102 protein-coding genes, 5 tRNA genes, 3 rRNA genes and 5 pseudogenes (2 of these 115 cut by a window edge) are annotated in these 114,573 nt (G+C 63.7%); 43 read left to right on the plus strand and 72 right to left on the minus strand.

The annotated features are described in order from the left end of the window. From tcdA to CU110_RS14165, 4 genes are all read left to right on the plus strand, one after another. Positions 1-570, plus strand: partial view of a tRNA cyclic N6-threonylcarbamoyladenosine(37) synthase TcdA gene (gene tcdA, locus CU110_RS14150; protein WP_127736416.1) — the 3' portion only. The gene continues 267 nt to the left of window position 1, outside the view; only the last 570 of its 837 coding nucleotides appear in the window; its start codon lies beyond the left edge, outside the window; it ends in the stop codon at positions 568-570. Between the two features lie 48 nt (positions 571-618). Continuing rightward, positions 619-876, plus strand: a complete 258-nt coding sequence (locus CU110_RS14155; protein ID WP_240499615.1) for a DUF1653 domain-containing protein — start codon at positions 619-621, stop codon at positions 874-876. 158 nt (positions 877-1,034) lie between these two features. Beyond that, positions 1,035-1,553, plus strand: a complete 519-nt coding sequence (gene purE, locus CU110_RS14160; RefSeq protein ID WP_077378762.1) for a 5-(carboxyamino)imidazole ribonucleotide mutase — start codon at positions 1,035-1,037, stop codon at positions 1,551-1,553. A 3-nt stretch (positions 1,554-1,556) separates the two neighbouring features. Next, on the plus strand, positions 1,557-2,678 hold the full coding sequence (locus CU110_RS14165; protein WP_240499616.1) for a 5-(carboxyamino)imidazole ribonucleotide synthase: 1,122 nt from the start codon (positions 1,557-1,559) through the stop codon (positions 2,676-2,678). Positions 2,679-2,773: 95 nt separating this feature from the next. On the opposite strand, the gene bfr is transcribed toward CU110_RS14165, so the two are convergent. Continuing rightward, positions 2,774-3,253, minus strand: a complete 480-nt coding sequence (bfr, locus tag CU110_RS14170; protein WP_077378759.1) for a bacterioferritin — start codon at positions 3,251-3,253, stop codon at positions 2,774-2,776. Positions 3,254-3,403: 150 nt separating this feature from the next. Next, complete coding sequence (locus CU110_RS14175) at positions 3,404-3,607, minus strand: bacterioferritin-associated ferredoxin (RefSeq protein WP_077378756.1); 204 nt, start codon at positions 3,605-3,607, stop codon at positions 3,404-3,406. Between the two features lie 238 nt (positions 3,608-3,845). On the opposite strand from CU110_RS14175, the gene CU110_RS14180 reads away from it, so the two are divergent. Continuing rightward, complete coding sequence (locus CU110_RS14180; RefSeq protein WP_077378753.1) at positions 3,846-4,670, plus strand: hypothetical protein; 825 nt, start codon at positions 3,846-3,848, stop codon at positions 4,668-4,670. 79 nt (positions 4,671-4,749) lie between these two features. Here CU110_RS14180 and CU110_RS14185 read toward each other — a convergent pair whose 3' ends face one another. The 3 genes from CU110_RS14185 to lptF are packed head-to-tail and all read right to left on the minus strand — an operon-like array spanning position 4,750 to position 7,386. Beyond that, positions 4,750-5,166, minus strand: coding sequence for an RDD family protein (locus CU110_RS14185; protein WP_240665405.1), 417 nt, complete (start codon positions 5,164-5,166; stop codon positions 4,750-4,752). A 43-nt stretch (positions 5,167-5,209) separates the two neighbouring features. After that, positions 5,210-6,292 (minus strand): LPS export ABC transporter permease LptG, encoded by a 1,083-nt coding sequence (lptG, locus tag CU110_RS14190; RefSeq protein WP_077378750.1) that lies wholly within the window; start codon positions 6,290-6,292, stop codon positions 5,210-5,212. Beyond that, on the minus strand, positions 6,292-7,386 hold the full coding sequence (lptF, locus tag CU110_RS14195) for an LPS export ABC transporter permease LptF (protein ID WP_169477242.1): 1,095 nt from the start codon (positions 7,384-7,386) through the stop codon (positions 6,292-6,294). Before lptF ends, lptG begins: the two co-directional genes overlap by 1 nt. Before the next feature lie 156 nt (positions 7,387-7,542). Between lptF and CU110_RS14200 the strand changes: the two genes are divergently transcribed. The 3 genes from CU110_RS14200 (at position 7,543) to CU110_RS14210 (ending at position 10,843) form a co-directional block, all read left to right on the plus strand. After that, positions 7,543-9,063, plus strand: a complete 1,521-nt coding sequence (locus CU110_RS14200; protein WP_084209422.1) for a leucyl aminopeptidase — start codon at positions 7,543-7,545, stop codon at positions 9,061-9,063. Positions 9,064-9,208: 145 nt separating this feature from the next. Continuing rightward, positions 9,209-10,303 (plus strand): branched-chain amino acid aminotransferase, encoded by a 1,095-nt coding sequence (locus tag CU110_RS14205; RefSeq protein WP_084209423.1) that lies wholly within the window; start codon positions 9,209-9,211, stop codon positions 10,301-10,303. Positions 10,304-10,372: 69 nt separating this feature from the next. After that, a complete protein-coding gene (locus CU110_RS14210) occupies positions 10,373-10,843 on the plus strand; it encodes a DNA polymerase III subunit chi (protein ID WP_077378736.1) in 471 nt (156 codons plus the stop codon). Here the strand turns inward: CU110_RS14210 and CU110_RS14215 are convergent. Further along, entirely contained in the window at positions 10,822-13,659 is a 2,838-nt protein-coding gene (locus tag CU110_RS14215; protein WP_127736419.1) for an ATP-binding protein, read from the minus strand. The genes CU110_RS14210 and CU110_RS14215 overlap by 22 nt on opposite strands. 265 nt (positions 13,660-13,924) lie before the next feature. Here CU110_RS14215 and CU110_RS14220 point away from each other — a divergent pair, with 265 nt between their 5' ends. Further along, positions 13,925-16,768: a valine--tRNA ligase gene (locus CU110_RS14220; RefSeq protein ID WP_084209425.1), complete on the plus strand. Its 2,844-nt coding sequence runs from the start codon at positions 13,925-13,927 to the stop codon at positions 16,766-16,768. An 86-nt stretch (positions 16,769-16,854) separates the two neighbouring features. Here the strand turns inward: CU110_RS14220 and CU110_RS14225 are convergent, their stop codons facing one another. Next, complete coding sequence (locus tag CU110_RS14225; RefSeq protein WP_164850382.1) at positions 16,855-17,169, minus strand: META domain-containing protein; 315 nt, start codon at positions 17,167-17,169, stop codon at positions 16,855-16,857. Between the two features lie 7 nt (positions 17,170-17,176). Here CU110_RS14225 and CU110_RS14230 point away from each other — a divergent pair, with 7 nt between their 5' ends. Continuing rightward, the gene (locus tag CU110_RS14230; RefSeq protein ID WP_240665406.1) at positions 17,177-17,944 is read left to right on the plus strand and encodes a phosphatase PAP2 family protein; all 768 of its coding nucleotides are present in this window, start codon (positions 17,177-17,179) and stop codon (positions 17,942-17,944) included. Positions 17,945-18,277: 333 nt separating this feature from the next. On the opposite strand, the gene CU110_RS14235 is transcribed toward CU110_RS14230, so the two are convergent. Together CU110_RS14235 and CU110_RS14240 are read right to left on the minus strand one after the other, a co-directional pair. Beyond that, positions 18,278-18,718, minus strand: coding sequence for a VOC family protein (locus CU110_RS14235; protein ID WP_084209428.1), 441 nt, complete (start codon positions 18,716-18,718; stop codon positions 18,278-18,280). Between the two features lie 175 nt (positions 18,719-18,893). Next, entirely contained in the window at positions 18,894-22,088 is a 3,195-nt protein-coding gene (locus tag CU110_RS14240) for an FdhF/YdeP family oxidoreductase (protein ID WP_127736425.1), read from the minus strand. Positions 22,089-22,164: 76 nt separating this feature from the next. Between CU110_RS14240 and CU110_RS14245 the strand changes: the two genes are divergently transcribed. Continuing rightward, the gene (locus CU110_RS14245; RefSeq protein WP_084209430.1) at positions 22,165-23,238 is read left to right on the plus strand and encodes a rhodanese-related sulfurtransferase; all 1,074 of its coding nucleotides are present in this window, start codon (positions 22,165-22,167) and stop codon (positions 23,236-23,238) included. 40 nt (positions 23,239-23,278) lie between these two features. Here CU110_RS14245 and CU110_RS14250 read toward each other — a convergent pair whose 3' ends face one another. The 7 genes from CU110_RS14250 to CU110_RS14280 form a co-directional block, all read right to left on the minus strand. Beyond that, complete coding sequence (locus CU110_RS14250) at positions 23,279-24,166, minus strand: LysR family transcriptional regulator (protein ID WP_084209431.1); 888 nt, start codon at positions 24,164-24,166, stop codon at positions 23,279-23,281. Between the two features lie 29 nt (positions 24,167-24,195). Beyond that, positions 24,196-24,327, minus strand: coding sequence for an entericidin A/B family lipoprotein (locus CU110_RS14255; protein ID WP_077378697.1), 132 nt, complete (start codon positions 24,325-24,327; stop codon positions 24,196-24,198). A 37-nt stretch (positions 24,328-24,364) separates the two neighbouring features. Then, the gene (locus tag CU110_RS14260) at positions 24,365-24,496 is read right to left on the minus strand and encodes an entericidin A/B family lipoprotein (RefSeq protein WP_084209432.1); all 132 of its coding nucleotides are present in this window, start codon (positions 24,494-24,496) and stop codon (positions 24,365-24,367) included. Positions 24,497-24,525: 29 nt separating this feature from the next. Further along, on the minus strand, positions 24,526-25,521 hold the full coding sequence (locus tag CU110_RS14265) for a zinc-dependent alcohol dehydrogenase family protein (RefSeq protein WP_084209433.1): 996 nt from the start codon (positions 25,519-25,521) through the stop codon (positions 24,526-24,528). Positions 25,522-25,585: 64 nt separating this feature from the next. Further along, positions 25,586-26,365, minus strand: a complete 780-nt coding sequence (locus CU110_RS14270; protein ID WP_077378685.1) for a TSUP family transporter — start codon at positions 26,363-26,365, stop codon at positions 25,586-25,588. A gap of 24 nt (positions 26,366-26,389) precedes the next feature. Next, entirely contained in the window at positions 26,390-28,462 is a 2,073-nt protein-coding gene (locus CU110_RS14275; protein ID WP_205632796.1) for a TRAP transporter permease, read from the minus strand. 176 nt (positions 28,463-28,638) lie between these two features. After that, complete coding sequence (locus tag CU110_RS14280) at positions 28,639-29,646, minus strand: TAXI family TRAP transporter solute-binding subunit (RefSeq protein ID WP_077378679.1); 1,008 nt, start codon at positions 29,644-29,646, stop codon at positions 28,639-28,641. Positions 29,647-29,737: 91 nt separating this feature from the next. Between CU110_RS14280 and CU110_RS14285 the strand changes: the two genes are divergently transcribed. Next, complete coding sequence (locus tag CU110_RS14285; protein WP_077378676.1) at positions 29,738-30,166, plus strand: HIT family protein; 429 nt, start codon at positions 29,738-29,740, stop codon at positions 30,164-30,166. Here CU110_RS14285 and CU110_RS14290 read toward each other — a convergent pair. From CU110_RS14290 to CU110_RS14330, 9 genes are read right to left on the minus strand one after another with little or no spacing between them, the layout of a single operon-like run. Beyond that, on the minus strand, positions 30,125-30,694 hold the full coding sequence (locus CU110_RS14290; RefSeq protein WP_164850383.1) for a hypothetical protein: 570 nt from the start codon (positions 30,692-30,694) through the stop codon (positions 30,125-30,127). The two genes, CU110_RS14285 and CU110_RS14290, sit on opposite strands and share 42 nt — an antisense overlap. Further along, positions 30,618-31,178 carry a hypothetical protein gene (locus CU110_RS14295; RefSeq protein ID WP_127736431.1) on the minus strand — a complete coding sequence of 187 codons (561 nt, stop codon included), beginning with the start codon at positions 31,176-31,178 and terminating at the stop codon, positions 30,618-30,620. Before CU110_RS14295 ends, CU110_RS14290 begins: the two co-directional genes overlap by 77 nt. After that, complete coding sequence (locus tag CU110_RS14300; protein WP_127736434.1) at positions 31,175-31,810, minus strand: DUF1007 family protein; 636 nt, start codon at positions 31,808-31,810, stop codon at positions 31,175-31,177. The genes CU110_RS14295 and CU110_RS14300 overlap by 4 nt, the downstream gene beginning before the upstream one ends. Continuing rightward, complete coding sequence (locus CU110_RS14305) at positions 31,810-32,193, minus strand: hypothetical protein (protein WP_127736437.1); 384 nt, start codon at positions 32,191-32,193, stop codon at positions 31,810-31,812. Before CU110_RS14305 ends, CU110_RS14300 begins: the two co-directional genes overlap by 1 nt. Beyond that, positions 32,177-32,773: a response regulator gene (locus CU110_RS14310; protein WP_164850384.1), complete on the minus strand. Its 597-nt coding sequence runs from the start codon at positions 32,771-32,773 to the stop codon at positions 32,177-32,179. Before CU110_RS14310 ends, CU110_RS14305 begins: the two co-directional genes overlap by 17 nt. Before the next feature lie 41 nt (positions 32,774-32,814). Beyond that, positions 32,815-33,510, minus strand: a complete 696-nt coding sequence (locus tag CU110_RS14315) for a histidine kinase dimerization/phospho-acceptor domain-containing protein (RefSeq protein WP_127736443.1) — start codon at positions 33,508-33,510, stop codon at positions 32,815-32,817. Next, a complete protein-coding gene (locus CU110_RS14320) occupies positions 33,510-34,112 on the minus strand; it encodes a cache domain-containing protein (protein WP_127736446.1) in 603 nt (200 codons plus the stop codon). Before CU110_RS14320 ends, CU110_RS14315 begins: the two co-directional genes overlap by 1 nt. Beyond that, positions 34,109-34,486, minus strand: a complete 378-nt coding sequence (locus tag CU110_RS14325; RefSeq protein ID WP_127736449.1) for a hypothetical protein — start codon at positions 34,484-34,486, stop codon at positions 34,109-34,111. The genes CU110_RS14320 and CU110_RS14325 overlap by 4 nt, the downstream gene beginning before the upstream one ends. Next, the gene (locus CU110_RS14330) at positions 34,486-35,043 is read right to left on the minus strand and encodes a hypothetical protein (protein ID WP_077378658.1); all 558 of its coding nucleotides are present in this window, start codon (positions 35,041-35,043) and stop codon (positions 34,486-34,488) included. The genes CU110_RS14325 and CU110_RS14330 overlap by 1 nt, the downstream gene beginning before the upstream one ends. A 103-nt stretch (positions 35,044-35,146) precedes the next feature. On the opposite strand from CU110_RS14330, the gene betT reads away from it, so the two are divergent. The 3 genes from betT to CU110_RS14345 all read left to right on the plus strand — a co-directional run bounded on the left by betT (position 35,147) and on the right by CU110_RS14345 (position 38,849). Next, positions 35,147-37,144: a choline BCCT transporter BetT gene (gene betT / locus CU110_RS14335; protein WP_077378655.1), complete on the plus strand. Its 1,998-nt coding sequence runs from the start codon at positions 35,147-35,149 to the stop codon at positions 37,142-37,144. A gap of 98 nt (positions 37,145-37,242) precedes the next feature. Continuing rightward, entirely contained in the window at positions 37,243-37,722 is a 480-nt protein-coding gene (locus tag CU110_RS14340) for a Dps family protein (RefSeq protein WP_065392451.1), read from the plus strand. Positions 37,723-37,736: 14 nt separating this feature from the next. Continuing rightward, on the plus strand, positions 37,737-38,849 hold the full coding sequence (locus tag CU110_RS14345; RefSeq protein ID WP_077378652.1) for a phosphatase domain-containing protein: 1,113 nt from the start codon (positions 37,737-37,739) through the stop codon (positions 38,847-38,849). Between the two features lie 80 nt (positions 38,850-38,929). On the opposite strand, the gene CU110_RS14350 is transcribed toward CU110_RS14345, so the two are convergent. The 4 genes from CU110_RS14350 to rmuC all read right to left on the minus strand — a co-directional run bounded on the left by CU110_RS14350 (position 38,930) and on the right by rmuC (position 43,265). Beyond that, complete coding sequence (locus tag CU110_RS14350; RefSeq protein ID WP_077378649.1) at positions 38,930-39,403, minus strand: DoxX family protein; 474 nt, start codon at positions 39,401-39,403, stop codon at positions 38,930-38,932. A gap of 48 nt (positions 39,404-39,451) precedes the next feature. Next, positions 39,452-41,113, minus strand: a complete 1,662-nt coding sequence (locus CU110_RS14355) for a DUF692 family multinuclear iron-containing protein (RefSeq protein WP_127736452.1) — start codon at positions 41,111-41,113, stop codon at positions 39,452-39,454. A gap of 90 nt (positions 41,114-41,203) precedes the next feature. After that, entirely contained in the window at positions 41,204-41,500 is a 297-nt protein-coding gene (locus tag CU110_RS14360; protein ID WP_084209440.1) for a DUF2282 domain-containing protein, read from the minus strand. Positions 41,501-41,552: 52 nt separating this feature from the next. Further along, the gene (gene rmuC / locus CU110_RS14365; protein ID WP_240665407.1) at positions 41,553-43,265 is read right to left on the minus strand and encodes a DNA recombination protein RmuC; all 1,713 of its coding nucleotides are present in this window, start codon (positions 43,263-43,265) and stop codon (positions 41,553-41,555) included. Between the two features lie 214 nt (positions 43,266-43,479). Here rmuC and CU110_RS14370 point away from each other — a divergent pair, with 214 nt between their 5' ends. After that, a complete protein-coding gene (locus tag CU110_RS14370; protein WP_084209441.1) occupies positions 43,480-44,067 on the plus strand; it encodes a type 1 glutamine amidotransferase domain-containing protein in 588 nt (195 codons plus the stop codon). A gap of 324 nt (positions 44,068-44,391) precedes the next feature. On the opposite strand, the pseudogene CU110_RS14375 reads toward CU110_RS14370, so the two are convergent. Next, positions 44,392-45,846, minus strand: a pseudogene (locus CU110_RS14375) (aminoacyl-histidine dipeptidase); the annotation flags it as partial. Next, positions 45,839-47,938 carry a GNAT family N-acetyltransferase gene (locus tag CU110_RS14380; protein ID WP_127736458.1) on the minus strand — a complete coding sequence of 700 codons (2,100 nt, stop codon included), beginning with the start codon at positions 47,936-47,938 and terminating at the stop codon, positions 45,839-45,841. The gene CU110_RS14380 and the pseudogene CU110_RS14375, both read right to left, overlap by 8 nt. Positions 47,939-48,145: 207 nt before the next feature. Here CU110_RS14380 and CU110_RS14385 point away from each other — a divergent pair, with 207 nt between their 5' ends. From CU110_RS14385 to CU110_RS17780, 4 genes and pseudogenes are all read left to right on the plus strand, one after another. Beyond that, positions 48,146-48,751, plus strand: a complete 606-nt coding sequence (locus tag CU110_RS14385) for an iron transporter (RefSeq protein ID WP_240665408.1) — start codon at positions 48,146-48,148, stop codon at positions 48,749-48,751. Then, positions 48,726-49,091 (plus strand): cupredoxin domain-containing protein, encoded by a 366-nt coding sequence (locus CU110_RS14390; protein WP_240665409.1) that lies wholly within the window; start codon positions 48,726-48,728, stop codon positions 49,089-49,091. The genes CU110_RS14385 and CU110_RS14390 overlap by 26 nt, the downstream gene beginning before the upstream one ends. Beyond that, positions 49,084-49,944, plus strand: coding sequence for an FTR1 family protein (locus CU110_RS14395; protein WP_084209445.1), 861 nt, complete (start codon positions 49,084-49,086; stop codon positions 49,942-49,944). The genes CU110_RS14390 and CU110_RS14395 overlap by 8 nt, the downstream gene beginning before the upstream one ends. A gap of 42 nt (positions 49,945-49,986) precedes the next feature. Beyond that, positions 49,987-50,490 (plus strand): annotated as a pseudogene (locus tag CU110_RS17780) (4Fe-4S binding protein); the annotation flags it as partial. Positions 50,491-51,042: 552 nt separating this feature from the next. On the opposite strand, the gene CU110_RS14405 reads toward CU110_RS17780, so the two are convergent. The 14 genes from CU110_RS14405 to polA all read right to left on the minus strand — a co-directional run bounded on the left by CU110_RS14405 (position 51,043) and on the right by polA (position 69,678). Beyond that, entirely contained in the window at positions 51,043-52,740 is a 1,698-nt protein-coding gene (locus tag CU110_RS14405) for a DHA2 family efflux MFS transporter permease subunit (protein ID WP_240665583.1), read from the minus strand. Then, positions 52,629-53,870 carry an HlyD family secretion protein gene (locus CU110_RS14410; RefSeq protein WP_240665410.1) on the minus strand — a complete coding sequence of 414 codons (1,242 nt, stop codon included), beginning with the start codon at positions 53,868-53,870 and terminating at the stop codon, positions 52,629-52,631. The genes CU110_RS14405 and CU110_RS14410 overlap by 112 nt, the downstream gene beginning before the upstream one ends. 492 nt (positions 53,871-54,362) lie before the next feature. Beyond that, a complete protein-coding gene (locus CU110_RS14420) occupies positions 54,363-55,310 on the minus strand; it encodes an ABC transporter permease subunit (RefSeq protein ID WP_240665411.1) in 948 nt (315 codons plus the stop codon). Position 55,311: 1 nt separating this feature from the next. Next, positions 55,312-56,031 carry an ABC transporter permease subunit gene (locus CU110_RS14425; RefSeq protein WP_084209450.1) on the minus strand — a complete coding sequence of 240 codons (720 nt, stop codon included), beginning with the start codon at positions 56,029-56,031 and terminating at the stop codon, positions 55,312-55,314. Positions 56,032-56,127: 96 nt separating this feature from the next. After that, positions 56,128-56,913, minus strand: coding sequence for a transporter substrate-binding domain-containing protein (locus CU110_RS14430; protein ID WP_240665412.1), 786 nt, complete (start codon positions 56,911-56,913; stop codon positions 56,128-56,130). Between the two features lie 138 nt (positions 56,914-57,051). Continuing rightward, positions 57,052-57,897 (minus strand): amino acid ABC transporter ATP-binding protein, encoded by an 846-nt coding sequence (locus CU110_RS14435; protein ID WP_084209451.1) that lies wholly within the window; start codon positions 57,895-57,897, stop codon positions 57,052-57,054. Between the two features lie 184 nt (positions 57,898-58,081). Next, complete coding sequence (locus CU110_RS18115; protein ID WP_346427146.1) at positions 58,082-60,802, minus strand: glycine betaine ABC transporter substrate-binding protein; 2,721 nt, start codon at positions 60,800-60,802, stop codon at positions 58,082-58,084. A 26-nt stretch (positions 60,803-60,828) separates the two neighbouring features. Continuing rightward, positions 60,829-61,452 (minus strand): hypothetical protein, encoded by a 624-nt coding sequence (locus CU110_RS14455; protein ID WP_127736467.1) that lies wholly within the window; start codon positions 61,450-61,452, stop codon positions 60,829-60,831. Positions 61,453-61,542: 90 nt separating this feature from the next. After that, positions 61,543-62,841, minus strand: coding sequence for a TRAP transporter large permease subunit (locus CU110_RS14460; RefSeq protein ID WP_338079123.1), 1,299 nt, complete (start codon positions 62,839-62,841; stop codon positions 61,543-61,545). After that, positions 62,825-63,571 carry a TRAP transporter small permease subunit gene (locus CU110_RS14465; RefSeq protein ID WP_077378593.1) on the minus strand — a complete coding sequence of 249 codons (747 nt, stop codon included), beginning with the start codon at positions 63,569-63,571 and terminating at the stop codon, positions 62,825-62,827. Before CU110_RS14465 ends, CU110_RS14460 begins: the two co-directional genes overlap by 17 nt. After that, positions 63,568-64,704: a TRAP transporter substrate-binding protein gene (locus tag CU110_RS14470; RefSeq protein WP_077378590.1), complete on the minus strand. Its 1,137-nt coding sequence runs from the start codon at positions 64,702-64,704 to the stop codon at positions 63,568-63,570. Before CU110_RS14470 ends, CU110_RS14465 begins: the two co-directional genes overlap by 4 nt. 451 nt (positions 64,705-65,155) lie before the next feature. Further along, the gene (locus CU110_RS17350) at positions 65,156-65,275 is read right to left on the minus strand and encodes a helix-turn-helix domain-containing protein (RefSeq protein ID WP_240665413.1); all 120 of its coding nucleotides are present in this window, start codon (positions 65,273-65,275) and stop codon (positions 65,156-65,158) included. Beyond that, complete coding sequence (locus tag CU110_RS14475; RefSeq protein ID WP_240665414.1) at positions 65,253-66,644, minus strand: sigma 54-interacting transcriptional regulator; 1,392 nt, start codon at positions 66,642-66,644, stop codon at positions 65,253-65,255. Before CU110_RS14475 ends, CU110_RS17350 begins: the two co-directional genes overlap by 23 nt. Positions 66,645-66,789: 145 nt before the next feature. Continuing rightward, entirely contained in the window at positions 66,790-69,678 is a 2,889-nt protein-coding gene (gene polA, locus CU110_RS14480; RefSeq protein ID WP_084209456.1) for a DNA polymerase I, read from the minus strand. Between the two features lie 131 nt (positions 69,679-69,809). Here polA and CU110_RS14485 point away from each other — a divergent pair, with 131 nt between their 5' ends. The 3 genes from CU110_RS14485 (at position 69,810) to speA (ending at position 73,298) form a co-directional block, all read left to right on the plus strand. Further along, complete coding sequence (locus CU110_RS14485) at positions 69,810-70,139, plus strand: DUF2782 domain-containing protein (RefSeq protein ID WP_084209457.1); 330 nt, start codon at positions 69,810-69,812, stop codon at positions 70,137-70,139. A gap of 133 nt (positions 70,140-70,272) precedes the next feature. Continuing rightward, a complete protein-coding gene (locus tag CU110_RS14490) occupies positions 70,273-71,235 on the plus strand; it encodes a homoserine kinase (protein ID WP_084209458.1) in 963 nt (320 codons plus the stop codon). Positions 71,236-71,399: 164 nt separating this feature from the next. After that, positions 71,400-73,298 carry a biosynthetic arginine decarboxylase gene (gene speA / locus CU110_RS14495; protein WP_077378572.1) on the plus strand — a complete coding sequence of 633 codons (1,899 nt, stop codon included), beginning with the start codon at positions 71,400-71,402 and terminating at the stop codon, positions 73,296-73,298. Between the two features lie 17 nt (positions 73,299-73,315). Here the strand turns inward: speA and CU110_RS14500 are convergent, their stop codons facing one another. Together CU110_RS14500 and thpD are read right to left on the minus strand one after the other, a co-directional pair. Continuing rightward, the gene (locus CU110_RS14500; protein ID WP_077378569.1) at positions 73,316-74,050 is read right to left on the minus strand and encodes a fumarylacetoacetate hydrolase family protein; all 735 of its coding nucleotides are present in this window, start codon (positions 74,048-74,050) and stop codon (positions 73,316-73,318) included. 157 nt (positions 74,051-74,207) lie between these two features. Continuing rightward, a complete protein-coding gene (gene thpD, locus CU110_RS14505) occupies positions 74,208-75,314 on the minus strand; it encodes an ectoine hydroxylase (RefSeq protein ID WP_308457347.1) in 1,107 nt (368 codons plus the stop codon). A 191-nt stretch (positions 75,315-75,505) separates the two neighbouring features. Here thpD and CU110_RS14510 point away from each other — a divergent pair, with 191 nt between their 5' ends. The 4 genes from CU110_RS14510 to CU110_RS14525 all read left to right on the plus strand — a co-directional run bounded on the left by CU110_RS14510 (position 75,506) and on the right by CU110_RS14525 (position 78,707). Further along, a complete protein-coding gene (locus CU110_RS14510; protein ID WP_240665415.1) occupies positions 75,506-76,372 on the plus strand; it encodes a CsgG/HfaB family protein in 867 nt (288 codons plus the stop codon). Between the two features lie 25 nt (positions 76,373-76,397). After that, positions 76,398-77,255, plus strand: coding sequence for a hypothetical protein (locus CU110_RS16360; protein WP_084209459.1), 858 nt, complete (start codon positions 76,398-76,400; stop codon positions 77,253-77,255). A 117-nt stretch (positions 77,256-77,372) separates the two neighbouring features. After that, entirely contained in the window at positions 77,373-77,825 is a 453-nt protein-coding gene (locus CU110_RS14520) for a hypothetical protein (protein ID WP_127736473.1), read from the plus strand. A gap of 27 nt (positions 77,826-77,852) precedes the next feature. After that, complete coding sequence (locus tag CU110_RS14525) at positions 77,853-78,707, plus strand: sigma-54 dependent transcriptional regulator (protein WP_276317871.1); 855 nt, start codon at positions 77,853-77,855, stop codon at positions 78,705-78,707. A gap of 7 nt (positions 78,708-78,714) precedes the next feature. Here CU110_RS14525 and CU110_RS14530 read toward each other — a convergent pair. From CU110_RS14530 to CU110_RS14565, 8 genes are all read right to left on the minus strand, one after another. Further along, positions 78,715-78,789 (minus strand) — tRNA-Gln (locus tag CU110_RS14530). A 5-nt stretch (positions 78,790-78,794) separates the two neighbouring features. Then, a tRNA-Phe gene (locus CU110_RS14535) sits at positions 78,795-78,870 on the minus strand. A gap of 77 nt (positions 78,871-78,947) precedes the next feature. Then, a tRNA-Thr gene (locus CU110_RS14540) sits at positions 78,948-79,023 on the minus strand. A 49-nt stretch (positions 79,024-79,072) separates the two neighbouring features. Beyond that, positions 79,073-79,147: transfer RNA gene (locus CU110_RS14545), tRNA-Gln, on the minus strand. A gap of 5 nt (positions 79,148-79,152) precedes the next feature. Beyond that, positions 79,153-79,228: transfer RNA gene (locus CU110_RS14550), tRNA-Phe, on the minus strand. A 104-nt stretch (positions 79,229-79,332) separates the two neighbouring features. Then, positions 79,333-79,644, minus strand: coding sequence for an oxidative damage protection protein (locus tag CU110_RS14555; RefSeq protein ID WP_077378554.1), 312 nt, complete (start codon positions 79,642-79,644; stop codon positions 79,333-79,335). A 139-nt stretch (positions 79,645-79,783) separates the two neighbouring features. Further along, positions 79,784-80,872 (minus strand): A/G-specific adenine glycosylase, encoded by a 1,089-nt coding sequence (mutY, locus tag CU110_RS14560; RefSeq protein ID WP_084209841.1) that lies wholly within the window; start codon positions 80,870-80,872, stop codon positions 79,784-79,786. 128 nt (positions 80,873-81,000) lie between these two features. Then, positions 81,001-83,853, minus strand: a complete 2,853-nt coding sequence (locus CU110_RS14565) for an acetyl-CoA sensor PanZ family protein (protein ID WP_164850385.1) — start codon at positions 83,851-83,853, stop codon at positions 81,001-81,003. 208 nt (positions 83,854-84,061) lie between these two features. On the opposite strand from CU110_RS14565, the gene hisB reads away from it, so the two are divergent. The 4 genes from hisB to hisF all read left to right on the plus strand — a co-directional run bounded on the left by hisB (position 84,062) and on the right by hisF (position 86,989). Next, positions 84,062-84,655 (plus strand): imidazoleglycerol-phosphate dehydratase HisB, encoded by a 594-nt coding sequence (gene hisB / locus CU110_RS14570; RefSeq protein WP_077378545.1) that lies wholly within the window; start codon positions 84,062-84,064, stop codon positions 84,653-84,655. 45 nt (positions 84,656-84,700) lie between these two features. Further along, on the plus strand, positions 84,701-85,342 hold the full coding sequence (hisH, locus tag CU110_RS14575) for an imidazole glycerol phosphate synthase subunit HisH (RefSeq protein ID WP_077378543.1): 642 nt from the start codon (positions 84,701-84,703) through the stop codon (positions 85,340-85,342). A 115-nt stretch (positions 85,343-85,457) separates the two neighbouring features. Next, positions 85,458-86,204 carry a 1-(5-phosphoribosyl)-5-[(5-phosphoribosylamino)methylideneamino]imidazole-4-carboxamide isomerase gene (gene hisA, locus CU110_RS14580; protein ID WP_077378540.1) on the plus strand — a complete coding sequence of 249 codons (747 nt, stop codon included), beginning with the start codon at positions 85,458-85,460 and terminating at the stop codon, positions 86,202-86,204. Between the two features lie 11 nt (positions 86,205-86,215). Continuing rightward, on the plus strand, positions 86,216-86,989 hold the full coding sequence (gene hisF, locus CU110_RS14585) for an imidazole glycerol phosphate synthase subunit HisF (protein ID WP_077378537.1): 774 nt from the start codon (positions 86,216-86,218) through the stop codon (positions 86,987-86,989). 24 nt (positions 86,990-87,013) lie between these two features. Here the strand turns inward: hisF and CU110_RS14590 are convergent, their stop codons facing one another. The 3 genes from CU110_RS14590 to CU110_RS14600 are packed head-to-tail and all read right to left on the minus strand — an operon-like array spanning position 87,014 to position 88,789. Continuing rightward, positions 87,014-87,817, minus strand: a complete 804-nt coding sequence (locus CU110_RS14590) for a CHAD domain-containing protein (RefSeq protein WP_164850386.1) — start codon at positions 87,815-87,817, stop codon at positions 87,014-87,016. Positions 87,818-87,825: 8 nt separating this feature from the next. Continuing rightward, positions 87,826-88,437 carry a DUF416 family protein gene (locus CU110_RS14595; RefSeq protein WP_077378530.1) on the minus strand — a complete coding sequence of 204 codons (612 nt, stop codon included), beginning with the start codon at positions 88,435-88,437 and terminating at the stop codon, positions 87,826-87,828. Positions 88,438-88,492: 55 nt separating this feature from the next. Beyond that, on the minus strand, positions 88,493-88,789 hold the full coding sequence (locus CU110_RS14600; RefSeq protein WP_084209463.1) for an MGMT family protein: 297 nt from the start codon (positions 88,787-88,789) through the stop codon (positions 88,493-88,495). 183 nt (positions 88,790-88,972) lie between these two features. Between CU110_RS14600 and CU110_RS14605 the strand changes: the two genes are divergently transcribed. Beyond that, positions 88,973-89,587: a type 1 glutamine amidotransferase gene (locus CU110_RS14605; protein WP_164850387.1), complete on the plus strand. Its 615-nt coding sequence runs from the start codon at positions 88,973-88,975 to the stop codon at positions 89,585-89,587. A gap of 1 nt (position 89,588) precedes the next feature. Here CU110_RS14605 and mnmH read toward each other — a convergent pair whose 3' ends face one another. Then, positions 89,589-90,695 (minus strand): tRNA 2-selenouridine(34) synthase MnmH, encoded by a 1,107-nt coding sequence (mnmH, locus tag CU110_RS14610; protein ID WP_077378521.1) that lies wholly within the window; start codon positions 90,693-90,695, stop codon positions 89,589-89,591. A gap of 28 nt (positions 90,696-90,723) precedes the next feature. Next, positions 90,724-92,577 carry a SulP family inorganic anion transporter gene (locus CU110_RS14615; RefSeq protein WP_127736488.1) on the minus strand — a complete coding sequence of 618 codons (1,854 nt, stop codon included), beginning with the start codon at positions 92,575-92,577 and terminating at the stop codon, positions 90,724-90,726. Between CU110_RS14615 and CU110_RS14620 the strand changes: the two genes are divergently transcribed. Further along, positions 92,576-93,220, plus strand: a complete 645-nt coding sequence (locus CU110_RS14620) for a DUF1415 domain-containing protein (RefSeq protein ID WP_084209466.1) — start codon at positions 92,576-92,578, stop codon at positions 93,218-93,220. The two genes, CU110_RS14615 and CU110_RS14620, sit on opposite strands and share 2 nt — an antisense overlap. Before the next feature lie 10 nt (positions 93,221-93,230). On the opposite strand, the gene radA is transcribed toward CU110_RS14620, so the two are convergent. The 3 genes from radA to CU110_RS14635 all read right to left on the minus strand — a co-directional run bounded on the left by radA (position 93,231) and on the right by CU110_RS14635 (position 96,475). After that, on the minus strand, positions 93,231-94,646 hold the full coding sequence (gene radA / locus CU110_RS14625) for a DNA repair protein RadA (RefSeq protein WP_077378515.1): 1,416 nt from the start codon (positions 94,644-94,646) through the stop codon (positions 93,231-93,233). 42 nt (positions 94,647-94,688) lie between these two features. Beyond that, complete coding sequence (locus CU110_RS14630; protein ID WP_077378513.1) at positions 94,689-95,156, minus strand: copper resistance protein NlpE N-terminal domain-containing protein; 468 nt, start codon at positions 95,154-95,156, stop codon at positions 94,689-94,691. 179 nt (positions 95,157-95,335) lie between these two features. After that, positions 95,336-96,475, minus strand: a complete 1,140-nt coding sequence (locus CU110_RS14635; protein WP_084209467.1) for an alkene reductase — start codon at positions 96,473-96,475, stop codon at positions 95,336-95,338. Between the two features lie 134 nt (positions 96,476-96,609). Between CU110_RS14635 and CU110_RS17785 the strand changes: the two are divergent. The 3 genes and pseudogenes from CU110_RS17785 to CU110_RS14650 form a co-directional block, all read left to right on the plus strand. Continuing rightward, positions 96,610-96,864, plus strand: a pseudogene (locus tag CU110_RS17785) (histidinol-phosphate transaminase); the annotation flags it as partial. A 118-nt stretch (positions 96,865-96,982) separates the two neighbouring features. Beyond that, a pseudogene (locus tag CU110_RS17790) lies at positions 96,983-97,588 on the plus strand (histidinol-phosphate transaminase); the annotation flags it as partial. A 140-nt stretch (positions 97,589-97,728) separates the two neighbouring features. Continuing rightward, positions 97,729-98,151 carry a VOC family protein gene (locus CU110_RS14650; protein ID WP_084209843.1) on the plus strand — a complete coding sequence of 141 codons (423 nt, stop codon included), beginning with the start codon at positions 97,729-97,731 and terminating at the stop codon, positions 98,149-98,151. 181 nt (positions 98,152-98,332) lie between these two features. On the opposite strand, the gene rrf is transcribed toward CU110_RS14650, so the two are convergent. The 4 genes from rrf to tyrS all read right to left on the minus strand — a co-directional run bounded on the left by rrf (position 98,333) and on the right by tyrS (position 104,817). Beyond that, positions 98,333-98,448 (minus strand): 5S ribosomal RNA (rrf, locus tag CU110_RS14655). A 40-nt stretch (positions 98,449-98,488) separates the two neighbouring features. Then, positions 98,489-101,364, minus strand: a 23S ribosomal RNA gene (locus tag CU110_RS14660). Between the two features lie 193 nt (positions 101,365-101,557). Beyond that, positions 101,558-103,098: ribosomal RNA gene (locus CU110_RS14665) — 16S ribosomal RNA — on the minus strand. Together the 16S, 23S and 5S rRNA genes form the textbook arrangement of a ribosomal RNA operon. A 510-nt stretch (positions 103,099-103,608) precedes the next feature. Beyond that, positions 103,609-104,817, minus strand: a complete 1,209-nt coding sequence (tyrS, locus tag CU110_RS14670) for a tyrosine--tRNA ligase (protein ID WP_084209468.1) — start codon at positions 104,815-104,817, stop codon at positions 103,609-103,611. Between the two features lie 62 nt (positions 104,818-104,879). Here tyrS and CU110_RS14675 point away from each other — a divergent pair, with 62 nt between their 5' ends. Continuing rightward, the gene (locus CU110_RS14675; RefSeq protein WP_240665416.1) at positions 104,880-106,064 is read left to right on the plus strand and encodes an anhydro-N-acetylmuramic acid kinase; all 1,185 of its coding nucleotides are present in this window, start codon (positions 104,880-104,882) and stop codon (positions 106,062-106,064) included. Positions 106,065-106,080: 16 nt separating this feature from the next. Here the strand turns inward: CU110_RS14675 and CU110_RS14680 are convergent, their stop codons facing one another. Next, positions 106,081-107,235 (minus strand): PilT/PilU family type 4a pilus ATPase, encoded by a 1,155-nt coding sequence (locus tag CU110_RS14680; protein ID WP_084209470.1) that lies wholly within the window; start codon positions 107,233-107,235, stop codon positions 106,081-106,083. Then, the gene (locus tag CU110_RS14685) at positions 107,222-108,289 is read right to left on the minus strand and encodes a type IV pilus twitching motility protein PilT (RefSeq protein WP_127736497.1); all 1,068 of its coding nucleotides are present in this window, start codon (positions 108,287-108,289) and stop codon (positions 107,222-107,224) included. Before CU110_RS14685 ends, CU110_RS14680 begins: the two co-directional genes overlap by 14 nt. A 195-nt stretch (positions 108,290-108,484) precedes the next feature. Between CU110_RS14685 and CU110_RS14690 the strand changes: the two genes are divergently transcribed. The 6 genes from CU110_RS14690 (at position 108,485) to CU110_RS14715 (ending at position 113,388) form a co-directional block, all read left to right on the plus strand. Then, positions 108,485-109,237: a YggS family pyridoxal phosphate-dependent enzyme gene (locus CU110_RS14690; RefSeq protein WP_077379440.1), complete on the plus strand. Its 753-nt coding sequence runs from the start codon at positions 108,485-108,487 to the stop codon at positions 109,235-109,237. 21 nt (positions 109,238-109,258) lie between these two features. Continuing rightward, positions 109,259-110,101 (plus strand): pyrroline-5-carboxylate reductase, encoded by an 843-nt coding sequence (gene proC / locus CU110_RS14695; protein ID WP_084209472.1) that lies wholly within the window; start codon positions 109,259-109,261, stop codon positions 110,099-110,101. Between the two features lie 35 nt (positions 110,102-110,136). Beyond that, positions 110,137-110,718: a YggT family protein gene (locus tag CU110_RS14700; RefSeq protein WP_127736500.1), complete on the plus strand. Its 582-nt coding sequence runs from the start codon at positions 110,137-110,139 to the stop codon at positions 110,716-110,718. Positions 110,719-110,864: 146 nt separating this feature from the next. After that, positions 110,865-112,058, plus strand: coding sequence for a homoserine O-acetyltransferase (locus CU110_RS14705; protein ID WP_084209844.1), 1,194 nt, complete (start codon positions 110,865-110,867; stop codon positions 112,056-112,058). Beyond that, positions 112,051-112,665: a methionine biosynthesis protein MetW gene (gene metW, locus CU110_RS14710; RefSeq protein ID WP_077379447.1), complete on the plus strand. Its 615-nt coding sequence runs from the start codon at positions 112,051-112,053 to the stop codon at positions 112,663-112,665. The genes CU110_RS14705 and metW overlap by 8 nt, the downstream gene beginning before the upstream one ends. Positions 112,666-112,890: 225 nt before the next feature. Continuing rightward, positions 112,891-113,388, plus strand: a complete 498-nt coding sequence (locus tag CU110_RS14715) for a hotdog domain-containing protein (RefSeq protein WP_127736964.1) — start codon at positions 112,891-112,893, stop codon at positions 113,386-113,388. A gap of 71 nt (positions 113,389-113,459) precedes the next feature. Here the strand turns inward: CU110_RS14715 and CU110_RS18120 are convergent. From CU110_RS18120 to CU110_RS14725, 3 genes and pseudogenes are all read right to left on the minus strand, one after another. Beyond that, a pseudogene (locus CU110_RS18120) lies at positions 113,460-113,747 on the minus strand (DNA/RNA nuclease SfsA); the annotation flags it as partial. 41 nt (positions 113,748-113,788) lie between these two features. Beyond that, positions 113,789-114,133, minus strand: coding sequence for a hypothetical protein (locus CU110_RS18125; protein WP_346427147.1), 345 nt, complete (start codon positions 114,131-114,133; stop codon positions 113,789-113,791). Next, on the minus strand, positions 114,133-114,573 hold the 3' end of the coding sequence (locus CU110_RS14725; RefSeq protein ID WP_084209477.1) for an aminotransferase class I/II-fold pyridoxal phosphate-dependent enzyme. It continues 744 nt past the right edge of the window; 441 of the gene's 1,185 nt are visible here — the last part of the coding sequence; its start codon lies off the right edge, out of view — the gene reads right to left on this strand; the stop codon is at positions 114,133-114,135. Before CU110_RS14725 ends, CU110_RS18125 begins: the two co-directional genes overlap by 1 nt.

The following is a 114,573-nucleotide window of genomic DNA, read 5'->3' on the forward strand; positions in this document are numbered from 1 at the left end:
GCCGAGCGCTGCCAGCTGATCGCACCGCAGATGAAGATTCACGCCATCTCGGCCTTCGTCACCCCGGACAACCTGGCCGAGCTGATCCACGATGAGCTGGATCACGTCATCGATGCCATCGACAGCGTGCCCGCCAAGACGGCGCTGATCGCCTGGTGCAAGCGTCGCAAGCTGGGGCTGACCGTGACGGGCGGTGCCGGTGGCCAGCTCGACCCGACACGCATCCAGATCGCGGATCTTGCCCGTACCGAGCAGGACCCGCTGCTGGCGCGCGTTCGCTCCCTGCTGCGCCGCGACTACCATTTCAGTCGCAATCTCAAGCGCCGTTTCGATGTCGAGTGCGTCTACTCCGACGAGCAGCTGACCTACCCCGGTGCCGATGGCGAGGTCTGCGCCACCAAACCCGGCGACAGCGCCACGCGTTTGGATTGCGCCGGCGGCTTCGGCGCCGCCACCTTCGTCACCGGCAGCTTCGGCTTCACCGCCAGTGCGCGCGCCCTGGCGCGCATCGCACGCCGCGGTGCCAAGGCCACGCCGGCCAACGCTCTCAAGCCCGCGCCCGACGCCTGATCGCGCCGGGCGACCGCGCCAACTGTCTTGCCCATCAAGGAAATCATCATGTCAGAGCTGCCTCCCATGCCGCCGCTGCCCGAGAATCGTCCCGTGCCGGGGCTCTACCGCCACTACAAGGGCGCGCAATACGAGGTGATCGGCACCAGTCGTCATAGCGAGACGGAAGAGCTGCTGGTGGTCTACCGCGCCCTCTACGGCGAATGTGGTCTGTGGGTGCGCCCACTGAGCATGTTCATGGAGAATGTCGAGATCCAGGGCGAGCCAGTGCCGCGTTTCGCGCTGGTCACGCAATGGTCCTGCTGAGCCTCGCCGGCCGGTGGCACCCATAAGCTGACCGACCGGACAGGTGCATGCCGCCTCTCAGGCTCGGTGCTATACTGCGCCGCTTGTTTTTCCAGACATACGCATTGAGCTGGCGGTGGCTGTGAGCTGGTTCATACCACGTCAAGAGCGGAGGAAGCATGAGCGCACTGGTTGGTGTCATCATGGGATCAAAATCGGATTGGGCGACCATGTGCCATACGGTCGAGACCCTGGAAGCCCTGGGGATCGAACACGAGGTCAAGGTCGTCTCTGCCCATCGCACGCCTGACCTGCTGTTCGATTATGCCGACACCGCTGCGGAGCGTGGTCTCGAGGTCATCATCGCCGGAGCCGGTGGCGCCGCCCACCTGCCGGGCATGTGTGCCGCCAAGACCTGGCTGCCGGTGCTGGGCGTGCCGGTGCAGTCCAGCATGCTGTCTGGCGTCGACTCTCTGCTCTCCATCGTGCAGATGCCCGCCGGCATCCCCACCGGCACCCTGGCCATCGGTCGTGCCGGTGCCGTGAATGCGGCGCTGCTGGCTGCCAGCCAGCTGGCCAACAAGTATCCGGCCATCCGCACGGCGCTCATCAACTTCCGCGCCGAGCAGACCGACCGCGTGCTGGACAATCCGGACCCGCGTCCCGATGCTCCCAGCCTGTCGCATGGAGGCCAGTGAATCATGAGCGAGCCGATCCGCTTCGGTATCGTCGGTGGTGGTCAGCTGGGTCGCATGCTGGCTCAGGCTGGTGCCGCCCTCAATGCCCGCTTCACCTTTCTTGATCCCGCCGACTCGCCCTGTGGCCGCGTGCATGGCCATCATCTGCGCGCCGACTGGCAGGATGACGCCGCTCTGACACAGCTGGTGGCGGCCTCCGATGCCATCACCTTCGAGTTCGAGAACGTGCCCGCCGACGCCGTCGAGCGCCTGGCGGCAGAGCGTCCGACCTATCCCCCGGCCGGCGCGCTGGATACCGCACGGGATCGCTGGAACGAGAAGTCGCTGTTCATGCGTCTGGGCATCGAGGTGCCGCCGCTGGCGCTGGTCGACAGCCAGGCCGATCTGGAAAGCGCGGTGGCCACCATCGGCCTGCCTGCCGTCCTCAAGACACGTACGCTGGGCTATGACGGCAAGGGTCAGAAGGTGCTGCGCGAGATGACGGACGTGGCCGACACCTTCGCCGAACTCGGCAGCGTGCCGCTGATTCTCGAAGGCTTCATCGCCTTCGATCACGAGGTCTCGGTGATCGCGGTACGCGGTCGTGACGGTGAGACACGCGCCTGGCCGCTCTCCCGCAATGAGCACCGCAGCGGCATCCTGCACTGCGCCACACCGCTGGCCGCGCATGACCTGCAGGCCGAGGCCGAAGCGGCTGCCTTCAAGGTGATGCACGAACTCGACTACGTGGGCGTGATGGCCTTCGAGTTCTTCGTGGTCAAGGAAGCGGACGGCAGCGAGCGCCTGCTGGCCAACGAGATCGCCCCGCGCGTGCACAACTCCGGTCACTGGAGCATCGAGGGCGCGGTCACCAGCCAGTTCGAGAACCATCTGCGCGCCGTCGCCGGCCTGCCGCTGGGCGAGACAGCCCTGCTGGCCCCCTGCGCGATGCTCAACATCATCGGGCGCATGCCAGAGCGCGATGCCGTGCTGGCCATTCCCGGTGCTCGCCTGCATGACTACGGCAAGGCACCGCGAGCCGGCCGCAAGATCGGTCACATCACGGTGCTGGCCGCCGACCAGGCCAGTCTCGACGCGCGCATCGCAGCCGTCGAGGCGCTGCTGGTCAATGACCTGGGCAAGTAAGCCGGTTCTGCGCCACTGAAGACAAAACGCCCCCGCTGCCGATGGCAGCGGGGGCGTTTTCGTTCCTGTCACGACCTGGAAAGCCGCGCCTGGAATCAGTCGATCTCGTGATGGATCTGCTTCTGCAGGTAGAGCTCGATACCGACCTTCTCGATCAGACCCAGCTCGGTCTCCAGGTGATCGATATGCTCTTCCTCGTCGTCGAGGATCTTGCGGAACAGATCACGTGAGGTGTAATCGCGGACCTGCTCGGCATAGGCGATCGCTTCTTTCAGATCACCATGTGCCTGGTGCTCCAGCGCCAGATCGCACTCGAGCATTTCCTTGGTGTTCTCGCCGATACGCAGCTTGCCGAGGTCCTGCAGGTTGGGCAGGCCTTCCATGAACAGGATGCGCTCGATCAGGGTGTCCGCATGACGCATCTCTTCGATGGACTCGTCATATTCCCACTTGGCCAGGCGCTTGAGCCCCCAGTCCTTGTACATGCGCGCATGCAGGAAGTACTGATTGATGGCTACCAGCTCGTTGCCCAGTATGGTGTTGAGATGCTCGATGATCTTGGGATCGCCTTTCATGTCGCCATTCCTCTCTTGTCCGGTCAGGTCCGGCAAGTATGGCGCAAAACCATGAATTTTTCGAGACATGACAACAAGTTATCGACTTTTAGGCGCAAATGGGAAAGATTGGTATCCGCGTTGTCATATGCAGACGGACACCGAGGTGCATCAGACCGCGTAGGCGAGATCGTCAGCCGGCATCATTTCGCGTGCCACGGCTTCACGGGTGATCGTCTTGGCCATGCAGGCACATTTTCCACATTGGGTCGCACACCCGGTCTGCTCGCGGACCTCACGGAAGCTGCGCGCCCCCTGCTCCACGACTTCACGGATCTTGTGGTCTGATACACCCTTGCACAGACAGACGTACATGGCTCACCTCGCTCACTCCAAGTGAGACAAATGTAAATGATTCGCAGAAAGATGCGCAACACCTGACTGCAAAAAATTCTCATTTGCATGACATATCAACCACTTGAAAAGCACATGAACAGGACACTGCAAGAGATTCCGTCGACGCCCTCCATCCTGACTCGGCCCATCGGCATGCCGATGATGGGCGACATGATGATGCCGTGACCGGCCCGAATCCGTCTGCTGTCCTGACCCAATGTCCGCATCCATCGCTACCGCCGAACATCACGCCGCCTCCCACCTGCCGCTCAATCTCGACGCCGTTCGCGATGCCGGCAGCTGCTTCGGGGACCATCACCGCCTGCCGCTCAATCCGCTGCTGCGCAATCTCTATCGCGAGGCGCGTCGCGAAGGCCTGGTGGACGAGAGCTGCAACGCACGTGAGTTGATGAGTCACATCGCACTGCCGCACGATCACGTCGTCACCCAGGAAATCTCCGATCGCGTCTGGCGCTACAACGTCGGTTACGCCAACAGTGAAAGCAGTGCCGAACAGGGCGACCTGAATGCTGCACTGGACTCGCTCAACGAGCGTACCCTCGATGAGCCACTGCCGGGCGCGCTGCATCGCCTTACCGAGGCCTGGCTGTACCTGCCCGGCGAGCTGGAAAGTCCGCGTCAGGCCAGCGCCGACGTCCTGTGGCTGGACAAGCAGGGCCGTGCCCGCTATCGCCTGGATCAGGCCCGTCACTGGTTCGCCACCCTGCGTGACGAAGCCGTCGAAGTGGACGACTGGCTGGCATGGCGCCTGACCCACCTGCCGCTGACCAGCGCACCGGTGCTGGACACGGTCAGTGCCTTCACACGCCTGGCCCGCCTCGACCACGACGGTCAGCGCCCCATCGGCCAGCTGCCCTTCGTGCGCTATCGTGATGGCGTGCGCTTCGAGGGCATGGGCAACGCGGTACTCGACCTGCCACGTGAGCTGCCGGAAACCGCGGCACAGGAAGACAGCCTGGTCGTGTCACGCGCCACGGTCGACCGCATCATCACGCGCCTCGATGGCCTGCTGGGCGTCTGATTCACGTCCTGCCCCCCTGACAAACACAACGCCCCGCCAGTCGATGACTGGCGGGGCGTTGTGTTTTCCGGCCGGGCCGTCACTCTCGGCTGGGCCTCGGCACCACCACCACGCGCGTGCCTGAGGCGATGTCGTGCCAGCTGCGGTGTTCAGGGTCCCATAGCTGCCAGAGATACCCCAGTCCACCGCATCCCAGCGAGAGACCGGCAACCAGAAAACGCAGCAGACACTGAGGCAGTGTCGGTGCGCAGCCTTCCGGCGTCTGCAGCCTCAGCCGCCAGGCCTGCATGCCCAACGTCATGCCACTTCGACTCCAGAAGTAGGCAAAGAAGGCGAACACCGCCACCAGCAGAAGCGAGCGGAACAATGGCGACTGATTGGCCTCTCCGCCATTCGCGGCCACCCCCACGAACCCCAGCACGATCAACAGCGCCACTACCAGAAAGGTGTCATACACCAATCCGCCCAGACGCCGCATCAGCCCGGCTGGGCGCACGCCCTGCTGCGCGAAGCAGCGCCGGGCCACCGGGCACCGTGCCCTAGCCACTGCGACGAATCAGCAGCAGGCCGATCACGTAACAGGCGATCGTGGGGGCCAGTACTGCCCAGATGGGCGCGAACCCGAAGACCACCGAGGCCGGCGCCAGCAGGTCCTGCAGGTATTTGAACAGCAGACCGACGATGATCCCGTAGAACACGCGCGTCCCGGCTGCCACGGTGCGCAACGGCCCGAACACGAAGGACGCTGCCACCAGCACCAGCGCTGCCAGCGTCAGCGGTTGCAGGATCTTCTGCCAGAAGTACAGCAATGGCTGGTTGGCGGACAGACCCTGCCCCTTCAGATAGCTGGCGTAGCGCCACAGATCAGAGGCGGATTGCTGCTTGGGTTCGGTGATCACCAGCTTGAGCAGGTCCGGCGTCAATCGGGTATCCCACTGGCGTGAGTCCTGCTGCTCGACACGCGTGGAGGCCACCTCGCCGCCTTCACGCTCGAAGACCGTGGTTTCCACCGCCTCCAGCGTCCAATGGTCGTCCTCCCAGACAGCACGCCGGGCGTACATGGCCTGCTTGAGCTCCTGATCATCATCGAATTGATAGCGGGTCACGTTGAGCACCACATCATCACTGCGGATCGAACCGAAGCGATAGAAGTTGTTGCCCTCACGCTGCCAGCCACCGCCTTCGGCATAGACGGCACCCGCCCCCTGCTGCTTCTCGGCGCGCCAGGCATCGGCCTGCATCTCGGTGACAGGCGCCACGTACTCTCCCACGGCCATGGTGATGGCGATCACCAGCCCGAGCGGCTTCATCACGCCCCACAGGATGCGCGTCAAGGAGCGGCCCGCCGCACGCATGATGGTCAGCTCATTGCTGGATGCCATGCTGCCCAGGCCGATCAAGGCCCCCAGCAGCACCCCTACCGGCACGAATTCGTAGAAACGTGACGGTAGCCTCATCAACAGGTAGAGCAAGACCTCAAGGGCACCGTAATCCCCCTCGACATCGCCCAGGTCATTGATATAGGTGATCATCAGGTCAAGCCCGAGGATCAGTACCTGTACCACCAGCATGGCCAGCAGCACGTTGCGCGCGATGTAACGGTCGAGACGATCAAGCAGCATCAGCGGCCACCTCCGCGGTTGTCGCGCCAGCTCAGCCAGAGGCCAAGCGCCAGATAGACGCCGTGAATGGGCCACAGGCCGATCGCGGCCGGATATTTGCCGGACGCGACGGCATTCTGAGCCGCGATCAGCAAGCTGAGGTAGGTGATATGCACGAAGATGGCCGGCAACAGACGCGCGAAGCGGCCCTGGCGCGGATTGACGCGTGCCAGTGGCAGACCGATCAGCATCAGGATCGGCACCATCAACGGCAGAGAGATACGCCATTGCAGCTGGGCCTGGGCTTCGGGCGTCTGCGTGGCCAACAGCTCTCGGGTGGAGACGAGTTCGATGTCATCCTTGAGGCTTGCCTCGCTCTGCCCCTCGCTGACCCGCACCGCATAACGCTCGAAGCCCAGTCGCTGTGAAGCCGACTTGCCCGGCTCCACCGCGTAGCGTGAGCCATCCGCCAGCACCAGATAGCGACTGCCGGTCTCCTCGCTGACGTCCTGGAAGGCGCGCTCGGCGCGCACCACCGACTGACTCGGTTCGCTGTCATCGCGGCGGGTGGCCCCGTCATTGCCACGCTCGGCGATGAAGACGTGCTTCAGTTCGCTGTTGTCGTCACTCATGCTCTCGGCATAGACGGTGCGATCGCCGATTTGCTGAAAACGTCCCGCGCCCAGCACCGAGAAGTCGGTCTTCTGCTTCTGAAGCTCCAGCAACATCTCGTTCTTCAGCGCGCCAGCCGGCGTCAGGTAGAGGCTGCAGGCCGCCACCAGAGCCGTGATCAGCAGTGCCGGCAGCAAGGTGACGCGCAGCAGACGCTCCGGGCCGACACCGCAGGCCACCAGCACGGTGATCTCACTGTTCATGTACAGCTGACCGAAGGCCAGCAGCACGGCCAGGAAGAAGGACAGCGGCAACAGCAGCTCGAAGAACCCCGGCAGGTGATAGAGCATCAGGCTGCCGAGAATCGAGGCCGGGAAGTCCCCCTCTGCCGCGTCACTGAAATAGCGGATGAATCGGCTGCCCATGATGACAAGCATCAACACCCCGGCCACCGCGGCCATGGTGGTGAGAATCTCGCGTGTCAGGTAGCGGAAGATGATCAAATGAAACTCCTGTTTCCCACTCGCAATCGAGCGTGTTGACCAGAACGATGATAGCCGGTGAAGACACGATACGGGACACATGAAGATGCACCATCCCTCATGCATGCCGAACCGCCTTTGCGTACACTGGCCCCTACTCGCCCGCGTGGAGTTGTCATGGAATTTCCTGTTGTCACTGTCAATCCGGCCCAGCTAGAGACCGCCTGCCTGGTGGTTCCCGTCATTGAAGGCGAACTCGAAGGCGCCGCGGCACGTCTGGACGACGCCAGCGAGAAGCTGATTTCCCAGCTGATCGAACGCGGCGACTTCAAGGCCGAGCTGGGCAACACCCTGCTGCTGCCTTTCGCCCCGGGGCTCGGCGCACAGCGCCTGCTGCTGGCCGGGTTCGGCAAGGCCGAGAAACTCGACGAGAGCCGCTACAAGCGCGGACTGGACGCCGCCATGGCGGCACTGCTCAAGCTGCCGGTGGAAGACGCCGCCTTCGCGGGAGTCGGCCTCGATATCGAGCTGCGCGACGCCGCATGGAAGGCACGCATGATCGCCGAGAGCGCGCTGCGCAACGCCTACCGTTTCACCGAGATGAAGAGTCAGCCGGGCGAGCCTGCCTCTCTGACCCGTCTGAGCGTGGTAAGTGCCGACAAGAGTCAGCAGGCAGAACTGGAAGCGGGTCTGCGTATTGGCGCGGCCATCGGCGAAGGGGTCAACGAAGCCCGCACCTTGGGCAATCTGCCGGGCAACATCTGCACCCCGACCTATCTGGGCGAGCGTGCCGAGCAACTGGGCAGCACCTCCGAAGGCGCACTGAAGGTGACCGTGCTGGGTGAGGAAGAACTCGAGAAGCTTGGCGCCCTGTCACTGCTCTCGGTCGGCCGTGGCAGTGAAGAGCCGAGCCGTCTGATCGTGATGGAATACCGCGGCGCGGAAGACGAGAACGAGGCACCGCACGTGCTGGTCGGCAAGGGCATCACCTTCGATACCGGTGGCATCTCGCTGAAGCCGGGCGCCGGCATGGACGAGATGAAGTACGACATGGGCGGCGCGGCGAGCGTCTTCGGCACCATGCGCACCGTGCTGGCACTCAAGCCCAAGCTCAACGTGGTCGCCATCGTGGCCAGCGCCGAGAACATGCCGGACGGCCGTGCCACCAAGCCGGGCGACATCATCAAGACCCTGAAGGGCCTGACCGTCGAAGTCCTCAACACCGACGCCGAAGGCCGCCTGGTGCTGTGCGACGCCCTGACGTACGCCGAGCGCTTCGAGCCGGCCAGCGTCGTCGACATCGCCACCCTGACCGGCGCCTGCGTCATCGCGCTGGGCAATCACGCCACCGGCCTGATCTCCAACGATGATGACCTGGCGCTGGATCTGCTGGATGCCGGGGAAGAAGCCTGGGACCGCGCATGGCACATGCCGTTGTGGGACGAGTATCAGGCACAGCTGGATTCCAACTTCGCCGACATCGCCAACATCGGTGGCCGTGAAGCCGGCATGATCACCGCAGGTTGCTTCCTGTCCCGCTTCGCGGACACCTTCCCGTGGGCGCACCTGGACATCGCCGGCACCGCCTGGCAGTCCGGCAAGCAGAAAGGTGCCAGCGGCCGCCCGGTGGGCCTGCTGACCCAGTATCTGCTGGATCGCGAAGCGGAACTCAATGCCGCCCAGGAAGAGACGCTCTGAGGCTTCGCATGCTCTCGATGGCGTGCTAGCGTTGAGACACGCGGGTCGGCACGCCACTCGGCACCGCTGACCCCAGAGGTCCTATAAAAATGATTCGACCCCCGGCGTTTCGCGCCGGGGGTCTCGCTGCTACGGAGACACCCACGTGACCAAAGGCTTCGACGTCCGCGCGTCCACGCAACCGGCGGATGCTGCCATTCGCGACACCATCCTGGCCAATCCCGGCTTCGGCCGTCACTTCAGCGACCACATGGCACACGTCCGCTGGACCGCCGATGGCGGCTGGCACGGCCATGAAGTCCGCCCCTATGGCCCGCTGAGCCTCGACCCCGCCGCCTCGGTACTGCACTACGCCCAGGAAATCTTCGAAGGCATCAAGGCCTATCGTCATGAAGACGGCTCGGTGTGGACCTTCCGCCCCGAGAAGAACGCGGCACGCTTCCGCAACTCCGCCCGCCGCCTGGCACTGCCGGAGCTGTCCGACGAGGACTTCGTCGGCTCGCTCAAGGCCCTGCTCGCCCAGGACAGCGCCTGGGTACCGACCCCCGCCAGCGCCAGCGATGAGTGCAGCCTCTACCTGCGCCCGTTCATGATCGCCAGCGAAGCCTTCCTCGGTGTGCGTCCGTCGCGTGAAGTCGATTACTACGTGATCGCCTCGCCGGTGGCCGCCTACTTCAAGGGCGGCATCAAGCCGGTGTCCATCTGGCTGTCCTCGCATTACAACCGTGCGGCGGCCGGTGGCACCGGTTTTGCCAAGTGTGGCGGCAACTATGCCGGCTCCCTGGCGGCCCAGAGCGAAGCTACCGCCAATGGCTGCGATCAGGTCGTCTTCCTGGATGCCGCCGAGAACAAGTGGGTCGAGGAACTGGGTGGCATGAACCTGTTCTTCGTCTTCAAGGATGGTCGTCTGGTCACGCCGCGTCTGACCGGCACCATTCTGGAAGGTGTCACCCGTGACTCCATCCTGACCATGGCGGGTGATCTCGGCCTGACGCCGGAAGAGCGCCCGGTCAGCATCGACGAGTGGCGCGAAGGTATCGCCTCCGGCGAGATCACCGAGGTGTTCGCCTGCGGTACCGCCGCCGTCATCACCCCGGTGGGCGAGCTGGTCAGCGAAGACGCGCGTCTGGATCTGACCGCCAATGCCGGCGACGTGGCCATGCGTCTGCGTCGCCAGCTGCTGGACCTGCAATACGGTCGCGCCGAAGACACGCGTGGCTGGATGACCCGCCTGGCGTAAGCTGCATCGAAGCCACGTGGCGAGTGCGGTATCCTGAGCGCTCGCGAACTCTTGCCACGAGCGGTGCCCATGACCCAGATCGACTTCTACATCCTGCCCGATACCACGCTGGAAGCCCGGCTGGAATTCGCCTGCCGTCTGGCCGAGACCATCCATGCCAAGGGGTTCCGCCTGCACGTGCATGTCGAGGATGAGGCGATGGCGCGTCAGTTCGATGAGCACCTGTGGCAGTTCCGCCCCGAGAGCTTCGTACCCCATGCGCTGGATATCGATCTGGATCTCGCGGCGCGCGAAGCCGAACACGCCGATGACGTGCCACGTCCGCCCGTGACCATCGGTTGGCAGGACGCGCCGGCACCGGGCATCGAGGCACTGCTCAACCTGCACCCCGAGATCCCCGAGTGGTTCTCGCGTTTCGAGCGCGTCGCCGAGATCATCAACCAGCATCAGGATGTGCTGGTCACCAAGCGCGAATGCTGGCGTACCTACAAGTCACGCGGCTATGCGGTGCGTTCGCATCAGCTCAAGGGCGTGAGCTGACGCTCGCCGATACGCACAGCCCACAACGGCGCCTCACGCGGCAGACGCTGGATCTCGCTGAACAGCGACGCCACGCTCATGTCGGCGACGTCTCCGAAGATCACCATGCAGGGACTGACATCACGCACCAGGCGCAAGGCCTGAGCCGCGCTGCTGGCAGTGATGATGTCCAGATTGGCGACATGGCTGCCGATCACTTCCAGGCGCAGTCTGTCCTCCGCGCGCGTGCTGATCACCAGCCAGCGACACGCCACTGGCAGCGCCTGATCTGCCGACCATGCCGCCTTCACGACCTGTTCATGGGCACTGACATCCGCCAACGGCAGCCATACCCGGAAACAGGCCCCCTCGCCCAGTACGCTCTGCGCGGTGATCTCCCCCTGCATCCGCCGCGCCAGCTCACGCGACAGCGCAAGCCCGAGGCCCGTGCCCTCGATTCCCGAATCCTCGCGACCCAGACGCGAGAAAGGCTGGAACAGCTGAGCCGCCTGATTCGGGTCAAACCCGAAGCCACCATCCTCGACATCCACCCAGGCCATCTCCTGGCCGTGGGAGTCGATACCGCGCCCAAGAGCGAGACGTATCCAGCCGCCCGCGCGGTTGTACTTGATGGCATTCCCCATCAGGTTGCCGAGAATCTGGTCCAGACGACGGCGATCGGCATTCAGCCACAGCGACGCCTCTTCCAGCGCCAGTGACAGCGTCAGTTCCGCCTGGTCCAGCCGCGGCTGGTACTGACTGACGAGGCGAATCAGGTGCTGGCCGATCGACAGAGGCTGGCAATCGAGGGGCAGTTCTCCCGCTTCAAGGCTCGACATCTGCAGCACGTCCTCGATCAGCGCCGAGAGCTGGCTTGCCGCGTGGCCCGCTTCATCCACATAGCGACGCTGTTCGCGCGTCAGGGACGATTCGTCCGCCAGCAGGTCAGTGAAGCCCAGGATGGCATTGAGAGGCGTGCGGATCTCGTGACTGAAGCTCGAGAAGAACCGCGACTTGGACTGACTTGCCTCGGTGGCGCTGTCACGTGCCGCTTCCAGCACCTGCAGCGTCTGCTTGTGACGCTGGATGTCCAGCACCACCCCCGTGGCACGCAGCGGTCGTCCGTCACCATCGCGGCGGGTCACCTGACCTCGCACCTGCATCCACACCCAGCTGCCGTCGGCATGGCGGTAACGCACGTCACGCGCCTCGGCCCAGCTGTCGCCATGCAACACGCGCCAGCGGGATTCCAGCATCCCCGCCAGGTCCTCCGGGTGTGTCATGGCATCGAGATCGGCCAGATGCATGCTGGCCTGGATGGGGAGTCCCATCATCAGGAAGAAGTTCTCGTGGAAGTGGAGATCATCACGCTCGAAGTCATACCGCCAGGTCGCATCACCGGAGGCCGCCATCACCATCTCGACATGCCGGGCATCCTCGGCGCGTTCGAGCTCGATCTGATCACGCCGCAATGCGGCTTCCCGCAGGGCTTCCCCCGCCTGATCAAGCTCTTGCAAGGCAAAACGCTGACGCACCACCGGCTGTCCGCGACCGATGCGCAGCGCCATGTCACTCAAGCGTTCCAGGGCTTCGGAAAGCGTGGTGGCCATGGATTCCGCCCGCCAGCGCATCACCACCAGCAGGACCAGGAAGAAGGCGATCAGGCCGACCAGCATCACGTAACCCAACTGATTGAAGCGCGTATTCCAGTGCTGGATGCCGCTTTCCACCTGCTGCGGGTCCACCACGGCCAGCAGCCGCCAGTCCGTCCCCGCCACCGGATACCACGCCACCAGCCGCTCACCGGCGAGCAGCGGTATCTTGCGCATGCCATGGGGAGCATCATCGATACCATGCAGCAGGCGCACCATCTCCGGCGACTTGCTCTGATCACGTGCCGTTTCCAGGAAGCGATCATGCGTCAACGGGGTCGGCTCGATCCGCGGAGGGACATGCACCCCGAAATCCTTCTGACCGGCCTCGGGCATGGCCAGTACGCTGTTGCCACTCACCAGCACCAGATAGGCGTTCCAGGGAAGTCGCGTGCTCTCGAGATGCTTCGCCAGCGCATCGAGCGTGACATCGATACCGACGACCCCCTCAAGGAAGTCCCCACGATGCACCGGCATCAGGGTCGAGATCAGCCAGCCTCCCCCGACGGGGTCCTGATAGGCCGGCGTCACGACCGGCTCACGCGTGGGATTGTTGCGATCATCGGCCAGGTAATAGAAGCCGTAGCTGGTGAGATCCACCCCGGGGGTGAAGATGCCGTGGGTGTCGATCCACGGCTTGATACGGAAATAGCCGTCGTAGCTGGAGAACCACGCCTGACGCAGCTCGGGACGGATCTCGAGCATGTCCTGCATGACCGTATCCAGCCGCGACAGCCGTGCCACCTTGCCGTAGTCCTGCAGATAACTGGGGGCCAGCGACGAATAATAGGAGCCGGCCTCCCCGTCATCCTCGGCCACGTAGAGGGTGCCATCCTCACTGAAGACATGACGCGCCATCTCTCGGACACGCTCGCCCGGCGCGATGGGAGCATCCATCTCACGGAGTGCCGAGTGTGCCAGCTGCTGCACTTCCCTGCGCCAATCCTCCACCACCATGCCGGCATGCTCCGCCTCATAACGGCTCAGCTGCTCAAGCTGGGTGCGGATCAGGTCTTCACGGGTCGCTTCCTGCTGCTGCGCGACCAGCCAGTGCAAGCCCAGATAACCGCCCAGCAGCGCCACCTCCATCACCAGCAGTGGCACCAGTGCATGACGCAGCAGTTCATGCCAGACCCAGCGACGGGTCGGACGAGGTGCACCATCCGTGGGGCGAGGCTTGGACATTGCGGCTCCGCGAGCAGGAACAGGAGGGAGACTCCGAGGCGAGGCACCTCGGCGTCAGCAGGTTGCGACAGGATACGGCATCATTGCGTGGATGTTGCCTGCTTTGTGAAACCGTCCCCTTGGCGAGGGCCACAAGAGCCTGCACGCCAAGACCGAATGACGCCTGACATCAGCGGCGCTATAATCGAGCCCATTTTCTGCCTGCGCTGCCCCGCTCACTGAGCCGGCGCGGGACGTCCCGCCCAACCGGATCATTTGCAGACCCATGGACAAGACCTACCAACCGAACGCCATCGAGACGCGCTGGTACGAGCGCTGGGAATCCGAGAATCGCTTTGCGCCGTCAGGCCAGGGCGAGAGCTTCTCACTGGTCATCCCGCCGCCCAACGTCACCGGCTCCCTGCACATGGGCCATGCCTTCCAGGATTCCATCATGGACACCCTGGTGCGCTGGCGTCGCATGCAGGGTCGCAACACCCTGTGGCAGGTAGGCACCGACCACGCCGGCATCGCCACGCAGATGCTGGTGGAGCGCAAGGTCGCCGCCGAAGAAGGCAAGACGCGTCATGATCTGGGTCGCGAAGCCTTCACCGACAAGATCTGGGAGTGGAAGGAAGAGTCCGGCGGCAACATCACGCGTCAGCTGCGTCGCATGGGCACCAGCATCGACTGGAGCCGCGAGCGCTTCACCATGGACGATGGCTTCTACAAGGCCGTGCAGGAAGTCTTCGTGCGCCTGCACAAGGAAGACCTCATCTACCGTGGCAAGCGTCTGGTCAATTGGGACCCGACCCTGCACACCGCGATCTCCGATCTCGAAGTCGAGAACCGTGATCAGCAAGGCAGCTTCTGGCACTTCCGCTATCCGCTCGCCGATGGCGTCAAGACCGCCGATGGCAAGGACTACGTCGTCGTCGCCACCACGCGCCCGGAAACCCTGCTGGGTGACACCGGCGTGGCCGTCAATCCCAAGGATGAGCGCTACGCAAGCCTGGTCGGCAAGTTCATCGAACTGCCGCTGGTCGGCCGTCGCATCCCCATCGTCGCCGATGAACACGCCGACATGGAAAAGGGCTCCGGTTGCGTCAAGATCACTCCGGCACACGACTTCAATGACTACGAAGTCGGCAAGCGTCAGGGCCATCTGCTGATCAACGTGATGAGCCAGGATGCCACCATCCTGGAGCGCGCCGAGATCTACGACCTGCAGGGACGTCCGCAGCCCCAGGAAGACGCCAGCCTGCCGGCCGCCTACGCTGGCCTGGATCGCTTCGTCGCGCGCGAGAAGCTGGTCGCCGACATGGACGCGCTGGGTCTGCTGGAGCAGGTCGAGACCATCAACAACACCCTGCCCCACGGTGACCGCTCCGGCGACGTCATCGAGCCGCTGCTGACGGACCAGTGGTTCGTGGCCGTCGAGGAGCTGGCACGCCCGGCCATCGAGGCGGTCGAGAACGGCGACATCGAGTTCGTGCCCAAGAACTACGAGAACATGTACTTCGCGTGGATGCGTGACCTGCAGGACTGGTGCATCTCGCGTCAGCTGTGGTGGGGCCACCGCATTCCGGCCTGGTATGACAACGACGGCAACGTCTATGTCGGCCGCAACGAGGAAGAAGTCCGCGCCGAGAACCAGCTGGGTGCCGACATCGAACTGCGTCAGGACGAAGACGTCCTCGACACCTGGTTCAGCTCTGCGCTGTGGACCTTCGGCACCCTCGGCTGGCCGGCGGACACCGAAGAACTCAAGACCTTCCACTCCACCGACGTGCTGGTCACCGGCTTCGACATCATCTTCTTCTGGGTGGCGCGGATGATCATGTTCACCCTGAAGTTCAAGGGTGAAGTGCCGTTCCGCAAGGTCTACGTGCATGGTCTGGTGCGTGACAGCCTCGGTCAGAAGATGTCCAAGTCCAAGGGCAACGTGCTCGACCCCATCGACCTGATCGACGGCATCGGCCTGGATGAGCTGGTCGAGAAGCGTACCGGCAACATGATGCAGCCCAAGAAGGCCAAGGCGATCGCCAAGGCCACGCGCAACGAGTTCCCGGAAGGCATCGAGCCGCACGGTACCGATGCGCTGCGCTACACCCTGCTGTCACTGGCTTCCACCGGGCGTGACGTGAAGTTCGACATGGGCCGTCTCGATGGCTATCGCAACTTCTGCAACAAGCTGTGGAACGCGGCGCGCTACGTGCTGATGAATGCCGAGGACCAGGATTGCGGCGTCAACGGCGAAGCCGTCGAGCTGTCACTGGCCGATCGCTGGATCATCGCGCGCCTGCAGCAGACCGAGCAGCAGGTCACCCGCGCGCTGGAAGAGTTCCGCTTCGACCACGCCTCCCAGGCGCTCTATGAGTTCATCTGGAACGAGTACTGCGACTGGTATCTGGAGCTCTCCAAGCCGGTGTTGTGGGACGAGAACGCCAGCGCGGAAGCCAAGCGCGGCACGCGTCGCACCCTGGTGCGCGCGCTCGAGACCATCCTGCGCCTGATCCACCCGATGATGCCGTTCATCTCCGAGGAGATCTGGCAGCGCATCGCGCCTCACGCCGGCAAGCCGGTGGAAGGCGAGAGCATCATGAGCCAGGCGTGGCCGCAGGCCGACGCCGAGCGGATCGATGAGCAGGCCATCCGTGACATCGAGTGGCTCAAGGGCATCATCATCGCGGTGCGCAATATCCGCAACGAGCTGAACCTGTCCCCGGGCAAGCCGCTGGAGGTCTACCTGCAGAACGGGGCCGACGGCGACGCCGAGCGTCTGGAAGCCAATCGTCTGTTCCTGTCCAAGCTGGCCCGTCTGGAAAGCATCACCTTCCTGGCAGCGGGCGATGAAGCGCCGATGTCCGCCATCCAGCGCGTCGGTGAGCTGGAAGTGCTGGTGCCGATGGCCGGCCTGATCGACAAGGATGCCGAGCTCAAGCGCATCGACAAGGAACACGAGAAGCAGCAGAAGGTCATCACCGGTCTCGAGAACAAGCTCGGCAACGAGAAGTTCGTCGGTCGCGCACCGGCCGATGTGGTCGAGAAGGAGCGCGCCAAGCTGGCCGATGCCCAGGCGGAGCTTGCACTGCTGGAAAGTCAGCGCGCCAAGATCGAAGCGCTGTAAGCCACACTCGTCTTGATCGCAGGCAAAAGCCCCCGGCACCGAAAGGTGCCGGGGGCTTTCTTCATTCCGGCAATCGTCGCAGGCGCTCAGTCGTCGCTGGCCGCGACAGGCATGAAGGTCGCCAGCAGGTAGCCGGTGTCATCCATCACACGCAGGCGAGCGCTCTCGCCACTGCCGACGATCTGATAGCGAGCCACCTCCTCCAGCATGCGATTGAAGGCATTGGACTGCTCCGGATTGGGGCACATCTTCATGGTCGAGGCCAGCGGGCCGATCTCCAGGGTCTGGCGAGACTCATCCAGTACCACCGGCCCCATCAGACGATTGCAGCCATTGCTGCCCACCAGACGCAGGCGGTCATCCTCTTCATCCGCCAGCTGCTCCGGTGTCGGGGCCTGCAACAGGAAATTGGGCGCCTCACCGGTCTCCTCGGTCTTCGAGAAGCTCCAGGGGGTACCGACCAGCGCAGGGCTGATCAGCTGGTGGATACCGGCACTGGATTTCTGGCCCGATCTGGACGGCCGGGTATTCTGGGCATTCAATCACCTCATCTCGCCACTCAATCCGCACTGGGATACCCTGCTGGGGCTTCTCAACACGCGGTTCTTCGATGCGGCGGCCTTCGGCCTGATGGGTGTCCTGTTCTGCTGGGCGATGCTTGAGGATTCGCGCCCCGACCGCTACCGGCGCTGGACCAGCCTCGGCATCACCATGCTGCTGACCGCCGGTATCATCTCGCTGTTCGTGCTGCGCGCCATCAGCTACGGCCATGCCAGTCCGACTCGCGTCTTCCAGCACGCACAGCATCTCTCCGACCTGGTGTCCTTCAAGACCAAGGACTCGGCCTCGAACAGCTTCCCGGGGGATCACGGCTTGATGCTGATGGTCTTCGCCGGTTACATGTGGGCCTTCGCCCCACGACGCATCGCGCTGTGGAGTCTGGCATTCGTGGTGATATTGAGTGCCCCACGCATCATGGTGGGTGCCCATTGGTTCAGTGATGTCTATCTGGGCTCGCTCAGCATTGCACTGATCATTCTGCCCTGGGTGCTGTGTACGCCCGTGGCGACCATCAGCGACAGCACTGCAGCGACGAAGAGAGACAGCGTGCTGATGACACGCACCTTGCCTGACAGGGGAGCAAGATGGATACCGGCCATCACGATGAAGAAGTAATACTCGTAGCCGGCGGCATTGCCGAAGCAGTAGGAGGCAAGCCAGGTCATCAACGTCAGACTGCCCAGTACCAGCACCAGAGCCATCAGCATGTGATGCTGACGATGCAACAGCACTCCCAGCAGCCCCACCAGCACCATGATGCCGCTGGCGAACGCCAGGCGTGGTGCCTTGAGCACCATGAAGACAGGCAGCCAGGCCACATAAAGGCCCAGCACCATCAGATAGACCCACAGATAGGCATGATAGAAACGGCGATGCTCGACAGCGAGCAGACGCGGTTCTTGACGCAACCAGGCACGAGCAACACTCAACATCAGGCAGTCCTTGCCATTACCAGCTGCCGGTATTGGCCATCGAGACCCACGGTTCCTGCGGCGCAAGGGGTTCGCCGGCCTGCAGCAACTCCAGCGAGATGCCATCCGGGCTCTTCACGAACGCCATGTGGCCGTCACGCGGTGGGCGATTGAGGGTCACGCCATTGTCCATCAGATGCTGACAGGTGGCGTAGATGTCCTCGACACGATAGGCCAGATGGCCGAAGTTGCGCCCGCCTTCATAGTCTTCCGGATCCCAGTTGTGCGTCAGCTCCAGCATCGGCGCCTGCATCTCACGGGCACGTTCGGCATCCTGCGGGGCTGCCAGGAAGATCAGCGTGAAGCGGCCCTTCTCGGAATCCTTGCGCGAGATCTCGACCATGCCGAGCAGGTCACGGAAGAAATGCAGTGAAGCGTCGACATCACGGATACGCAGCATGGTGTGCAGATATTGCATGGATCACTCTCTTGAACGATGGATGAGCCGGCACTGAAGACGGGAAAGGACGTACGCCGAGCGAAGCGGGCTCGGCGTACGGGAATATTCTAGACACACGACTGCCGCGCGACGAGTCTCCTCGCCACGCGGCAATGTGGTGATGCTTGCATCCTGCTGCTGGCGCCTCGCGCCGTCAGGCGATGCGTGAACTGCGCTCCAGCCGCACGGGGACCGCCTTGGAGGCAGGTGTGCCGGTATCGCTGCCATGGCTTTCCAATGCGACCAGCACATTGGTTTCCGGATAATAGGCACCGATGCAACCGGCCGGGATATCGTATTCCACCAGCTTGAACTGAGGCGCACGCCGCTCACTGCCATCCGGGCGCGGCTCACCGACCATGTCGACCCAGTCACCATCGGCCAGCCCCAGGCGGGCAAGGTCCTGCGCATTGATGAAGACCACTCGACGCTGACCCGACACGCCACGATAGCGGTCGTTGTAGCCATAGACGGTGGTGTTGTACTGGTCATGGCTACGCATGGTCTGCAGGGTCAACCAGCCTTCCCGACGCGCGAGCTGCTGATGCAGCACGGACCCCGGCAGCGCCGCCGCCGAGAACTCCGCCTGGCCACTGGTGGTGGGGAAGCGCAGCTCACGCACCGGGTTGGCGAGATGGAAACCGCGCTTGTGGGTCAGACGGGCATTGAAATCGGCAAAGCCGGGAATCACCGCCGCGATCTCGTCGCGGATGAGATCATAGTTCTCGCTCAGCGCCTCCCAGTTGACCGGGTCACTCACGCCGCGCCGTGGCAGCACCCGGGCAAGCGTGGCGCGCGCGATACCCGCGATGATGCCGGGTTCCGAGCGCAGCTCGTCACTGGCCGGCGCCTTGATGCCAGCGCTTGAGTGCACCATCGACATCGAGTCCTCGACGCTGATGTGCTGGGAGTCCACCTGTACGGAGCGGTCGATCTCGCTGCGCCCCAGACACGGCAGAATCAGCGCTTGCGTCGTCTTGCCGATCACCAGATGACTGCGGTTGAGCTTGGTGCTGATCTGGACGTTGAGCTTGAGGTTGCGCATGGCCGCCTCGGTGCGCTCGCTGTCCGGCGTGGCGCGCGTGAAGTTGCCGCCCAGCGCGATGAAGGTCTTCGCCCTGCCCTGTTCCAGCGCCGCCAGACTCTCCACGGTGTTGAAGCCCTGGCCACGCGGCATGCTCACGCCATAGCGGGCTTCGAGTGCATCGATCAACGCGGCCGGCGCCTTCTCGTCGATGCCCATGGTGCGGTCACCCTGGACATTGGAATGTCCGCGAACGGGGCAGGCACCGGCACCGGGACGCCCGAAATGGCCCCCGAGCAGCAGCAGATTGACGATCTCCCGGACGCTGTCCACGGCGTGCAGATGTTGCGTGATGCCCATCGCCCAGGTGCAGATGACGTTGTCGGCCCCGGCGAAGATCATCGCGGCCTCCTCGAGCTGCGTACGGGTCAGCCCGGACTGATCCTCGAGCGTGGCCCAGTCCGTCGCCTCGACCACGTCCTGCCAGGCCGTCGCTCCCCGCGTGTGGCGCTCGATGAAGGAAGCAGCGCGCGTGAATTCGCCGCGCGCCTCCATGGCGAAGAGTGCCTTGGCCATGCCACGTACCGCCGCCATGTCACCCCCCATCCGCGGCTGGTAATAACGATGGCTGATGGGCTGACTGGAGAGGGTCATCATCTCCAGCGGCGACTGCGGGTCGGCGAAGCGCTCCAGCCCCCGTTCACGCAACGGATTGAAGCTGACGATGCGCGCCCCACGTCGAGAGGCACGTCGCAGGTCCCCCAGCATGCGGGGATGGTTGGTGCCGGGGTTCTGACCGAACACGAAGATGGCATCCGCGTGCTCGAAATCCTCCAGCAGTACCGTGCCCTTGCCGACACCGAGACTCGCCTTCATGCCGACGCCACTGGCCTCATGACACATGTTGGAGCAGTCGGGGAAGTTGTTGGTGCCGAACAGACGCACGAACAGCTGATACAGATAGGCCGCCTCGTTGCTGGCGCGTCCGGAGGTATAGAACAGCGCCTCATCCGGGGACGTCAGCGCATCGAGGTGCTCGGCGATGATCGCGAAGGCCGCCTCCCAGCTGATCGGCTCATAGCGGTCACTGGCCGCGTCGTAGCGCATCGGCTCGGTCAGGCGGCCCTGGTCCTCGAGCATGAAGTCGTCCCAGCCCAGCAGCTCCGTGACGGTGTGCTGAGCGAAGAAGCTTGGCGTGACACGCTTGGCGGTCACTTCCCAGGCCACTGCCTTGGCGCCGTTCTCGCAGAATTCGAAGGAGGAGCCGTGCTCCGGATCGCCCCAGGCGCAGCCGGGGCAGTCAAAGCCCTTGTCCTGATTGGCCTTGAGCAGGGAGCGCACGCTCTTCCATGGCGCCCTGGAGTGACTGACATGCTGACCGACGCTCTTGAGCGCCCCCCAGCCGCCCGCCGGACCGGAGTAGGCAGCGATGCGGGGATGGCGCGTCATCCTCTCATCCTCACGTGGCAGGCGAGCCGATGCGTGCTCAGGCGTCTCGGGGGCGGCAATATCAGTCATGTCAGGGTCCACAGGCAAAAGGGGAAGGCGGCAGTCGGCCTGACCACTGAGCAGCTCGAGTCGACGCCCGCGATGGGCACAGATCAGGTTGAGATCACAGGCACGCGCGGTCTCCACCGCCAGGCGTGAAGGCACGGCAAGGGTGGCAAGCGTCGGAATGCGGGCACGGATGGTCTTCTGGACCAGCTCCAGACTGCAGCGACTGGAGACCAGCAGCGCCTCGGGCCAGACGCCGCTGTCGAGACTCATGCCGATCACGCGGTCCAGCGCATTGTGGCGACCGATATCGGCCCCCTGCGAGATCAGGCCGCCCTCGGCGTCCAGCCCCAGCGCCAGGTGCATGCCGCGCCGTGTCGCGCGCTCCAGGCGCTCCAGCCCACGCATCAACGCCTCAGGTGAGAGCGCTGCCCGTGGCGGCAGTCGTGTCAGGCCAGCCATCAGCTCGGCCTCATCCTGCACGCCACAGGCGCCACAGCTGGACACGCTGCTCTCGCGCCGCTGATGGCCCTCGGCCTTGCGCGCCAGCGCCTCGCTGACATCCAGACGCACCGCCAGCCCATGGCGCAGCCGTGAGAGGTGGATGGCAGTGACCTCCTCACGCCGCGTGATCCAGCCTGCGGTGAAGGCGTGCCCCAGCGCCAGTGGCTCCAGCGCCTCGGGGCTCGCCAGCAGCGTGCCCATCGGGATCTCATTGAGCACCAGACTCACGGGTAGCTCGGAGGGCCCATCCAGCTCTCGCAAGGGCCGCTCACGCGCATCCTGATAACGCAGTCCCTCGGTCGCTGCTTGATAGAGTGAATCACTCATTCCGACACCCCGTTGTGCCTTCCCTTCTGATCATCCTGCTCCGGATTTACGTTCCGGCCCGCATGAGGACTCCTGCATGACCGATACCCCCACGACCGTCGCACCGGCTGCCGACACCGCTCGTCCCAGCCCGCTGGCGCCGCAGCATGTCGTCTGCGCGCTCTACAAGTTCGTCACCCTCGAGGACTTCGAGGCGCTGCGCGAACCGCTGCTGGCAGTGATGGACGAGCATGGCATCCGCGGCACCCTGCTGCTGGCACGCGAGGGCATCAATGGCACCGTCTCCGGCTCTCGCGCCGGCATCGATGCCCTGCTGGCCTGGCTGACGGCAGACCCGCGCCTGGCGGAACTGGATACCAAGCAGTCTCTGGCAGAGCAGTCCCCCTTCCTGCGTGCCAAGGTCAAGCTCAAGCGCGAGATCGTCACCATGGGCGTGGAAGGGATCGACCCGCGCCATACCGTCGGTACCTACGTGGAGCCGAAGGACTGGAACGCGCTGATCTCCGACCCTGACGTGCTGCTGATCGACACCCGCAACGACTATGAAGTGGAAGTGGGGACCTTCAAGGGTGCCGTCAACCCGAACACGGCCGCTTTCCGTGATTTCCCGGACTATGTCTCCCGTGAGCTGGACCCGCAGCAGCACCGCAAGGTGGCGATGTTCTGCACCGGAGGCATTCGCTGCGAGAAATCCACCGCCTATCTCAAGGAGCAGGGGTTTGAGGAGGTCTATCACCTCAAGGGCGGCATTCTGAAGTATCTGGAAGAGGTGCCCCAGGAAGAGACGCTGTGGCAGGGCGAATGTTTCGTGTTCGATGACCGTGTCACCGTCGACCACAAGTTGCGCCCCGGTCAGTTCGACCAATGTCACGCCTGCCGTCTGCCGATCACGCAAGCGGACAAGCAGAGCGACAAGTACCAGAAGGGTGTCAGCTGCCCGCGCTGCTACGACAAGCTCAGCGATGCCCAGAAGGCACGCTTTGCCGAGCGCGAGAATCAGATTCGTCTCGCCGAGCAACGGGGTGAGGCGCACCTGGGCAAGGACGCGCTCGCCCAGATGCAGGCGCGTCGTGACGCCAAGCAGCGTCAGCGCGAAGCGGCTCGTCTGGCCGCGCTCAAGGCGCAGACGCAGGACGCCGACAAGGGCTGAACACCCCGTTTTCACGGGGTGTCTTGCGTTGCCCTCTCCATCACCCGTCCACGTCTGCCGGCCGAGGGAGCGAGCGCAACAGCTCCAGCACGGCATTCAGCCGACGGCTATGCTGTTGGCCGCTACGCCACAGCAGCCCCACCGTCTCGCCCTCCCCGGGCAGGCGTCGCGCCACCAGCCCCGTACCGAGACGCGAGTCGGCAAGGTGCTCCGCCAGCACGCTCACCCCCAGGCCCGCCTCCAGCATCACGCCCAGCGCCGCGATGGAGTTGGCTTCCAGCAACGGCGACGGCTGATGGTTCAGCTGTGCCAGTTGCTGATTGAGCCGGCGTCGCTGCTGCATCTCTGGCGTCAGCAGCACCAGCGGATACTCCCGCAGACACTCCCATGCGGGTGTCTCGGGCAGCAGGAAATGCGCCTGACTGGCAATCAGCGCCGAATGCTCCTGATAGAGCGGTCGGCAGGCGAAGCCGCTCATGGCGGGGGCCGCCGGATAGCCGACCGCGAGATCCAGCTCACCATCCTCCAGCCCCTGAGCCAGCGAAGAGGTGGACAGCTCCCGCATGCGTAGGGAGAGCTGGGGAAAGGCCTCACGCAGACGCGGCAGGAATTCCCCCACCGCCGCCAGCGCGGACGGCACGACACCCAGCGTCAGCCGACCGGTCAGCACGGCCTCGGGTGACAGATCTCCCTTGAGCTCATCCAGCTCGGCGATGATGCGCCGCGCATGGGTCAGCACCCGCTCCCCCTCCGGCGTGAAGCCTTCGAAACGATGCCCTCTGAGAATCAGCGCCGTGCCCAGCTCCTCTTCCAGCTGCTTGAGACGCGCCGAGAGCGTCGGCTGGGTGACATGGCAGACTCGCGCCGCCCGTCCGAAATGGCGTTCATTGGCCAGCGCGACCAGAAAGCCCAACTGCCGATGATCCATGACGGGGTCCTTGCTGTCTGGCGACCTGCTTACTGGGCAGCGTCCTGAACGGCTTCACCTGCGTGCTCGACATCCTGGCCGGCACCGTCAACGGTGTTGCAGCCGGAGAGTGCCGCCACAGTGAAGAAAGAGGCGAACAGCAGTGCAATGGTACGGGACATGGTCATGCTCCTTGTGGTGATGGATATCATGGATCCTTCAGCTGGCCGACTCCTCGATGGAGCCCCCCAGATGCTCAAGATCTTCCCCGAAGCCTTCCACGGTGTTGCAGCCTCCCAGCATCAGGCCGAACAGCAGAGCCGCACCGGTCATCATCATGAAGCGTCGCATGGGTATTCCTCTCTCGAAAGTGCCAATTCTCAGCGATTCACCAGCAGGATCTTGCCCAGTGCCTCGCCGGATTCGATCAATTCATGTGCCTTGGCGATATCGCGGAAGCTGAACTGATGCTCGTCCAGCAGCGGGCGAACCGCCCCGGCCTCCAGCATCTCGCTCAAGGCGTTGAGCAGCTCCGGCTGCTCATCCATGCCGATACCGGTCAGCAGCGGCACCGAGCGGAAGATGACATGCAGCGACAGGTTCTTGGCGTGCAGCTGGGTCAGGTCGTGGGTCGAGCGGGTGTTGATGGAGCACAGCCGACCGGAGATCGCCGTGGCCTCGATGGAGCGATCCAGATTGTCACCACCGACGGTGTCGAAGACGAGATCGAAGCCACGCCCGGAGGTCAGGCGTGCCACGTAGTCACTGACCGCTTCCTCGCGATAGTTGATGATCTCGTCGGCGCCCAGCTGACGCGCCAGATCGGCCTTGGCCTCGCTGGACACGGTGGTGGTGACATGTGCGCCGAGATACTTGGCGATCTGCACCGCGACATGGCCGACCCCTCCGGTACCGGCGTGGATCAGCACGTGCTCGCCTTCCTTGATCTGACCGCGCGAGACCAGCGCCGTCCAGGCCGTCAGGAACACCAGCGGCAAGGCCGCGCATTCTTCCAGGGTCAGCGCCGCAAGACTCGGGCGTTTCACGATCACACGGGTGTCAGCGATCATGTAATCCGCCAGTGCGCCCTGCCAGCCCTTCACGCCACCGGCGCAGCCCAGCACTTCATCGCCGACCGAGAAATCCGTCACGCCCTCGCCGACGGCGTCGATCACCCCCGCGACATCGCCATTGAGGATGGCCGGGAAGTCGGGGTGCGACTTGACCAGGCCACTGCGCAGCTTGGTCTCGATGGGATTGACGCTGGAGGCGGATACCTTGATGCGCACCTGACCTCGTGCCGGGGTCGGCGTGTCCAGCTCGCGCTCGACGAACACATCCGGGGCGCCGTATTGCTCGATGACCATGGCCTGCATGTGGGAAGACTCCTGAACAATGAGAAAGAAGCGAGCTTACTCCGTGTCATGCCTCAAATCAGCATCAGGTCAGCACCAGCTTGAGCACGATGAGGAAGATCACCGCCACCGTCAGCCACTTGACCCAACGCGCACCGGCAGGGCTCATGTTGACCCGCGCACCGAGGAAGGCGCCGCTCATGTTGCCGACCGCCAGTACCAGGCCATAGGCCCAGCGCACCTGACCATCGAACACGAAGACCGCCAGCGCCGGCAGGGTATACATCAACACGATGAAGACCTTGAAGACGTTGACCTGGGTCAGATCGATCTTGAGCAACCGGTAGAGCACCACGATGAACAGCACGCCGACGCCCACCTGAATGAAGCCACCATAGAGACCGATGCCGAACATCGCCAGCAGCACGATGGGAGTGATGCGTTCCGGCGTCAGCTCACGCGTGTCGATGCGCGGCGTCGGCAGCAGCATCATGATCGAGCACACCACCATCACCACGATCAGCACGCCCTCGAAGGCCTCGGCACTGATCCGGGTCGCCAGCCAGGCCCCCAGCATCGCGCCCAGCACGGCAGGCACGGCCAGTCGCCAGGCCACCCCCATGTTGTGCGCCCCCGCCTTGAGGAAGGTGCTGGTGGCAGTCGCACTCTGCAACGCGATCGCCACGCGGTTGGTGGCATTGGCCTGTGCGGGGGGCAGGCCGAGAAACATCAACAAGGGCAGCGTCAGCATCGAACCACCCGCCGAGAGCACATTGATGAAGCCGGCCACGCCACCCAGCGCGATCAGCGCCACCACGCTGATCAGATCAAGGCCGCCTGCCAGCCCTGCCACATCACTTGTCATGCCGACATTCCTTGTCTTGCCGTCTCAGGAAGCCAGAGCTTCCTGACGGCCACTCTGGCGCACGCTGTAGGTCAGCACGCCCAGGAAGATGGCCAGCCCGGCAATATCATAGGTCAGCTGACCATGCGGCCACAGCATCAGCGCTCCCAGCGGGAACATCGCCAGACGCAGCCACCAGGGCAGTTCGTGCTCCAGATAGCCTTCCATGCCCGCCACGATAGCGTAGATCCCGAACAGCGCGAACACGAAGACCGTCAGCATCTCACCGATGTCACCGGAGATCAGCGGACTCCAGGCGAACAGCAGCGGCACGATGTAGAGCCCCTTGGCGATCTTCCACGCCATCAGGCCTGTCTTCATCGGCGGTGTCTTGGCGATGGCGGCAGCCGCGAAGGCGGTCAGGCAGACCGGCGGCGTGACGTTGGAGTCCTGGGACAGCCAGAAGATGATCATGTGGGCACTCACCAGTGCCATGGTCAGCACGTGCGGCGACAGCGCCTGCTCATACAGCTGGCTCTGGAAGGTATCCGGCACCAGGGCCAGCAGTTCACGTGCGGCGTCCATGCTCATCGGCGCGCCCAGCAGGTCCAGCTTGTCAGGTGCCGCCAGCATGAAGATGGCCTTGGCCTGCTCCGGCAGGTTGCCCGCCGCCAGCAGATCCACCAGCTGGGAGTGCGCGATCAGGTTGTAGAGCGCCGGGGCGGACAGCGTGCCCAGCACGATATAGGACGCCGTCACCGGCAGCCCCATGCCCAGGATCAAGGACGCCAGCGCGACCAGGATGATGGTGATCAGCAGGCTGCCACCCGCCCAGTCGGTGATCATCAGCGAGAAGGTGTTGCCGATCCCCGTGGTGGAGACGACATTGACGATCAGCCCGACGGTGATCAGCAGAATCGCCGTGGTGGTCATGTTGCGCACCCCGGCCAGCATCGCCTCGATGATGTCGCCGAGCTTCATCGGGTTCTTCGACAGCCACGAGGCCGCGATGACGGACAGGATCGCGATGCCGGCGGCGTAGGTCGGCGTGAAGCCGTAGATCAGTGCACCGACCAGCACGAACAGCGGTGCCAGATAGTGCCAGCCATCCTTGAGCACGTCCTTGAGGCGCGGGCCCTGCGGGTCATCCAGCGCCGTGGCGTCGGAGCGCTTGGCCTCGATGCGCACGAACATGGCGACAGACAGGAAGTAGAGCAGCGCCGGCAAGGCGGCCACGCCGACGATGGTCAGGTACGGCACCTGGGTATAGGACGCCATGATGAAGGCGCCCGCGCCCATCACCGGCGGCATCAGCTGGCCACCGGTGGAGGCGGCGGCCTCCACACCTGCCGCGAAGCGCGCCGGGAAGCCGGCACGCCGCATCAGCGGGATCGTGATCACGCCGGTGGAGACGGTGTTGGCGACACTGGAACCGGAGACCGAGCCCATCAGGCCGGAGGCGAACACGGCCACGAAGCCCGGGCCACCCTTGAAGCGACCCGCCGCGCAGCGCGCCAGATCGATGATGAAGTCACCCGCGCCGGACTTGACCAGGAAGGCGCCGAACAGGATGAACATGAACACGTAGGACCAGGAGATGCGCGCGATGGAGCCCAGCATCCCTTCGCCGCCGATGAAACTTCTGAACAGCACCGTCTCCCAGGTCAGGCCCGGGAAGTTGAACACGCCACCGACATACTTGCCCCACCAGGCCACATAGGTCAGCGCGATCAGACACAGCACCGGGATGAACCAGCCGGTGGTGCGCCGCGCGAACTCGAGAATCAGCCCCACCGCGACGATGGAGACCACCCAGTCCGCGGGGGAGAACACGACCCCACGATCATAGAGCGCATCCTCGAAGCCGATCAGATAGAGACCGCAACCCAGTGCCGCCAGCCCCAGCATGACATCCACACCCAGCACCCAGCGCTTGGCACCATCACTGGACGGCGTCAGCATCGGGATGGTCAGCGCGCACAGCAGGCCGAACAGCCCGAAGTGCAACGCGCTCACCCACAGCTCCGACAGGGTCGAGATGGTGTTGAAGTACAGATGCGCCAGACAGATGACGATGGAAATCACGAACACGGCCCGCCCTAGCCAGGGCAGTTCCATGCGCCATGGCGCGGCTTCGACGGATTCATCGCGCACACCGGACAGGTCCGGCGCATCCGGCACGGCTTCAGTGGGACGAGAGGGCTCTGGCGAGCGGGAATCATGCATGGCGGTGCCTCAAGACGGGATCAGACAGCGATGGCGCGGCGGCGACGTGTGGCGTCATCAGGGGTGGGTCAGTCGGCGATCAGACGCTCAGGGATCTCGATGCCCTGCTCCTTGAAGTAACGCACGGCACCCGGGTGCAGCGGCAGCGGCAGACCAGCGATGGCCTTGTCGAGTGCCATGGCCTTGGTGGCCGGGTGGATGTTGTTCAAGAACGGCAGGTTCTCGTACATGGTCTTGGTGATCTGGTAGACGTCTTCTTCGGAGACGTCATCACGTACCACGAGGATGTTCGGCTGGGCGATGGTGTTGATCGCCTTGTCCTGGCCCGGATAGGTGCCAGCGGCGATTTCATACGGTGTCCACAGCTCGAACTGGGAATTGACCTTGGCCAGCTGCTCTTCGGTGAAGTCCAGCGTGGTGATCTCGTCACCGAGGTTGGCGTAGGCACGCGTCACGGCGGAAGCCGGTGCGCCTGCCGGAATGTTCATGCCATCGATGTTGCCGTTCTGCATCGCGTCGGCACTCGGGCCATAGCCCATGTAGGCCAGATTCATCTTGTCGGCATCGATGCCCAGCTGCTCGAGAATGAAGCGACCCGAGCCCTCGGTGCCGGAGTTCTTCTTGCCGATGGAGAAGCTCTTGCCATAGAAGTTGGTCATGTCCTCGATGGTGCCGGTCTTGACCTCATCGTTGCGTGCCACGAAGTGCTCGACGTTCTGCCACAGCATCGAGATGCTGCGCAGGTCCTTGTGCGCCTTGTTGACCGGCGGAGTGCCATTCCATGCCCAGGCGCCATAGAGGCCCTGGATGATACCGAACTGGGCCTGGTTCTCTTCCATCAGCTTGAGGTTCTCGCCGGAGCCGGCGGAGGAGATCGCGGACACCGAGATGCCGGCGGTCGGCTCGAGCTTGACCTTGATCAGCGTGGAAAGCGCCACACCGACGGGATAGAAGGTACCGCCGGTGGTCGCGGTACCCATGATGTACTTGCCTTCCGCCTGGGCTGCGGCACTGAGGCCCAGAGAGGCAGCGATGGCGAGACCGAGGCCGGCCTTGAGGAACTGGCGCTTTTGCATGGAATGACTCCTTGGCGGGCCTGCCGGGCAAACCGAAAAGTGGCAGGATTCTGCCGATCTGGTCACACTGGAGACATTCCGAGGAACGACAATGAATGATTTCACCCTGCACCCGCAGCTGGAGGCAGACACTCACTTCGTGGCCGATCTGGCATTGTGCAGCGTGCGCCTCATGAACGATGCGCGCTATCCCTGGTTGATGCTGGTGCCACGCCGTGCGGACATTCGCGAAGTCTATGAGCTGGACAGCCATTCCCAGCACCAGCTGTGGCACGAGACCACCCTGCTCGGCGAGCTGTTGATGCAGCTCAGTGACGGCGAAAAGCTCAATATCGGCACCCTGGGCAATGTCGTGTCACAGCTGCATGTACACGTGATCGCCCGCAGCAGCGATGATGCCACCTGGCCCGGGCCGGTCTGGGGAGTGGGACGCCCGAAGGCCTATGACAATGAAGCGCTCACCACGCTGATTGACACGCTACGCATGAAGATCGCCGAGCTGCCGACCTATTCCTTCTAGCGCGCTCTGCGCCGCGCGCCCGAACGGCGAGGCACCGCGTCCGGTGGGAGAGTCCAGCGCCTTGAGACTGCTGGCGACCAACAAAGCCCCGAACACGCTGATGACGATCCCGCCGAGCAGCCCGATCACCGCGGCCCATGGCCACTGACGAAGCACTCCGCCCGCTTCGCGCTTGCCGGTCAGACGCGCCGTGCCCGCCGCCAGACGCCCGCTGGCCTTCATCAGCAGCGTGGCCATCGCCACGCTGCCCACCGTCAGCGCGGTGCCCAGTGACATCGCCAGCACCGCCAGTACCCCGCTGCCGACCAGATTCAGCGCCAGCGCGGCCAGCAATACCAGAATCGCGCCGGAACACGGCCGCAGGCCGATCGCCAGCACCGCCATGCCCATGGTGCGCCAGTCGCCGCTGGCCTGCTCCGCCGTCACGCCATGCGCATGGCCGCAACCGCAGTCATGCCCGTGTGAATGATCGTGGCCGTGAGAGTGGTCGCGACCATGCGACGGCTCGGACCTGCCCGAGCACCTCACGCCCGGCCCAGTCGAGCAGTCCCGCCCCCAGCCCCACCAGCACCAGCGCACTCACGCCCTGCAGCAAGGCCGCCAGCAGCGAGAGCCATAGCGCACGTCGCCGCGCGATGGGCTGGCTGGCCAGCAGCGTACTGATCACCACCTTGCCATGGCCGGGGCCCGCCGCATGCAGCACTCCGTAGGTGAAGGACAGCCCGATCAGCGCCCAGGGGGTGCCGGGGTGCGCGGCAAGCTCGCTCATGGCACGCCCGAGCGAGCGCTGAAAACGCGACTGTTCAGCGAAGATCCAGCCCAGCGCCTCACCCCAGGCCTGTACCAGACTCGGCCACAGGGCCATGCCCAGCACGATCAATCCGAATCCGAGGGCCAGCCAGCCGGCCAGGCGTCGCCCTCGCGAAGAGGCCGGCTTGAGCAGGCCATCACGCATGCCCTTGAGGCTTTTGACATCCCCAAGCCCGGTGGTGTCCTTGTGCTCATCGCTCATCGAGACGCCTCACAATGGACACTGCCGACATCGGCGAAATACTGGCCAAGATCCATCGGCGCGGTGGCATTGATATCCAGCATCGAGGCCTCGGCGACCTTCTGGGGATCCGGGTCTGCCTTGGCGATCTTCGCCGTACAGTCCATCGGCACCTGCTGCGAGGACAACCCCTTGATCACCAGCCCTTCCTGGACGGCGATCGCATCCGGGTCATGCAGGATCTCGATGTAATAGGTGGGATCATAGATGCGATAACTGAGCGTATGGCCGGCCATCGGCACGGGTTCGGCCAGAGGCAGTTCCATCTGGAAGGCGACGCGCTCCCCCTTGAGCCAGGTGGTCTGGCGTGTCGCCTCTCCCAGCGCCACCGGCGCTCCGTCACGCTGAACATGGGTGTAATAATCGAACTGGGAAAGATTGGCGAGGATCTCGCTGCCCAGCGCATCCAGGCGCTGCTCCATGCTGGTATCGTCCTGCAGGGCGGCCAGCTCCTGCCGCAGCGTCAGGCTATAGAAGGGGTCCAGCAACCAGTACTGACGCAATGCCACCGCCCGCCCCTGATCATCCAGGCGCAGGGTCACGCGCAGATCCACCCAGCCATGCGGATGGGCAAGCGCCGGTTGACTGACCATCAGTCGGCCGCCATGAGGGTCGTCAGCTCGCCCCGGACGAAGGGCAGGTCAGGAACCTGATGAACGTCGGCGGCCTGGCGGCTGAAATGCGCCATCAACAACGGGATATCCTCGCGCCGCTCACGCAGTGTCGGCGTGACCAGCTCGATCTCCGCCAGCGCGTGCCCCCGCGTCAGCCCCAGCGTGCCGGAGGCCACCAAGGCCTGGACGCTGCACTCGGCGCTGAAGACCACCCGCGGCGCGCGACGTCCGCCCTCGGGCTGAGCGTTCAGCCAGGCGTCCAGCCACTGCCACTGCTCACGGCTCAGGACGTCGACGTCATGCAGCAACAGGGTATTCATCTCGGGAGCGGCCTGAAGAGCCTCATCAATCGCCTCGGACAATGCTGCGCCGCTCGACGCCGCGCCGCTCGACCGGCGCATGCTCGGCGAGTGCCAGCGCCGTGGTGGTCCGCCCGCTGCCCGACTCCCCCGTGATCCAGACGCGTGCCGGATGCCCCTTGAGCTCCAGTATCTGCTCGCGCAACTGACGTATCTTCGCGCTTTCACCACGTAGCAGACCGGCAAGCCCCCGCACGCTCAGGCGACGACGCAGCCGCTGGTTCTCATCGCTCAGCCGCCGGCCTGCCAGCGCCTGACGCAGCTTGAGCTCGAGCGCTTCCGGGTCAAAGGGCTTCTCGATGAAATCGCGCGCTCCGCCCTGCATGGCCGAGACCGCAGTGGCCACATCGCCATGCCCTGTCATCATCAGCACCGGCAGCTCCGGCGCCTCGAGCGTGAGCCGTGACAGCAGCGTCAGCCCATCCATGCCCGGCATGCGAATGTCACTGATCACCACACTGACCGGCTCGCCGGCGGCCAGCGCTTCCAGCAAGGCCTCGGCTCTCGGGAAGCATCGCAGGTTGAGGTCCGCAAGTTCCAGCCACTGAGACAGCGATTCCCGCACGGCCGGGTCGTCGTCCACCAGCCAGATGGGCGCCTCGCGGGTCAGCTCATGATCCTGAGTCAGGCGCGCTGCTGACCCTCCAGCGCATCCACGGCATTGCGGATCAGATTGGTGAGCAGCTGCTCGAGGCGCGCCTGCTCTCCTATCACCCGCACCTCTGGCATCAGTCCCTGCCGCTCGATCACGAGCCCCAGAAGCTCGCACCGCTCATCAAGCAGTTCCAGGGCGTACTCGATGCGAGGCACCAGTGCCAGCGGCGCTGGCGGCTGCTGACTGGCCGGCCGCACGAACACCCGCAACTGGCGGATCATGTCGCCCAGACGCTCGGCCAGTGCCGCGATACGCGTGAAATTGCCGCTCGCCGCTTCGGCGGCACGTGGCAGCAGCTCCGGGCGGGTCGTCGCCTGAGACACGCCACGCGTCAGCAACTTCCCGCCACTGGCGGCATAGGTGCGAATGCCGACCAGCGGCTGATTGAGTTCATGGGCAATGCCGGCAGCCATGGTGCCCAACGCCGCCAGCTTGCCCGCCTGCACCAGCTCGTCACGGGTGGCCTCAAGCTCGCGGGAGCGCTCGGCGACACGCTCCTCGAGACGCTCGTTGATCTCACGCATGACCACCGCCTCACGCCGGATGAGCCGAAGGCGCGCCTGACGCTCGCGCATCCACAGCGCCAGCATGCCCAGCCCCAGCAGTACCGCCAGCCCGGCCAGCATGGTGTTGCGCGCCTGTATATAGAGAGGCCGCAGCGGCATCAGAAAGTGCAGTTGCCAGGCCAGCGGACCACTGAACAGCGACTCATCCAGATAGCGCTGGCCCCCAGCACCAGACTGCCGTCTTCCAGCGAGCGCGCCAGCGGGGAGAGCGGCGCCCCGCGGAATTGCTGCTGCGCCCGGATGTCGTCGAGAGCGGCGGGCGCGAGAGGTTCGAGGGTGCGGTATTTCCAGCTCCGCCGTGAGGCCAGCAGCACGACACGATTGGCATCGGCCAGCAGTACCGTTTCGCCGGCCTGGCGCCAGGTATCCTCCAGCGCCTCCAGCGAGACCTTGACCACCAGCACGCCCAGCGGCTGGCCGTCCGCCCCCGCCACGGGCGCGGACACGAAGTAGCCGGGGCGCCCCGTGGTATTGCCCACCGCAAAGAATTCCCCGCGCCCGCCCGCCATCGCATCCAGGAAATAGGGCCGGTAGGCGTAGCGATGGCCCACGAAGCTGTCAGATTCATCGAAGTTGCTCGCGGCCAGCGTCACGCCGGAGGCATCCGTCAGGAAGATCGCGGCGGCGCCGGATTCCCGGGCCACACGCTGCAGGTGCCAGTCGAGACGATTGCCGGACTCGGCGATATCGGCGGCGATCATGGCGTGCCGATCACCGGCACGGTACGTGCGTTCAGCGCCACTGCCACGTCCACCAGCAGGTTGTCGAGACGCCCCGGCGCGATCTCGGCGCCATTGCTGTCACCCGTCACGCTCAGACGAATCTGGCCGTTCACCTCACTCACCCAGGCGTCGAGGGTCAGCGGTGGTCTGGCGGCGTAGCTGGCATCCAGCCGCTCGAGATCCGGGTCTGCCCGCTCGATGATGAAGCCGCGCTCCGCAAGCGTGGTCATCAGCGTGACGAAGACCTGCCGGGAGGTCAGCGTGCCGCTGTCGGGCGCGATCACCGCGGTACGGGAGTCCGGCGCATGGGTCGGCTGTGTCATGCAGCCGCCCAGCGACAGCAGGGCGTTCATCAGCGCACCTCTCGAGGATCACGGCCCGCCAGCGCGGCTTCCAGCTGACGTTCGATCTGTTGACAGCTCTCGCTGAGATTCTGTGGTCGAGCATCGATGACATACCCGCCCTGGTTGATGACCTGCTCATCACGGATCACGCGCACTCGCTCGTCCGGTGCCACCAGCGAGATGCGCTCGAAACTGATCGGGTCGTCCCGATAGACGTCATTGCCCACCCCGACACCGATGCCACGCCCGGCGGCCACGCCGTAGCCCACCGAGAACCCGATGCGAGAGCCGAAGGGCCCCTCGATGGCCCCGAGTCCCGGTTGGTCGACCTTGCGCTCCCCGGTCACCAGGCCCAGCGACAGCTCACTTTCGCGCACCTTGTAGCCGCGGGCCTCCACGACCTCGGCGGCGGCGCGCAGCCACTGATCGGCATCGCCCTGACGCGGGAAGATGCAGGCCGCAGGCAGCGCTTCGCTGTCATGGGCAGATAGCGGGTCCTGACTCGTCAGCGTGGAACAGCCGCTCAACAGCAGCAGGCCCGAGATGAGCAGCCCCGTGCGAGACACATCATCGGTTACACATGGAAACGATATGGCGCGGACAACTCACGACGCCACAGGTTCAATAAGTTACCATTATCGTCGAACAGGCAATCAGGGAGAGAAATTTATGTCAGAAAATGCCGACCAACCTACGGTCGCGAAGATCAATCCACCAGTCTTCTTCGGCTCCGCCGTGGTGATACTGGCGTTCGTGATCTTCACCGTATCCATGCCCGAGACGGCGAACGTGGTCTTCGGCCACGTCCAGACCTGGATCATCGATACCGTCGGCTGGTTCTACCTGCTGGCCATGGGGCTGTTCGTGGTCTTCACGCTGGGGCTCGCCTTCTCGAAATCCGGTGACATCAAGCTGGGGCCGGACCACTCCGAGCCGGACTTCAGCTACGGCTCCTGGTTCGCGATGCTGTTTTCCGCGGGCATGGGTATCGGCCTGATGTTCTATGGTGTCGCCGAGCCGGTCTTCCACTTCACCGCACCGCCCGTGGGCGATGCCGGTACCGTGGAAGCCGCTCGCGAGGCCATGAAGACCACCTTCTTCCATTGGGGCATCCACGCCTGGGGCGTCTATGCCGTCGTGGCACTGGCGCTGGCCTACTTCAGCTTCCGCCACAACCTGCCGCTGCGCATCAGCTCCGCGCTGTACCCGCTGATCGGCAAGCGCATCCACGGCCCGATCGGTCATGCCGTCGACATCTTCGCCGTCTTCGGCACCATGTTCGGGGTGGCCACCTCGCTGGGTCTGGGGGTGCTGCAGGTCAGCTCCGGTCTGCATTATCTGTTCGATATCGACAACAGCCTGACCACCCAGGTCATCCTGATCGCCATCATCACCGGCCTGGCGACCATCTCCGTAGTCATGGGGCTGGACGGCGGCATCCGTCGTCTCTCCGAGCTGAACCTCGGTCTTGCGCTGGCATTGATGCTGTTCGTGCTGTGCGTTGGCCCGACCATCTTCCTGCTGCAGACCCTGATCCAGAACATCGGTGGCTACCTCAGCGAAGTGGTCGACAAGACCTTCAACATGTTCGCCTACATCCCGGAAGACGGCCCGTCCGAGTGGCTGGGTGGCTGGACCCTGTTCTACTGGGGCTGGTGGATCGCGTGGTCCCCGTTCGTCGGCATGTTCATCGCACGCGTCTCGCGTGGTCGTACCATCCGTGAATTCGTCTATGGCGTGCTGTTCGTGCCGATGGGCTTCACCTTCATGTGGCTGACCTTCTTCGGCGACAGTGCACTGCACCTGTTGATGACCGACGCCGCTGGCAATCTGGCCGAGGCCGTCTCCGCGGATGCCTCCGTGGCACTGTTCAAGTTCCTGGAACTGTTCCCGTTCGGTAGCGTGACCTCCCTGCTGGCCACGGTGCTGGTGGTGACCTTCTTCGTCACCTCCTCCGACTCCGGCTCATTGGTCATCGACATGCTGACCTCGAAGGAAGGCGATGAATCTCCGGTCTGGCAGCGCATCTTCTGGGCCGTGTCCGAAGGTTTCGTGGCCGTGGCGCTGCTGATGGCCGGGGGTCTCGGCGCACTGCAGACCGCCTCGCTGGCCTCTGCTCTGCCCTTCGCCATCATCCTGATGTTCGTCTGCTACGGCCTGCTCAAGGCGCTGCGTCTTGAAGGCGTCAAGCAGCGCTCCATGCAGCATCTCAGCAACACGCCGGGGCATACCGCCGGTGGTGCACGCAGCTGGCAGAAGCGCGTCCAGACCCTGGTCGAGACGCCGCAGCAGAAGAATGTCGAGCAGTATCTGTCGGATGTCGTGACGCCGGCGCTGTCGGATGTCGCCAAGGAGTTCGAGGCGCAGGGACTGGATGTGCGCGTCAACGACGAAGATGACCGCAGCTATCTGCAGGTCAGCCATGGCGACGAGATCGACTTCATCTATGGCGTACGTGTCCGCGAGTATGCGGCACCGGCCTTCGCGCTGCGCAACGTCAAGCGCAAGGGCACCAGTGACGTGGAGCGCCAGTACCGGGCCGAGGTCTTCCTGCGCGAAGGCGGCCAGACCTATGACCTGATGGGCTACACCAAGGAGCAGGTCATCGGTGATGTACTGGATCAGTACGAGAAGCACATGCACTTCCTGCACATGGCGCGCAACTGACGCCTGAGCGTTGCTGAAGTGATGACAGCTGCTGGTCTGGCTGTCGCAAAGGCCCCGCCCCGTGCGGGGCCTTTGCGTCATTCTCAAGGAGAGTCTTCATGTCCACCGATACCAATGCCATTGGCCTGCATACTTCCAGCGCAACCCAGCTGGCGGAGCACCTCAATGTGCTGCTGGCCAACTACCAGACCTTCTACATGAACGCGCGTGGCTATCACTGGAACGTGAAGGGCAACCAGTTCTTCGAGCTGCACGTGAAGTTCGAGGAAACCTACACCGACCTGCTGACCAAGGTCGACGAGATCGCCGAGCGCATCCTGACCCTGGGTCACGAGCCGATGCACGCCTACAGCGATTACGCTCGCGTGGCGACCATCAAGGAAGACACCCACGTCAGCGATGGCACCGCTTGCGTCAAGGGTCTGCTCACCGGCTATAAGTCCCTGATCGAGCTGCAGCGTGAAATCCTCTCCGTCGCCTCCGATGCCGACGATGAAGGGACTGCCTCGCTGGTCGGCGACTACATCCGCGAGCAGGAAAAGACGGTCTGGATGCTGTCCGCCTACCTGGGCGAGTGAACCAGGAGGGTTGCATGTCACTGCCGCTGACACGTCTGCTACGCAAGTTGCTGCATGTGGCTGCCAAGCCCATGCGCCATGCCCAGGGCAAGGATGGTTGCGTCATCCATGCCTATCGTGGCTATGGCTCACACAATGAAGCCTTTCTGATGGGCCGCATCTTCCAGCAGCCCGGCTCGCGCAGTCAGCTGGCGCCCGGGGCCGGGCGCGACCTGATGGATGTCGGCCGCCGTCTGCTGCGCTGGGGCAAGGGCGGCGTGGAGGTGGACGTCAGCCTTGGCGGCAACCAGACCACGGTCGTCACCGACCGCGATGGCTACTTCAGCGTCCACCTGCCTCTGCTGTCGCCCTTGGCAGATCAAGGCCAATGGCAGACGGCACGGATCACCGCCCGGCCGCCGAAGCAGGCCGCTGTCGAGGGCGAGGCCCAGGTCTACCTGCCACCGGCCAGCACCCGGCTGGGCGTGATCAGCGATATCGACGACACCGTGATGTACACCGGTGTCGCCAACAAGCTCAAGATGCTCTATCGGCTGTTCATCGAATCCGCCGAGCGACGCACTGCCTTCCCGGGAGTCGCCGCGCTCTATCAGGCGCTCCACGAGGGCAGCGACGGTCAGCAGAGTCGCCCGCTGCTCTACGTCTCACGCGGCCCCTGGAGCATCTATGAGATGCTGGAGGTGTTCTTCCAGCACAACCGCATCCCGGTCGGCCCCATCCTGTTCCTGCGCGAATGGGGGCTGACGCTGCAGCGCCCCCTGCCCAAGCGCTCGGAAGACCACAAGCAGGCGCTGATCGAGAAGATGCTCGACCTGTATGACGAGATGCAGTTCCTGCTCATAGGAGACAGCGGTCAGCATGATCCGGAGGTCTATGCCGATGTCGTGCGCCGTTACCCGGGCCGCATCTGCGCCATCTACATTCGCCAGATCGGTGACTCCGAATCGCGCAAGGCAGAGCTGGCCACGCTGGGCGAGGAGCTCTCCGCACTGGGCTGCGACATGCTGTTGAGCACCGACAGCCTCGACATGGCGCATCATGCACACGCCAATGACTACATCGATGCCGCCAGTGTCGAGATGGTACGTGCCGAGATCGAGCATCAGCGCGCCGAAGAGCCTGTCTGAACAACGACAAGACGCGAGACGCACAACGCAGGTCTCCGTCTTGCGTTGTGGCCAGCTGGCAATGAGGCCAGCTGGCAAGATCAGGCGATACGTGAGCGAATCAGGTGATCCAGTGACAGACGCCCCGGGCCCTGCAGCACCAGTACCAGCAGACTGGACAGCCACAGACCGTGGGTTACCCAGGCTTCCGGGTAGACGAACAGCTGAATGGTCAATGTCATGCCGGCCAGACCCAGCGCGGCAAGGCGGGAGCCCAGGCCCAGCCACAGCATCAGCGGGAAGAGATGCTCGGCAATCGTGGCCAGATAGGCGGCCAGTACCGGCGGGACCAGCGGCAACGCGTATTCGTACTCGAACAGGAAGAAGGTACTTTCCTTGAGCGCGAAGCCGTCGACCTTGGTCTGCGCTGACATGAAGAACACGGCGCCAATGACGATGCGCATCAGGATCAGCACGGCATCCATGCGCAGATTTTCCAGCCAGACGAACACGTTCAGGACTTGCCCCGCCACACCGGTACGGACCGCGGGCGTCGTGGATGACTCAAGGCTCATGATGAGGCCTCCTCAAGGATGCGCCAGTGCGCGAGAAAAAGGGCGACACTAGTCCGGCGCGAGAAACACGCCACTTGCCAGCAGAGGGGCCAGCAGCTGCCCCAGGTCCTGCTCGGGATGGACATCCGCCAGCATGGCGGCCGCATCCGCGAGCGATTCACCCGCCAACAGCAGGTCGAGCAACCAGGCAGCCGCCTCTGACAGCACCGTCACCTGAACCTCCAGGACCGGACGGGTGATCAGCAGGTTCTCGGGCCGCGCGACATCCAGGCCTTCAAGGCTGGCTCCCTCATTCTGGTGGCGCTGCCATACCTCGAAGATCGCATGCTCCAGGCGCAGCAGACCTGCCGCGGGATGAGGCAGGAAGGTCAACGCCATCACCGCCTCGGGTGACAGCTGCGCCAGCCTGGCCGGTGCCAGCACTTCAGCGTCGGCGGCGTGATAGGCCGTGAGACGCGCGGCCTCGAACCGCGCCAGATCCACCGCGTAGAACGGCAGCTGAGCGGCCGATGCCTGTCGATGCTCGACCAGCGTCGTCAGAGTCGTGTGCAAGGTCTCGGCAAGCCCCGCCCCGTACTCCATCATCAAGGGCGATTCCGGCAGGTGACGGCGTGAGTGATCATGCGCCAGTGCCGCGAAGAAGCGCTCGCCCACGACCTGACGCGTCACGGGATAGGCGTCCTGCAGCGCGGAGATCAGGCTGGCCCAGACATTGTTGCGATAGACGTCAAGACGCCCCTGATGTGCCGCCTCGATGCCCGGCAGATGACGGTCAGGCTGCTCAAGCGCCGTGATGAAGGCCCGCTGCCAGGTGAGCTGCTGAACCAAGGCGCTCTGCAGAACCTGCTCGGCCCGAGCCGTCTGCCCCAGCAACACCTCCAGCGCCGGCACCTGGGTATCCCACTCGATCAGGGTCGGGCGCGGCCCGACTCGCTGGATGAAGTCGGCATACAAGGCCCATACCGCCTCGCAGACCGGCGCACCGTGATTGTCGATCAGCAGGCCTTCGCGCTCATCGACGACATGACCCGCCAGATGGATCTCGCCGACGGCCGCGGCCGGGATCGACTCAAGCCAGGCCGCAGGATCGACACCGATGTTGTGCGCCGAGACGAAGACATTGTTGACGTCGATCAACAGTCCACAGCCGCTGCGCTCGACCAGGCGAGTCAGGAAATTCGTCTCGGGAATCAACTCCGCGCCCAGAGCCTGCGCATCAAAGCGCAGATAGTGTGCGGGATTCTCGATCAATACCTGGCGGCCCAGGCAGTCCTGCAGCCGCATCAGGTTATCGCTGACCCGTGCCAGCATCGCGTCGGTCAATGGCACCGGCAGCAGGTCGTTGTAGAAGTGGCCGCTATGGCCGGCCCAGGCCAGATGCTCTGACACACTGGTGGGCGGGTGACGCTCGCAGAGCGCTCGAAGGCGCGCCAGATGCGCGGCCTCCAGCGGACGATCCGATGCCAGCGACAGGCCGACACCATGGATCGACAGCGGATACTCCTGCAGCGCATCCAGCCGCGCATGGGGAGCTCCGCCTGCGCCCATGTAGTTCTCGGCATGAATCTCGAGGAACCCCAGCGCCGGCCGTGATGACATCAGCTCCCTGACATGCTGCGCCTTGAGGCTGATTCCCGTGGCCATGTCATCGAACGACGGCAAGGCCGTACCGAAATCCGGGCTGCGGGAGGTGGGGGATGACTCGTGCATGACGACCTCTCGATTCTGCGAGCGTCCGGCGGAGGGGTGAGACACCCGCCCACCGGACGTCAGGTTCGGGGGAGACCCGAGGCGTGATGCTTACTTGATCTCTTCCAGGCTGCCGGTGCCAGTGGGCGTTTCGATGGAGGTGCAGGTACCTTCCGGGACCAGCTTCCAGGCATTGCCCTGATAATCGACGGTCGAAGTGCCGGCACAGGAGGTGCCCGGGCCTGCAGCGCAGTCATTCTCACCGGCCAGCGACACGCCATAGCACTTTTCCATGCCTGCGGCATGCGCCGGAATGGAGACCACGGCGGCAGACAGCGCTACGGCGGTACCGAGGGCGGAAGCCAGGGCGAAAGCGGTCTTGGCGGACTTGTTGGACTTGGTAGACATGGGCACATCTCCTGAGAAAACGCTCATTCATGAGCTGAAAGTTGTTCATTTGTCATTTTCGCCCCATTACCGCAGGCTCAAACCAACTTACGGGGAGGTCCGGAGAACGGATGCAGAAGATGTCGAATTTTTTGCCGGACTGCGATGTCGGGCCAGAGACCGGCCCCTGGTGATGCAGGGAGTCACGGGATTGACGCACCAGGGTCTCGGGCAACGGCTTCTTCATGCGCGCACCGAGCTCCAGTAGCTCCTCGGCACGGCTGATCAGGTTGCCGCGCCCGCTGGCCAGACGCTTCATGGCGGTATCGTGCGCCTCGCGGGTACGGCCCAGCTGGCTACCAAGCTCCTCGAGGGATTCGGCAAGTCCGCGGAACTTGTCGAGCAGCGCCCCGGCACGCTCACCGATCACGCGCGCATTGTCGTTCTGGCGCTCCAGACTCCACAGACTGGCCACGGTGCGCAGACTGGCCAGCAAGGTGGTCGGCGTCACCATCACCACGCCCTGGGTGAAGGCGTCCTGGAACAGGCTGTCGTCATGCTCGAAGGCCAGCGCGAAGGCGGGCTCCATCGGCAGGAACAGGAACACGAAATCCGGTGACCCCAGCCCCTCGATGGCAGGATAGTTGCGCCGCGCCAGTCCCGTGACGTGGCCGCGCACCGAGGCCAGATGCGCCCTCAGGGCTCGCGCCCGCGCCGTCTCATCCGCGGCATTGACGTAGTCGGTGTAGGCGCTCAACGAGACCTTGGCATCGATGATCAGATGCTTGTTGTCCGGCAGGTAGACGATGGCATCCGGGCGCTGGCGCCCGCCTTCACCGCTGAACGACACCTCGCGCTTGAACTCGATCCCCTCTCGCAGGCCGGAGCGCTCGAGCACGGTCTCCAGAATCATCTCGCCCCAGTTGCCCTGCATCTTGCTGTCGCCCTTGAGCGCACGTGACAGATTGGCCGCTTCCTCGGTGATCTGGCGATTGAGTCCCGCCAGCTGGTCGAGCTGACTCTTGAGGCTGGTGCGTTCGCGTACCTCCTCGCCATGCAGCTGCTCGAGGCGCTGACGAAAGTCCCCGACCTGCTCGCGAAACGGCTTGAGCAACTGTTCGAGCTGGGCACCACTGGCGGCGGTGAAACGCTGCTGGCGCTCCTCGAACACCTTGCCTGCCAGCTGCTCGAATTCCTGACTCAGGCGTTCGCGGGAGTCGTTGAGCAGTGCCAGCTGCTCGGCGTGATGAGTGGCCTCCTGACGCTGACGCGTGACCAGCGAGGCATGCGTCTCGCGCAGCTCGGCGTAGCGCTCGGTCAATGTCTCGAGACGCTCCTCACGCTCCAGCAGCTGGGCCTCCAGCACTTCCTGCTGGCGGGTCAGGCTGCGTGCCAGGGTCTGCTGTTCACTCAGCGCACGCGACTGTTCATCAAGCCGCCCCTGCAGCGATTCGCGCAGCGTGGCGAGCTGTTCCGTCAGCGCATCGCGCGCCTGGCGCGCCTCCTCCAGCGACTGGCTCAGATGGCGTTGCTGCTGCTCCGCCTGCTGCCCATCCAGTGCGGCACGCTGCTCGACCAGGGCCGCCCGCTGCTCGGCCTGTTGCTGTAGCTCCCGCGCCTCTTCAAGCGTCTGCTGCAACGCCTGCCGGGTTTCGTCACTGCTCTCTTCGAGAGCGTGAAGCTGCTCGCGGGTTCGCCGCCAGCCCAACCCCAGGATCAACGACAGCATCAACAGCACGCCGACCAGCAACCACATCACGGCGGAAGATTCAGAAAGCAGAGGCATCGGGCACTCCATGGCCGGTGAAAACGCAGTGGGGTCACCCCCTTGAAAGTCAGTATCGCGCATCCATGTCTTGAGTGTCAGGGCACGAAAGGACGGGATTTCGCTGCATCAACGTGGGGCGCTCACCTCAGTGAGTAACGCATGCTGAGAGCAGAATTTTTCCCTTCTCTGCCCAACACGCTCGCAAGAGCCGAAGCACGGAAAGGAGATTTGCATGACACAGCAGACCGATCAGCAGACACGTCAACAACTGCAAGGTAAGCGCGTGGCCATTCTCGCGACCCATGGCTTCGAGGAATCCGAGCTCGCGGTGCCGCGCGCCGCACTGCAGGAGGCGGGCGTCGAGGTACACATCGTCTCGCCGGAGAAAGACGGCATCCGCGCCTGGGCCGAGACGGATTGGGGCGAGACCTACCAGGTCGACACCTCGCTCAGCGATGCCAGCGAACACGACTATCACGGTCTGGTACTGCCGGGCGGCCTGTTCAATCCCGATACCCTGCGCCAGGACGAGACCGCACTGAACTTCGTGCGCAGCTTCTTCCAGGCCCACAAGCCGGTGGCCGCCATCTGTCACGCGCCGTGGATCCTGATCAACGCCGGGGTGGTCGAAGGCCGCAAGATGACCTCCTTCCCCTCCGTCGCCCAGGACCTGCGAAACGCCGGTGCCGAGTGGCAGGACAGCGACGTCGTGTGTGACAGCGCGCTGGTCACCAGCCGCAAGCCGGATGACCTCGATGCCTTCAATGCCAAGCTGCTCGAGGAGCTCGCCGAGGGCAAGCATCAGCATCAACACGCCTGATCTCGCAGACCATCGAGCGTCACAGCACGCCGCAAAGCCGCCATGAGGCGATCAAGCGCCGCCATCTGAGGATGTTCGACGAGCCGCGGGTGGAGCGCCATCACTCTCGCCACGACACACGTCACCGCATTCCCCCACGACACACGTCACCGCATTCCCCAGCACCGCTACTACCAACATGAGCGCTACGCGCCTCATCAGTATCGACAATACGATTCGCGCCGCCATGACCTGCGCCGCCGTCACGATGGCGTGAGCATCGGCTTCCCGGCGATACGCATCAATATCCACTGAGCTGACGCACTCTCGAAGTGCCCAGCCAGCGCGCGGCTCGGCAAGCGTCGTGATCAGTCCCTTGAGCACCTGCCAGAATTCCCCGACCGAGTCGACCTCGACGCGCTCGCTGGGCGAGTGCGCACCGCGAATCAAGGGGCCGAAGGAAATCATCTCGAGCTGGGGATACTTGGCCCCCAGGATGCCGCATTCCAGACCGGCATGGATGACCTTGATCTCCGGCGCGCGGCCGGTGACGCGCTCGTGCAGGCGGCAGAATCGCGCCAAAAGCTCCGCCTCAGGCTGCGGCTGCCAACCCGGGTAGGCATTCTCGGCCTGAGTGTGCGCCCCCAACAGGCCGAACAGCCCGCGGATGCGCTGCTCCATCATGGAGACCGCATCATCACGCAGCGAGCGCACCAGGGCGCAGAGATGGAAACTCCCCTCACGCAGCTGGACCACACCGAGATTGTTGGAGGTTTCCACCACGCCTTCCACGGCTGCGCTCATGCGCTCCACGCCATAGGGCGCGGCATCCAGTACGGCGACAAGCCGCTGGGTATCCTCGACGGACAGGGCACTCTCGGCATTGCCGCGCGTCACGCTGAGGGTGACGTCCGGGTCCGTGTCACGCAGCTCATCGCGAATCTGCGCCTCGAATTCCGCCAGGCGCTGGCGGGCTGCCGCGACACGCTCATCGAACAGCACCACGCCGACGGTCGCCTCGCGTGGCAGTGCATTGCGCAGCGTACCGCCAGACCAGCTGACCAGACGCGGCGAGAATTCCGCCAGCGCCACCAGTGCCCGTGACATCAGGCGGTTGGCATTGCCGCGCCCACGATGGATGTCGAGCCCGGAATGTCCTCCGACCAGCCCGCCGATGGTGAGCTCAAGCTCCGCCTCGGCATCCTTCAGCGAGGACGTGGCGAATTCGTGCGCGACATTGATGTCCGCACCGCCAGCGCAACCGATATAGACCTGGCCACGGTCCTCCGAGTCCAGATTGAGCAGGTAGCGCCCTTCCAGCCAGCCTTCGGCCAGATTCAATGCGCCGCCCATCGAGGTTTCTTCCTCGAGGGTGAACAACGCCTCCAGCGGACCATGCACCAGCGTCTCGTCTTCCAGCACCGCCAGCGCCGCGGCGACGCCGAGGCCATTGTCGGCGCCCAGCGTCGTGCCGCGCGCCTTGAGCCAGCCATCCTCGAGATAGGTCTCGAGCGCATCACGGGTGAAGTCATGGCGGGAGTCACTGGCCGCCTGGGCCACCATGTCGAGATGCCCCTGCAACACGATCCCCGGCGCGCTCTCATGGCCGGGGGTGGCCGCCTTGCGCAGACGCAGGTTGCCGAAATCGTCGCGGTCATGCGCGAGGCCGCGCGACTGCGCCCACTCAATCAGATGCTCAACCAGTGCCGCTTCATGCCCGGAAGGGCGCGGGATATTGCACAGGGTACGAAAATGACGCCAGACAATGGCGGGTTCCAACGTGTCGATATGCTCATTCATGGCGAAGTTTCCTGTTCTTGTCATCCCCGAGCATACGGAACCGTCCACGGCCGTGGCTAGTGGTTGTCGGTGCCTGTCGATCAGTGACTGCGAATATGCAAGGATGAACCGGAGCCCTCATGCCCCGCCGACTTCTGCTGTTATCCGTCCTTTCCGCCACTGCTGGCCTGCTGATGCTGAGCGGCTGCTCGCCGATTCCCGACATGCCGGGACCGATCGGCATCCCCGGCCTCTGATCAATGATCGCCGGCAGGCAGGGCACCGTGCGCCTCGACGAGACGCCCTGCCGCCGCACGACACCAGCGATCACGCGCCTTGCGCCCCACGATGCCCTGACGCTGGGCCCAGTCGATGAAGGCTGGTGCATCCTGGCCGGCCAGGGCCAGTGCGAGTCCGTGACGCGCGGCCTCATCCAGTCCTCCCCCGTCGCCTTGCCCATCATCACCGCATGCTCGCCACTGGCCGCATCCCGCTTGAGCCCCATGCGCAGTGGCATGAAGCCCTGGGACAGCCAGAAGTCCACCAGTCCCGCCTCGGCCCCGAAACTGGTGCCGAGACGCGTGACACCCGCCAGCCGTGCCTGCTGCTCCAGCGCATTGAGCAAGCGCGCCCCCTGCCCACGCCGCCACAGTGCGGGATGTATCGCGATGCGCAGAATCCGCCACCAGCGCGTCTCGGCGGCCGCCTGATGTCCGGCATGCGCCGCCAGAGACTGCGCCAGCAGATGCCCGCGCGGCCGCCGCTGACCTCGCCAGATATCCTCTGCCAGCGGTGCAGGAAACCCGCCCTCCTCGACGGCCGCCACGACGCCCAGCCATGCCGGCTTGCCACTGGCGGTCTCCTGATGGCGAATCGCCAGCAGCCTGAGCCCCGGGGTATCCAGCAGCTGCCGCAGGTCCGCCGGCGTGGTGCGGTAATGCGCCTGCACCAGCAGGCCGAACAGCGACTCCAGCATCGCTTCATCGCGTGCCAGAGCGTCCCGATCCAGCACGACGACCTCACTGCCGGCCAGCCATTGCTCGACATCGCTGCGGTCCTCCATGACCGGCGCCAGCGTTGATGGCGGAGCCGAGAGCAACAACAGATCATCGATCAGCGCCTCCAGCGGATCACCGGACGCCCAGCGGACAGGCGTGGTCATCTCCAGCGCCTGCCAGCCGGGGCATTGACGCTCGAGATGCTGGCGGAAACGCAGCTGGAACCCTCGCCCGGTACCTTCATAGCCATGGACGGTGGTGGCGAAGGCGATGCGCGGAAAATGCGCCAGAGACGCCTTGAGCAACGGGGTGGGGATGGCGGCTGCTTCATCGACGAACAAGCGCGGCAGTGGCCCCTCCGGGCAGGCAAGGCGGGCGGCGGCGATGGCGTCCGGCGCCAGGAAACGCAGCTCGCTCGCAACCTCCGCTCCATCAGCTGTCCGCCGGGCTTGCGCGGGGTGCACTGCCGGCACGCAAAGCCGAAAGGCATTGCCCTCGCGGCGCCCCCGCGGCAGCAGCGCTGCCAGACGCGCGAAGACCGCGGCCACCGCCGCCGGCCGTGGCGCCGTCAGCCAGACACTTTCCCCCGCTGCCAGACAGCGTGCCGCGGCGATGCCCAGCGCGGCACTCTTGCCGCGGCCACGATCGGCACTGATCACCACCGGCTGGTTCGGGCGGAGCGCCGCCAGCGCGGCCACCACCTCGGCCTGATCTGACGTCAGGCAATCAGGGTCCGTGACCTCACCGACGCGGGTCGCTGCCTCCCCGGCGGGTGGCAGCGTCGGTAACGGTTCGCCCTGCGGCCAGTGCAGTACGCTGGCATCCGCCTGGAGGCGCCGTGCCAGCCGCGCCAGATAGCGCGCCGCAAGCTGCTCACGCGCGAATGGCCAGTGCGCCAGACGCGCGTAGTCGCCATCCGGCGCTGGCGCTGGCTCGGCGTCGGCCCAGGCGGCAGGCGTCACCAGCACCAGCAGTCCTCCCGCCATCAGAGTGCCGGCCACGGCCCCGAAGGCATCGGGATCAAGACCACTCTGCGGATGTGCGGCATCGAAGACGACCAATGCCTGCTCGCCGCCCAGCTGAGTGGCAGCCTTGGCCATCGCCAGCGAGCGCACGTGTGTCCCGCCCGGCGTCGTGATCGCCTCTCCGGCGCCCAGCCAAAGCGGAGCAGGCTCACGCGCTGGCCGCCCGTGCCCTCTCCGCCGCTGATCCACAGACAGGCGCGCTGATGCCGCGCGAGCAGGCGCTCATGCAGTGTCCGGCACCAGGCATCGATGGCGGGAGGGTCCAATGGGGCGGGGTAACGTGAAGAAGTCGTCATCATGGCGCGCAGCATGCCGCATGGTGACGTGGCAGACCAGACCCCGATGCCACAGCGTCATTTCGTCACCACTACTCTGCCCCGCGCGCTCAAGCCTGCCCTGCTCGCCCTGAGCCTGGCGGCACCGTTCGTGGCGGGCCAGGCCTCGGCACTGGAATACCCGATCGGCACTCCGGTCAAGGAAGGCGGCATGGAAATCGCGGCCGTCTATCTGCAGCCAGTGGTGATGGCCCCGGCAGGCAAGCTGCCGGCCAATCAGGCCGACATCCATCTGGAAGCCGATATCCACGCACTGATGGAAAACGACAACGGCTTCGCGCCGGGCGACTGGATTCCCTATCTGGGCATTCACTACACCCTGACCAAGCAGGGCAGTGATACTCCGATCGAAGGCGATCTGGTACCGATGATCGCCAACGACGGCACCCACTATGGCAAGAACGTCAAGCTGGATGGCCCGGGCAAATACCACCTGACCTTCGACATCCAGCACCCGGACATGCCGCGTCACATCGACAAGGAAACCGGTGTCGCCGAGTGGCCGGACACCATCACCACCGATTACGACTTCGTGTATGCCGGTGTCGGCAAGAAAGGCGGCTACTGAGCACCAGCCTCTGCCGACCCTCGCTCTGCTGCTGGCGGTACTGCTGCCGCGCGTGACGCTGGCCAGCGACATGCCGTCCTATGACCTGACGCTCACCAACGGCAAGCTCAGTCCCGAGGTGCTCAAGGTCAAGGCCGGCGAGAAATTCGTCATCCAGCTGCACAACGCGGGCAACACGCCCGCCGAATTCGAGAGCAATTCGCTGCGCAAGGAGAAGGTGCTGGCCCCGGGCGTGAAATCCTTCGTGGTGATCCACCCCTTGCGTGCCGGCAGCTACGACTACTTCGATGACTTCCACCTGCCGGATGCCCGCGGCAAGGTCGTCGCAGAACATGTTTGATCAGGTTCTGTTTATCGTCTGGCGCGAAAGCGTCGAAGCCATTCTCGTCATCGGCATCATGCATGCCTGGCTGGTGCAGTCGGGCACGCGCGCCGGGCTGCGCTACCTGTGGGGTGGGGTCGTTGCCGGGCTGGTGCTGGCCGGGCTGATGGGCGCGGCCCTGATGGGCGCCAACACCTGGCTGACCGGCACCGCCCAGGAAGTCTTCCAGGCGGCGCTGGTACTGATCGCCTGCCTGCTGATCACCCAGATGGTGCTCTGGATGCGGACCAAGGGCCGGACTCTCAAGACAGAACTCGAGAGCGGCCTGGCCGAGGCCGTCTCCTCCGGCAGCTACTGGGGGGTCGCGGTACTGGTCGCCATCGCCGTGGCACGTGAAGGTGCGGAAACCGTCGTCTTCCTCTACGGCATGGGCGCCGCCAGCCTGCAGTCCGGTGGCATCGGCAGCTTCTCTCTCGCGGCCTTCATCGGTTTCGCGCTGGCAGTGGCGACCTTCATGGCCCTGCAGCTGGGTTCGCGCCTGTTCTCCTGGAAGCTGTTCTTCCGTGTCACGGAAGTCCTGCTGCTGCTGCTGGCCGCGTCATTGTTGATGTCAGGGCTTGAGCAGCTCATCGGCCTGGGCTATCTGCCGGCCGGTCTCGACCCGCTGTGGGATTCCAGCTGGCTGCTCGATGATGGCAGCGGTCTCGGTGGCCTGCTGGCGACCTTCGCCGGCTATCGCGCCTGGCCCGCCACCACCATGGTGCTGGGCTATGCCCTCTACTGGGTCATCGTCATCACTCTGATGAAGCGCCAGCGCAAGGTGGAGCGCAAGGATCAGCGCAAGCAGCTCACCGCCCGCGCGCGCAGCTGATGCCCGTCCCGAGCCACGCGTATCGCGCGTTTCGGCCAGGCGATGCAACAGCGGCGCGGCCTGATCCAGCTGATCCAGTGGCTGGTGGTGGGCATCTACGCCTTCCTGCTGGTGGTGCCGGCATTGCTGCCGCTGCCCGACTATCAGGCGCACATCCTCACCAATCTGACGGTGTTCGCCGAATTCGTGTTCTGGGGGCTGTGGTGGCCCTTCGTGCTGATCAGCATGGTGCTGATGGGCCGGGTGTGGTGCGGGGTCTTCTGCCCCGAGGGTACCCTGACGGAGGCCGCCAGCCGCATCGGGCTCGGCCGGCCGATTCCGGGCTGGATGCGCTGGGGAGGCTGGCCCTTCGTGGCCTTCCTGGGCACCACGCTCTACGGTCAGCTGGCCAGCGTCTATCAGTACCCGCTGGGCGCGCTGGTGGTACTGGGCGGCTCGACGGTGGCGGCGATCGTGGTCGGGCTGATCTACGGCAAGGGCACACGTGTCTGGTGCCGTCAGCTATGCCCGGTGAATGGCGTCTTCAATCTGCTGGCGCGCCTCTCGCCGACCCACTTCCGTACCGACCAGGCGCGCTGGAACGCCCACAACCGCGCCGTGCGCCAAGGCAATGCCGTGCGTACGCATGCGCCTGACTGCGCGCCATTGATTCCGCTCAAGCAGCTCGACAGTGCCGGCGACTGCCATGTCTGCGGGCGCTGCAGTGGCTACAAGGACGCGATGCAGCTGGAATGGCGGTCGCCGGGCGTGGAGCTGGTCGAACCGCCGCAGCCGGTGCGTTTCACCCACTACTCGGTGCTGGTGTTCGGCCTGCTCGGCATCGCCATCGGCGCCTTCAGCTGGAGCGCCAGCCCGTGGTTCGTCGCGCTCAAGCAGCAGCTGGCCGTCTGGCTGATCGAGCATGACCTGATGTGGCCGCTGACCACCACCCTGCCCACCTGGATCCTGACCAACTATCCCGAGCACAACGATGTCTTCAATCTGCTCGATGGCAGTCTGATCACGCTGTGGATCGTGGTGGGCGGCGGTCTGCTGGGCGCACTCACCAGCCTGCCGCTCTTGCTTGGCAACTGGCTGATGGGGGGCAAGGCGACGCTGTCACGCCTGTGGCATCTCTCGCTGAGCCTGATTCCGCTGGGCGGGCTCGGCGTGTTCCTCGGCCTCTCCGCCACCACCATGACGCTGCTGCGCGGTGACGGCATCAACCTCACCTGGGCCAATGATCTTCGCGCCGTGCTGCTGGCACTGGCCTGCCTGTGGGGCCTGCGACTGGCCTGGCGCATTACTGGCGAGCAGTACAACGGCGAGCAGCACAACGGCGACGCCTTCGTCACTGCCCTCGCTCTCCGGGCGACGGAAGGCGATCACCACGACACTGCCCACCACATAGACCGCGCCCAGCCACAGGAAGATATTGTCGAAGGCCAGCACCTCGGCCTGAAGACTGATGCGCTGCGCGATCATCGCGACGCCCGCCTGCCAGGGGTCGGTCAGGCCCGAGAAGGTCACCTGATAGCTGGCCAGCTGGTCGATCACCACCTGGCGGCTCTGGTCGATGGAGCCGATCAGCTGGTTCCAGTGGTAGTCCTCCCGCCAGTCGCGCACGGTATCGATCAGCGCCAGACCCACCGCGCCGCCCAGGTTGCGCATCACGTTGAACAGGCCACTGCCGTTGCCCAGTTCGTGGGGTGCCAGTCGTCCCATCGCCAGGCGTGACACCGACAGCAGCACCAGAATCTGGCCCACGCCACGGATGACCTGCGGCCAGAAGAACTCGTTGTAGCCCGAGCCCGACGTCAGATGGGCATTCATGCCGGTGCCGACACCGGTCAGCACCAGACCGATGAACATCATCAGGCGCAGATCGATGAGATCGGAGAGCTTGCCCGACAGCGGTGCCATCAGGAACATCGCCACGCCCGCCACGAACATCACCTCGCCGATCTGCAGGCTCGAGAAGCCACGCACGCTGCCGAGGAACAGCGGCACCAGATAGACCAGCCCGTAGAGCACCACGCCCAGCCAGAAGCCGACCAGCGCGCCGAGCGCGAAGTTGCGATTCTTGAACACGCGCAGATCCACGATGGGGTTGTCAGCACTCAGCACGCGCCAGAAGAAGCCCACGCAGCTCAGCGCACAGACGATGGCCCACAGCAGGATGGGGGTGCTGGCGAACCAGTCATCTCCCGGCCCCTCCTCCAGCACGTATTCGAGGCTGCCGAGAAACACCGCCATCAACGACAGTCCCAGCGTGTCCAGACGCTTGAGCAGTCCGCGATCACCGCTGTCGATCTCCAGATTGCGCCACACCAGACTGGCCACGAGGATGCCCGGCAGCAGATTGGCCAGAAACAGCCAGTGCCAGCTGAAATACTCGGTCAGATAGCCACCGACGGTGGGACCGATGGACGGCGCCATGGTCGCCACCAGGCCGATCACCGCCTGAATGGTGCCCATCTTGCGTCGCGGGAAGATCGAGAAGCTCACGGCCTGGGTCAGCGGAATCATCGCCCCGCCCATGAAGCCCTGGACCGCACGCAGCACGATCAGCGCCTCAAGCGAGGTGGACAATGCACAGCCCAGACTCGCCAGCGTGAACCCCAGCGCCGAGACGGTCAGTACCACGCGGGTCGAGAAGATGCGCGCCAGCATGCCCGAGAGCGGAATCATCACGATCTCGGCGATCAGATAGCTGGTCTGGATCCAGGAGACCTGCTCGGGACTGGCCGCCAGGCCCGCCTGGATCTCATTGAGCGAGCTGGCGACGATCTGGATATCCAGGATCGCCATGAACATGCCGAACACCGCCGCGATGAAGCCGATCTGCTGACGGCGCGACGGCATGTCACTGGCAGCACCAGCCGGGGACTGGCCGCATAGGTGCCGGTCTCCGGCAGCTCACGGGTGTCGATGGACGGCACGACCGACAGCCCCGCCCGCAGGCGTGGCAATGCCGCCTCCGGGCCGGTCAGGCGGATACGCACCGGCACGCGCTGGACGATCTTGTTGAAGTTGCCGGTGGCATTGTCCGTCGGCAGCAGGCTGAACTCGGTGCCGGTCGCCGGCGCGAGGCTGTCCACCACCCCCTCGAATTCGATGTCCGGGTAGGCATCCACCTCAAGGTGGACCGGCTGCCCGACTCGCATGCGCTCGGTCTGGGTTTCCTTGTAGTTGGCCACCACGTAGGCGCTTTCCACCGGCACCAGCTGCATCAGGGTCAGCGAGGCGCTGGCCATGGTGCCGACCTCGACACTGCGATTGCCGACCACGCCGTTCTGGGGCGCACGAATCGAGGTCTTCTCCAGCTGGTGGCGCGCGTAGGCGAGATCCGCCGCCGCTGACACCACTTCGGCACGGGCCGAGTCCAGCTGTGCCTTGTAGACCTCGAGTTGCTGACGCGCGGAGACCAGCGACGCCTGCTGCTGCGCCACGCTGGCCTCGGCGGTGCGCAGGGTCACCTGGTCATCTTCAAGGGACTGCCGCGAGGCATAGCTGCGGCTCTCCAGACTTCTTGAGCGCTTGAGATGCAGCGCGGCCTGATCGCGCTCGGCCTTGGCCGAGGCCAGGGCCGCCTTGGCCTCATCGATCTTCGCGCTCTGCAGATCCAGCTGACGCTCGGCCTGGACTTCCCCGGTGCGCGCCTTGTCGAGTGCGGCGCTCGCCTGATCCAGGTTGGCCCTGGCATCCCCATCGTCCAGCTGAACCAGCAACTGCCCTTTCTTCACCGGCTGGTTGTCATGCACCAGCATGCGCGTCACGCGCGCGGTGATCTCGGAACGTACCGGCACGCTGTCGGTCCGCACATAGGCATTGTCAGTCTCCTGCATGAAGCGCCCGACCTGCCACCACTCGACTCCCATCACGCCACCCGCGATCACGCCCGCCACCACGAGGAGCGCCACTGCGCCCTTGCCTGCCTTGTTCATACGGCGACTCTCTGTTGCTGCCTGTCAGTGACAGGCAGGGAAACCGTCTGACGGTGTGCTCCGGACACCGCCACATCCCGCACCTCGCCGCGCGGGGAAGCCCGCCGCAGACGCCAGCGGGAAGTCGCCAGAGAACACTTCCTGCAAAATGGCTACGCCGCGACCAGCATCAACGAGATCGCACGGGAGGCCGGCGGATCACTGACGACGCTTTATCGGAATTTCGGCAACAAGGAGGGGCTGTTCCTCGCCGTGATGCAGCAGGAAGCACAGTCGGTATGGTCGGTGATGGATCACGAGGTCAATGAGGCACGTCGCGTCGACGAGGCCCTGGAACACTTCGGGATGGCGATGCTGACACTGGCCCTCGAACCACAGCTGATCCGGCTGTTTCGTGGCCTCGCCTTCGAGAGCGGCCGCAACCCGCAGCTCGGCAAGCTCTTCCTCGACAATGGCCCCAAGCTGACGCGCCAGCGGCTGGCTGGCTACCTGTCACGACAGGTGGCGGAGGGCCACTTGCCAGGCTCCGGCCTCGGGCAGGAACCGCTGGCCGCCGCCAACCTGCTGACCGGCATGCTGCTCAACCCGCTGCATGTCGATGCCCTGCTGGGCAGCTTCCCCGAACCGGCCGACCCGGAAAGCCTGCGACCACACGTCAGGCGCTGCGTGCGCGTCTTCATCGCGGGTTTCGGGGCCGGAACCTGCCGGACGCAGTCGTGATAACCACCCGCCATTGCGTGCCTGGGCGCGCACACCGGGGAAGTTGAGTTCCACCTGACGCAGACACAGGGTCAGCACGATGGTCAGCACGAGGTAGATGGCACCGATGAACAGCAGCGGCTCGTAGGTGAGGAAGTTCTCGTCACGAATGATGTTGGCGACCTGCAGCAGGTCCATCATCGCGATCGTCGAGACCAGCGGCACCGACTTGAGCAGCAGGATCATCTCGCCGGTCAGGGTCGGCAGGCATAGCTGGATGGCACGCGGCAACCACAGGCGAGTGAAGACCTGGAAGGGCCTCATGCCGAAGGCACGCCCCGCTTCCCGCTCACCCGGTGGCACGCTGAGCAGCGCACCGCGCAGGACTTCGCCGGTATAGGCGCCCACCGAGAGGGTGAAGGTCAGGGTGGCGTAGAAGAACGGGTCACGCAGAACGCCCCAGAACAGGCTCTCGCGAATGCCGGGGATGCCTTCCAGCAGCCGACCGATGCCGTAATAGAAGAAGAACAACTGCACCAGCAGGGGCGTGCCTCGCATCACGATGGTCACGCCATTGGCTAGCCAAGCGAGGGGCCTGGGGCCCTTGATGCGCGCCAATGCCATGCCGACCGCCAGCGTGAAACCCAGCACGGCCGACACCACCAGCAACAACAGGGTATTGAACAACCCCCGCCACAATGATTCCTGATAGTAGGGGTCCGACAACCAGCTGAAGTCCATATCACGCCTCCTGGGCAGAAATGACGGGCTCGCCACGGCGCACGTAGCGCTCCAGCCGGCCGAACGCGAGGCTCGAGGTCAGCGTCATCAGCAGATACAGAAGTCCTGCCACGCTGTAGAACAGGAAGTAGTCGCGCGTGCTGGCCGCCGCCTGTTGCACGGTGAAGAACAGCTCACTGAAGCCAATGACACTGATCAACGCCGTGTCCTTGATCAGAATCAGCCACAGGTTTGACATGCCGGGCAGTGCATTGGGCAGCATGCCGGGCAGCGTGATATGGCGAAACCGTGCCAGCGGAGAAAAGCCATAGGCATCGGCGGCCTCGAGCTGGCCCTTGGGAATGGCCAGAATGGCGCCCCGGAAGACCTCGGTCATGTAGGCCCCCTGGACGAAGGCCAGCACGCCGACGGCAGTGACGAAGCCACTGATCTCGATCTGGCCCGCGACACCCAGCGCGTTCATGAGCGCAGTGAGTGCCTGGGAGCCACCGTAATACAGCAGGATGATCAGCAGCAGTTCCGGCACCGCGCGAACGGCGGTCGAGTAGCTGGTGGCAAGCGCCCGCAGCACCGCCCATGGGCTGAGTCTTGCCGCTGCGCCGACCAACCCCAGCAGCAACCCGATGGCATAGGCAGCAAAGGCGATCTGCAAGGTGGTGACGGCACCGGACAGGATAGGGCCGGCCCAATCGGCAAGCCCTTCTTGGGCAAACTGGGACATGATCAGAAGCCTTGTCGTATCAGGTGAATAGGAGGAAGGCACTACGGGAAGCGTGCTGGCCAGACGACACCAGCCATCGGGCCAGCACGCTCGTGATCAGCCCAGGCAGACGTCGGTATCGAAGTACTTGTTCGACAGCGCCGTGCAGGTACCGTCCGCGTAGACCTTCTGGATGGCATCATCGATCGCCGCCTTCAGCGCCCCCTCTTCCTTGCGAATCCCGATGCCGACCCCCTCGCCATAGGCCGGGTGCTGCGGCGTGGTCGCCTTGATCTCGAAGCCGTGTGCCTCCTCGCGCTTGATCAGCGCATTCATGGCGATCTCGTCTGCCAGAATCACATCCACCCGACCGGAAAACAGGTCACTGTTGGCCTGCTCCTGCTGGTCATAGAGGCGCACCTGGACACCGCTGTCCCTCAATGCCCGGCGCGCGAAGTTGGCGTGGGTGGTCGCCGCCTGGGCACCGAGAACCATGCCATCCAGGCCTTCTGGAATATCGATATCCAGGTCGCTGGCGGCCACATAGGCACCCGATGAATGGTAATAGGGAATGCTGAAGTCGATAACCTTCTCGCGAGCATTGGTGATGGTCATCGAATTCATGATCATGTCGATACGCCCGGCCTTCAGCGAAGGAATGATGCCGCTCCAGCCTGTGGGGGTAATCTCGCACTCACGTTGCATGGCGTCACAGATCGCGTTGGCCAGCTCGACCTCGAAGCCGGTCCACTCGCCGCTGGCGGAGGTATAGGTAAAGGGCGGGTAAGGTTCGGCGGAGATCCCGACCTTGAGAGTGTCGGCGGCGTGCACCTGGGCGGCGCCAAGCGTCAGGCCACCCAGTGCGCAGCGCAGATGTGGAAGTCGAGGCAGAACGCGTTCCACGCGCGGTCAGTGAAGGTATCTTGGCAGCGAATCCAGCATCGTTCATCAAGATCATCAGGCCATCTCCTGGCAATTGTTGTGGTTCCATCAGCGGCATGGTGGGGAAGTCCATGCCGGGGCAATTCAGTGGAGGCCTCCTCAAGCTGCCGGTGCGATGAAGCGTCGGCAGCGTTCATGGCGGGTCTGCTCGAAGACCTCCGCCGGACTGCCTGCCACCCCGACTCGGCCTTCATCGAGGAAAACGATCTGGTCGGACACTTCTCTGGCGAAGGCCATTTCGTGGGTCACCATCAGCATGGTGCGTCCTTCATCGGCGAGACTGCGGATGACACTGAGCACTTCACTGACCCGCTCCGGGTCCAGAGCGGATGTCGGCTCATCAAAGAGCAGGACACGCGGTTCCATTGCCAGCGCACGCGCGATCGCGACTCGCTGCTGCTGCCCCCCGGAGAGAAACGCCGGATAGCTGTCGGCGCGCTCCAGCATGCCGACCCGCTCCAGGTAATGTTCCGCGATGCGAGTCGCCTCACGCCGAGACTTGCCTTTCACGCGCATCGGCGCTTCGGTGACGTTGCCGAGCACGGTCAGGTGCGGCCACAGATTGAACTGCTGGAAGACCATGGTGACCTTGGAGCGCAGGCGCTGGATCTGACGACGATCCAGCCCGATGAGGCCACCATGGCTGTCGCGATCGAAACGTAGATGCTCATCGGCGATCGACAGCTCCCCCCTGTTGGGGCGTTCCAACAGATTCATGCAGCGCAGCAAGGTACTCTTGCCGGAGCCACTGGCGCCGATGATGGTGGTGACACTGCCTTCCGTCACGCGCAATGACACGTCATGCAGCACTGCCAGATCACCGTAGTGCTTGACGATGTTGCTGGCTTCGACGATGACCCGATTCGATGAGGATCGCGAGGGCCCTGCCCTGCCTTCAAGGCAGACTTCCTGAGGCTGAGAGATGCCGTTGCTGTCTGCTTTCATCGAGCGGGTCATGGGAGATACGTTCGAGGGCGAGATAGTCATGAGCGACTCACAAGTGGGTGGCTGTGGCTGGCTTGGGATGGGGCACCGTGCAGCGGGGATCGGCATGACGCACTACTTTGATGCGCTGCGCGACTGCCTGACCGAAGCGACCCCATGCCGTCATCGCGGTAGGGAGGCTACGTCAGTCTTGCAGGCTGGCGTTCACGGCAGCGACGGCATCTTCGCCATCGCGGGTCGTCACGCCGGCAAGAAACTCCGCCAGACGCTCCGGGTGGGCGACGAGCCAGTCGTGCGCCACCTCATCGAGGTCACGCTCGTTCAGGCTGTAGTCGAGGATGAAGGCGCTCTGCTCATCGGAGCTGAAGACCAGCTGATCGAGAAAGCGCGTCAGGTTGGGATTGGCCTCGGCGTAGGCGGTCCGCACGACGGTCTTGACGTCACTGGCGCCGTTGTCAGGACCGAAGACCGATTCCGGGTCTTCCAGGATATGGGTGTCGAATTCCGGCACCATCCAGTGCGGCGTCCAGCCGTAGAAGGCGATCCAGCGTTGCTCGCGCTCGGCGGCGCGCACTTCACTGAGCATCCCCGGCGTCGAGGATTCCATCGCATCCCAGTCACCCAGCCCATAGACATCGTCGTCGATGGCGCCGTTGAGCATGTCGCTGATGGTGGAGCCGCTTTCGATGGAGTAGATGGTCTCATCGAATTCATCGGCGTGGGCGGCCAGATCCGCCGCGCTGTGGATACCCGCGTCATAGACATAGCCCGGCACCGCGAAGCCCATCCGGGCACCGGTGACGTTGTTGCCGAGATCCGTGATCGCGCCGGCCGCCATGGCCGCGTCGTAGCTGTCCTTCTGGGCCGGCAGCCAGCCGGCGAGGAAGGCATCGCTGTCGCCGGTGGTCAGGGTGTTGTAACCGACGGTGGAGCTGACTTCCTGCCGCTCCACGTCATAGCCCATGGGGGCGAGAATCTGGGCGACGATCTCGCTCTTGACGCTGACACCGGGCCAGGGCGGCACGATGAGCGTCAAGGCGTCGTCCGTGTCTTGGGCAGAAGCCGCCAGCGGCGCCGTACTGAGCAGCAGTGCACCGAGCGTGAGAAGTCCGCGGCGGGTGCCGCGCAACGGGGAAGAGGTCAGGCAGGTCAGGGGTCGCTTCATCTTGTCGTTCCTTGTCAGCACCGGTCGCGCCGATGGCGCTGCCACCAGTTTCGGCAGGCCGCCAAAGGGCTCACGCCCCATCACGCGCGCAAGCATCGGGAGGAAATGCGCAAGCGGCAGGGTGTCGTATTCGGGGTCGAAGCTGGTCTGGTCCCACTCGTCACAGAAGCGCACGGTGCGCTCATAGGCAGGGTGGTGGGCGTAGGCATCACGTGCATGGCGGTCCTGGCCGAAGTATTCCCGGTAGTGATAGCCCTGGAACAGCTCGTGATGGCGAATCATCCAGACATTGAGCGGATCGATGAACGGTTCGAGGATACCCGCGGCGATCTCGGCATGATTGGCCGGTGCGAGATCATCGCCGATGTCGTGCAACAGCGCGCAGACCACCATCTCCTCATCGGCGCCGGCACGCAAGGCGCGGGTCGCCGTCTGCAGGCAGTGCTCGTAGCGATCCACCGGATAGCCATGGTGATCTCCCTGGAGGCAGCCCAGGTGGGCGATCACGCGCCGACAGGCATCGGACTGATACTCCCGGAAGTGCGCATCGATCAGCGCCCATTCGGCATGCGTGCTTTCCGCGAAGCTGCGAAAGCGCGCCTGGTTGTCCGGCTGACCGCTGAGCTGATCGGCAAGCTGATCGGCCAGCAGCAGGCGGCGGCTGGCCGTGGAGTCGCGATCCACATAGCCCTGACGCATGTGGCGGATGCCGCCTTCCAGCTGGAAGGCACTGCGACCATGGAACAGCCGGTAGTTGTCCATGATCAGCATCTGGCCCGGCGCCAGCTTGAGATGCAGCGTGAAGTCGTCACCGGCAATCAGGCGGTAGAACGCCTGACGGGCCGCGTAGTAACGGCGCAGGGTCGCGCTCGGCAACGCCGGCACCCGCTCGGTACGATTGGAGAAGCGCACACGGGCCACCTGCCCCCGACTGTCCAGCTCGATCAAGGGGCCTTCGCTCTCCAGCCGCGTGGTGGCATCGTGATAGCGGAATCCGGGCGTGACCTCGGTTAAGCAGGCAAAGGCCTCGGGGTCTTCACGACGCAGATGCTCCGCCGCGCTGAACCCGTCCACCAGCGTACTGTCACCCCCCAGGGCGGCATTGCGCAGGCAGTGCAGCCAGATATAGCCGGGAATCGGATCGCGATAGGGGTTGTCGGTATGCGGCTCCAGCCCGCGCTGGGTCATGGTGAGGTCGTAGGCGTTGGCGACGGATTTCACGTCGGCGATGCCGCCCCAGTTGGTGCGTCGCAGCGGTCCGATGCGATGGATCAGGCTCTGCATGCCATCTTCGTGATCCGGCACGCCACTGACCCGCACGAAGCCGAAGCGCTGCAACTGCTCGAGCATGTCCAGCAAGGCCGCGTCATCGTCCAGTGCTGCCGCGAAGTCAGCCTCGGGCAGCTGGGCGAGATCCCCCTTCCAGAACGTCATGCCCTGGTAGGCCTGTGGCGCGCGACACTCCGCCAGCAGAGCCGACGACGAGACACTCACCGCGTGGCCGTCGCTGAAGGCCAGCGACAGCGTATCGCCGTCGAGCTGCGCCTCACTCAGGCGCAGATCCAGCGGCAGATCCGCCGCCTCGATCAGGCGCTGACCGGTCAGGGAATCGAGAGTCGCGTCATCAGGACTCCGCTCGCGCAGCCAGAGCGCCTCGAGGGTCAGATCACCCTCGGGGTGGCTCAGCTGCAGTTGTCGTCCGGAGTCTGTCAGGCAGACGGAAAGGGGGGCGCTGGGCACTCGATGTTCTCCACGGCTGGGGGATATCAGTCGGTCAGGTGCAGGACCTGACCGTTGAGCGCGCGCCCGGCACCACCGGCCAGGAAGCGCGCGCACTCCGCCACGGCATCCGGTCGGCTGCCCTCGGGACACAGAAGATTGGCGCGCACCCTGTCGGGGGCACGCAGCGCGAGGCGCTGGATCAACTCACCCAGCGCCGCCTGCGCCATGGCAGTGCCGTGATGCTCCTGCGAGGGCAGCGGCGAGGACAGCGGCGAGGGCAGCGGCGAGGACAGCGGCGGCGCGACGGCCAGCAGGCGTCCACCGTGGCGCAACATGCGTGCACAGGCCGCCTTGAGCAAGGCGCCGGGCCCGGCGACCTGCGCGACCAGACACGCCTCCAGCGACTGCCCGGCCACGGCCTGCGGCGGCATGCAGACCAGCACGTCGAGACGGCCGAGACGCGCCACCAGCACCTCGAAACAGCCCTCGCCCACCACCTGACCGAAGCGATCCGACTGCTCGCCGCCCAGCGCGTCCAGCACGCGCTCGAGATCCGTCTGCGCGGTACTCATCAGGGCGATGATGGCACCATCTTCCAGGAAGGTGCGCGCCATGGCTTCCAGCCATTCCCCCTGCCCCGCAATCAATACCCTGCGTCGTGGCAGCATCTCGTTCTCCCTGATGGATCGCTCTGCCGATCACTCACGGCATCAGCCCCGGCAACCACAGCACCAGCGCGGGGAACAGCATGCACAGGATCAACCCCGCCAGCTGCAGGCCGACGAAGGGCAGAATCGAGCGATAGATGGTGCCGATGGAGACCTGCCCGGCGGTGATGCCCTTGAGATAGAACAATGCGTAGCCGAAGGGGGGGTCAGGAAACTCGTCTGCAGATTGATGGCGACCAGAATCGCGAACCATACCAGCAGCCCCTGGCCGGAAAGCCCGAGCCCGAAGTCCAGCGCCTCGACCACCGGCGCCACCAGCGGCAGCACCACGAAGCTGATCTCGATCCACTCCAGGAAGAAGCCGAGCACGAAGATCAGTCCCATCAGCAGCAACAGCAGGCCGTAGGGACCCAGGCCGGTGCCGGTGATGACATCCTCGATCAGATAGTCGCCGCCCAGGCGCTTGAAGACCACCGAGAAGCAGGTCGCGCCGATGACGACGAACAGGATCATCGCGCTGGTCCGCGAGGTATCGCGCAGCGTGTTGCGCAGGGTGTCGAAGGACAGCCCGCCCATCACCAGCGCCAGCAGCAGACTGCCGCCCGCGCCGATGGCCGCGGCCTCGGTGGGCGTGGCAATACCGGTCATGATCGAGCCCAGCACCGCGACGATCAGCACCATCGGGCCGAGCAGATCCCGCAGCAGCGCCAGCGGCAGCGGTGTCTTGTCGGTACCGAGCAGCGACTGGTCCGGCAGCGGTGCCCAGTCCGGGCGCAGCTTGGCGGTGATCAGCAGATAGGCCACGTAGAGCGCGCCGAGCATCAGCCCCGGAATCAGCGCCGCCTTGAACAGCGCCCCCACCGAGATCTGCAGGATGGAGCCCATCAGCACCAGCATGATCGAGGGCGGAATCAGGATGCCCAGGGTGCCGGAGGCCGCGATGACCCCACAGGCCATCTCGGCCTTGTAGCCCTGCCCCAGCATCACCGGCAGCGCCAGCAGGCCCAGCATGACCACCGAGGCACCGATGATGCCGGTACTGGCGGCCATCACCACGCCCAATAGCGCCACCGAGACGGCCAGACCACCATGCACGCGACCGAACAGGCGCTGCAGCGTCATCAACAGATTGCGCGCCACCCCGGAGCTTTCCAGCATCAGCCCCATGAACACGAACAGTGGAATCGCGATCAGCAGCCAGTTCTCGATCACCCCGCCGAAGATGCGCGAGCCGACGGTGCCGAGAAACGGCAGCGGAATGTCACCGATGAAGGCGAACAGGATACCCAGCCCGCCGAGCAGGAAGGCCACCGGGTAGCCGGAGAAGATACCGATCAGAAGTGCCACCACCATGGTGATGGGCAAGGCGTATTCAGCGAGCATCGTCATGGCTCCCGTCTGCTTGATCCTTGGGTGCCGTCGTGCCGGCCGTCTCGTGTGCAGCGGTGTCCTGCGTCTTGCCTGCCTGAGGTGCAAGGCCGGCAAGACTGGCAATCTCATGGTCCTTCAGGCGTTCAGGAGTGCGCGCCGGGTCGAACAGGCAAGCCAGATTCTCGAAGATCTGCCCGAGTGCGCCGAGGGCGAGAAACACCAGACCCGTCGGCAGCATCGCCTTGATCAGGTACCGGTCCACCAGCCCGCCATAGTTGGACTTCTCGCCGGACATGTAGGACATGGTGACGAAGTGCTTGGACAGCCAGGCGATCAGCAGGCAGAAGGGAATCAGCATGATGAGGTGGCCGAGGATATCGACCACGGCGCGCCCACGCGGCGAGAGGCGCTGGTAGAACAGATCGACCCGCACATGCGTGTCGCTGTGCAAGGCATAGGTGCCACCGAATAGCGTCAGCAGGCCGAACAGATGCCATTGAAGCTCGGTGACGGAATTGATGGTGATCGCGGTGCCGAACAGCAGCACGTCAGGCGACCCCCAGTTGGCGATTTCATTGATGCCCAGGGCGTTGAGCGTGACGGTGGTGAGCACGGCCAGGATGATCGCCAGACCCAACCAGCTGGTCAGGCGACCCACCCATAGCCCCAGGCCGACCAGCGGTCGGCCCAGGGCGTCACACACCGCCCCGCCCTGTGCCCGCCAGGGCGCAAGGCGGGGGTCGGTCATTGGGCGCTACCCTCCTCAGCGTCACCGGCCTGCTTCATGGCCATCGGCTGCGGCATGGCCTGCAGCTCGTACCATTCGTCGATCAATGCGGCATGCTTCATCAGCGAATCGTAGGCCTTGGCGAAGTCAGGATTGGTCTGCTTCTCTTCTTCCAGCACTTCCCCCCATGCCTTCTGCAGCGCGGTCATCACCGGTTCCGGGAAGCGCTTGACCTCGACACCCTTGGCTTCGAGCTCATGGATCGCACGTACCTGAGCCGGCGGCGCTTCGGCCATCGCCCATTGCAGGGTCGCGCGGCAGGCGGTCTGGAACTGCGCCTTGCGCTGGTCACTGTAGCTGTCCCACACCTGCTGGTTGATCAACAGCGAGAACCAGCTGGCGCTCTGGTGCCAACCCGGGAAGTAGTAGTACTTGGCGACTTCATTGAAGCCCATCGCCTGGTCGACCTGCGGCACCGAGAACTCGGTGGCATCGACACGGCCACGCTCCAGTGCAAGATAGATCTCGCTGCCCGGTACCAGCTGGGTGGAGGCGCCCAGCTTGTTGAGCACCTTGGCGCCGAGGCCCGAGATGCGCATCGACAGGCCCTTGAAGTCATCCGGCGAGTTGATTTCCTTGTTGTACCAGCCGCCCGTCTCCTGCGGGGAGATGAAGCACGGCAGCACCTTCACGCCGTAGGGGTCATAGGCGGCCTGGATCAGCTCGGTGCCCTCACCGGCCCACATCCATGACATGAAGGCTTCCGGGCTCGGGCCGAACGGCAGCGCACCGTAGAGGTTGGTGATCGGCACCGTGCCGGCCCAATAGCCCATCCAGTCCCAACCGGCCTGGATCGCGCCGGAAGAGACGGAGTTGAAGACTTCGAAGGCCGGCACCAGATCACCCGGCTCGTGCACGCGCAGACCGACTTCACCGCCGGTGGCGCTCTTGAGTTCCTCGGACAGACGCACGGCCCCGGCGCCCAGGAAGTTCTTGGTCGAGAAGGTACTGGCGACGTCGAGCTGCTTCGGCCCTTCCGCCTGAGCAGGTGCGGCGGCCATCAAGGTGGTGGTGGCGACGGCCGCCGCGATGGCGGCTCCGAGGCGCAGGCGACGAGTCGGCGTCGTGTGACGCGGCGTGGCGTGATGCAACATGGCACGGCTCCCTGATTTGTTGTTGTACTGGCTGGTCGTACGGCTCGATGCTTTCTGGCGATAAGGCACGCAACAAGCTGACGCTTACGTCAACTTACCCATTGACAACGCAAGCGCCTGACCACGCCACAACAATTCCAATGATTTCAGAGAGCTACGAGAGCCAATCACGCACGAGTAGCCACACGATGTGCTCAAGGCCGCCATCCACGCTCGGCAGCGTCCGGAAAGCCGGACACGCGGGTCGTCAAGGCTGCGACCAAGGTCGCGCGCTGACATGAATTCGGTCTACGACTCCAGTCGAATATGCCGATAGTGGAAGGCAGACCCCATGCGGGTAGGCACGGCGTGGGGTGGCGTGACACGCAAAGCGTCCGGATTTCCGGTCATTGACCGAGTTTCCGGACGCTTTGACCCCTCGTCTGTGGCGGGAAGGTGAAACCACTCTCGATCAGGGCGTTTCGGCCAACAGGCCATGACGGTTGAGCTTCTCGTAGAGCGAGGACTTGGCGATGCCGAGCTGACGGGCGGCGCGGGTGCGATTGCCCTCAGCGGCGCGCAGCGCGTCCACGATCAGCTGGCGCTCCGCCTGCGCCATCGCCTCCCGCAGCGCGGGCATCGCCATGCCGCGCATCGCCATGCCGGGCACCGATGGCATCCGGCAGATCGGTCGGCTGGATATGGCTGCCGCCCAGATAGAAGGCGGCTTCGAGGACGTTTTCCAGCTCGCGCACGTTGCCGGGCCAGTGATGGGCACACAGGCGCTCCAACGCGGTCTCGGAGAGTATCGGCGGACGACGGCCACTACGACGCGCCAGACGTGACAGCAGATGCGTGGCCAGGGTCGGCAGGTCGTCACGGCGCTCGCGCAGCGGCGGCACCTGCAGTGGCACCACGTTGATGCGATAGAAGAGGTCTTCGCGGAATTCGCCGCTCTCGACCAGCGCCTCCAGCGGGCGGTGCGTGGCGGCGATGACTCGTACATCGACGGTGACCAGCCGTGTCGCGCCGACCGCCTCGACTTCACGGTCCTGCAGCACGCGCAGCAACTTGGCCTGCATCGCCAGCGGCATGTCACCAACCTCATCGAGAAACAGCGTGCCACCATCCGCGAGCTGGAACTTGCCGGGCTTGCCGCCTCGCCTCGCGCCGGTGAACGCGCCTTCCTCATAGCCGAACAGCTCCGCCTCCAGCAGCGCTTCGGGAATCGCCGCGCAGTTGAGCTTGATGAAGGGCCCCTTGGCACGCGCCGAGCTGCGATGCAGCGCATGGGCATACAGCTCCTTACCGGTACCGGACTCGCCACGGATCAATACCGAGGCGCCGCCGGGGGCGATCTTGCGTACCTTGCTGGCCAGCTCCCGCATGGCGGGCGAATCCCCGATGATGTCACTCAACTGCCAGCGCGCGCCGTTGGGGGTTTCCAGCGCCTGACGGTAGTAGTCCACCTCCGCCTCCAGCGCCTGGACCTGAGCATTCACCTGCCGCCATTCCCAGGTGTCGTGATAGAGCACCGAGCCGATGGCACCGATCAGCTCGCCATCGCGGAAGATGGGGTAACGGTGGGCAATCATGTGGTGGCCACGAATCAACTGCAGCTGGGCCAGCTCCGCGCGGCCGCTTTCCAGCACCTCATGCATGCGGGTGTTCTCGATCACCTCGCTGACATCGCGCCCCAGCACCTCGCTGGCCTCGACGCCGAGAAACTCGGCATAGGGGGCGTTCAGAAACTGGATACCGCCCTGGGCATCCACCACCACCACCCACTCCTCCACCGCATCCATCGCGGCTCGCAGCAACTCGCGACGCGCCCGCTCGACATGAATCGAGGTGGCAGGTGAATCGTTGCGCAGCGGAGCAGCCGCCTTCGCTCCACCCGCCGCGCCTGACACTGGCATCTGCTGAGCCATCACCGACTCTCCCTTGGCGTGTCCGGTCATCGTGGGCAACCGTATCCCTCTGCCACCACACCCGCCGGATCTGATTGTTATGGGCTGCGCCAACACGCAGCCAGCGTCCGGAAAACCGGACACCACCTACAGCATCGGCCTACCACCGCCAAGGATCAACGTAGCCAGTGGTCATTTAATGTGCTTCTTCCCAGTTGTCGCCTTGCTCGACTTCGACGAGCAGCGGGACATCGAGAGAGGCGGCGTTCTGCATGCGCTGCGCGACGTCTTTCATGAAGTCTTCGACCTGCGCTTCGGCGACTTCGAAGACAAGTTCATCGTGTACCTGCATGACCATCATGGCGTCATACGCCTTGTCACCGTCATTGCCCGCCAGCCAGGCGTCCACGTCGATCATGGCGCGCTTGATGATGTCGGCGGCGCTGCCTTGCATCGGGGCGTTGATGGCGGTGCGTTCGGCAGCACTGCGACGCGCGTGATTGCGCGAGCCGATTTCCGGCAGGTAGAGACGACGGCCGAAGATGGTCTCGACATAGCCCTGCTCGGCGGCGAGGTGGCGAGTGTCTTCCATGTAGGTGGCGACGCCCGGATAGCGCTCGAAGTAGCGCTCGATGTAGGTCTTGGCCTGGCCAGGGTCGATATCCAGCTGACGCGAGAGGCCCCAGGCGGACATGCCGTAGATCAGCCCGAAGTTGATGGCCTTGGCGCTGCGACGCTGGTCACTGCTGACACGTGATTCCTCGGTACCGAAGACTTCCGCGGCGGTGGCGGCGTGCACGTCACGGTTGTCGGCGAAGGCCGAGAGCAGCCCCTTGTCACCGGAGAGGTGCGCCATGATGCGCAGCTCGATCTGCGAGTAATCCGCCGCGACGATGCGATAGCCGAGGCGTGCGATGAAGGCCTGACGAATGCGACGGCCCTCTTCACTGCGCACCGGGATGTTCTGCAGGTTCGGATCAGACGACGACAGACGACCCGTCGCGGTGACGGCCTGATGGTAGCTGGTGTGCAGGCGACGCGTGGTCGGGTTGACCAGCTGCGGCAGCTTGTCGGTGTAGGTGCTCTTGAGCTTGGTCATGCCGCGATGGCGCATGATCAGCTTGGGCAGCGGGTAGTCCAGCGCCAGCTCCTCGAGCACGGCTTCGGCGGTGGACGGCGCGCCCTTGGGGGTCTTCTTCTTGACCGGCAGCTTCTGCTCCTCGAAGAGGATCTCGCCCAGCTGCTTGGGCGAGGAGAGATTGAACTCGCGGCCCGCCAGCTCAAAGGCCTGCTTCTCGATGTCGTGGATCTGCTCGGTCAGCTCACGGGTCTGGGCGTGCAGGCGCTCGGGGTCGATCGCGACGCCGTTGCGCTCGATGCGCGCCAGCACCGGAATCAACGGGTATTCGTAATCACGCAGCACCTCGCCTAGACGCCCCAGTTTCTCGATGCGCGGCATCAGCAGCGCGGCGAGGCGCAGGGTGATGTCGACATCCTCGCAGGCGTAGGGCATCGCCTCTTCCAGCGCGATCTGGTCAAACGTCAGCTGCTTGGCGCCCTTGCCGGCAATGTCGGTGAAGCTGATGGTGCTCTCGCCCAGGTACTTGAGCGCCAGCGAGTCCATGTCGTGACGGGTCGCGGTGGAGTTGAGCACGTAGGACATCAGCATGGTGTCGGCCAGCGGACCGGCCACCGCGATGTCATAGCGCGCCAGCACCTCGATGTCGTACTTGAGGTTCTGGCCGATCTTGGTGATGGCACCATCGGCCAGAATCGGCGTCAGCGCCTCCAGCACGGCCTTGCGGTCCAGCTGCGCGGGGGCATCCAGATAGCTGTGGGCGACGGGAATGTAGACGGCCTCGCCGACTTCCAGCGCCATGCCGATGCCGACGATCTCGGCTTCCATGTAGTTGAGGCTGGTGGTCTCGAGGTCGAAGCACAGCGAGGTGCTGCTGCGCACACGCTCCAGCCACGCGTCCAGCTCGGCCTGCTCGGTGATGGCGCGGTAGTTGCGCTCCTCACGCGGCGGCAGCGCCTCGGGCATCTCGTCCTCGTCACCCGCCCCATCCAGCTCAGGCGTCGGTGCAGCGGCGGTCTTGCCCTTGCCGGAGGCCTTCTCCGCGACGGGCGCGATGCTGTCGCCGAACAGATCACCGCCGGCGACACCGCTGTCCTTCTCATCGGCGTGCGGGGTGGCGGCCATGTCACCGCCTTCCAGCAGCTCCTTCAGCCAGGCGCGGAACTCCATCTCCTTGTAGAGCTCGACCAGCGCGGCGGTATCCGGCGCGGCGATCGCGAGGTCATCCAGGCCATGCTCCAGCTCGCAGTCCAGCTTGATGGTGGCGAGACGATAGGAGAGATAGGCATCCTCGCGGTGCGCTTCCATCTTCTTGGCCAGCGTCTTGGCGCCGCGGAAGCTGAGCGTCTTGATGCGATCGAGGTCACCGTAGATGGTGTCGAGACCGCCGCCCATGCCCTGCAGCAGGCCCAGCGCGGTCTTCTCGCCCACACCCGGCACGCCGGGAATGTTGTCGACCTTGTCGCCCATCAACGCGAGGAAGTCGATGATCAGGTTGGGCGGAATGCCGAACTTCTCGGTGACGCCGTCCACGTCCAGCGTCTCGTTCTTCATGGTGTTGACCAGCGTGATGTGCTCATTCACCAGCTGAGCCATGTCCTTGTCGCCGGTGGAGATGACGGCGTCACGCCCGGCCTCGGTGGCCAGTCGCGCAAGAGTTCCGATGACGTCATCGGCCTCGACACCTTCCACGCACAATAGCGGTAGACCCAGCGCGCGTACGCAGGCATGCAGCGGCTCGACCTGCAGGCGCAGGTCATCGGGCATCGGCGGACGCTGGGCCTTGTACTCGGGGTACATGTCATCACGGAAGGTCTTGCCCTTGGCGTCGAACACCACCGCCATGGGGCTGTCCGGATACTGGCGGATCAGGCTCTTGAGCATGTTGATCACGCCCTTCACCGCGCCGGTGGGCAGGCCCTTGGAGGTGGTCAGCGGCGGCAGGGCATGAAAGGCACGATAGAGGTAGGAAGATCCATCGACGAGAACGATCGGCGTGGCGGCCATGAGCAGTCGCATCCGTAGGCTGAAGGGTGAGCTTGGGGCAAGCAGAGTCGGGGCCGAAACTCTCTCGGCATCAATGGCTGTCATGATACGCAAGGGCTGCGGCGAGGCACAGTCACTAAAGGAGGAATGCCATGCGCACGACTGCTTCGATTGCTCCGCACCCGACGCTGCGCCTGCCCACGCTGCTGGCGAGTGCTCTGCTGCTGGTCATCACCGCGCTGGGCGCCCCGCTGGCCGTGGCCGAGAGTGATGCCCCCAAGCCACAGGTCACCAGCCGTCAGCAGGATGACCGCCAGCTGCGCGAATACCGCGTCAATGGCCATCTGTACGCCATCGAGATCATCCCCAAGGGGGGCACGCCCTTCTTCCTGCTCGACAGTGATGGCAACGGCAACTTCACCCGTTCCAGCGTATCGCAGGCCAGTCAGCTCAAGGTGCCCGGCTGGGCGCGGAAAAAGTGATAAGCTCGGCATCCCGGGCATGACGGTCTCCCTCCTGCCTACCGACAACAACTCCTGTCAGCGCATTGCCGCCGCGTCCGTCCAGCGGCGCGCCACTGATGGGGCGGACACATTTCGGCGAGAAGAGTCACCCATGGCAGTCTTTACCCCCCTGAGCGAGGCTCAGGTCGCAGAATTTCTGGCAGAGTACGATGCAGGCACGCTGACATCGCTTGAAGATGTCGCCCACGGCACCGAGAACTCGACCTTCTTCGTCACCACCGACCGCCGCGAGATGGTGCTGACCCTGTTCGAGCAGGGCGAGCATGAGGAACTGCCCTTCTTCGTCGAGCTGCTCGACTTCCTCGCCGGCCACCAGCTGCCGGTGCCCGGCCCGCTGCATGACCGCGAAGGTCAGGCGCTCAAGACGCTGGCAGGCAAGCCGGCGTTGCTGTTTCCGCGCATGCCGGGCAAGTGGCCCGTCTCGCCCAATGTCGCCCAGTGCCGCGAGATCGGTGCGGCGCTGGGGCGCATGCACGCCGTCTCGCAGCACTTCACCGGCCAGCGCCCCAACACCCGTGACCTGCATTGGATCAAGCCGATGCACCACAAGGTGCTGGCCTATCTGAGCCCGGAAGACCAGGCACTGATGGCCGACGAGATCGATGTCTGCGAAGACGTCTTCAGTGGCGTCGACCTGCCACAGGGCGCGCTGCACGGGGATCTGTTCCGCGACAACACCCTGTTTGACGGCGATCGCCTCGGCGGCATCATCGACTTCTACAATGGCTGCACCGGCGACCTGATCTTCGATCTGTCGATTCTGGTCAATGACTGGTGCTCCAATGACGATGGCCGTCTGGATCAGGCGCGTTATGACGCCCTGCTCAGCGCCTATCTGGCCGAGCGCCCGATGAACGCTGACGAACGCCGCCTGTGGCCGAGCATGCTGCGCATGACCGCGCTGCGCTACTGGCTGTCACGCCTGCTGGTGGTCTACGTGGACCCGCCCGCTCACAGCCTGACGCCGAAGGACCCGGCACAGTATCGCCAGCTGCTGGGCCGGCGCATCGAGGAAGGCGCCCTGCCGCTGCCCGACGCCACCCAGCCGGCCTGAATGCCCACGCAAGTGGCAAAGCGATTGCCTGCGCCTCCCCAGCAGGCATAATGCGCCCCCTGAGCGCCCGCATCCGTGCGGGCGCCATTGTCTTCTCCGACGCTGCCCACACCCGCTGAGCACCGCCGGGCTTGCCTTCACGCCGTCCATCTCCGGAGACCGCGATGACCTCCTTTGCAGCCGAAGCACGCCGCACCTACAACATTGACCAGTGGGGCAGCGGCTATTTCGACGTGGGCCAGGATGGCCTGACGCTGGTGCGCCCCCATGGCGAACCGGGTACGCCTGCGCTGCCGCTGATCTCGCTGATCGACAAGGCCCGCGCCCAGGGCCTGCGACTGCCGCTGCTGATCCGCTTCGCCGATATCCTGCATGACCGGGTCGAGCAGCTGTGCGCCGCCTTCGATGCCGCCATCAGCTCACGCGGCTATGGCGCCAGCTACACCGCCGTCTATCCGATCAAGGTCAACCAGCAGCGCCGCGTGGTCGAGGAACTGCTGGCGACCAGCGAACGCTCGCGCGGGCGTGTCGGCCTGGAAGCCGGCAGCAAGCCGGAACTGCTCGCCGTGCTGGCGCTGTCGGACAATGGCCCGTCGGTCATCGTCTGCAACGGCTACAAGGACCGCGAGTACGTGCGTCTGGCGCTGATGGGCGAGAAGCTCGGCCACCGCGTGCACCTGGTGGTCGAGAAGGCCAGCGAGCTGGAACTGGTACTGGAAGAAGCTGAACGTCTCGGTGTGCGGCCGCGCATCGGTCTGCGCGCGCGCCTGGCCACCATCGGCAAGGGCAACTGGCAGAACACCGGCGGCGAGAAGTCGAAATTCGGCCTGACGGCGAGCCAGATCGTCGCGCTGGTCGAGCGCCTGCGCGAAGTGGATGCGCTGGACTGCCTCAAGCTGGTCCACTTCCACCTCGGCTCGCAGATCGCGGACATCAGCGACATCCAGCGCGGCCTGGCCGAGTGCGCGCGCTTCTATCAGGGGCTGCATGAAGCCGGTGCCGGCGTGGAAATCGTCGATGTCGGCGGTGGCCTGGGCGTGGACTACGAAGGCACGCGCTCGGAAAGCGCCTGCTCGCTCAACTACTCGATGCGTGAATACGCCGACTATGTGGTCGGGGCGTTCCACGCGGTGTGCGAGGCGCATGATCTGCCGCATCCGCACATCATCTCAGAATCCGGTCGTGCCCTGACCGCTCACCACGCCGTGCTGGTGACGGACGTGATCGGCGAGGAGCGTGTCGACCTGCCGCTGCCCACGCCACGTGAGGATGATCTGCAGATCGCCGCGCTGTGGACACAAGCCGCGCGTCTGGAAGGTGCGCTCGAGCCACGTGAGCTGGTGGAGATCTACCACGCCGTGGTGCATGCCCAGCATCAGGTGCAGGAGCGCTTCGTGATGGGGCTGGCGAGCATCGCCATCCGTGCCGAGGCCGAGGCCATCTACACCAACGTGTGTCGCAGTCTCGCCGGGCGCCTCGATGCGCGCCAGCGTTCGCACCGCGCGGTGCTCGATGAGCTCAACGAGAAGCTGGCCGACAAGCTGTTCGTCAATTTCTCGCTGTTCCAGTCACTGCCGGACATCTGGGGCATCGAGCAGATCTTCCCGATTCTGCCGCTGACCGGTCTCGACCGCGCGCCGACCCGGCGTGGCGTGATTCAGGACATCACCTGCGACAGTGATGGCCGCATCGACACCTATGTGGATGACCAGGGCCTGGACGCCACCCTGCCGCTGCCGGAATGGCATGCCGAGGAAGAGAAGCTGCTCGGCTTCTTCATGGTCGGCGCCTATCAGGAGATCCTCGGCGACCTGCACAATCTGTTCGGCGATACCGATTCCGTGGATGCCAGCCTCGACGACGAGGGCCAATGGCAGCTTTCCCATGCCATCCAGGGCGATAGCGTGGCGCAGGTGCTGCGCTACGTGAACTTCGACCCGGATCAGCTGGCGGCCCGCCTCGCGCGTCAGCTCAAGTCATCCAATCTGAACGCGCTGGAACAGGCAGACCTGCTCGAGGACCTGAAGGCAGGTCTGGAAGGATATACCTACCTGGAGAGCTGAGCCCTCAGACCCAGGCATCATGCCACGCCGCGCGTGCGTGTCTCGACACGCAGCAGCTCGCCGCTGCCATCCGGGGCATCCAGCGCCAGTGCCAGCGCCTGATCCGGATTCAGCTCACCAACGCCCTCCGGCGTGCCGGTCAGCACCACGTCGCCGGGCAGCAGCGTGAAGCTGTGGCTGATCTCGCTGAGCAGCCGCGCGACAGGGAACAGCATCAGACGGGTATCCGCCTGCTGACGCTGCTCGCCGTCGATGGCGAAACGATACTGCAGTGCCTGGAAATCGACATCATGCAGTGCGCCTTCGCCATCACGCCAGCGCGGGCCTTCCAGCGCGACGAAGGAGGACAGAGGACAGCTGCCGTCAAAGGCCTTGGCCAGTTCCCACGGCTGGCCCTTGGCCTTGAGCTTGCTCTGACGCTCACGCAGGGTGAGATCCAGCGCCAGCCCCATGCCGGCCAATGCCTCCAGCGCCTCGTCTTCACTCGCCTCGCACAGTGGCTTGCCGATCAGCAGCGCAAGCTCGGCCTCGTAATGGTACTGGCCACGTCGCTTCGAGAGCGGCAGCGGCTTGTCCATGGGCACCACGCTGGTGGCGGGCTTGATGAACAGCAACGGCTCGCTGGGCACTTCATTGCCGAGCTCCGCGGCGTGGGCAGCATAATTGCGCCCCACGCACACCACCTTGCCGAGATCATGGGCAAAGACACGACCATCGCTGAAACGTGGGGTAAAACGCTGAGCAAGCGGCATGCAGAACTCCTGTCGGGGCGTGATGGATGATCAATGAGAGATGATCGATGAGAGATGTCTCAATCTTACGCCGCCCCGCCGGCTTGCCACTACCACACCAACGTCCGAGATTTCGCCGCCTGAACGCAACCCCGGGTTGTGCAGTTCAGTCCACTGCTCATTTTTCCAGTTCATCCCAGCCACCATCGGCACGGTGGGCCAGAAATTCAGGGCGCGGACGAGAGGCCGCGAACGGCGCCTGCATGGCATTGTCGACGCGGTTGTAGACGAAGAAGGCGTTGCTGCGCGGGTCCGGCGACATGTTGGCGTTGGAGCCGTGCAAGGTGTTGCAGTCAAACATCAGCAGACCACCCGCGGCACCGGTGGGCGCCTCAATGCCACGCTGGGCGACCAGCTCTCGCAGCGCTTCGCGCGAGGGCACACCGACTTCCTGTGCCTGCAGCGAAGACTTGTGATTGTCTTCCGGCGTCTCGCCCAGGCAGTGCACGAAGACTTCGTGCGAGCCGGGGATCAGCATCAGCGGGCCGTTGAAGTGGTGATTGTCATTCAGGATGATCGAGGCGCTGACCGCACGCATTTCCGGCATGCCATCCTCGGCGTGCCAGGTCTCGAAGTCCGAGTGCCAGTTGAAGCCCTTGCCCTCGAAGCCCGGCTTGTAGTTGATGCGCGACTGGTGGACATAGACATCGCCACCCAGAATCTGGCGCGCGCGATCCATCAGGCGCGGGTCTTCGGCAAGCTGGCGGAAGCGCTCCGACAGGAAGTGAACGGCGAAGATGGAGCGGATCTCGCGGCTCTTGGGCTCGGTGATGGTGAAATCACGACCCTGGAGATCTTCCTGCTCCAGCAGCGCAGCCAGTTCGGCCTTGAGCGTCTCGACTTCTTGCGGGGCCAGGAATTCCGGCTCGAACAGGAAGCCATCGCGCTCGAACCGCTTGAGTTGCTCAGCCCCCAGCGGCCCCTCATCGGCGCGCGAGTGCACGACGGGCTCGCGGCGCTTCTGCCACAGGTGCTGCGGTGGCTGGCTCAGACGCGTCGGGTAGGCGTCGCGCGAGTGGGAGGAGCCTCGGTCGCTGCCTGACTTGTCCAGATAGGCTTCCGGCGCCTGATCGCGATCGGCATCGACCTGACGAACACCCAGACGCTGATTGGAGGACTCTGCGCCATCGCTGGCGTTGCTGCCGTCCATCTCGTGGTGGTGGCGCTGCTTGGACGAAAGCGCAGCGGTGGCGTTGTACGAGGTCATGTGGCGTGAAGCTGTCATCTTGCTCTCCTTAAGGCATCAATGGCTTGCATTGAGGAAAGAGGAATCCGGCGTTCTATTCCTGCGGCTTGGCCGCACTGTCCCACCTATGGGCCATGACACAGACTTCAACCCAAGAACGGCGCAGGACAATGCGTCACACCAGGGGAACTTCCAGCATGTTCAAGCCACGGATTTGTCTGGCCGCTTGCATGGCCACAGTGCTGGGGGGCTGCGCCGCAGTCGAGCCGAAATTCGATAATGTCGAGCCAGTCGTCGGGCCGCCAGTCACCTCAAACAATACGCCTTACAGTGAATGTCTTGCCTCATTGAGCCGTATTTCAGGCGCGACAAACCTGCCAGTTATCGCCGTCGGGCAAATCACTGACAAGACAGGGCAACGCAGCTATTCGACAGTAACCGAAAGCGCCGCCGTCACTCAGGGTGTCTCGGAAATGTTGATCAGCGCGCTCTACAAGACTCGCAAGGTTCACCTGACAGAGCGTCTTGATGTTCGCGTCCCGCTGGCCGAGCAGCAACTTTACGAGAACAAGGCCATGGCCTATGCACCACGCAAGCTGGCCGTCCTCCCCTCGCACTTCGTGGTACTCGGTGCCCTCACTGAGCTCAATTACAACATTTCCAGTGGTGGCACTCGCCTGTTCGTCAGCGGAATCGGGGCCGGATTGCGGACCGCCGTGATCAATGTGGGCCTGGACCTGCGCATGGTCGACATCCGCACCTTCCGCACCGTCTATGTCACCAGCCTGCAGAAGCAGGTGGTGGGTTACGAAGTCGAAGCCGGCATCTATCGCTTCTTCGGCAATCAGCTGGTCGAGTTTGATTCCGGCGCAGTGCGCAATGAACCACTGCAGCTGGGCGTGAGATCAGTCGTGGAGATGGGCGCCTACCAACTCCTGACTGAAGGCCTGGGACTTCCTGTACCTGCGGGGCAGGAATGTGAACTTCACCCGGGACAGCATGTTGCAGCGAAAGACGGCAACACGCAGCAAGTGGCCGCAGCCAATACAGAGGCACCTGCAACAGAAACATCGGCAGCATCCAGCGCAGCACAATAAGTCAACATTCATGAGGAACATGACAATGACTACCTATAATAAGCTCGCAGTCGCCATCGGTCTCGTAAGTGGTGTGATGATGGCAAGTCAGGCGCAAGCCTTCGACAATGTCCATTGGAAATGGCATGGCCACGTTGACACGCACATCAAGGTGGGAGCCCATATCGATCCGACGATCGAAGATCCGGGCGGCCTGGTGATGGTGGAGAACTTCCAGAAGCAGATCGGGGATGTCAGCTCGGAAGCCGTCGTCAGTGACATCAGTTACGGCTCTGGCCCCGGTGAAACCACCACCGAAGTCGGGATTGGCGTGGGCGCAGCTGCAGGAGCAGCCGCAGGTGCAGGGGCCAGCTCCTATGGCGGCTGGTTTGGCTCTAGTGCAAATGCCGGTGCCGGTGCCATCGCAGGCGCAGGCGCAGGGGCCATTGGCTATATCACTACCACCACCACCGACCCCGTCGTGAATGCTGATATCACACGTCTGGAAAGCCTGGAAAATGCGGCGACCTCAGTCGGCAACAATGCCTCCATCGAGAGCGATGCCATGGTCAATCTGCATAACGAGCAATTCCTGGCAGGGGGCTATTTCCAGAAAGCGAACATCGACTCAGTGGCCACTGTGGACAACATCCTCAACCTGAGTGTGGATAATGCCGCGACCTCGGTAGGCAACAACCTGTCGGTCACCCAGGACACAACTGGTCTTGATACCGCGCTGATTGCCGACAACACCCAGTTCAGCCTTGCCGATGTGACCTCCACGGCTTCAGTGACCAATGTCATGCTCGGCTTGCCTCCAGTGGGCAGCTTCGAGGGCCCGGTCATCAACAATGCTGCGACCTCAGTGGGCAACAACGTCTCCATCAATGTCGGCCCGCAATAATCCAGCGACAGCCTGATCAACACACGCGGGGCAACCCGCGTGTGTTTCAGCACCTGCTGACATCAGACGTCTCACGCATCAGACACTGCATCTTTCACAGACCGAAAGGAGCAAGACATGAATGCTTTCACACGTATCAGCCTGGGAGTCGTGGGCGCGGGGTTCCTGCTGGCCGGTAGCGCCAGCGCCAACTCGTTGATGGGCCCCTTCCCTTACGACTTCCCGGCGCGCAGTGCAGAAACCGCGCTGATCCTCTACGAGAGCAAGAAGGCCGGCAGCCTGGGGGAAGGGTCCGAGACCAATATCGGCGCATACACGCTCAATACCGGCAGCAGTACCTCGATCGGCAACTGGCAGCAGATTGAACAGACCCTGAGTGACGGCTCTACCGGCACCATCGACAGCACGGCGGACCAGTCCGCCGATGGCAGCTCGCAGACGTCGTCAACGGATTTCACCATCACCCACAACAATGCGGATGATGAAGAGGACGCTTCCGAGAGGCTGTCACCAGAAGCAGCCCGACAATTATGCTCCTGCAGCCCAGCAGCAAGGGAACATCACTCATGACCGCACTGAAGGCTCACCACCGCACGGGTGAAGTCTCTACCGACAGGCCGGCCTAACGGTTTTGAGGGGTTCATCGGAGGCTCATCGTCCATGCAGACCCTCTATCGCACCCTCATACAGGTCGCCCATTCGGACGCCCCCATCTTCATCACCGGCGAAAGCGGCAGCGGCAAGGAGCTATGCGCCACTGCCATCCACCGCCACAGCCCGGTACGCGAAGGCCCTTTCATCGCCGTCAACTGTGCTGCCATCCCGGCGGAGCTATTGGAATCACAGCTGTTTGGGCATGTGCGTGGCGCCTTTACCGGTGCCGTCAGTGCCCAGCAGGGCCTGGCCGTGGCAGCGGATGGCGGGACGCTGTTCCTGGATGAGATCGCCGAACTGCCCTTGCCACTGCAGAGCAAGCTGTTGCGCTTTCTGCAGACCGGCCAGGTGATGCCCGTGGGCGCGACACGCACGGTCGAGGTCAACTGCCGTATCGTCTGCGCCACGCATCAGGACCCGCGTCAGCTGGTGGAGACCCATCGCTTCCGCGAAGACCTCTTCTACCGCCTGCACGTCATCCCGCTCAAGGTGCCGCCCCTGCGCGAGCGCGGAAGTGACATTCTCGAGATCGCCAACGGCTTGCTGAGTCGCATGGCCAGCCACGAAGGCAAGCATTTCACCAGCCTGAGCGCCTGCGCGGAGCAGGCGCTGCTGGCCCACGATTGGCCGGGCAACGTGCGCGAGCTGGAAAACACCCTGCGCCGCGCCATCATCCTCCACGAGGGCGAGAGTCTCACGGCCGCCATGCTGGACCTGCCACGCCAGACGCAAAAAAGCCACCCCGGAGGGTGGCTTTTCTGTTGGCTGCCGAATTCATCCTGCGACTTCATCTGCTAGCCAGAATTGGCTGGGGTACCAGGACTCGAACCTGGGAATGCCGATACCAAAAACCGGTGCCTTACCACTTGGCTATACCCCAATACTTGGTGGCCAGAGACGGAATCGAACCGCCGACACGGGGATTTTCAATCCCCTGCTCTACCAACTGAGCTATCTGGCCGACCGGAAGACACAAAAAAAGCCGCCTGGGCGACTTCGATATCCTGCGTTCTTCGTTCATCTACAGAAGCCTGAAGATGGTGCCGGCTAAAGGAGTCGAACCCTCGACCTACTGATTACAAGTCAGTTGCTCTACCAACTGAGCTAAGCCGGCACAAAGAACTCATGATATGAGTCTTCTTACTACGTTACTGCATGTCAGCTGGCTGGGGTACCAGGACTCGAACCTGGGAATGCCGATACCAAAAACCGGTGCCTTACCACTTGGCTATACCCCAACACTTGGTGGCCAGAGACGGAATCGAACCGCCGACACGGGGATTTTCAATCCCCTGCTCTACCAACTGAGCTATCTGGCCCTTGCCAACGAGGACGTATTAAATAGAAAACCTTTCCCGACGTCAACCCTTGCTTATCAAGAATTTGGCGTCGTTATTCGTCTTCCATCGCCCTCGCCGTCTCGTCAGACTTCGTAGCCCTGTCCGCCCTGCGCTTCGCCCTTGGCGGCGGCGTCAGTCGGGACGAAACCTTCGGCCTGATCGGTCTCTTCGTTGCGGAAGAAACGCTCCATCTGCTCCATCAGATAGCGACGGCTGTCGGCATCCATCATGTTGAGGTGCTTCTCGTTGATCAGGCGTGTCTGCAGCGCCTGCCATTCTTCCCATGCCTGCTTCGAGACGTTGGCCCAGATATCCTGGCCCTTCTCGCCCGGCAGCGGCGGAAAGTCGAGACCCGGCAGGTCCTGGTCATACTTGCGGCAATGTACGGTGCGCATGGGTAACTCCGTAAGAGAACTGGATGTCAGTGCGGTTGAGCGCCGAGCCTTCGCCAGACGCTCAATCGATTGCCTCATTCTCGCACGCTTGAGCGGGTTTCCCCCAGGCGTCCGAGGCCTGTCGATGAGAGCGACTCGCTCACAGCCCGAACAGATCATCCGTGCAGCGTGCCAGCAGCGCCTTGACCGGTGCCGGCAGGCCCACGGCATCCGGCGCGGCGGGGTCGACGAAACGACGGTCTGCTCCGTGTTCGTTGACGCCATCCTCCGCCGACGGCGTCAGTTCCGCCGCTCCCAGCTGAACCGGCTGCGGCGTGATGGTCAGCCGGAAGTGGCTGAAGACATGCTCGAAACTGTCCAGCGGCGCCTCCAGATGCGCGCCTCGCGCTTCACGGGCGACCCACTCCCGCGCGGCCTCGCGGTCCTCGACCAGCGGCGGCGCCCACAGGCCGCCCCAGATGCCCGTCGGTGGGCGTCGTTCGAGCAGAATCCGGCCCGTCTCGTCACTGACCAGCAGCATCAGCGTCTGACGTGTCGGAATAGCCTTCTTGGGCTTGCTCTCGGGGAAGCGCTTTTCCTCGCCGCGTGCATGCGCCACACAGACTTCCTCGAAGGGACAGCGCGTACAATCCGGCTTGCTGCCGCGCGTGCACAGGGTGGCCCCGAGATCCATCATCGCCTGGGTCCAGTCCGCCAGCCGCACCTGCGGGGTATAGCGCTCCGCCAGCGTCCACAGCTTGCGCTCCACGGCCGGCCGACCCGGCCAGCCTTCCACGGCATGCAGGCGAGCCAGCACGCGCTTGACGTTGCCATCGAGAATCGGCGCCCGTTGTCCGGTGCTGATGCTGATGATCGCCCCGGCGGTCGAACGCCCGATACCTGGCAAGGCCGACAGTGCCTCGACACTCTCGACCGGGAAGGCGCCGCCATGCTCAGCGACCACCTGTTGAGCGGCCTTGTGCAGATTGCGCGCCCGGGCGTAGTAGCCAAGCCCCGTCCACAGGTGCAGCACCTCATCGATCTCCGCCGCCGCCAGCGCCGCGACATCCGGGAAGCATTCCATGAAGCGCGCGTAATAGGGCAACACCGTCGTGACCTGGGTCTGCTGGAGCATGATCTCCGAGACCCATACACGATACGGGGTGGTGTTCTCCTGCCAGGGCAGGTGCTTGCGGCCATGCTCATCGAACCAGTCGAACACGCGGGCCTGGAATTCCTCCGGGCTCATCGCAATGCTTGCCACGCCTGGCGGGGCGTGGGTATCAGACGCTGCCACGTCAGGCGTGGCCGCAGTGTCAGGTACCGCCATCAAGACTTCCTCTACTCGTGACTCGTACCATGGCGCGCCATGGTCTATCAGTTGAACAGCCCCTGAATCGCGCCCTTCAGCTTGTCGCTGGCGCCTTCGCCCAGCTTGTCATCGATCTTCTTGCGCGTGTCTTCATCGAGCTTCTCATCCAGCTTCTCGCTGACCTTCTCGCCCGCCTTGCGCTTGGCTTCATCCTTGGCCAGTTCCGCGGCGGCCGTCTGGAAACCCTTCTGGTCGAAGCCGCACCATTCGCCCGGCTCACCGCTCAGGTTGCCCTGACACTGCACCGGGAAGCGCAGCTTGACCAGACGCGGATTGACCTCACAGGCAGCGTCATCCGTTCCTTCAATGAAGCGCGCCGCCACGTTGTAGTCAAAGGCTTCGGTCGGCAGGTTGAGCTGCCCCTTGCCATCCAGCGCGATACCCGGGATCGCCAGTGCCAGATCCTGATTGCTGATCACGCCATTGGTGACCTTGAAGCTGCCCTGTGCGCGTTCCAGCGGGGTATTCGCCGCCCAGTCACGCGAGGACGTCTTGCCACTCAGCGTCGCCACCGTGGTGCACATCTTCTCGGACACATTGACGTCGAGTATCTCGCCATTGCGAATCTCGAAGTCACCCGAACCATTCAGGTTGCGCTTCATGCTGTCGAGTTGATTGGTGCTGGTGGTGTAATCGCCATTGAGCGTCAGACGGCCACGCAGGATGTCATCCTGCTCAGGCGCCAGCGCCTTGAGGAATGGCGCGATATCCAGATTGGTCAACTTCTCGCCGAAGCTCATGGTCAGCGGTGTCTTGCGACTGTCGATGCGGGCACTGGCTGCCAGGCTACCGCCGTACAGACTGGCCGTCAGGCTATCGAGCTGCTGCAGTCCCGGCTGACCGGACAGCTTGGCGGACACCTTGCGCATCTCGAGCCCGGATGCCGTGAGGTTCGCGATGTCCAGCTGGCCCTTGAGCCCGAGAGTTCTGAGCAGCTCCACCGGCAACACCTCTGCATCGCCGTCAGCCGCGTAGGCCGGCGCCACCAGTCCTGCCGTCACCCCCGTACCGAGACTCGCGGTCTTCTCGCTGGTCTGCGGCGGGAGGTAGTCGTCCAGATTCAGCGCATCGACATCCAGATCAAAGGTGATCTGCGAGGCATCGAAGGAGGAGCCGAGACGTCCGTTGATGGTGGTGTCATCCAGTGCCATCACCAGGTTGGTCAGCTGTACCTGTGACAGATCGCCCTTGAGCGGGCTGGAGAATGCCAGCGAGGTCAGTGCATCACCGCGTGCCGTCTGCGGTGCCTGCATGCCGACCCGCGTCATCCACGCCTTGGGCGACAGCGGGGCCAGCTTGAACTGCCCGCTGTAGCTCAGCGCCTCGCCCGTGATGTCACTGGCCTTGAGCGCCCCGCTCAGACGCAGGTCACTGCCCGAGGTCAGCAGCAGATCGGAGAGCGTCGCGGTGCCTTCGGCAAGATCCGCTTCCGCCCCGAAGGTCGCCTTCACCGGCAGCGCCTTCTCTCCCAGCGACGGTTCGTTGAGCGAGGCATCCAGCTCCCCACCCTCGATGCGATAGCGCTGCTGCTCGGTATCCAGTGTCAGGGTATCGATCTCCAGCGCCAGCTGCTGGGACTGCTCGCTCAGCGACGGCATGCTGGTGGCGGTATCCAGGCTGATGCCGGTCAGGACATGGCGACCGTTCTGAAGGTCCAGCGCCACCTTGCCGTCCAGATTGATGGTGCTGCGCAGCTCAGGCTCACGCCCCTCCGCCACGAAGGACAGCTCCACCGGGAACGCCTTGGTCGGGCTGACGTTGCTGGAGCTCAACGCCAGCTCATTGAGCGTCATGTCGAGACCGCTGGCAGCATCCTGGTAGGTGATCTGCCCATTGGTGACCTGAATCGAGGCGATATCGAGATTGACGGCCATGCCTTCAGCGCCATCGCTGACACCGGCATCTCCCTGCGTCTCATCGGCCATGGCGACACCGGCACTCTTGGCGGGAGGCAGGGCCTTGTCCGCCGCACCGCTCTCGGCGGCATCGGCAGCATGCTGCAACAGACTCTCCCAGTTGCCTCGCCCGTCAGCGTCTCGCTTGAGGTCCAGTTTCAGGCCATCGAGGAACACGCCCTCGACCTCCACCTCACCGCTTAGCAAGGGCGCGAAGGACACCCCGACCTCGGCACGCTTGAAGGAGGCGAAGGGTGTCTGGTCGTGAGCCTGCTCCGGCAGCCAGGTCTGGGCGTCCTCGACACTGACGCCCAGACGCGGGTAGAACGACCAGTCCAGCGGACCGTTCAGGGCCAGCTCCAGCCCCGCCTGGTCCTTGACCGCCTTGACCAGACGCGGCTTGAGATCATTCGGGTCGAGGAAGGTGGTGACATAGATCACCCCCGCCACCACGACCAGCGCCAGTACTCCGACGATGGCCAGCAAGGCCCTGAACAGTGCTTTCATCTGCGTCCTCCCTTTGACACGATGAGACTGGGCCAGCACGAAGCCTTGCTGCTCGGCATCCTTCACGTAACCGAGCCGCGACAGCAGAAGCTCGTCAGCCAGCGTCAATCCTTGATCCGGCACGACCAGCAGGCGCTCACGCGCCGCCGCTTCCAGCGACATCAATGCCATCAGGCGCGTTCCCACCCCGCGTCGCCGGGTACTCTTGCGCACGCAGCAATGACGGATGCGCCATGCCCTTCCATCGTCCTCGCACAGCAGGGCGCCGATATGGCGATCATTGAAGAAGGCGGTGCAGAAGCGATGACCGGTCTCCAGGCTGGCCTGAATGAACTCATCCGGCGCGAGTGGCAGGCGTTCACCGGGGGCTTCGTGATAGATGCGTGACAGGTCGATGCGCACTTGCTCATCGGCCTGCCAGCGTGCGTGATCGATCATCTGAAGAGTGACCGGCATGGTGAGATCCTCGCCCGCGATATGAATGCCCGCCATTGTAGCGGATGCCGTTGTCCTTTCTCTATAATGACTGGCTGGGCAGGCAGATCACGCTTTCACTTGCGACATCACATGACAACAACCACATGATGCGCACTTCCCGGCCGGACTGGACATACGCCTCTCACACCCAGGCCCCGGTGAGGTCACCGACCGCTGGAGAGACATCATGGCAGAGCGTATCGCCGAGGTTCATCGCAACACCTCGGAAACCAAGATTCGGGTTCGCATCAATCTGGACGGCGAAGGCAAGCTGAGCGCCAACACCGGCGTGCCCTTCCTCGAACACATGATGGACCAGATCGCCCGTCACGGCGTGATCGACATCGACGTCGACTGCGACGGTGATCTGCACATCGACGACCACCACACCGTCGAGGACATCGGCATCACTCTCGGCCAGGCCTTCGCGCAGGCGCTCGGCAACAAGGCCGGCATCCGCCGCTACGGCCATGCCTACGTGCCGCTGGACGAAGCCCTGTCACGCGTGGTGATCGACTTCTCCGGTCGCCCGGGCCTGTTCATGCAGTGCGAGTTCACGCGCGGCAACATCGGGCGTTTCGATACGCAGCTGTTCTGGGAATTCTTCCAGGGCTTCGTCAACCATGCCGGCGCCACGCTGCACATCGACAACCTCAAGGGCTTCAATGCCCACCACCAGGCGGAGACCATCTTCAAGGCCTTCGGCCGTGCCGTGCGCATGGCGGTGGAAGAGGACGAGCGCATGGGAGGCCGCATCGCCTCCACCAAGGGCTCGCTGTAAGCGACATCCAATGCCGGAGTCCCCTCCGGCCTGCGGGAGAAAGACATGACGATTGCCGTCATCGACTATGGCATGGGCAACCTGCACTCCGTCGCCAAGGCACTTGAGCATGTGGCTGACGAGAATGTCGTGATCACCAGTGACCCGCGCGCCATCCGTGGTGCGACCCGCGTGGTGCTGCCCGGTCAGGGCGCCATCCGCGATTGCATGGGCGAGCTTGAGCGCGCCGAACTGCGCGGGCTGGTCGGCGAACTGCTGAGCAACCACAGCAAGCCGCTGCTGGGCGTGTGTGTCGGTCAGCAGATGCTGATGGAGCGCAGTGAGGAGAACGGTGGCATCGATTGCCTCGCCTACTTCAAGGGCGACGTGAAGCGCTTTGATGACAAGCAGCTGGACGAGCACGGCCAGCGCCTCAAGGTGCCGCACATGGGCTGGAACCACGTCGCCCATACCCAGGGCCATGCGCTGTGGGAAGGCATCGAGGACAACTCGCGCTTCTACTTCGTGCACAGCTTCTATGTCTCGGCTGCCGAGCGCTCACAGGTCTTCGGCGCCACGCATTACGCCGGTGCCGAGGCGCACGTCGCCATCGGTGAGGGCAGCCTGTTCGCGGTGCAGTTCCACCCGGAGAAGAGTGCGGCCGCCGGCCTCAAGCTGCTCGAGAATTTCGTCCGCTGGCAGCCCTGAGGGCTCACCTGCGTGACCGTCGGTGCCTGCCTTGCGAGTCGGGCACCGATTCATCCGCCTTCGATATACCGACGACAATTCAGGCGTGCCAAGACACGCCGAGAGGACACCCGACATGCTGGTAATCCCCGCGATCGATCTCAAGGACGGTCAGTGCGTACGCCTGAAGCAAGGCCGCATGGAAGACTCCACCAACTACGGCGATGACCCGCTGGCCATGGCCGCGCGCTGGGTCGAGGCCGGTGGTCGCCGCCTGCATCTGGTCGATCTCAACGGTGCCTTCGAAGGCAAGCCGGTCAATGGTGACGCGGTGACACGCATCGCCCGCGCCTACCCGGAGCTGCCGATCCAGATCGGCGGTGGCATCCGGGATGCCGCGACCATCGAGCACTATCTGGAGGCCGGCGTCGGTCAGGTCATCATCGGCACCAAGGCCGTGAAGGAACCGGCCTTCGTCGCCGAGATGTGCCGCGCCTTCCCGGGCCGCATCATCGTCGGTCTCGATGCGCGTGACGGCTTCGTGGCCACCGATGGCTGGGCCGAGGTTTCCACCATCAAGGCGACCGAGCTTGCCAAGCGTTTCGCCAATGACGGCGTGTCCTCCATCGTCTACACCGACATCGCCCGCGACGGCATGATGCAGGGCGTCAACATCGAGGCCACCGTGGCACTGGCCCGCGAAGGCGGCATCCCGGTGATCGCCTCCGGCGGCGTGACCAATCTGGATGACATCCGTGGCCTGGCTGAAGTGGCCGATCAGGGCATCCTCGGCGCCATCACCGGTCGCGCCATCTATGAAGGCAGCCTGGATATCGCCGAAGCACAGGCGCTGTCCGACGCCATCACCGGCCGCACGGCCTGAGGGGAGCGATCATGGCACTCGCCAAACGCATCATCCCGTGTCTGGACGTCGACGCCGGTCGCGTCGTCAAGGGCGTCAACTTCGTCGGTATCCGCGATGCCGGTGATCCGGTCGAGGTCGCCAAGCGCTACAACGAGCAAGGCGCCGACGAGATCACCTTCCTCGACATCACCGCCAGCGTCGACAACCGTGGCACCACGGTCGACATGGTGTCGCGCATCGCCGGTGAGGTGTTCATCCCGCTGACGGTCGGTGGTGGCATCCGCACCTGCGAGGACATCCGCACCATGCTGAATGCCGGCGCGGACAAGGTCTCGATCAATACCGCCGCCGTGTTCAACCCGGACTTCGTGCGTGAAGCGGCGGACCGCTTCGGCAGCCAGTGCATCGTGGTCGCCATCGACGCCAAGCGCGTCAGCGAAGAGGGCGAGACACCGCGCTGGGAAATCTTCACCCACGGTGGGCGCAAGCCAACCGGGCTCGACGCTGTCGAGTGGGCGAAGAAGATGGTCGAGCTGGGCGCCGGTGAATTGCTGCTGACCAGCATGGACCGCGATGGCACCAAGGCCGGCTTCGATCTCGGCGTGACACGCGCCATCTCCGACGCCGTCAGCGTGCCGGTCATCGCCTCCGGTGGGGTCGGCACTCTCGACCATCTGGTGGACGGCGTGCTCGAGGGCGGGGCGGATGCGGTGCTGGCCGCCAGCATCTTCCACTTCGCCGAGTACACCATCCCGCAAGCCAAGGCCTACATGGCCGAGCGCGGCATCGAGATGCGCCTCTGAGCGCAGGTCAGGCGACGACAGCGCTCAGGCGTAGCCCAGCTTCGCCAGTGGCGTGAGCGCCTGCTCGAGTCGCTGGTCGGCAAGTCGCAGAATATCGGCCACCAGATGCTTCTCGGCGGCGGGCAGCATCACCCGCTCGCCGACCCACAGCGCCAGCTCGGCAAGGTCATGCTGATTGCCCAGACGGGATGCTGCCTTGTCGAGCAATTCCGGCTCACGACGACGCCCACGACTCGGTGACTCGAGTTCACGCCCTGCCGTCTCCCCCAGCGCCGCATGCGCCAGTGCCAGCTGGAACCTGCGGTACTTGATCCACTTGCGCAGCCGGTGGGACGTCTCGATCTCCCGCTCGCTGATCACCCGCGCCGCCAGCTTGTGGAGGCGGTGACGACTGAATTCCAATCCGGCCGTGAGCTCCTCCCCCGTCAGCGGAGCGGCCTGCCAGGCGGCCATCTCGTCGCTCAGCAGCCGCTTCAGAGGTGCGTGATCCAGCTCCGCCACCGACTCGCTCAATGCGGCACTGGTCAGCCCCGGACGCAGCGCATCCAGCAGACGCTGGCTACGCTCATCCACCCAGGCATAGGCGCGCGCATGGGTCTTGCGCAGCATGCGCGCCTCACGCGGGCCGGCCAATGCCCTGGCGATGGCGCGCGGACGCGCCTGATGCTCACTCACCGCCGCCTTGCCCAGTGACTCACGTCGCAGTTGCCACCAGCCCCGCAGCTGCTTGCAGTCGACGCGCAGCGCATGGACCTCCTGCGCGGTGAGCGTCGCCTGCGCCAGATGCTGCTGCATTGACTCGAGATGCGCGAGGATCAGGCCATTCATCCGGGGGCTCATTCCTGCAAGGATAGCCCCAGATTGCTGACATCCTCGTTACGCCCCAGCCGCTTGAGCGCTCGCCAGTCATCACGCTCAAGACGCGGAGCCTCGACACTCTCCAGCACGGCGTCCTGGAAGTCGCGCTCATCGACCATCAGCGGATGTTCGCGAATCATGGCTTCCAGCGCTTCCTGCTCGATGCCCTCACCGGCCTGCAGGTCGATCAGCGCGCGAACGCCATCGGCGGACAGGCGACTGACCTTGAGCGCGGCTTCCGGCTCCTCACTGATCAGCACATCGATGCAGGCGGTCAGCGCCATGACGGCTTCCAGTGCACGGCGCGCACCGAAGCTGTCGTCATGCTCGTCGGGCTCGAAGGCCGTGACCTTCTCGGCCTGCAGCGAGAAATCGATCTTGGCATCGCGAACGCGCAGCTGCTCCCAGACGAGGTCCAGCAGCTTGCGCAACTCGCGCGTGGTCTCCAGCGCGCTGGCGGTGCCATTGGCCTCGGCGTAGAAGCCGGCATTGGGCAGGAGTCGCTCGGTCAGCGTTGCCATGAAGGCGGTACGGCGAACGGGGGCCAGCGCTTCCAGACGCGCGCGGAAACCAGGAACAGGCTGAGTCATGACGGCTCTCTTCTCACTTCACTTTTCAACGAACGAGACTTTGCCGCGGCGAGATTCACGGCCACAGACATTCTCTGGGCACGCGACCGACACCATCGAACAGCACGCCTTCGCTGCGCAGTTTCTCGCGCTGACGCACCGCGCCACCGTGGTCGGTGACCTTGAGCGAGGCATTGATCACCCGATGCCAGGGCAATTGATGGCCATCCGGCAGATGGCGCATGGCCGAGCCGACCATGCGTGCGGTGGCACCATCGGTCATGCTGGCGATTCGCCCGTAGGTCGTGATTCGCCCCGCCGGAATCTGCGCCACCACGGTGTATATCTGCTCGAGCAGTTCAGCACGCATCACGCTCTCCCCTGTTTGTGCTCGGGTCTTTACGCTGCCAGATGGCTGACGCATGATGACGCCATGCACCTTTACTTCATACATCAAGGCCTTATCCCCGACGCAGCGCCTCACTCAGCGACTGATGCCCTGCCACGATCACAAGGCTGGCAGGACTCTGTACGCCTGAGCGACTGGCTTGTCGGCATGGGCCACAGCTACAACACCAGCTTCCCGCTGGATGGCGAGACGCTCCCCGGCATCGACGATTTCCAGGCGCTGGTGATCCTGGATGGCCCTCAGCCATTGTCAGGTGCCGAGAGCACCCAATCACAGCCACTGCGCCTGCAGCGCAAGCTGATTCGCCGCGCGCTCAACAGCAACCGCCCCGTACTGGGCATCGGGCTGGGCGCGCGCCTCATCGCCGAACAACTCGGCGCCATCGTGTCTCCGGCCGTGGTGCCGCAGCGTCGCTGGGCCACGCTCACGCGCAGTGACGAGTGTCCCGTGGGACTGCCCGCCGAATTCGAGACGCTGCTGTGGCATGAGGAGATCTGTGGCCTGCCGGAGGATTGCGAGCTGCTGGCCAGCGGTGAGCATACCCCGATCGCCGGATTCAGCTGGGATGCTGGCCGGGTGCTGGCGCTCAACTTCCATCCCCATCTGGATGCCGGCGCAACGCGTGACCGTCTCCGGCATCACCCCGCCCCGAATGAGGGTCGCGGAGTGCAGTCAGAAGACGCACTGCTGGAAGACCCAAAGCGCTTTGATCGGCAGGCCGCCCTGCTGGACCGCCTGCTGGTGGACTGGCTCGACGCCTGAGTCAGCGCTGCCAGCGATGCGTGGCGCTCCAGTCACGCACGAAGGCGAGCGTGTTGTCCCAGTCGCCGACATGCAGGAAGGTACGCTCGTGCTTCTCGAGCTGATAACGGTACATGGGGTCGTAGTATTCGCTGAGCAGCGGGGCCAGCCAGCCCTCATGGGCAGTGGGATTGCCGCGCTTGTGTTCACGGAAGGCGATGTCCTGCATGCGAATCAGGCGCGCCAGACGTGCACTGCCCAACCGCTTGCGCAGACGCAGCAACGCCTGACGCAGCTGACGCTGCAGCAGTGCCCAGCCGAGGAAGTCACCATAGTGTCCGCTGTAGGTGGCCCACAGCCCTTCGATGTAGTCCTTCTGAATCTGCACCAGTCGCCAGTCCAGTGGCATCTCGACTCTCACCAGCGGGGCAGCCTCCATCGCGCGCCATGCCTGCAGCGGAATGTTGACGCTGCCGATGAAGCGCGACTCATCTTCCATGACGGTGGGCGCGTCCGCGGCCAGTGACAGCATCTCGGCGCTGATGCGATGCTCGAAGTCGATCTGGCTCGGTGCCGGGAAGGGGTGACGGCCGAAGGCCGAGCCCTTGTGGCGCGCGCAGCCTTCCAGGTCGATGCCATTGTCGAGCGCATGGATCAGCTCGGTCTTGGCGCAGCCGGTCAGGCCCCCGATCAGCAGCATCGGGGCCTGCTCGACGCGCTCATCGATATGCTGGCAAAGCTGCTGACGCATGGCCTTCCAGCCCCCGGCGATCCGCGGGCGCTCGATGCCTGCCTCCTTCAACCATTGCTGGCTGAGCTGAGAGCGCATGCCGCCCCGGAAGCAGTAGAGAACCGCCTCGGGATGGCGCTCGACGTGCTCGACCCAGGCACGAATCCTGGCGCGCTTGATCCCGCCACTGACCAGCTGATGACCCAGATGCACCGCCGACTCCGGGCCGACCTGCTTGTACTGCAGACCGACCCGGTGACGTTCCTCGTCATCCATCAGCGGAAGGTTGACGGCCCCCGGCAGGGAGCCGGCCGCAAATTCGATCGGTGCACGCACATCGATCAGCGGGCGGCCATCGCGAATCAGATCGCAGCTGGCCGCCACGGTGGGCAAACTCATGGGCATCTCTCGACTGGAAAACTAAAATTCAGGCCAGCGGCGGCGTCAGGCGAATGCCCTGGCTCGGGCCGATGCTGTCAGGGCCGAACAGCGGGCAGGACGCACATGCGGCCGGCTCACCGTCGTGTGGCCGATGCGCCTCGGACACTGCCTCGCGCAGGGCGGCAATGGCCGCCTCGGCAGTATGAAAGTAGTGCTCATCCCCCATGCGCTCAAGGAAGCCTCCGCGCTCCATCACTTCCAGCGCGTAGCGTCGGAAGCCGCACATGCTCAGGCTGCCGCCGGCATCCTGTAGGCGGCGCTGCTCGATCTCGAGCATCTCGGCCCCCGCGATGTCGATGAAATTGCAGCCGGTGCCGAGCAGGATGACGTGCTTGCCGGTATAGCGCGCCAGCTTGCGCTGGACGTGGTCCACCGCGCCGAAGAACAGCGAGCCATCCACTCGCAGGATGACGACCTCACGGCATTGGGTCAGCTGGTAGCGCTCGGCATTGCGCACGCCCAGCTCCGGGTGTTCGGAGTCCGGTGCCATTTCCACCAGACGTGGACGCGAGGTGCGATTCAGATACAGCACCAGCGACACCAGCACGCCGGCGAAGATGGCGAACTCAAGCGGCAGCAGCAGCGTGGCGAGGAAGGTGATCACCAGCACCACCGCTTCCTCGCGGCTGACGGTGAGAATCTGACGGATATGACTGAATTCGATCAGGTTGGCGGCGATCACCATGATCAGGCCCGCCATGGCGGGCAATGGCAGCCAGGCCGTGACATTCGGCACCAGCAACAGCACCGCCAGCACGATCAGGGCCGCGATCATCACCGACAGCGGCGTGCGGGCGCCGGCATCGTAATTGGCCCCTGAACGGGTGAAGGAGCCGGAGCCGGCGAAGCACGAGAAGAAGCTGCCGACCAGATTCGACAGCCCCTGGCCGATGAACTCCTGATTGCCATCGATGCGCTGATGCGAGCGTACCCCGATGGCGCGGGCGATGGAGACCGCCTCGATCAGGCCGAGAACCGCCAGCGCAACGGCCGCACCGCCCAGCGAGCGCAGGGTGTCAAACCCCAGTGGCGGCAGAGAAAACGGCGGCAGGCTGCCGGAGAGGGCCCCCACCATCGGGATGCCTGCCTCGCTGCCACCCAGCAATGCCGCAACCCCGCAACCGACGGCCATCGCGACCAGCATCCACGGCAGTCTGCGATTCACCCGCCGTACCAGCAAGGCACTGGCGAGCGTACTGAGGCCGGTGATCAGGGTCGCCCACGAGGTGTCTTCCAGGTGCCCAAGCAACGCCCACCAGGTGCCGAGGAAGCTCGAGGCATCTCCCAGCGCGATACCGAACAGATGCTTGAGCTGACTGGTGGCGATCAATACGCCGGCACCGGCGGTGAAGCCGATCACCACGGTATGCGAGATCAGATTGACCAGCGCCCCCATGCGCAGCAGCCCGAGTGCGAGCTGGATGATGCCGACCATGCAGGTCAGCGCCAGCACCAGCGGCAGGTATTCCGGACTGCCGGGGGTGGCCAGGGTCGAGACGGTACCGAAGACCACCATCGAGATGGCGGCGGCCGGCCCGCTGACCATATGACGCGAGCAGCCGAAGAGTCCGGCGATGATCGCGACCACGATGGCGGCATAGAGTCCATGCGCCGGAGGCAACCCCGCGATCAGCGCGTAGGCCACCCCCTGAGGCAGTACCAGCACCGCACCGCTCAGCCCGGCGATCAGGTCCGCGCGCGCATCTCTCGGCGACAGCTGGCGCATCCAGCCCAGAAACGGCAGCAGGCGTGACAGGCGGTATGCCGTGGCACTCTGGCCATGGCCGGCATGAGCAGTGACAATGCACCCTCCTGACACCGCTGCGGACACTGACGCCATGACCACCGACGCTACGCCTGCTGACACCACCTCTTCCACCCCGTCGGCCGGCTATACGCCTGCACTTGAGGTCAGTGAGGCCGAGGCCATCGAGACCACCCGCCAGTGGGTCGAGACGCACATCATCGCGGACAATCTATGCCCGTTCGCGGCACGTGAAGTGGCGCGCAACAGCGTCCAGTACGCCGTCATCCCCGGCGCGGGACTCGAGCGTTGCCTGCAGGCACTCGGCGATGAACTCCTCAACCTCGATGCCAATCGCGATGCCGAAACCACCCTGGTGATCTTCAAGGATGGCTTCCGCGACTTCGATGCCTATCTGGAGTTGCTGGATTACGCTGAGGCACTGCTCGAGATGCAGGGTTATGAGGGCATCTATCAGCTGGCCAGCTTCCATCCGGACTATGTCTTCGAGGATACCGAGGAAGACGACGCCGCGAACTACACCAACCGCTCGCCCTTCCCGATGCTGCACCTGCTGCGGGAAAGCTCGGTCGAGGCGGCGATCAATGCCTATTCGGGGGATGTGGAAGAGGTGCCGGCGCGCAACGAGGCGCTGATGCGCGAGCGTGGCGTCGAGCAGCTGGTCGCACGCCTCAAGGCCTGCGCTCACGCCGCCCGTCAGGCTGACAGCCAGGACTGACAGCACGCCATCACAGGGCTTCCAGCGCCTGGGACAACTTGTCGACCGCGACGATCGTCATGCCCTTGGGCGGATTCTTGGGGGCATTGCCCTTGGGCACGATGGCGCGCGTGAAGCCATGCTTGGCGGCCTCGACGATGCGCTCCTGCCCACTGGGCACCGGACGGATCTCGCCGGACAGGCCGACCTCACCGAACACCACCAGTTCACGCGGCAGCGGGCGGTTCTGCAGACTGGATACCACCGCACACAGCACCGCGAGGTCGGCGCTGGTCTCGAGCACCTTGACCCCGCCCACCACGTTCAGGAAGACATCCTGATCGCCGGTGAACAGGCCGCCGTGCTTGTTGAGCACGGCCAGCAACATCGAGAGTCGGTTGCCATCCAGACCGACCGCGACGCGCCGGGGATTGCCCAGCGGCGAATCATCCAGCAACGCCTGGACCTCGATCAGGATCGGCCGAGTCCCTTCCCAGACCACCATCACCAGGCTGCCGGAGGATTGCTCCTCGCTGCGTGACAGGAAGATCGCACTGGGGTTCTTCACCTCTTTCAGGCCAAGCTCGACCATGGCGAACACGCCCAACTCGTTGACCGCGCCGAAGCGGTTCTTCTGTCCGCGCAGGGTGCGAAAACGCGAATCACCGTCCCCTTCCAGCAACAGGGAGGCATCGATCATGTGCTCCAGTACCTTGGGGCCGGCCAGCGAGCCATCCTTGGTCACGTGCCCGACCAGCAGCAATACGGTGTTGGTCCGCTTGGCGAAACGCGTCAACGCCGCGGCGGACTCACGCACCTGCGAGACGCCCCCCGGCGCGGAGGACAGATCCTCCAGGTGCATGGTCTGGATGGAGTCGATGATCAGCACTTCCGGCTTCTCGCGCTCGGCGGTGGCCAGAATCGTCTCGACACTGGTCTCGGCCAGCATCTTGAGTCCCTGGGTCGGGAGCTGCAGTCGATGGGCACGCATCGCCACCTGCGACAGCGACTCTTCACCGGTGACGTAGAGCGAACGCTTGTGCTGTGCCAGCTTGCAGGCGGTCTGCAGCAGCAGCGTCGACTTGCCGGCACCGGGATGCCCGCCGAGCAATACGGCGGAGCCAGGCACCAGACCGCCGCCAAGCACGCGATCAAACTCACCGAAGGTCGAGGAGAAGCGCGGCACTTCGGCCAGCGAGACGTTGGACAGATCCGTCACGTTGTCACTCAGCGTGCCGGCATAGCCGCCTCTGGCGCTGGTGGCACCACGTGACGCCCCGCCAGTGCTGATGCCCCCGGCAGCCGGCGCAGCCCCCGGCAATACCGTGGCACCGACCCGAATCTCCTGCAGGGTATTCCACTCGCGACAGCCGCTGCACTGCCCCTGCCACTTCGAGAATTCGCTACCGCACTCGGTACATACGAAGGCGCTCTTTGCTTTCGCCATCAGACCATCCTGTCAGGGAGTAATGATTGACACGCGGTGGCATCACTCGCGCTTGAGACGCAGTGTCTCGCCGTTCTGGAAGCGGCGCTTCTGCGGGTCGACCAGTTCCAGTGTCTGGGGGTCCAGACGCAGGAAGTAGTAGGTCTGGCCCTCGCCATTCGGCGTCAGCTCATAGACGGTGGCATTCGGGTCGGTCACCGTACCTGACAGTACATCCCACTGACCCTCGTAGTGCTCCGGCGCGGGCTGCTGCGGATGATCGCGATAGGTGGCATCGAGACTGAAGGTACGCGCTTCCGGGGCAGCATCTTCCGCTCCCTTGAGACGCACATCGAGGTCAATGCCCGTGCAACGACGACACGGCAGGGTGCCCTTGTAGACGGCAACCTGCTCGCTGGCTGTCTCGGTGGCGTCATTGGCAGCGGCACCATCCGTCGTCTGGGCCGTTGATGCGCACCCGGCGAGACCGACCATCAGCGCGGCTCCCACCATCAGAGTCCTGATCTGCATTGAATCCTCCTTAAGGCGATGATTCGATAGCAGCGTCAGCGCTATCGACGGCGAGCGGCCCGACTGCCTCGACAGACGGACCGCTCACGAGCTTCCACGCTCAAGAATAGCGGGTATCAGCCCCGTGAGGCCACCCCCGATGGCGTTTATCGAACGCCATTCGCTAAATCATGTCGGCCTCAGCCACGGCGATCATACCCGTTGTCGAGGAAGGGATAATCGGTGTAGCCCTCGGCACCGCCACCGTAGAAGGTATCAGGATCCTGCTCGTTGAACGGCGCATCCAGACGCAGACGTTCGACCAGGTCCGGATTGGCGATATAGGGGCGCCCGATGGCGACGGCATCCGCAATGCCCTCGTCGATGATGCGTGCCGCACGCTCCCCGTCGTAATGACCGCAGAAGATCAGCGCGCCCTTGACGCGCTCCCGCAGTGCGCGGCGGAAGTCATCGGTGAACTTGACGTCGCCGCCGGCCCAGTCCGGCTCGTTGACGTGCACGTAGGCAATGCCACGTCTGGAGAGCTGGTCTGCCATGTAGAAGGCCATCTCTTCCGGCTCGTCATCGGTGAGACCGAAGATCTCGATGAAGGGCGTCAGACGGATGCCGGTGCGCTCCGGCCCGAAGACCTCGGCGACGGCATCGACGACTTCCAGTGTCAGGCGCGCACGATTCTCGACCGAACCACCGTACTGGTCGGTGCGCTGGTTGGTGCCGGTCGCCATGAACTGGTTGAGCAGATAGGCGTTGGCGGCATGCACCTCGATCATGTCGAAGCCGGCACGCTTGGCGCGCACGGCAGCCTGACGATAGTCCTCGACCAGCTGGGGGATTTCCTCCGTCTCCAGCGCACGCGGCGTGCTGGTGGGGTGGCGACCACTGCTGCCATCCTCGAACTCAACGAAGCACTGGGCGCCTTCACCACGCAGGGCGCTGGGCGCGACCGGTGGCTGGCCATCCGGCTGCACCATCTCGTGCGAGACACGCCCGACATGCCACAGCTGAAGCGCCATGCGTCCACCCTTGGCGTGCACTGCTTCGACGACGCCCTTCCAGCCGGCTTCCTGCTCATCCGTCCAGATACCCGGCGTGTAGACGTAACCACGCGCGGTCGGCGAGATGTTGGTCGCCTCGCTGATGATCAGGCCGGCGCCGGCACGCTGTCCGTAGTAGACCTCCTGAAGCTCACCAGGAATGCTGTCCGGGGTGCGCGCTCGGGTCAGTGGCGCCATCAGGATACGATTGGGCAGGGTCAGGTCACCGAGCATGACCGGATCAAGCAGGGTGTCGGCGTACGGGGCCTTGGTGTTGGCAGTCATCGGTGCTCCTTGAGTCTCTGATCTTTCGCCAGCCGCCGCTTCGGGCGATCGGGCGAACCGGGCGGGCATGCCAGTGACATGCGGTGCGCCAGCCGATGCTTCAAGCGCACGCGGTGCATGAGAATAATGCTGGGATGGCAACAATGCGCCAGGTCGTCCCCGGCGAACAACCGCGTGAGCAGCTGATCAAGCTGAACACCAATGAAAACCCCTACCCGCCGGCCCCGGCCGTGGAACAGACCCCGAGTTCCAGCTCGCTGCGCGCCGCCCTGGCCGAGACCTTCCATGTGGCCGCCATGTATGGCATCGAATCACGCAGTATCGCGCTGACCGACAACTGGGAAGTCGATCTCGAAGCCTTCGGCAGTGACAATGGCGGCATCATCTTCGCCAACCCCAATGCCCCGACAGGCCATGGCCATGGCCGCAAGGCGATTGCCGCGCTGCTGGAGCGCAACCCGCAGAGCGTGGTGCTGGTAGATGAGGCTTACGTGGATTTCGGGGGGGAACCCCAATGCCCCGACAGGCCATGGCCATGGCCGCAAGGCGATTGCCGCGCTGCTGGAGCGCAACCCGCAGAGCGTGGTGCTGGTAGATGAGGCTTACGTGGATTTCGGGGGGGAAAGCGCCATCCCGCTGATTCATCAGTATCCGAATCTGGTCGTGTCGGGCACTTTCTCGAAGTCGCGTAGCCTGGCGGGCATTCGCCTTGGCTATGCCGTGGCCTCGCGGGAGCTGATCGAGGGCCTGGAGCGCGTGAAGGACTCCTTCAATTCCTACCCCATCGATCGTCTGGCCGAGCAGGTCGGCGTCGCCGCGCTCAGTGACCCCGCCTATTTCGATGAGTGCCGCACACGCGTCATCACCACCCGTGAGCAGACGCGCGATCGCATGGCTGCACTGGGCTTCGAGATCCTGCCGTCACAGACCAACTTCGTGCTGGCGACTCACCCGACCCATGATGCCGGCAAGCTGTTCATCGGCCTTCGCGAGCAGGGCATCCTGGTCCGCCACTTCAATACCGATGCGCTACGCGACCATCTGCGCATCAGCATCGGCACCGATGCCGAGATGGACAGCCTGATCGAAGCACTGGAAACCCTGTGTCGTTGAGATAGCGCACAGCATGACCCGTGATGGGTTCAATGAAAGAAGGCGCCCACTGGGCGCCTTCTTTCATCAGGATGTCACTCGGGCATTCGCCACCGAAGACTCTCAGCAGGAGCAACCATATGACAACGGAACGTCCCACCATGGCATCAAGTGCCACTTCGACAGCGCGCCTGCCTTTGACGCGAGTGCATCATGTGGCACTCATCACCGCTGATTACCCACGCGCCAGGCGCTTCTATCTCGAGGTCATGGATGCGCAGGTGATCCACGAGGCCTATCGTGAAGCCCGCGACAGCTACAAGCTCGACCTGCGCTTGCCGGGCGGTATCCAGCTGGAGCTGTTCTCCTTCCCGTCACCGCCTGAGCGCCCAAGCTATCCGGAAGCCTGTGGGCTGCGTCACCTGGCGCTGGCAACCGAGGACATCGACACCTGTGTCGAGCTGCTGATCGCCCGTGGCGCCACGCCAGAGCCGATACGTGTCGATGAATACACTGGCGCCCGCTTCACCTTCCTGGCAGACCCTGACGGTACGCCCATCGAGCTCTACGAAGTCTCGCCCTGATGTGATGGCGCGCTGAAACTTCACTGGCTCTGAAGACAAAAGGCCCCTGTCGAGATTTCGACAGGGGCCTTCTTGTGGCATATGCACGTTGCTCACGCGGAGCTTTTCTTTCGTGCCACTTTTTCCGCGCACAAAGAGAACCGCCCCTGCAGCTGGGCTGCAGGGGCGGTTCAGTATAAGTGCCTGACGATGACCTACTCTCACATGGAGAAACTCCACACTACCATCGGCGCTAAGCGGTTTCACTTCCGAGTTCGGCATGGGATCGGGTGGTTCACGCTCGCTATGGTCGTCAGGCGAAACGGTGGCATCTTGCGATGCCTGAGTCTCGAGGCTTGTGGCCTCGCAACTCGCAATATGAATCATGCTTGCTGTGCTTCCACACCCAGCCTATCAACCTTGTAGTCTTCAAGGGCCCTTCAGGAGGCGCAAGGCCTCAGGGAAGTCTCATCTTGAAGGGGGCTTCCCGCTTAGATGCTTTCAGCGGTTATCCCGTCCGAACGTAGCTACCGGGCAATGCCATTGGCATGACAACCCGAACACCAGAGGTTCGTCCACTCCGGTCCTCTCGTACTAGGAGCAGCTCTTCTCAAACTTCCGACGCCCACGGCAGATAGGGACCGAACTGTCTCACGACGTTCTAAACCCAGCTCGCGTACCACTTTAAATGGCGAACAGCCATACCCTTGGGACCGACTTCAGCCCCAGGATGTGATGAGCCGACATCGAGGTGCCAAACACCGCCGTCGATGTGAACTCTTGGGCGGTATCAGCCTGTTATCCCCGGAGTACCTTTTATCCGTTGAGCGATGGCCCTTCCATACAGAACCACCGGATCACTAGAACCTACTTTCGTACCTGCTCGACGTGTCTGTCTCGCAGTCAAGCACCCTTATGCTCTTGCACTCAATGCACGATTTCCAACCGTGCTGAGGGTACCTTCGTGCTCCTCCGTTACTCTTTAGGAGGAGACCGCCCCAGTCAAACTACCCACCATACACTGTCCTCGATCCGGATAACGGACCTGAGTTAGAACGCCAATGATGTCAGGCTGGTATTTCAAGGTTGGCTCCACCGCATCTGGCGACGTGGTTTCAAAGCCTCCCAGCTATCCTACACAGACAACATCAGCATCCAGTGTAAAGCTATAGTAAAGGTTCACGGGGTCTTTCCGTCTAGCCGCGGGTACACAGCATCTTCACTGCGATTTCAATTTCACTGAGTCTCGGGTGGAGACAGCGTGGCCATCATTACGCCATTCGTGCAGGTCGGAACTTACCCGACAAGGAATTTCGCTACCTTAGGACCGTTATAGTTACGGCCGCCGTTTACCGGGGCTTCGATCAAGAGCTTCGGACGAATCCTAACCCCATCAATTAACCTTCCGGCACCGGGCAGGCGTCACACCCTATACGTCCGCTTGCGCGTTTGCAGAGTGCTGTGTTTTTAATAAACAGTTGCAGCCACCTGGTATCTTCGACCGGTAAGAGCTTACGGAGCAAGTCCTTCACTCGAACCGGTGCACCTTCTCCCGAAGTTACGGTGCCATTTTGCCTAGTTCCTTCACCCGAGTTCTCTCAAGCGCCTTGGTATTCTCTACCTGACCACCTGTGTCGGTTTGGGGTACGGTCGCATGTGATCTGAAGCTTAGAGGCTTTTCCTGGAAGCGTGGCATCGATGACTTCCTGACCGTGGTCAGTTCGTCTCGCATCTCGACCTCAGAGGAACCGGATTTGCCTGATTCCTCGGCCTACATGCTTTCACCAGGACAACCAACGCCTGGCTCACCTAGCCTTCTTCGTCCCCCCATCGCAACCACATCCGGTACGGGAATATTAACCCGTTTCCCATCGACTACGCGTTTCCGCCTCGCCTTAGGGGCCGACTCACTCTGCTCCGATTAACGTAGAACAGAAAACCTTGGTCTTCCGGCGGGGGAGTTTTTCACTCCCCTTATCGTTACTCATGTCAGCATTCGCACTCGTGATACCTCCAGCAGACTTCTCAATCTACCTTCATTGGCTTACACGACGCTCCTCTACCGCTCATCCATAAGGATGAACCCGTAGCTTCGGTACCTGATTTAGCCCCGTTATATCTTCCGCGCAGGCCGACTCGACTAGTGAGCTATTACGCTTTCTTTAAAGGATGGCTGCTTCTAAGCCAACCTCCTAGCTGTCTGAGCCTTCCCACATCGTTTCCCACTTAATCAGGATTTTGGGACCTTAGCTGACGGTCTGGGTTGTTTCCCTTTTCACAACGGACGTTAGCACCCGCTGTGTGTCTCCCACGCTGCACTCACTGGTATTCGGAGTTTGCCTCGGGTTGGTAAGTCGGGATGACCCCCTAGCCGAAACAGTGCTCTACCCCCAGCGGTGATACGTGAGGCGCTACCTAAATAGCTTTCGAGGAGAACCAGCTATCTCCGGGCTTGATTAGCCTTTCACTCCGATCCACAGCTCATCCCAGCATTTTTCAACATACTTGGGTTCGGGCCTCCAATTGATGTTACTCAATCTTCACCCTGGCCATGGATAGATCGCCCGGTTTCGGGTCTATACCCTGCGACTGGTCGCCCAGTTAAGACTCGCTTTCGCTACGCCTCCCCTATACGGTTAAGCTCGCCACAGAATATAAGTCGCTGACCCATTATACAAAAGGTACGCGGTCACACCACGAAGGTGCTCCCACTGCTTGTACGCATACGGTTTCAGGATCTATTTCACTCCCCTCGCCGGGGTTCTTTTCGCCTTTCCCTCACGGTACTGGTTCACTATCGGTCAGCCAGGAGTATTTAGCCTTGGAGGATGGTCCCCCCATGTTCAGTCAAGGTTTCTCGTGCCCCGACCTACTCGATTTCACGATACTCAGACTTCGACTACGGGACTATCACCCTGTATCGTCAAGCTTCCCAGCTTGTTCGTCTGTCAGTTGTATCGCTTAAGGGCTGGTCCCCGTTCGCTCGCCGCTACTTGGGGAATCTCGGTTGATTTCTTTTCCTCCGGGTACTTAGATGTTTCAGTTCCCCGGGTTTGCCTCTATAGGTTATGTATTGGCCTATAGATACTCACCTGATGGTGAGTGGGTTTCCCCATTCGGAAATCGTTGGGTCGCAGGGTATTTGCCACCTCGCCAACGCTTATCGCAGGCTATCACGTCCTTCATCGCCTCTGGCTGCCAAGGCATCCACCGTATGCGCTTAATCGCTTGACCATATAACCCCAAGGGGTCTGTCAAGGATTACGAATCTGTCGGACCTCTCCGACATATCGTTTGATGGAGATGTGCTTGGCGCACATTCCATCGTCAGCATGATTCACATTGTTAAAGAGCGGCTGTTCAGAGAACAGTGAGAAGCGCGCTCTGTCGAGCACGCTTGCCACTGCTGGCTAAGCCAGCAAATCGATAAGGAGGTGATCCAGCCCCAGGTTCCCCTAGGGCTACCTTGTTACGACTTCACCCCAGTCATGAACCACACCGTGGTGATCGCCCTCCCGAAGGTTAGGCTAACCACTTCTGGTGCAGTCCACTCCCATGGTGTGACGGGCGGTGTGTACAAGGCCCGGGAACGTATTCACCGTGGCATTCTGATCCACGATTACTAGCGATTCCGACTTCATGGAGTCGAGTTGCAGACTCCAATCCGGACTGAGGCAAGCTTTATGGGATTGGCTCCACGTCGCCGTATTGCAACCCTTTGTACTTGCCATTGTAGCACGTGTGTAGCCCTACCCGTAAGGGCCATGATGACTTGACGTCGTCCCCACCTTCCTCCGGTTTGTCACCGGCAGTCTCCTTAGAGTTCCCGACATTACTCGCTGGCAAATAAGGATAGGGGTTGCGCTCGTTACGGGACTTAACCCAACATTTCACAACACGAGCTGACGACAGCCATGCAGCACCTGTCTCAGAGTTCCCGAAGGCACCAATCCATCTCTGGAAAGTCCTCTGGATGTCAAGGGTAGGTAAGGTTCTTCGCGTTGCATCGAATTAAACCACATGCTCCACCGCTTGTGCGGGCCCCCGTCAATTCATTTGAGTTTTAACCTTGCGGCCGTACTCCCCAGGCGGTCAACTTATTGCGTTAGCTGCGCCACTAAGTCCTCAAGGGACCCAACGGCTAGTTGACATCGTTTACGGCGTGGACTACCAGGGTATCTAATCCTGTTTGCTACCCACGCTTTCGCACCTCAGTGTCAGTGTCAGTCCAGAAGGCCGCCTTCGCCACTGGTATTCCTCCCGATCTCTACGCATTTCACCGCTACACCGGGAATTCTACCTTCCTCTCCTGCACTCTAGCCAAGCAGTTCCAGATGCCGTTCCCAGGTTGAGCCCGGGGCTTTCACACCTGGCTGACTTAGCCACCTACGCGCGCTTTACGCCCAGTAATTCCGATTAACGCTTGCACCCTCCGTATTACCGCGGCTGCTGGCACGGAGTTAGCCGGTGCTTCTTCTGCGAGTGATGTCTTTCCTCGGGAGTATTAATCCCGAAGCGTTCTTCCTCGCTGAAAGTGCTTTACAACCCGAAGGCCTTCTTCACACACGCGGCATGGCTGGATCAGGCTTTCGCCCATTGTCCAATATTCCCCACTGCTGCCTCCCGTAGGAGTCTGGGCCGTGTCTCAGTCCCAGTGTGGCTGATCATCCTCTCAGACCAGCTACGGATCGTCGCCTTGGTGAGCCGTTACCTCACCAACAAGCTAATCCGACATGGGCTCATCCGATAGCGCAAGGTCCGAAGATCCCCTGCTTTCTCCCGTAGGACGTATGCGGTATTAGCCTGAGTTTCCCCAGGTTGTCCCCCACTATCGGGCAGATTCCCATGCATTACTCACCCGTCCGCCGCTCGACGCCTTCTAGCAAGCTAGAATCGTTTCCGCTCGACTTGCATGTGTTAAGCCTGCCGCCAGCGTTCAATCTGAGCCATGATCAAACTCTTCAGTTGAAAGCTTGATAGTCTGTTAAGCAGACCAAACTTGGTTCAGAGTCAAACTTCTCGTGAGAGGCTTGCTCCGATATTTGGTGACCTTGTCACCACTCATCGGCAAGCGCTCACACGAATTACCTGATCAAATTTTTAAAGAGCGTCGCTGTTAAGCGAGGAGGCATATTCTATCCGGAACGCTTGAGAAGTCAAGCACTTGATGATGAGTCAATCGACTGCCTCTAAGCATCATTCAGTGGCATCATCAAGCGGTGAGGAGCGTTGCCTCGATCACCTGTTCCGTAAGGAGTGCGGCGTATTCTAGCGAATCGCCCGGGAATTGTCAATCGATGATTTGGAAGCGGACTTCAAAAACATCAAACAAAACAATCACCTGCAAACCTCTTTCACCGCTGGTAACGCCATGCGTCCCCGGCAGCGGATGCGTACTTTACGCACGATCCGGGCTGAGCACAAGGGCTTTTTCCATCGATTGTCATTTCGAGGACATGCGGGCGACACCTATTCTCTTCAGCGAGTCACCGTCACACGTGCGTAGCGCTTCTTGCCAGCCTGGATGACGATGGCCGTATCGAAAGGCGCCATGTAGGAAGGCTCGATCACGTCTCCATCGACTTTCACGCGACCATTCTTGAGCATGTCCTTGGCCTGGGCGCTGTTGTTGGCCAGACCTGAACGATTGAGCACGGCGGCGATCGGCGCGACCTCTGCCCCTTCAAGGCTCACGGTGACATCCGGCATGTCCGCCGGCAGCTCACCTTCTGCCAGCTGGTTGCCACTGGAGAGATGAGCCGTGGCAGCCGCCTCTTCATCGTGGAAACGCGCCACCAGTTCCCGAGCCAGCTCCATCTTGATGTCGCGCGGATTGGCGCCATTCTCGATGCTGGCCATCAGCGCCTTCACTTCCTCCATGGGGCGCAGCGAGAGCAGCTCGAAGTAACGCCACATCAGCGAGTCCGGCATGGAGACGATCTTGTTGAACATCTCGCCCGGACGGTCATTGATACCGATGTAGTTGCCCAGCGACTTGGACATCTTCTGCACGCCATCCAGACCTTCGAGGATCGGCATGGTGATCACGACCTGCGGCTCCTGGCCACGCTGGCGTTGCAGCTCACGGCCCATCAGCAGGTTGAACTTCTGATCGGTACCGCCGAGTTCGATATCCGCCTCCAGCGCCACGGAGTCATAGCCCTGGATCAGGGGATAGAGGAACTCGTGAATGGAGATCGGCTGGTTGCCGGTGTAACGCTTGTCGAAATCATCGCGCTCGAGCATGCGAGCCACCGTGCTGGAAGCCGCCAGTTCGATCATGTCGCTGGCAGAGAGCTTGCTGATCCATTCGGAGTTGAAGGCGATTCGCGTGCGATCCTTGTCGAGAATCTTGAAGACCTGCTCCTGATACGTCAGGGCATTGGCCTTCACGTCCTCTTCGGTCAGCGGCTTGCGCGTCACGCTCTTGCCGGTCGGATCACCGATGCGTCCGGTGAAGTCCCCGATCAAGAAGATGACCTCGTGGCCAAGATCCTGCAGCTGACGCAGCTTGTTGATCAGCACGGTATGCCCGAGGTGCAGGTCCGGCGCCGTCGGATCGAAACCCGCCTTGACCCTGAGCTTGCGTCCGGACTCGAGCTTCTTGATCAGCTCTTCCTCGACCAGCACCTCATCGGTACCGCGCTTGATGATCTCCAGCGCTTCCACTACTGACTTGTCGCTCATCCTGCCCTCTCTGACCGTTGCTACTCCCCTCGTAACGGGGCATGTTGGCCGAGAATGTTAGCATGACACGCAGACCATGCACCCCCTCCATGGCGCTTTACCTCGGCCTGATGACAGGCACCAGCCTCGACGGCCTCGATGTCGCCCTGCTCGATATCGAACCCCATCAGGACTGCATTGCGCTGCGCGAGCACATCCGCTTCATCGACGGTCTGGATCTGCCGCTTCCGGACCCCCTGCGCACTCGCCTCTGGCGTCTGATGCACGAGGACCATGCGCATTTTCGTGATCTTGCCGCAGCCGAGCAGGCGCTGGCCGAACTGGCCGCCGACGCGATCCGCCAGCTGCTGTCTCGCCAGCGACTGGAACCGAAAGACATTCGCGCCATCGGCAGCCATGGACAGACCATCGAGCACCGCCCGCATGGCTTCAGCGATCAGCCCTGTCAGACGCCTTACACCCTGCAGCTCGACAACCCCAGCCTGCTGGCCGAGCTGACCGGCATCCCCGTGGTGGCAGACTTCCGCCGCAGGGATCTGGCGGCCGGTGGGCAGGCAGCGCCTCTGGCGCCGGCATTTCACTCAGCGCTGTTCGCTCAGCCAGACCAGTGGCGGGGACTGCTGAACCTGGGGGGGATCGCGAACCTGACATTGCTCCCGCCACTGGACTCGCAGGCGGCAGTGATCGGCTTTGATACCGGCCCGGCCAACTGCCTGCTGGATGCCTGGCATGCACGCCATCAGGGGGCCGCGATTGATCCTCAGGGCAGCTGGGCCGCCAGCGGCCATGTCATCGAGGAGCTGCTGGATCGTCTGCTCAGCGCGGATTACTTCACTCGACCGCTGCCGAAGAGTACCGGACGCGAGGACTTCCATCTCGGCTGGCTGGAGCAGCACCTGACAGGCAGCGAGGCCCCTGTCGATGTGCAGGCCACCTTGCTGAGTCTGACGGTAGAGAGCATCGCGCGTGCACTTGAGCATACCGGCGTATCACTGGCGGGACTGACACCCTGTGGTGGCGGAGCGCGCAACACCGCCCTGATGGCCGCGCTCGAACAGCGCCTTGCGCATGCAAGCCACCCCACCGGCCTGGCCACCTGCGCCTCGCTTGGCTGGAATGCCGATCTCCTCGAAGCCAGCGCCTTCGCGTGGCTGGCCGCCCGCAGAGTGCTGGAGCGCCCCGGCAATCTCATCAGCGTGACGGGAGCACGCGGCCCCAGAGTCCTGGGGGGCCTCTACGCACGCTGACCCATCGCGACGGACTTCAGCCATCGTCGTCCTGCAGCGAGAAGCGACTGGCGGCATTCATCACATCCAGTTGCGCTTCCTGAGCACTGTCGGAATCGCCGAACTTGATCATCAGACGCAGGTCATTGGCGGAATCGGCATGCGCCAATGCCACCTCCTCGGTGATCAGGTCCTGCTGATGCAACGCATAGAGCGATTGATCGAAGGTCATCATGCCCTGTTGCTGGGAGCGCTTCATCACGTCCTTTATCTCCACCACCGCCCCCTTGCGGATCAGATCGACGATCAGCGGCGAGCGCAGCATCACCTCGATGGCCGGCACTCGCTGTGCGCCATTGCCACTCTTGTGAGGCAGCAGCTGCTGGGCCACGATGCCCTTGAGATTCAGTGACAGGTCCATCCATACCTGTTCGTGACGCTCTTCCGGGAAGAAGTGGATGATGCGATCCAGCGCCTGGTTGGCGTTGTTGGCGTGCAAGGTCGCCAGACACAGGTGACCGGTTTCCGCAAAGGTCAGCGCATGCTCCATGGTCTCACGCGAACGGATCTCGCCGATCATGATCACGTCCGGCGCCTGGCGCAGCGTGTTGCGCAGCGCCACCTCGAAGGACTCGGTGTCGATCCCCACTTCGCGCTGGGTCACGATGGAGCGCTGATGGGGATGGATGTACTCGATCGGATCCTCGATGCAGATGATATGGCCACTTGAGGTCTGGTTGCGGTGCTGGATCATCGACGCCAGCGAGGTCGACTTGCCGGCACCCGTGCCCCCGACGAAGATCACCAGACCACGCTTGGTCTCCGAGAGACTCTTGATGATTTCCGGCAGGCGCAGTTCTTCCAGGCTGGGAATCGACAGCTGGATGCGACGGATGACCATGCCCATCTGGCTACGCTGATAGAAAGCACTGACCCGGAAACGCCCCACCCCCGGCAAACTATGGGCAAAATTGGCCTCACGCTCCTGTTCGAAGCGCTCTCGCTGCATGTCGCTCATCGGCGCAAGCACCAGTTCTCGCACCTGATCGACACCGAGCTTCTTGTCACCCAGCGCCGCCATTCGCCCGTTGACCTTCATCTGCGGCGGAGTCCCCGTCGAGATGAAAAGATCCGAGCTGCCCTTGCTGACCATCAACTGCAGGAGTTCCTGCAGCCATTCATGAGGAGTCATGAGCCGTGTCCCGATCCACTCTGTGACCCAGCAGCCCCTTGGCCTTCGCTTGCGCGTCTTCGCTAGTCACCAGCCCCTCGGCCAACAGTCGCGTCAGCGCCGAATCCAGCGTCTGCATCCCCAACGCACCACCGGTCTGGATGGAGGAATACATCTGCGCCACCTTGTCCTCACGGATCAGGTTGCGGATGGCCGGAGTGGCAAGCATGATCTCGTGCGCTGCCACGCGCCCGCCGCCCACCTTCTTGAGCAGCGTCTGCGCGATGACCCCTTGCAGGGATTCGGACAGCATCGAACGCACCATCGCCTTCTCTTCGCCCGGGAAGACGTCGATGATGCGGTCGACGGTCTTGGTCGCCGAGGTGGTGTGAAGGGTGCCGAAGACCAGGTGCCCGGTCTCGGCGGCCGTCAGTGCCAGACGGATGGTCTCGAGATCTCGCAGCTCGCCGACCAGAATGACGTCCGGGTCCTCACGCAGTGCCGAACGCAGAGCCGGCGCGAAGCCGTGGGTATCACGATGCACTTCACGCTGGTTGACCAGGCAACGCTTGGACTGGTGGACGAACTCGACCGGGTCCTCGATGGTGAGAATGTGGTCGTACTTGTTCTCGTTGATGTAATCGATCATTGCCGCCAGCGTGGTCGACTTGCCCGACCCCGTCGGACCGGTGACCAGAATCAGGCCACGCGGCAGCATGCACATCTTGCGAAACGCCTCGCCGAGACCCAGATCTTCCATCGTCAGCACTTCCGACGGGATGGTACGGAAGACGGCACCCGCCCCCCGCCCCTGATGGAAAGCATTGACACGGAAGCGCGAGACGCCCGGCACCTCGAAGGAGAAATCCGTCTCGAGGAACTCCTCGAAGTCGCGACGCTGCTTGTCGTTCATGATCTCGTAGATCAGCGCACGCACCTGCTTGTCATCCATCGAAGGGACGTTGATGCGTCGTACGTCACCATCGACGCGAATCATCGGTGGCAGGCCGGCGGACAGGTGCAGATCCGATGCGTTCTGTTTTGCCGAAAAAGCCAGCAGTTCGGTAATATCCATGCAGATCCCTCGCGAAGACCGAAGCTCTTGTACCAACGAGTCCCGTGGACTCGGGTGTAAGTGTGATGTGGCTCTTCAGCAGATGGTGCGGTGGATATCATGACGAACGCCCTATCCAGCCCATACTACCGGTGGCGCCCACGACGCCGAGCCATCAACCGTGAAGATATTTCGCAAATTCTGGAGCCGAGCCGCATGACTGCAGTCCCCGACGACGAAGCTTGTGTTACTCAGTGTATCCTAGAGGCCCGTGCGCGGCTGGAAAAGGCACTGCTGGCAAGTAAACGCAACGTAGAGGCAGCCCGGATACTGGCGGTGAGCAAGACCAAGCCCGACCGGATGATTCGTGCTGCCTGGCGCAATGGCCAGCGAGCCTTCGGCGAGAACTATCTGCAGGAAGCGCTGGACAAGCAGCAGGCGCTGTCGGACCTCACCGATATCGAATGGCACTTCATCGGCCCCATCCAGTCCAACAAGACCCGCGCGATTGCCGAACACTTCTCTTGGGTACATGCCGTCGAGCGTGAGAAGGTGGCTCGCAGATTGAGCGAGCAACGCCCCGAGACCCTGCCGCCACTCGACATCTGCCTGCAGGTGAACGTCTCCGGCGAGGCCACCAAGGCAGGCGTCACGCCCGAGGAATTGATTGCCCTGGCCGAGACGGTGCTGGCACTGCCCAACCTGCGACTGCGAGGCCTGATGGCGATTCCCGCCCCCGCCTCATCCGAGGCTGACCTGCAGGAAAGGCAGGCGCCCTTCAGGACACTGCGCGTATTGCTGGAGCAGCTGCAGGCTCGCTTCCCCGCGGCCCGCTACCCTCAGGCCAAGCTCGACACCCTGTCCATGGGCATGAGTGGTGACCTCGAGGCCGCCGTCGCCGAAGGCGCGACGCTGGTCCGTCTCGGCACGGCCCTCTTCGGAGCGCGTGACTATTCCAGCGCCCACTGACCGAACGATCAGGAGCACCGCATGACGCACCAGACCTCCGCCACTCCCCGCACCATCGCCTTCATCGGTGCCGGCAACATGGCCAGCGCCATCTTCGGCGGCATGATCGAGGCCGGCTATCCGGCAGACCGCATCATCGCGACGGCCCGTTCACGCGATACCCTCGAGGCGCTCGAGCAACGCTACGGCGTGACCACGACCCAGGACAACGCTGACGCCGTCGCACGTGCCGATGTCATCGTGCTGGGCGTCAAGCCACAGATGATGCATGACGTCTGCCAGGCACTGGCGCCCGCCGTACAGGAGCGCAAGCCGCTGGTCATCTCGGTCGCGGCCGGCATCACCTGCGACAGTCTCGAGCGCTGGCTGGGGGGAGAGCTTGCCATCATCCGCTGCATGCCCAATACCCCCTCGCTGGTGGGCGTCGGTGCCAGCGGCCTCTACGCCACCTCGCGCGTGACCGATGAGCAACGTGCGCTGATGGACGAGATGCTGACCGCGGTCGGTATCGTCGAATGGGTCGAGGAAGAAGGTCTGCTGGAAGCGGTCACCGGGATTTCCGGTTCCGGCCCGGCCTACTTCTTCCTGTTCATCGAAGCGCTTGAAGCCGCCGGTATCGAACTGGGACTGGATGCCGAGACGGCGCGCCGACTGGCGATCCAGACCGGACGCGGCGCCGCGCAGATGGCCTTCACCAGCGAGCACGAGCCGGCAGAGCTGCGTCGCCGTGTCTGCTCGCCGAATGGCACCACCGAACGCGCCATCAACAGCTTCGAGGGAGATGGCCTGCGCGAGATCGTCAGCCGTGCGGCCAAGGCGTCCAGCGCAAGGGCTGCAGAGCTGGCGCGTGAGCTGGACCAGTAACCGCGTCCTCAACTCACCGTCTTAAGGAAGGCCCCATGGGTGCTATGGGTAACATCGGACTTCAGCTGGTCACCATCCTGCTGCAACTGTTCGTCTATATACTGATGCTGCGTTTCCTGCTGCAGTTGTCTCGTGCAGATTTCTACAATCCGGTCACCCAGTCGGTGGTCAAGGCGACCAATCCGCTGGTGGCACCGCTGCAGGGCATCCTGCGCCCGCTGGGGCGCTTCGACATCGCCACGCTGGCGGCCGCCTTCATCGTCGTCAGCCTGGTGCTGGTCGCCATCGGCGCGCTGTTCGGCGGCGGCATGCTGCCGATCGGCTTCATCGCGCTGACGGCACTGGGCACCATGCTCGACAGCATCATCAACATCTACTTCTTCGCCTTGATCGCGATGATCATCCTGTCGTGGGTCGCCCCCCAGGCCAACCACCCGGGCGCCATCCTGGTCCATCAGCTGGTGGACCCGATCATGAAGCCGGTGCGCAAGGTGATCCCGTCGATCGGCATGCTCGATCTGTCGCCGATCTTCGTGTTCATCGCCCTCAACCTGATCGGCAGTCTGGTCAGTCAGACGCTGCCGACCATCGGCATGCTGCGTAGCGTCTTCGGCTGATACGCTGTGCTAGAGTGATCCCTCGGCCGAAGCCAGAACCACGGTGCACGAGACGCCCACAAGGCGCATCACCGCGGCTTCGCGCCCCGGACACGGGCTCTGCCCCGAACACTCTGCTGGACATGATGCTGGAAACCTTCACCACGATGCCTGATTCCCTTCCCCCGGATTCGGTCGGTCTCGTCACGCCCCGGACTGCCCACTTCGATACACCGCTGGAGCTGGCCTGCGGCAGACGTCTCGAACAGTACTCGCTGGTCTACGAGACCTATGGCGAGCTGAACGCTGACGCCAGCAACGCCCTCCTGATCTGCCACGCCCTGACCGGACACCATCATGCCGCCGGCTACCACGCGATGAGTGATCGCAAGCCCGGCTGGTGGGACGACTACATCGGCCCCGGCAAGCCCATCGATACCTCACGCTTCTTCGTCATCGCGCTGAACAATATCGGCGGCTGTCACGGCAGTACCGGCCCGACCTCGATCAACCCGGATACGGGCGAACAATGGGGCCCCGATTTCCCGCTGGTGACCGTGCCGGACTGGGTCGAGAGTCAGAAGCGCCTCGCCGAACGTCTCGGCATCACGCGCTTCGCCGCGGTGGTCGGTGGCTCACTGGGCGGCATGCAGGCACTGCAGTGGGCGATGGATCATCCCGAGCGCGTCGGGCACGTCGCCATCATCGCCTGTACCCCCAAGCTCTCGGCGCAGAACATCGCCTTCAACGAAGTCGCGCGCCAGGCCATCCGCTCGGACCCGGAATTCCATGACGGCTGGTACTCACGCGTCGATGCCGTGCCCAAGCGCGGTCTCAAGCTGGCCCGCATGGTCGGTCACATCACCTATCTTTCCGAGCACTCGATGGGGACCAAGTTCGGGCGTGACCTGCGCCAGGACCGCCTCAACTTCGGTTACGACGTCGACTTCCAGGTCGAGAGCTATCTGCGCCATCAGGGCGACACCTTCTCCACCGCCTTCGACGCCAACACCTACCTGCTGATGACCAAGGCACTCGATTACTTCGATCCCGCCGCCACGGCCGGCGATGATCTGGCCGCGGCCATGGCACCGATCAGCTGCCCGGTGCTCGTCGTCAGCTTCACCACCGACTGGCGCTTCGCTCCTTCACGCTCGCGCGAGCTGGTCAACGCCATGATCCATGCCGGCAAGAACGTCAGTTATGCCAACATCGATTCTCCTCACGGCCATGACGCCTTCCTGCTGCCGGGAGAGCGCTATCAGGCAGTGCTGGGCAACTTCCTGACCCGCGCATACGACAAGGCCTGCAACGCAGCCTCTCCCCTGCACACCGCTCCCCAGGAGGCCAGCCATGCGTAACGACCTCGCCCAGATCCACGACTGGATTCCCGAAGGTGGCCGCGTGCTGGATCTCGCCTGTGGGGATGGCACCCTGCTGGCCTCGCTCAAGGAGACCAAGGGGGTGTTCGGCTACGGACTGGAGATCGATCCCGACAACATCAGCGCCTGCGTGGCGCGCGGCGTGAACGTCATCGAGCAGAATGTCGATGATGGTCTGGCCAATTTCGCCGATGACACCTTTGATCGCGTGGTGATGTCCCAGGCCCTGCAGGTACTGCGCCGTCCGGATCGTGCGCTGGAAGAGATGATGCGCGTCTCACGTGAAGCCATCATCACCTTCCCCAACTTCGCCTACTGGCGTCACCGCCTGCACCTGGGGCTCAAGGGGCGCATGCCGGTCTCCAAGTCACTGCCGCACGCCTGGTACGACACCCCCAACATCCACCTCTCGACCTTTGCGGATTTCGAGCGGCTGTGTCGTGCCCAGGGCCTCAAGATCATCGACCGCGCAGTCGGCAATGGCGATCACGAGCCACATCCGGCGGCGACCTGGTGGCCGAATCTGTTCGGGGAGGTGGCCATCTTCCGCGTCTGCCGCGACAACTGTCCGCCCGACAAGCGCTGATCCACACTCGCCGCACCGCCTTTGGAAAGACGGCCGACAGGGAGCCCCTGCCGGCCGTTTCGCGTCATGACGCCGTCAATTCTCCCCGCGCCGCGATAGCGTTGCGCTATCCGGGCCATGCACAGACAGTCGCAACTAAAGTCTATATACTTTCGGGGTAAACGCAGCTGAGGATCACGGCTCGCACTTCCGGTGAGGTGCGCCGGCATCCCGAGGAGAGAGTGCATGAACTTCCATACCCGCAAATGGGTCAAGCCCGAAGACCTCAACCCCAACGGCACCCTGTTCGGTGGACGTCTGCTGGCCTGGATCGACGAAGAAGCGGCCATCTACGCCATCGTCCAGCTGGGGACTTCCCGCGTGGTGACGAAGTTCATGTCGGAGATCAACTTCGTCTCCAGTGCGCGCCAGGGCGATATCATCGAGCTGGGCATCACCGCCAGCGCCTTTGGCCGCACGTCCATCTCGCTGTGCGTCGAGATCCGCAACAAGATCACGCGTGAACGCATCCTGACCATCGACCGCATCGTGCTGGTCAGTGTTGATGCCGACTTCAAGCCGGTGCCCCACGGACGCACTCGTATCACGTATATCGAGGATCGCTTCCGCGAGCAGGCCGGCAGCAACGACAGCCAGGCCAATGACAAGCGCGCTTCGTGCAGCGGCAGCACCTCCTTGAGGGTCAACGACGCCTGCCAGAGCGGCTGCCCCGCGTCATCGTGACAGGGCGCCAGTGCGACCTGCATCCTCAGCGCCAGCACCTCGACACCGGCGGCCTGGGCCGCGGCGAAGGCCTCGGCATAGGCCGGGTCCAGGTGAGCCGCCGGCGCGACATCCTCGATGGCATCGTGCGCGACGCAGAACACCAGCACACAGCGATGACCGGCCGCGACCAGCGCGGCAAGACTGGCAAGGTGACGGCGCGCGCGCGTACTGACCGAGTCCGGAAAATACCCATGCCCATCCGACTCACGCAGGGTGAGCTGCTTGACCTCGACATAGATCGAGGCGGCCTGCTCATCGCGCGGCCATAGCTGGAAATCGAGCCGCGAGCGCTCCGCGACCTCACTGCCTGCTGGCATGACCTCGACCCGCGCCTCCCGCTCGATTCGCGCCAGATTCGTCAGCCCTCTCTCACGCAGTCGCCCTCCCGCAGGGCCGCCTCGACATGCGCATTGGCACGTCCGGTATGCACCGCCACCAAGGCCTCACGCCGACCGCCAGCCCCGGGAGGGTCCAGGGGCAGGCGAATCAGCTCCCAGGTCCAGGCAAGCTTGCGCTTCGGGTTGTTGGACGGTGACAGCCATACCTCACAGCCTTCCACGCACACGGCACGCATCGAGCCGGTATTCGGACAATGCGCCGTCACCACCTCGCCTGCCCGTATACCCTCGAGCAGCTCCACTTCAACGAAGAAGCGCTTGTAGCGCCGGATCAGCCGACCACGATACAACCCTGTCAACTGCATCAGGCAGATGCTCCCGCCGGGGCAGCACGCCGCTCCAGGAAGCGCTCAAGTCTCGTCAGGGCTTCGCGCAGACGCGCCTCATCGGCCGTGAAGGCGATCCGCACATGGCGACGTCCATCTGCCAGCGCGAAATCGGTCCCCGGCGTGATGGCAACGTTCTCTTCCTCCAGCAAGGCACGGCAGAAGGCCTCGCTGTCATGACTCAAGTGCGAGATATCCAGCCAGACGTAGAAGGCGCCCTGCGGGGGAACCGACGGTGCCAGCCCGAGACGTTCGAGTCCGGCCAGCAGCACGCCGCGCCGCGCCTCCAGCACCTGGCGACGGCGTTCGAGCTCGGCCTCGCACTCCGGCGTGAAGGCCGCCAGCGCCGCATGCTGTGCGGGGGTGGAGGCGGCCAGAAAGACATTCTGGGCCAGGCGCGACAACGGCTCGACCGCCGC

The sequence above is a fragment of the Cobetia sp. ICG0124 genome, from assembly GCF_004006355.1.
Taxonomy (GTDB): domain Bacteria; phylum Pseudomonadota; class Gammaproteobacteria; order Pseudomonadales; family Halomonadaceae; genus Cobetia; species Cobetia marina.

What these genes read in the sequence shown, in the direction of transcription:
- CU110_RS14155 (WP_240499615.1), top strand. Translation starts at nt 619, where the DNA reads ATGTCAGAGCTGCCTCCCATGCCGCCGCTGCCCGAGAATCGTCCCGTG.
- purE (WP_077378762.1), top strand. Translation starts at nt 1,035, where the DNA reads ATGAGCGCACTGGTTGGTGTCATCATGGGATCAAAATCGGATTGGGCG.
- CU110_RS14165 (WP_240499616.1), top strand. Translation starts at nt 1,557, where the DNA reads ATGAGCGAGCCGATCCGCTTCGGTATCGTCGGTGGTGGTCAGCTGGGT.
- bfr (WP_077378759.1), bottom strand. Translation starts at nt 3,253, where the DNA reads ATGAAAGGCGATCCCAAGATCATCGAGCATCTCAACACCATACTGGGC.
- CU110_RS14175 (WP_077378756.1), bottom strand. Translation starts at nt 3,607, where the DNA reads ATGTACGTCTGTCTGTGCAAGGGTGTATCAGACCACAAGATCCGTGAA.
- CU110_RS14180 (WP_077378753.1), top strand. Translation starts at nt 3,846, where the DNA reads ATGTCCGCATCCATCGCTACCGCCGAACATCACGCCGCCTCCCACCTG.
- lptG (WP_077378750.1), bottom strand. Translation starts at nt 6,292, where the DNA reads ATGCTGCTTGATCGTCTCGACCGTTACATCGCGCGCAACGTGCTGCTG.
- CU110_RS14200 (WP_084209422.1), top strand. Translation starts at nt 7,543, where the DNA reads ATGGAATTTCCTGTTGTCACTGTCAATCCGGCCCAGCTAGAGACCGCC.
- CU110_RS14210 (WP_077378736.1), top strand. Translation starts at nt 10,373, where the DNA reads ATGACCCAGATCGACTTCTACATCCTGCCCGATACCACGCTGGAAGCC.
- CU110_RS14215 (WP_127736419.1), bottom strand. Translation starts at nt 13,659, where the DNA reads ATGTCCAAGCCTCGCCCCACGGATGGTGCACCTCGTCCGACCCGTCGC.
- CU110_RS14220 (WP_084209425.1), top strand. Translation starts at nt 13,925, where the DNA reads ATGGACAAGACCTACCAACCGAACGCCATCGAGACGCGCTGGTACGAG.
- CU110_RS14235 (WP_084209428.1), bottom strand. Translation starts at nt 18,718, where the DNA reads ATGCAATATCTGCACACCATGCTGCGTATCCGTGATGTCGACGCTTCA.
- CU110_RS14240 (WP_127736425.1), bottom strand. Translation starts at nt 22,088, where the DNA reads ATGAGTGATTCACTCTATCAAGCAGCGACCGAGGGACTGCGTTATCAG.
- CU110_RS14245 (WP_084209430.1), top strand. Translation starts at nt 22,165, where the DNA reads ATGACCGATACCCCCACGACCGTCGCACCGGCTGCCGACACCGCTCGT.
- CU110_RS14250 (WP_084209431.1), bottom strand. Translation starts at nt 24,166, where the DNA reads ATGGATCATCGGCAGTTGGGCTTTCTGGTCGCGCTGGCCAATGAACGC.
- CU110_RS14255 (WP_077378697.1), bottom strand. Translation starts at nt 24,327, where the DNA reads ATGTCCCGTACCATTGCACTGCTGTTCGCCTCTTTCTTCACTGTGGCG.
- CU110_RS14260 (WP_084209432.1), bottom strand. Translation starts at nt 24,496, where the DNA reads ATGCGACGCTTCATGATGATGACCGGTGCGGCTCTGCTGTTCGGCCTG.
- CU110_RS14265 (WP_084209433.1), bottom strand. Translation starts at nt 25,521, where the DNA reads ATGCAGGCCATGGTCATCGAGCAATACGGCGCCCCGGATGTGTTCGTC.
- CU110_RS14270 (WP_077378685.1), bottom strand. Translation starts at nt 26,365, where the DNA reads ATGACAAGTGATGTGGCAGGGCTGGCAGGCGGCCTTGATCTGATCAGC.
- CU110_RS14275 (WP_205632796.1), bottom strand. Translation starts at nt 28,462, where the DNA reads ATGGAACTGCCCTGGCTAGGGCGGGCCGTGTTCGTGATTTCCATCGTC.
- CU110_RS14280 (WP_077378679.1), bottom strand. Translation starts at nt 29,646, where the DNA reads ATGCAAAAGCGCCAGTTCCTCAAGGCCGGCCTCGGTCTCGCCATCGCT.
- CU110_RS14285 (WP_077378676.1), top strand. Translation starts at nt 29,738, where the DNA reads ATGAATGATTTCACCCTGCACCCGCAGCTGGAGGCAGACACTCACTTC.
- CU110_RS14295 (WP_127736431.1), bottom strand. Translation starts at nt 31,178, where the DNA reads ATGAGCGATGAGCACAAGGACACCACCGGGCTTGGGGATGTCAAAAGC.
- CU110_RS14300 (WP_127736434.1), bottom strand. Translation starts at nt 31,810, where the DNA reads ATGGTCAGTCAACCGGCGCTTGCCCATCCGCATGGCTGGGTGGATCTG.
- CU110_RS14315 (WP_127736443.1), bottom strand. Translation starts at nt 33,510, where the DNA reads ATGCCGCTGCGGCCTCTCTATATACAGGCGCGCAACACCATGCTGGCC.
- CU110_RS14320 (WP_127736446.1), bottom strand. Translation starts at nt 34,112, where the DNA reads ATGATCGCCGCCGATATCGCCGAGTCCGGCAATCGTCTCGACTGGCAC.
- CU110_RS14325 (WP_127736449.1), bottom strand. Translation starts at nt 34,486, where the DNA reads ATGAACGCCCTGCTGTCGCTGGGCGGCTGCATGACACAGCCGACCCAT.
- betT (WP_077378655.1), top strand. Translation starts at nt 35,147, where the DNA reads ATGTCAGAAAATGCCGACCAACCTACGGTCGCGAAGATCAATCCACCA.
- CU110_RS14340 (WP_065392451.1), top strand. Translation starts at nt 37,243, where the DNA reads ATGTCCACCGATACCAATGCCATTGGCCTGCATACTTCCAGCGCAACC.
- CU110_RS14345 (WP_077378652.1), top strand. Translation starts at nt 37,737, where the DNA reads ATGTCACTGCCGCTGACACGTCTGCTACGCAAGTTGCTGCATGTGGCT.
- CU110_RS14350 (WP_077378649.1), bottom strand. Translation starts at nt 39,403, where the DNA reads ATGAGCCTTGAGTCATCCACGACGCCCGCGGTCCGTACCGGTGTGGCG.
- CU110_RS14355 (WP_127736452.1), bottom strand. Translation starts at nt 41,113, where the DNA reads ATGCACGAGTCATCCCCCACCTCCCGCAGCCCGGATTTCGGTACGGCC.
- CU110_RS14360 (WP_084209440.1), bottom strand. Translation starts at nt 41,500, where the DNA reads ATGTCTACCAAGTCCAACAAGTCCGCCAAGACCGCTTTCGCCCTGGCT.
- rmuC (WP_240665407.1), bottom strand. Translation starts at nt 43,265, where the DNA reads ATGCCTCTGCTTTCTGAATCTTCCGCCGTGATGTGGTTGCTGGTCGGC.
- CU110_RS14370 (WP_084209441.1), top strand. Translation starts at nt 43,480, where the DNA reads ATGACACAGCAGACCGATCAGCAGACACGTCAACAACTGCAAGGTAAG.
- CU110_RS14385 (WP_240665408.1), top strand. Translation starts at nt 48,146, where the DNA reads ATGGCGCGCAGCATGCCGCATGGTGACGTGGCAGACCAGACCCCGATG.
- CU110_RS14395 (WP_084209445.1), top strand. Translation starts at nt 49,084, where the DNA reads ATGTTTGATCAGGTTCTGTTTATCGTCTGGCGCGAAAGCGTCGAAGCC.
- CU110_RS14405 (WP_240665583.1), bottom strand. Translation starts at nt 52,740, where the DNA reads ATGTTCATGGCGATCCTGGATATCCAGATCGTCGCCAGCTCGCTCAAT.
- CU110_RS14410 (WP_240665410.1), bottom strand. Translation starts at nt 53,870, where the DNA reads ATGAACAAGGCAGGCAAGGGCGCAGTGGCGCTCCTCGTGGTGGCGGGC.
- CU110_RS14420 (WP_240665411.1), bottom strand. Translation starts at nt 55,310, where the DNA reads ATGGACTTCAGCTGGTTGTCGGACCCCTACTATCAGGAATCATTGTGG.
- CU110_RS14425 (WP_084209450.1), bottom strand. Translation starts at nt 56,031, where the DNA reads ATGTCCCAGTTTGCCCAAGAAGGGCTTGCCGATTGGGCCGGCCCTATC.
- CU110_RS14435 (WP_084209451.1), bottom strand. Translation starts at nt 57,897, where the DNA reads ATGAAAGCAGACAGCAACGGCATCTCTCAGCCTCAGGAAGTCTGCCTT.
- CU110_RS14455 (WP_127736467.1), bottom strand. Translation starts at nt 61,452, where the DNA reads ATGCTGCCACGACGCAGGGTATTGATTGCGGGGCAGGGGGAATGGCTG.
- CU110_RS14460 (WP_338079123.1), bottom strand. Translation starts at nt 62,841, where the DNA reads ATGACGATGCTCGCTGAATACGCCTTGCCCATCACCATGGTGGTGGCA.
- CU110_RS14465 (WP_077378593.1), bottom strand. Translation starts at nt 63,571, where the DNA reads ATGACCGACCCCCGCCTTGCGCCCTGGCGGGCACAGGGCGGGGCGGTG.
- CU110_RS14470 (WP_077378590.1), bottom strand. Translation starts at nt 64,704, where the DNA reads ATGTTGCATCACGCCACGCCGCGTCACACGACGCCGACTCGTCGCCTG.
- CU110_RS14475 (WP_240665414.1), bottom strand. Translation starts at nt 66,644, where the DNA reads ATGACCGGACACGCCAAGGGAGAGTCGGTGATGGCTCAGCAGATGCCA.
- polA (WP_084209456.1), bottom strand. Translation starts at nt 69,678, where the DNA reads ATGGCCGCCACGCCGATCGTTCTCGTCGATGGATCTTCCTACCTCTAT.
- CU110_RS14485 (WP_084209457.1), top strand. Translation starts at nt 69,810, where the DNA reads ATGCGCACGACTGCTTCGATTGCTCCGCACCCGACGCTGCGCCTGCCC.
- CU110_RS14490 (WP_084209458.1), top strand. Translation starts at nt 70,273, where the DNA reads ATGGCAGTCTTTACCCCCCTGAGCGAGGCTCAGGTCGCAGAATTTCTG.
- speA (WP_077378572.1), top strand. Translation starts at nt 71,400, where the DNA reads ATGACCTCCTTTGCAGCCGAAGCACGCCGCACCTACAACATTGACCAG.
- CU110_RS14500 (WP_077378569.1), bottom strand. Translation starts at nt 74,050, where the DNA reads ATGCCGCTTGCTCAGCGTTTTACCCCACGTTTCAGCGATGGTCGTGTC.
- thpD (WP_308457347.1), bottom strand. Translation starts at nt 75,314, where the DNA reads ATGACAGCTTCACGCCACATGACCTCGTACAACGCCACCGCTGCGCTT.
- CU110_RS14510 (WP_240665415.1), top strand. Translation starts at nt 75,506, where the DNA reads ATGGCCACAGTGCTGGGGGGCTGCGCCGCAGTCGAGCCGAAATTCGAT.
- CU110_RS16360 (WP_084209459.1), top strand. Translation starts at nt 76,398, where the DNA reads ATGACTACCTATAATAAGCTCGCAGTCGCCATCGGTCTCGTAAGTGGT.
- CU110_RS14520 (WP_127736473.1), top strand. Translation starts at nt 77,373, where the DNA reads ATGAATGCTTTCACACGTATCAGCCTGGGAGTCGTGGGCGCGGGGTTC.
- CU110_RS14555 (WP_077378554.1), bottom strand. Translation starts at nt 79,644, where the DNA reads ATGCGCACCGTACATTGCCGCAAGTATGACCAGGACCTGCCGGGTCTC.
- mutY (WP_084209841.1), bottom strand. Translation starts at nt 80,872, where the DNA reads ATGAGCCCGGAGGAATTCCAGGCCCGCGTGTTCGACTGGTTCGATGAG.
- CU110_RS14565 (WP_164850385.1), bottom strand. Translation starts at nt 83,853, where the DNA reads ATGCCGGTCACTCTTCAGATGATCGATCACGCACGCTGGCAGGCCGAT.
- hisB (WP_077378545.1), top strand. Translation starts at nt 84,062, where the DNA reads ATGGCAGAGCGTATCGCCGAGGTTCATCGCAACACCTCGGAAACCAAG.
- hisH (WP_077378543.1), top strand. Translation starts at nt 84,701, where the DNA reads ATGACGATTGCCGTCATCGACTATGGCATGGGCAACCTGCACTCCGTC.
- hisA (WP_077378540.1), top strand. Translation starts at nt 85,458, where the DNA reads ATGCTGGTAATCCCCGCGATCGATCTCAAGGACGGTCAGTGCGTACGC.
- hisF (WP_077378537.1), top strand. Translation starts at nt 86,216, where the DNA reads ATGGCACTCGCCAAACGCATCATCCCGTGTCTGGACGTCGACGCCGGT.
- CU110_RS14590 (WP_164850386.1), bottom strand. Translation starts at nt 87,817, where the DNA reads ATGAATGGCCTGATCCTCGCGCATCTCGAGTCAATGCAGCAGCATCTG.
- CU110_RS14595 (WP_077378530.1), bottom strand. Translation starts at nt 88,437, where the DNA reads ATGACTCAGCCTGTTCCTGGTTTCCGCGCGCGTCTGGAAGCGCTGGCC.
- CU110_RS14605 (WP_164850387.1), top strand. Translation starts at nt 88,973, where the DNA reads ATGGGCCACAGCTACAACACCAGCTTCCCGCTGGATGGCGAGACGCTC.
- mnmH (WP_077378521.1), bottom strand. Translation starts at nt 90,695, where the DNA reads ATGAGTTTGCCCACCGTGGCGGCCAGCTGCGATCTGATTCGCGATGGC.
- CU110_RS14620 (WP_084209466.1), top strand. Translation starts at nt 92,576, where the DNA reads ATGACCACCGACGCTACGCCTGCTGACACCACCTCTTCCACCCCGTCG.
- CU110_RS14615 (WP_127736488.1), bottom strand. Translation starts at nt 92,577, where the DNA reads ATGGCGTCAGTGTCCGCAGCGGTGTCAGGAGGGTGCATTGTCACTGCT.
- radA (WP_077378515.1), bottom strand. Translation starts at nt 94,646, where the DNA reads ATGGCGAAAGCAAAGAGCGCCTTCGTATGTACCGAGTGCGGTAGCGAA.
- CU110_RS14630 (WP_077378513.1), bottom strand. Translation starts at nt 95,156, where the DNA reads ATGCAGATCAGGACTCTGATGGTGGGAGCCGCGCTGATGGTCGGTCTC.
- CU110_RS14635 (WP_084209467.1), bottom strand. Translation starts at nt 96,475, where the DNA reads ATGACTGCCAACACCAAGGCCCCGTACGCCGACACCCTGCTTGATCCG.
- CU110_RS14650 (WP_084209843.1), top strand. Translation starts at nt 97,729, where the DNA reads ATGGCATCAAGTGCCACTTCGACAGCGCGCCTGCCTTTGACGCGAGTG.
- tyrS (WP_084209468.1), bottom strand. Translation starts at nt 104,817, where the DNA reads ATGAGCGACAAGTCAGTAGTGGAAGCGCTGGAGATCATCAAGCGCGGT.
- CU110_RS14675 (WP_240665416.1), top strand. Translation starts at nt 104,880, where the DNA reads ATGACACGCAGACCATGCACCCCCTCCATGGCGCTTTACCTCGGCCTG.
- CU110_RS14680 (WP_084209470.1), bottom strand. Translation starts at nt 107,235, where the DNA reads ATGACTCCTCATGAATGGCTGCAGGAACTCCTGCAGTTGATGGTCAGC.
- CU110_RS14685 (WP_127736497.1), bottom strand. Translation starts at nt 108,289, where the DNA reads ATGGATATTACCGAACTGCTGGCTTTTTCGGCAAAACAGAACGCATCG.
- CU110_RS14690 (WP_077379440.1), top strand. Translation starts at nt 108,485, where the DNA reads ATGACTGCAGTCCCCGACGACGAAGCTTGTGTTACTCAGTGTATCCTA.
- proC (WP_084209472.1), top strand. Translation starts at nt 109,259, where the DNA reads ATGACGCACCAGACCTCCGCCACTCCCCGCACCATCGCCTTCATCGGT.
- CU110_RS14700 (WP_127736500.1), top strand. Translation starts at nt 110,137, where the DNA reads ATGGGTGCTATGGGTAACATCGGACTTCAGCTGGTCACCATCCTGCTG.
- CU110_RS14705 (WP_084209844.1), top strand. Translation starts at nt 110,865, where the DNA reads ATGCCTGATTCCCTTCCCCCGGATTCGGTCGGTCTCGTCACGCCCCGG.
- metW (WP_077379447.1), top strand. Translation starts at nt 112,051, where the DNA reads ATGCGTAACGACCTCGCCCAGATCCACGACTGGATTCCCGAAGGTGGC.
- CU110_RS14715 (WP_127736964.1), top strand. Translation starts at nt 112,891, where the DNA reads ATGAACTTCCATACCCGCAAATGGGTCAAGCCCGAAGACCTCAACCCC.
- CU110_RS18125 (WP_346427147.1), bottom strand. Translation starts at nt 114,133, where the DNA reads ATGCAGTTGACAGGGTTGTATCGTGGTCGGCTGATCCGGCGCTACAAG.